Below are 115,343 nucleotides of genomic sequence, written 5' to 3'. Positions count from 1 at the left end.
CCGACCATGCCAAAGCCATGGAGGAACAGATTGATATTTTGCACGAAGAGAAACGGGGAAGTGTATCCCTGTACATTGTCAAAGGCAACCGACAACAGGTAACGGATCAATTTCGTATACATGATCCATATCTGCTGGATGTACTGCCTCTGACGCTCGAAGAAATCTTTATCTACGAAATGGAGGACGCAGGGTATGATATTCAACCGATTGTTCTGTAACCGGGGCATCCTGATCCAAAATTTCAGACAACATGGATGGATCGGCATTTTGTACCTGATCACATTGTTGTTCTCACTTCCGTTATATATCGCTACCGAGTACAGGGACGTGCCACAGCAGATTACAAGTCTGTTTCAGGCTAATGGTGAAGTGCAGATTCTGTTCGCCATTACACTGCCTGTAGCGGCTGGTATCTTTCTTTTTCGGTATATTCAGTCTGGTGCGCCTTCAGATCTGTTCCATAGTTTGCCATTACGTCGTAAACATCTGTTAACGGTTAATCTGTTGACTGGATATGCCATGATCCTGCTTCCAATCTGGATTACAACTGCAATTACCGGCTGGGTATGGGCAGTATTGGATCAACCTGCTTTTCTGTTTGATGGCAGTACGATCTGGATGTGGGGCTTGAGCATGAGTATCTACTCGCTGTTTATGTTCATGCTAACTGTGGCAGTCGGGATGTGCATTGGTCAATCTGTATTGCAGGGGCTTACTGTGTACGCGCTTCTCTTGTTACCTGTTGTCGTGTGGTTCATTATGTCACTTCATCTCCAGCATTATTTGCTTGGATATCCGTACGATGAATTGGGACGTAATGCGGAAATGTCAATTGTTCTTCGCATGGCTTCAATCAGTTACTCTCCTATCACCAATGGAGAACTTATAATCTATTCGATATTCGCAATCCTGTTTATTCCTCTGACTTATATACTCTATGCGAGAAGACAGGTTGAATCTGCTACGCAAGCAGTTACGTTTACTCTAGTGAAACCTATATTCCGATTTGGTTTAATGTTTACGTTGGTTCTGATTGGCGGAGCTTACTTCACGCTTATTGCTCCTAGAGGATCAGCCGGATGGGGAATCTTCGGATATATCCTCGGTGGAATTGTAGGTTATATCGTTGCCGAGATGATTATTCGCAAAACATGGCTGATCTGGAGCAACAGGCTGCTGCCCAAGCTGATTCTGTATGGTATCGTCGCTGGTTTGGTATTGTACATCCCTATTGCCGACTGGAATGGATACGCTGCCCGAGTACCTGAACTGAACAAGGTTAAAAGTATTAAGCTTGGCGGAGAGCGTTACATCTACAGTAACGGTGTCAATCAGATAATGGATGACGGTCACCTCTATTCCAATGATCCGGAATACATGGGCGCAGTTATCGCTCTTCATCAAAAAATTGTGGATTCCGATCTTCCTATACTGAATGACCCAATCAATCCAGGTATGCGTAACGATGAGTATGTATTTATTAACTACAAGCTGGATAACGGCAAAGTGATGAAACGTAAATACTACATTCCAGAAGCCGAATTCCATCAGGAATTAATGGCTCTGAAACAGTCCCGAGATTACAAAAGAGTTGCCTTTGAAACGTATAAGCTGGAAGAAGATGCATTAAGTTTTGGCATTCGTTCTTCCACAAGTTCATACCGAAAGGTGTACATCAGCAATCCGGAGCAAGTCCGTGAGTTCAAGGAACTATTGAAACAGGACATTTTGGACCAGACCTATGAAGAACAGCGCTCTCCGTGGCAGTCTTTTGCTTACGCGGAGATGAATCAGGACTCTACTTCGAAAGATCCATTTCAACCGAGAGAGATGTGGAACTTTGAGATCAAACCTAGCTATGATCGGGTATTGGCTTGGCTGAAGGAGAACAAATTATACGATCAGTTGCTTGTCCAGGCAGATGAGATTGTCTCCGCTCAGTTTGCGAAGCAGGAGATTAACAGTCCGGGCTCGCTTCAGTGGGCGACTCCGCAGCCCGAATATATCGATGGGAGTGTAAGCATCAAGAAGCAGGTCGCAACCCAAAATAAAGAAATCATTAGCGATCTGCTCAAACGTCAACGGTCTGGTTATCTAACAGAGAAAGATACCATCTACCAGATTAAGTTGAATGTAACTCGTGGCGAGAACATCTACATGATGCTGAAAGAAGAAGATCTGACGGAGGAAATGAAAGCCATACTGGTCAATCAATAAGCTGAGTTGTATAAGTTGTTAACTATAAGCGGGAAGGGTTCTCCCGTTGATTGAAGGGTTAATATTAGACCAGGCAAATCAGACACGACTTGACCAGATACAGCGAATGGAATATATTAGAAAAAGGGAAGGTTCGAGCGACTTGATAATCAATCGAATCTCATATGGAACGGCTTATGAGGGAAGCACCCGTAAGAGCAGGCAAATGCCTGACTTGCGGGTGCTTTTTTTGTCGTTCGCTTATTTTGTTAGCGATTCTGCTAAACATTTTAGAAGAAAGGGTGTAGGGACAGATGCATACAGAAGCTTGGAAGGAAACAATAAATGAACAGGAGGCCATGGCATGTTGTTGTTCCCTATTGGAACGATCAAGCGAACATGACTTCTTAGATCATCATGGCTTGCTGGAAGAAAAGAAGGGGCGACAGCATATCGAAGATTTAGTTTTAGAAGATATAGCTCCAATGGAGACAAGTGTAGGTGCATCTCATGTTCTGACAGGATATTGTGGTAGTCACGTAATACGTCAAAATAAAGGCAAACCTGGTAAATTGCCATCGTTGACTCATCTTATTTTTGGTTCACGCCTACTTATAGGATTTGTGATTTTGTTCAGCGCAGGCATGATCTATTTTACTTCTTCAGCCGAGGCGGCGGGCATAGATCTTGGTGTAACCGCGCAGAAGGCCTGGGATTCCGTTTTGAACAAAGCTGATACCCAAACCAAGTTAACCTTGAAGCAAACATATGAGAAAGTAGGGGACTGGAAGGCTCAAGAGCAGGCTTGGGAACAAAAAATAAAGACACTTCATGCCGCCAATACCGCGGAATTGGAGCGATTACGTGTAGTAATAAGACAAACCGATGACGAGAAGATCGCAGCTCTAACTGAAAAGGTAAAACAAACTCAAGCCCGATATGAACCTCTATTCGCCCTCTATAGTTCAGTCAATCGACAGTTGGATGCAGCCAAAGCCATCAAAAATAAGGAATGGAGTGCAGCAATCCGTACGCAGGCCGACACATTGAGACCGGTTGTGCAGCTTGCCAGAGAAGACATTCGGATCAAGAAAAAAGAACTTGCTGAAGCACGTAAACGGAAGACCGCTGAGATAAAACGTTTAAGAGCTATGCTAGCAGGGGCTGACTCCGCGAAGAAACAGATTCAAACGGCTAAAAAACAGGCGAGTCTGGCGAAAGAACGATATTCGGGCGCATTGCAACAGTTCAAACAGAGTACAAAACAAGGCCAACCGTCACGTGTACTCAGCTCATTGAACACATTGGCTTCTGCAGCAGAGAAGTGGGCAAACACAAAACAAAATATTCATACACTGGAGCAAAAAGTATCCACTACATATGTGAAAGTCAGACAGGAAATTGCCAAAAGACCCAAATAAGAGGAAACCCGGTCCTCTCCGCAACGTACACAACTTTAGACGTAAAAACGCTTCGATGTTGATGGAACGAGGTGGAGTTATTGCAGTCCAAGTTGGAAACGAAACGTGAGAGGACAAAAGTTTTTAAACGTAAAAGGTACTGGATTCCCATCACAGTACTAATCTTGATTACAGGTTTTGTTGGGATTGGTGCTCAATTCACACCAAAAATAACGGTATTTTTATTAAAATCATTTATTGAGATTGCTAATCAAGATACGAACAGCAAGGACAGTATAATCTCCGAAGGCGTAACTCGTGTTGCGAATTTGCCCTATGCAGACAAAGGGCGTAATGACAGTACGCTGGATATCTATTATCCTTCCGTAACATCGGAACCTTTGCCTGTTGTGTTGTGGGTTCATGGCGGTGGATGGGTCTTGGGTGATAAAGAAGATATCGCAGATTATGCCGTACCATTAGCCAAACAGGGTTACGTTGTGGTTAGTATGAATTATGCGCTCGCACCGGATACAAAATATCCCATTCCCGTGATCCAGACGAATCAGGCTTTGACCTACGTGAAGAACCATGTCAGTGAGTATCAGGGTGACCCGGAAAACATATTTCTGGCAGGCAATTCGGCAGGTGCCCAGATTGCAAGTCAGACTGCGGCCGTGGTGACGAATCCATCTCTCGCCAAGCTCATGAATGTAATACCAGCTACCCAGCCGGAAGAGTTACGTGGGGTTCTTCTATTCTGTGGTCCTTACAATCTAAGTACGGTAGCAAATACAGGCTTCCCACTCATACGGACATTTGTCTGGTCATATACCGGAGTCAAAACATTCGAAGACTATCCACGTCTGCATGAAATGTCGACCGTGCTTCAGGCCACAGCAGCGTACCCGCCTGCATTTATTACCTCAGGCAATGATGACCCGTTGACCAGTCAATCAATTGAGCTGGCACAAGTCTTGAAGCGACTTGATGTTGAGGTGGAAACCTTGTTTTTCTCGAACTCGTCAGAGAAGCTGGGACATGATTATCAATTTGATCTGGAGACTGAAGCTGGTCAACAGGCGATACATTCAGCAGTACGATTCATGCAACAGTATAGTCGATGAGCAGACAAGTCTGTGGTACACTCTAAGCAAATGAGGGCGCAGGAGGAGAAGCATGGCAGACAAAGAAGATTTGACCCGGTTCGGGGTGGCGTTTCCGACACCTCTAATTGAGCAGTTTGACCAGTATATTGAGGAACAGGGATACAAAAACCGATCGGAGGCTTTCCGTGATCTTGTTCGCAAAACATTACTGCAACCCTCTGCACTGCAATCCGATCAGGATGTGGCTGGCACCATTGTGATGGTCTATGATCACCATATCAGTGATCTTCCCATTCGCCTGATGGAGCTCCAGCATGTGGCGCATCATGATATCATCTCGAATATGCATGTACACCTGAACCATGACCAATGCCTGGAGGTTATTGCAGTACGGGGGAACCTGGGACGATTGCGTCATCTGCATCAACAGATTCAGGTGCAAAAAGGGGTACTGTATGCGGAGTTGTCTGTAACTTATGTGGATGAACTCAATAAACTGGCTCATGCTCAGATTCTTGATCAAGATGACAATCCGGATCAAAGTCTGGATCACAATCACAGTGCGGGTCAGCATGGTCACAGTCATCATCACCATCGCTCTGCAGATTAAGATGAATATGAGTGTAACTAAACATATAGTGAACCTAAAAAACAGACCATTGGTTAGATGCCAATCGTCTGTTTTTTTGTTTTATTGTTATAATACCTAACTTTATATAGCGCAACAATTGACCGTTCATATAAATTTTCAATGATAGATTCAAATATATGAAAAAAATTGGATTTCGAAGTTAACTTTATTGACATGTGTTTAAGTTTTTGTGCTACAATTTCTCTAAAAAGTAACACGCAACAAGTGAGTGCAGCACAACTTTAGAGGGGGAACGACCAGAATGGGTAGATTTTCATGGAGATGGGGAAAACGAAATGTTAGAACAGGATTAGGCATCCTGCTTATATGTTCCATTGGATTAACTGGTTGTGCACAGGGCGCAGCGCCGACAGCATCATCATCAGCAGAGAACGAACAACCGGGGACGACCCCCACCAAAGACGAATTGGTGCTGGCTGTGGGCACCGAGCCGGAAGGTGGATTTGATCCGACAACTGGATGGGGCCAATATGGTTCGCCACTTTTTCAGAGTACCTTGCTGAAGCGGGATGCCAAGTTGCAACTGGTTAACGATCTGGCAACTGCATACTCCGTTAGTGAAGATGGGCTGACCTGGACGGTTACACTTCGGAACGATGTAAAATTCTCTGATGGTGAGCCGCTTACGGCTGAAGATGTAAAATTTACGTTTGATACGGCTGCTCAGAGTGGGTCCGTGATTGATCTGACCAATATGGCTGATGTGCAGGCACCCGATGACAGCACGGTCGTATTTACATTGAAATCGCCGCAGTCTACATTCATCAGTCTGCTGACAACCCTTGGCATTGTGCCTGAACACGCCTATGGCGCTGATTATGCGGAGCATCCGGTCGGTTCGGGACCGTACAAACTGGTTCAGTGGGACAAAGGACAACAGGCCATCGTTGAAGCAAATGAAGAATATTACGGTAACAAGTCTGCATTCCATAAACTCACCTTCCTCTATCTGGATGAAGATGCGGCCTATGCCGCTGCACAGGCAGGTACGGTGGATATCGCTGCGATCCCGGCAGCGTTTAGCAAACAACAGGTGAATGGCATGACATTAGAGGCTGTAAAAACCGTAGATAACCGGGGCATCATGTTCCCGATGCAGCCTGCTGGTGCCAAGTCTGGCGATGGGCTTCCCGCAGGAAATGATGTGACATCCGATCTGGCGATTCGCCAAGCGGTGAATGTTGTGATTGATCGTAAGGCTTTGGTGGAGGGTGTACTGGAAGGGTACGGTCGCCCAGCGTATTCCGTCAGTGATGATCTGCCTTGGAGCAATGCAGAAGCTGTATTTACGGATGCCAATCTCGAAGAAGCGAAGCGCATTCTGGCGTCTGGTGGCTGGGTAGATGCAGATGGTGATGGTATCGTCGAGAAAAACGGCATGAAGGCCGAGTTCAATCTGCTTTATTTTGCAGGTGATTTAACAAGACAATCTCTCGCGTTAGCTACTGCGGATATGGTTGCCCAGGCGGGAATTAAAATCAATGTGGAAGGCAAAAGTCGTGAAGAGACGAAAAAGATGGCTTACTCCAACGCTGTATTATTTGGTTGGGGAAGTCATGACCCACTCGAAACCTATAATCTCTATAGCAGTACCCACAAGGGAGAAGGATATTACAATGTAGGACTGTATAGCAATCCTGTCGTGGATTCATGGATGGAGAAGGCCCTTCAGGCCACCAGTGAGGAAGAGGCTTTACCCTTCTGGCAGAAAGCGGAATGGGATGGAACAACAGGTTTCAGTTATCAGGGGGATGCACCTTGGGCGTGGCTCGTAAATATAGATCATCTGTATCTGGTTACGAATGGACTAAACATTGGCGAGCAGCAGATCCATCCCCATGGTCACGGCTGGCCGGTGACATCCAATCTGGAGGAATGGTCCTGGGATAACAGCACGAAATAAGAAGCACAGCGGTAGCTTTAGCCTGAATTGGGGAGAGATTGGATGACGGGCAGGAATGGATGGGCCAGATTTGTTGGTTTTAAAGTGTTGCGACTTGTATCTCTATTGGTTGGAGTCAGTGTGTTGTCTTTTATATTAATGCAATTTTCTCCTGTGGACCCGATCGAAGCTTATATTGGTGGAGACATGATCAGGGTAAGTGCCGAACAGCGCAGTTTAATCGAAGAACGTTGGGGATTGAATGAATCTCCCATGGAACGATTGCTGACCTGGGGACAAGCGCTGATTCAGGGAGATCTGGGAACTTCGATGATCTACAGACAGCCTGTAGCGGATATTATCAAGGAACGGTTCATGAATTCTGTCGCGCTTATGGCTGTAGCTTGGATATTATCTGGCATTATTGGTTTCACTCTTGGTGTAGTTGCTGCCATGAGACGGGGTTCGAAGCTGGATCGCCTGATCTGCTGGTATTGTTATACGCTGGCCTCCACGCCGGTATTCTGGATTGCGCTGTTGCTGCTGATGGTATTTGGGGTGTGGCTCGGATGGCTCCCGGTTGGCCTTGGAGTACCCGCAGGCATGTCGGCTGATCAGGTGACCTGGGGAGATCGGGCTATTCATATGATTCTGCCAGCGTTAACCCTCAGTTTGACCGGGGTAGCTTCCATCGCTTTGCATACCCGTCAAAAGCTTACGGATGTGCTGGAGTCAGATTATATTCTGTTTGCCAGAGCACGGGGTGAGCGTGGATTTCAGCTGTTCCGTCGACATGGGTTCAGACATGTTGTTTTGCCAGCAATCACGCTGCAGTTTGCTTCGTTCAGTGAACTGTTCGGCGGGGCTGTGCTGGCGGAGCAGGTATTTTCATATCCTGGGCTGGGTCAGGCAACGGTTCAGGCTGGGTTGCGCGGTGATGTTCCACTGCTGCTTGGACTTGTGATGTGCAGTGCAATTTTTGTTTTTACAGGTAATATGGTGGCTGACATTCTGTATCGCTTGATCGACCCGCGGATGAAGGAGGAGTTGATGTCATGAAACAGACGATTGAACGCTCCTCTGAGCAGATGACAGAAACATCCCAAGTACCAAAAGTGAAAACTGCGACTCAAGAGGTAAGGCTCAACATTAATCCGGGGTTACTACAAGCTGAGACTGGAAAAGGAACAGGAACAACACGTCAAACAAGAAAAGGTTATGCGGGTGCCAGAGACCAAAATTTCCGCAATCCTCGCCAAAGAGCGGTAATCTGGGGAAGCCTTGCGATGATCTGGATTGTCCTCGTGTGGTTGACGGGCAGGCTGCTACCCGCTGGTTCTACCCTAACCTCATTAATGGATCGGAATCTGGATCCAACCTGGGCGTATCCATTTGGCACAGATTGGCTCGGAAGAGATATGTTCATGCGTACGTTAAAAGGATTGGCAACCAGCATTCAAGTGGGATTACTTGCTGCTTGTGGTGGCGGATTAATCGCAATGTTATTGGGTTTGGCTGCCGCTTCAAGCAAGGCTGCTGACCGGGTAATCTCATGGATTATCGACCTGTTCCTGAGTGTACCTCATCTGGTATCGCTGGTTATGCTGGCCTTTGTATTTGGGGGAGGTTTGGCAGGAGTGGCGGCAGCGATTGCGCTGACTCACTGGCCGAATCTGGCCCGGATTGTACGAGCGGAGATGATTCAACTGAAATCCGCAGAATACATTCAGATTTCACATAAGTTAGGTCAATCGCGGTTACAAATTGCGGTGCAGCATATGCTGCCACATCTGGTCCCGCAACTGTTTGTGGGCGTGCTGCTAATCTTTCCCCATGCGATTCTGCATGAGGCAGCCATTACGTTTCTGGGGCTGGGGTTGTCCCCGCAACAACCGGCCATTGGCATTATTTTGTCAGAGTCGATGAGATATTTATCTGCTGGCATGTGGTGGCTCGCCTTTTTCCCGGGACTGTCATTGTTGCTGGTTGTTCGTGCGTTTGATGTATTGGGCAACAGTCTCAAGACGTTGACGGGTACAGGGAATTCAAGGGAGGTGCGGTGAATATGGCTCTGCTTGATATTGAGGGAGTGTCGGTGTCATTTCGGCGCGCTCGCGGCTGGTTTGGACACGAACAGACGTATGTCATTCAGAATCTGGATCTTTCCATAAACGAGGGCGAGATTGTGGCTGTTGTAGGTGCAAGCGGATCAGGTAAAAGTGTGCTGGCGCAGGCCATCATGGGCATTTTGCCTGCCAATGCCAGGTTGGAAGGCAGCATTAGCTACAATAGCGAGCCTTTGACCCCGGAGCGGCAGCTTCAACTGCGTGGAGACAAACTGATGTTGATTCCACAATCCGTCAGTTATTTGGACCCACTGATGAAGGTGGGGAGACAAGTTCAGCCGGTAAGCCGGGATGTGGGACGCAAGCGCAGATTCATGAATCGATCCCATGTGAAAAAGACGGAGCAGGAGCTGATGGAGCGGTATCATCTACCTCGGGGAACAGTTGGGAAATACCCGTTTGAGTTGTCCGGAGGTATGGCGAGGCGGGTGTTGATGGCGACAGCGACCTCAGGCCAGCCCAAGCTGATCATTGCCGATGAGCCGACACCAGGCATTCATCCCGAAGTGCTGGCCGAGACGATGAAGCAATTCCGCGAACTCGCAGATCAAGGCGCAGGCATTTTATGGATTACCCATGATGTCACAACTGCCCTGACGGCAGCCGATCGTATCACTGTTTTTTATGCGGGTGCCAATGTGGAGACAGCGCAGGTGGATGATTTTGCGGGAATTGGAGAACGCCTGCGTCACCCTTATACGAAAGCCCTCTGGAATGCGTTACCGCAGAATGGTTTTCAGCCACTTCCAGGCTCACAGCCGTTGGCAGGTCAAGAGATCACGACAGGATGTTCTTTTGCTCCCCGATGTAGCGCAGCAACCGCCGCATGTACCCAAGAACGTCCTCAGCTTCGTAAGATGCGGGGCGGAGAAGTGAGGTGTTTCCATGTCACTTGAAGCGCAGGATGTAAGTTACCGTTATAATCAGACATCGTGGGTGTTTCAGCAGGTGAATATGCAGATACAACAAGGCGAAGTCGTTGGCTTATGGGGGCCGAGTGGCTGTGGGAAAACAAGCCTTGGGCGGATCCTTGCAGGATATGCGGAACCCGTGGCAGGGCAAGTATTTCTGGATGGAGAACCACTCCCTCGTACAGGAGTCTGTCCGGTTCAACTGGTGTTCCAGCACCCGGAGAAAGCTGTGAATCCACGCTGGCGGATGCGTCGTGTACTCCAGGAGGCGGCTGTGCAGGATGAGCAGTTGCTCGAAGCATTGGGTATTCAGCAGACTTGGTTGGACCGCAGACCTGGTGAATTATCCGGTGGAGAGCTGCAACGTTTCTGTGTGGCGCGAGCACTCGGTACATCGACACGTTATGTGATCGCAGATGAAATGACAACGATGCTGGATGCAATAACGCAGGCACAGATCTGGCATACCGTGATGGAAGTGGCTCGCCAGCGTGATCTGGGGTTACTGATTATAAGCCATGATCGGGATTTGCTGAACAGGTTGTGCGACAGGATTACACCGATGCCGATGTTACTGTAACTTTAGTTATGTTTTGAATAATTATTAAATGGATTGAATACAAAAAAAAGGTGCCCTTGTGCAGTCATTGACCATGAATGTGAGTCATGGACTTGACTACGGGGCACCTCTTTTCCGTTTTGACCAATATTCTTCATTTATCGAACAGTACACATTCTGTTCACAACGCACATCCATGTAACTGACAGCTTATTTGTCCGACATATTGCTTAGCAACACAGATAATCTTCGCATGGCCTCTTCCACCGTGGAACGTGGACAGGCTACATTAATACGCATGAACCCTGTACCTTCTGTTCCAAAGGAGCTCCCGTCATTGAAAGCAAGTCCTGCTTCATGAAGCAGCATGTTGCATAGTTGTGCATGTGGGATATTCAGCTCCCGGAAATCCATCCATAACAGATAGGTTGCTTCAGGCAAATGCATTTTGATCTTTGGCATATGTTCCGCAACATATTGCTGAACATACGCCATATTTCCGCGGATATATGCAAGACACTCATCCAGCCATTCTTCGGCTCCATTGTACGCAGCTTCGGTTGCAACAGCCCCCAGTGTGCTGATACCGGCAAGTCCCATCGTTTTCACACCTTGCGCGAATGATTCCCGTAATTTTTCATTAGGAATGATGATATTGGATGTGCAGAGGCCAGGAATATTGAACGTTTTGCTTGGAGCCGTACAGATGATACTTAGATCAGAGACGGCGTCCGAGATCAGGGTGAGCGGTGTATGAGCTCCGCGCTGGTGAACAAGATCGGCATGGATTTCATCTGAAACCATCAGTACGTTATATTGAACACACAGCGTCGTAAGCTTTTCAAGTTCCTCGCGAGTCCATACACGTCCAACCGGATTATGAGGACTGCACAGAATGAGCATTTTGACCCGACCGGTCTGGAAGCTGGATTCCAGTTGTGCCAGATCCATCGTGTAATGACCATTGTTCTCCACCAAAGGATTGGTGATCAGTTCACGGCCTTGACCACGTACGACTTCATAGAAGGGAGCATACACCGGAGTCTGGATGACCACTGCATCCCCCGGTTCTGTGAATCGTTGTACAGCAATACTTAGCGCGGGCACAATACCGGGAGTGAATACGATCCAGTCATCGTTAATTTTCCAGTTGTGGCGCCGTTCCATCCAGCCTGTAACAGCTGCATGATACGCCTCAGTCCGTACTGTATAACCAAAAATTCCGTGCTCCATCCGTGTTTTCAGGGCCTGAATAACGGAAGGTGGAGCAGCAAAATCCATATCGGCTACCCACATCGGAAGCGCATCAGCAACGCCGAAAATCTCCTCAAGTGCATCCCATTTCTCTGATCCGGTTGAGATCCGGTTAATAGACTGATCAAATGTACTGTTATTATTCATCGTAATAAATCCCCCTTGAATTCCGTTCCCTCGACCACAATTGACAAATAATTATCTTATATATCAGTTCATTTCGCAACTGTTGTACGTGCAAGTAGAACTTCATATGTATGGTCCGGAATTCAGGACTTTATTCATATAAGAACAACTTAACGAGCCAGAGAAGAGCAGGCATACAACAAAGACTATTTTTGTACGCCCGTGGTCCTGTTTTGTTCATATATCGTTTACAACCTCTTGTCAGATGTTATTATATTGCTAACATTTGGTGGGAGCAACGGGCTGTTATCCGAATAAGCTTGTACCCATACATGATGAGCATAACGATATGAGTCTTTGGCGTAAATCGTGCGATCGTTTTAATCGTATTATGTAAAAGGCTGACATTTGAACTCAGGAGGCAATAGGATGAAAAACAAGAAGTGGTTGATTACTGCGAGTGTGTTCGGCATGGTGTTGACCGGATCGGCAGGCGTATATGCAGGTACACAACTGGAGACGATCAAAGCTTATCTGAACCATGGACTCGCCATCGAAGTGAACGGACAGAAATTCATACCGACAGGTGACCAGGGCAAAAAGCTTGCGCCAATTACATATCAGGGCAGTACATATCTTCCCGTTCGTTCGATTGCGGATGCACTGAAGACCGAAGTGAAGTATGATTCCCAGAACAATAAAGTGAGCATCGGCTCCTCAAGCTCCTCCGGTGGGTCGACATCCACAGGCAACAGCGGTTCAACATCACCCTCAACAGGCACGAACACACAGGCTGAGGGTGTGAAGTCCAAGTATCTGCCAGCAGATTTCCCATTACCGAAGGATGCGAAGGCGACAAGTCTCGTTGAGAGCAATGTAGACGGCGACAATAAAAAAGTAGTGCTCACGTATACAACCAAAGAAACATTGCTAACCGTTGGAACATCCTACAAAGACTACTACCAGACCAAAAACTTGACTCAGAATACTCAGGATATACAGGCAGACGGCTTCAGCATCGTGGGTCGTGAAGATGGTAAATATGCCGTAACGATCACGGGTTCTGTGTCTGCGACCAACAACGATCTGAATGAAATTACCGTGGTGTGGGGTGAAGAGTAAGCAACGACTATAACCACACGCCCACATATTATCCTGCTTGAGTGGTTCAAAGTATAATGATCCGTATTCTTCTGTTTTTAAAAGCTAGTGCCAAAAGCCGCCCGTTGAAATCGTAACAGATTCCAACGGGCGGCTTTTATGCTTGAATTCATATCTGGTTCTATTCTTCTCAGGAAATTGATGTTATTTACAGGTATTCGTTAAACCAACCGGCAATATGCTCCAGACGGCGTACCCTTAAGTGGGGATGACCTCCGCGAGACAATTCATGATTGGCCCCTGGGAAACGAACGAGTCGAGTGGTCTGTTTTCGGCGTTTCAACGCAATGTATAATTGCTCAGCCTGTTCAATCGGACACCGCAGATCCTGTTCGCCATGCAAAATGAGCAGCGGAGTACTCACGTTGCCGACATAAGCGAGTGGGGAATGTTTCCACAGTTTTTCCGTGTCATCCCACGCGTTACCGCCAATCTGATCTTCCGTGAAGAAATAGCCAATGTCACTGACGCCATAGAACGATAGCCAGTTGCAGATGGAACGTTGGGTAACAGCGGCTTTGAAGCGATCGGTGTGCCCAACAATCCAGTTGGTCATGAAGCCACCATAACTGCCGCCGGTTACGCCCAGTCTGGATTCATCAATAAACGCATACTGGGACAGGACGTAATCCACGCTCTCCATAAGATCGCGATAATCGCCACCGCCATAATCTCCGCGACAGGCGTTTACAAACTGCTGCCCGTATCCAAGTCCCCCGCGTGGATTGATGTACACAACAGCATAGCCTTGTGCGGCGAGAATTTGGAATTCGTGCATAAATGTAAAACCATACATCATGTGGGGGCCGCCATGAATCTCAAGAATGGTCGGGATTTTGACCCCATCGACCATGCCACGAGGTTTCATGATCCACCCTTGCAGCCGCAGGCCATCCGAAGCGTTGAACCAGAAGGTCTCGGGTGCACTAAGATGGATCTCATCCTCAAGCTGTGGATTGCTGCGGGTAAGCTGAATCGGTTCTACACCGGAATCTTCCGGTTGTTCATACATATAGAGGTCACCAGGATTGCGCGTATTGGCAACAGCGGCAACAATCCGTCCGTTTTCCAATTCGGTAAATTGATAAATCTCCTGCTCGTCAGGCAATATATACTCGGCACTGCTGCCGTCTCGTGCGAATTTGGCGATGCGTACACTACCATGAATGGTCGCGAGACAGAGGATGGATGAACCATCCCGACTGAATACAGGCCCTGTAGTTGTCAGATGTGATCGCATGTCACCAACAATGCTGTGATTTAACTGTACGTCCCAATCCGTGCTCAGACATACGGGTTCACCACCTGATATAGGAAGAGTATATAGCTTCACAAGCGTGGCATTTCCATAAGAACGGTCACTGGCGAGCAGGGCCAGGGATTGTCCATCCGGTGCAAATGTCAGTCGGCTGAACGTATATCCTTCCGGGGTCAACTGCTGCACATCTGTTCCATCTCCCTTGGCAAGGTACACATGATTGGTCAGGGTGTAATCGTTATGTTCCTCGCCTTCTTCAGGCATTTGCGTGATCCATGTGATGAATGATCCATCCGGTGACCAGGCGTAGTCGCCAACGTCATAATGACCTGTAGTTACAGGGATAGCTTCTGCGTCGATTAGCGAGATGGTGAAGAGATGGGAACGTCTTCCGTCCCATAATCCGCCTGCATCAGATTTCATTCGAATTCGGTCCACGACATGTTCTTGCGGCAGTTTAGGGCCATCGTCTTTGGAATCTGTATGTTTTAATTCGTTTTCTCCGCTCATATCCACGGATGATTTCACAAGTAGGGTATGGCCATCTGGTGACCAGAGAAAGGAACTGACGCCATGTTTCAAGTGACTGATTTGCTGTGCTTCTCCGCCATCAGCTGCGATAATCCACACTTGGGATTTTCCCTCAACCTCTCGTATAAAAGCAAGCTGTGACCCATCCGGCGACCAGGCTGGGGAGTGATCCTTCTCTCCAGAGGTAAAGGGCCTGTCCTTCTGACTCCCCAGATGCAACAGTCTTAGGTGAGAACAATAACCGTCACGTGCTTCATTCGTTTTCCGGCTTACATATACCAGTTGTCCGCCTTGAGGAGACGGAGTTGGATCGTTAACCCATGTAATGTGATAAAGATCTTCCGATGTTATGCCGCGCTGACTCATCATTGTTTGTCCTCCCACCATGAATTAGAATCGGCTAATTTCCTAACCTTTCCATTTATATTAACGGAAAGCATGGGACAGGACAATAAGTGTAATGAAGGAGGGGCGAATTTATAACAGCGATCGGAAGGTTGTTCTGTCATCGGAGTGGTCAGTGCAAACATTCTTTGTTCAATTCATATAGATGTGTTAAAAGGATTTGCTCGAAAGATGACGAATCCTAATGTGGAATAAGCGCAGAAATGATGAAAATGCTCTCAATTTAATGTTTAACCTTCGTGAATTTGGTTTAATGGACAATGCAATTCTGTTTTACATTCGGATATTTGGTTTATAACCATTCGTTTATATAGAACGCGTATGATTCAGTCGTAGTGAAGGAGGAACGTCACGTTGAGCACATCCTATGAACAGCATGTAGAATATCCAAACCGGAAACGAATGGCGTGGCTTACGGCAGGGGCAGCACTTTTTGTGGCAGCCGGATTTTTTTTGATTTTTGATAGTTCCTCAAGTACGAATGGTTCCATCCTCTCGGGTGTGATTGGATTTCTATCCATTTTATTTTTTGGGCTATGTTTCTGCTACAGTTTGGTAAAGATGATTAAGAAGGAACCTTCTTTTGTGATCGATGAGGATGGATTTGTGGATGCATCTTCTTATACCGCAGGAGGGGCAGTGGCCTGGAGAGACGTTGAGAATATTTTTATGTATGAATTGATGGGACAGAAAATGATTGGGGTCAAATTGCGGGACGAGAAAGCCTTTTTGGATCGTCAGAACGGGATGAAACGCAAATTAATGACGGTCAACAGCAATATGGTTGATGCGACCATCAGCGTTGCCCAAAGTAGCCTCACCATGCCACTGGACCAGTTGTATATCTTGATGATGAGCCACTGGAGACATGTGAGTGATAACCTGATTTATGATTCGTATAATCGTCGTTAGAGTCAATATCCATCGAGTCTTCAGAATGGAGGAATATAGATGTTGCATGGTGATCAGACACGCACGATTCTGCTTCCGGATGGAACTGCCCTGCCCGCGATAGGACAAGGCACGTGGTACATGGGAGAAAAGCAGTCCAGCCAGGAAGAAGAAGTACGGGCACTGCGTTCCGGTATTGAACTGGGAATGACCGTGATTGATACGGCAGAGATGTATGCAGAAGGTGGGGCAGAAGTCGTTACGGGGAAGGCCATCTCGGGCCTGCGTGATGAGGTTTTTCTCGTATCCAAAGTATATCCCCATCATGCAGATCGCAAGCAGATGATTACAGCCTGTGAGCGTAGTCTCGCGCGTCTTGGTACAGATCGCTTGGATATGTATTTGCTCCATTGGCGCGGAGGAATACCGCTCGAAGAGACGGTCCGGGCCTTGGAACAATTGAAGCAATCCGGTAAAATTTTGCGTTGGGGTGTCTCAAACCTGGATACAAGGGATATGCAGGAATTATGGAGTTTGCCGGAGGGTTCTCAGTGCATGGTGAATCAGGTGCTTTACCATGCAGTTTCGCGTGGTATTGAACATGATTTGCTCCCTTGGATGCGGGAACGTAACGTTCCTGTTATGGCGTATTGTCCACTGGCTCAGGGGGGCAGACTTCGCAGTGAATTGTTGGAGCATCCAGTCATTCAGAAGATTGCGAAGGATCGAGGAGTTACAACTTCGCAGATCGCATTAGCCTGGGTGATCAGGGACGGAGATGTGCTGGCGATTCCCAAGGCGGTACAGCTGAATCATGTGGCGGATAATGCAGCAGCAGTGAATATCGTTTTGACACCAGAGGAACGGAACCAGTTGGATGAGGCTTTCCCTGCACCTAAAGGCAAAGTACCCTTAGATATCGTGTGAAATAAGATGACTAAGTTATTCAGAGCAGATCTTCATGATCTGCTCTTTTTTTGCATTTATATTGATAACCAAAGTTTGCTCATCAACTGAGCGAATATATATTTATAACAAATGGGCTTTACAACACTATATTACTAGTGTACTATGTAACTAACACACCAGTACAGAGAGGAGCGAGAGCTTTGTGACTATGGAATTTGATAACAACTTACCGATCTATCTGCAGATCATGCAGTACATCAAGAGACAGATTGTAACCGGGACACTTCAGGCAGGTGACAAAATTCCTTCGGTTCGTGAACTTGCGGCTGAATTACAGATTAATCCCAATACAGTACAACGGACATTTCAGGAGCTTGAGCGGGAAGAAGTGGTCGAAACCAAACGGGGGTTGGGCAGATATGTGACCAGTGAGGAGCGGAAGATTATGACAATCAAAAAAGAGATGGCCAGTGAGTTGCTGGAACGGTTTCTAACCGGAATGCAGGAACTGGGGATAGAAGAGCAGGATATCTTATCCATCGTGGCCGATGCCGTTGCGGAAGGAAAGGGAGGAACAACGCATGAGTAACATCCTTGAATTGAACCAGATTAACAAGACATATGGCAGTAAGAAAGCGCTCAGTAATATCAGCTTGGATATCGCTCCTGGCCGAATTGTAGGTCTGTTGGGGAGCAACGGCAGTGGCAAAAGCACGCTCATGAAGCTGGTTGCAGGTTTGCTGCATCCGAGCAGTGGTACGATTCAAGTCACAGGCAAGCCTGTTGGGTTGGAGACGAAGTCGCTGGTTTCATTCATGCCGGATCGTCCATTAACCGAGAAATGGATGAGAGTGCGGGATGCGATTGCGTACTACCGCGATTTCTATGCTGATTTTGATGAAGAGAAGGCACGGGAGATGCTGGAGTTCATGAACCTTGTCGAGAGTGACCGGGTACGGCATCTGTCGAAAGGTATGAATGAACGACTGCAACTAACACTTGCGTTATCCCGTAAGGCTCGTCTGTATCTCCTGGATGAACCGATTGGCGGAGTAGACCCGGTTGCGCGTGGCAAGATTCTGGATGCGATCGTCAAATTCTATGATGAAGACAGCAGTCTGATCATCTCCACACATCTGGTGAATGATATCGAGCGGATTTTTGATGAAGTTGTCTTCATTCGTGAAGGTCAACTGGTGATGCGGGAGGAAGTGGAAACGCTCCGTCTGAAGTATGGAAAAAGTGTGGATGAGATGTTCAAGGAGGTCTATGCGGAATGATGACATTATTGAAGTATGACTTTAGAAGGAACTGGAATACACTGCTGGCTGGGCTGGTTATTTTAATTATCGCGCAAGTGGCGCTTTCCCTTTTCATGTCTGAGGTCACAGGGGTTGTGCTTGGCATTATGGGTTATGTTGGAGTAGGTGTGGCGATTTATGTGAAAATGATTAAAACATACACGTCCAATATCCGCTCTTATAATCGCCGTCTCTTACCCGTAACAGGTCTAACACATGTGTTGTCTCCACTGATCTTTGGAGCTCTTTGCGGGTTGGGATTAGTTATTATATTTACGACTCATGCCTACATCTATATCTCCATGAAACTCAGAATGAACATGGTTACCAATATTGATTTTTCCGGTCTGCAAGTTTCGGATTATATTCGTTTGTTGCTGTTTATCGCTTGGGTTATCGTATTTATGACTGTCATCATCTTTCTTTCGATCTCCATTGCGGGCAGCTTCCGTTGGAGAACGGGACCATGGATCGGAATCGTCGCATTCTTAGTCCTCGTTAATCTGATTGGCTGGTTGGAGAATATGATTATGACAGGACGCTTCAATCCAAATGAGATGTTCCGGTACACCGAAGACAGTACAGGTATTGCAATCACAGCCAATGGTGTATTATGGTCGGACGGCATGTGGGGAAGCATTGTATTTGAAGTCATTGTGGCGGTCATCTTGGTGTGGGCTACCATTTACCTGAACAACAAAAAAGTCGAAGTCTGATGACAGGATAACTTGAACGTAATGCGAGCAACCAGGGTTGCTCGTTTTTTACATCCAGCGATGATCTGATTTTTGAATCAAACCCCATTAAAGATACGTAAATATAGATATATTGTGTGTTCGATGTGAGATGGTGTTTATAAAGAACGAAAGGATATGTAAGGGAAAGGAGAAAGGGTTATGGAACTTTACTTCAGAGATAATTTTTTTAACGCGGGTTACACCGAGATTATGAATCCGGATCAGGAACAGGCAGGGCATCTGGATTTGAAAAGTCTCTTTGGCTCTTCGCTTGATGTATCAGATAACTCGGGGTTGGTTTGCAGCGGCAAATTCCGCATGTTAACCAATCGTTGGGATATCACTTCAGCAGATGGGAGACATCTGGGTGTATTGCGAGCGAGGTTTAGCTTCTTCAGCAAAAAGTATGAATATGATGCCGGATCGCGCGGTACGTATGATGTGTCTGCTCCAGCATTTTCGCAAGAATATGATATAAGTGGCAGTGGCGGCCGCATCGTGGCAAGTTTCCGCCGCACCAGTGGCTGGTTCAGTTCAGGGGCATTTGTATTAGATAACCAATCGGAACAACTGGACACATATGAATTAGTTGCAGTAGTCATGGGCGTACATGCGATTAATAAAAGACGGAATTCGGCTGCCAGCAGTGGGGGAACCTAGTTTAGGCGCATGTATGGAAAAAAGGTTTGGATGAGATCATCCAGACCTTTATTTTGTATACGGATTTATTTTTGAGCAATAGGTTAGGGTTAACCCGCTTTTACCAATCAATGCCCATCGGCTTTTGCAAAAGGTTTTTCCTCGCGTTGACGGTGCTGAACCTCATTGGAGTGTTCGGAATGTAAATCAGAATCTTTTTCTGCATAACGGGCCAATGCCTTGGCGGCTGTCTCAGACATTCGCTCCCGCAGCATCGTGTGATCGGCAATTCGTACCCGTTTGCCGAGAAAACGCATCTTGGATAAGACATAATCCATCTCATTCCGCGGAACGGTCAGCTCGATTCGATACATCTGCTCGGCTTCCAGGTACTCGACCTGTTTCTCGAAGCAGGAGAAGGCATAGAGGATTCGGGATAACTCCTGATTGAACTCGGGCAGAACCTCAATGGTGATGGTCGTTTTGCGCTTCTCCGTAATTGCAGCAATTCGGGCAGTGTAACCCGAAACGGTATTCGGCTCAACCGATTGGGCTTCCACGGTAACGATGCTGTGCAGCTTGGTGGACATGAGCCTGTCGATGCGAGGCGCGTACCAGAGCACGTACCATTCTTTTTTGACCATGGAATACTCCAGTTTATACGGAAAACCAAATTCATCCTGACTTGTGCGTCCGTTACGGACGCGACCGATCAGTCGAAAACCCTGGCGATGAAGAATGATTAGTCGTAACGGTCTAAGAAGTGGATGAGAGACACTACTTTCCTCACTTTTGGCTTTTTCAGTCAGGTAATCTTGAAGGTTCAGATCCTGCTCGCTATTCAACATGTTGTGCATTTTATCCAACGTTATAGGGTTCAGGGCTTCTCTTGCAGCAGGGTGATTTAACATCATGCGAAGCCAGGCACGTTCCTGTGAGGTCCAGGTGAACAGTCCGGTTTCATTCAGTCGTGTCATCATCTGGTAATTGAACATCTTCTCGAACAGGTTCATAATATTCCGCAATCTCCTTCCATTCCTTGATCATCTCCTGGCGTAGTCTCTGAGGTGCGATGATTTCGCAGCTTGAGCCAAAACTCCGTAACCACGGTTTGATCTCAGTGGTACCGTTGACCTGGATTTCGTAGAGAAAGGTATGGTCCGTTTCGGGTGTGATTTTGCCCCATTGACCTTGCAGACGAACCCGATCCAGAATGAAGTTGCGCTGACCACGCTCCGGGTGGAAAAAGCGAGCTTGAACCGTCACGGTATTTCCCGTATCCACGAGCCAACTGTAGCGACTAATGTCGGTCCACTGCTGCTTCAGTTCGAGCATGTATTCCTCTTCTACTGCATCTTGTTCCTCCAACTGTGTTATGCCCTCCATGCGGAATTTCACAAAGCCGCGGCGGCCCTGATATCCAATGACATACCAACGACCATACTGATGGTCATAGACCACTTCAAGGGGCACGATCCGGTTGGATCGACCACCGGCTTCACGTTCAAAGCGTGGATTCGTATTCTGTGAACTGTAGCTGGATGGTTTTTTCGGTGAATAGTATAGGAACTGCACACGTTTGCGCTGACGAATTGCACTGAGCAGCGTGTAGAGATGAGCTTCATCCAGGATACGAGAGTAATAGTGATACTTATAGATATAGGGCTCGGTAGCTTCTTCTTGCGTAAAACTTGCCCTAATGGCTTTCTTCAGACTGTCCCGCAATAAGTACCCCTGTACGGAAGGAACCTGGGTATTTGCCATCAGATCCACAAAATCATACAACTCCAGCTGTTCCTCCACGGTTAATTCGGTAAGGACATCTTGTTGTAAAGCATAACGATAGGGTCTGCCACCCGGCTCTCTTCGAATAACCCCAACCTCTTCCAGATATTTTAGATCAGAGCGAATGGTTTTCTCGTCAGGTAACGCCAGATCTTCCGGCAGATTAGCACAGCAGGCGTCCAGCAGTTCCATCGCGGTCAGTGCTGTATCTTGTAGGGTATGCAAAAGGACGGAAAGACGCTGAACTTCAGTCTCTTTCATCGACTTGGCGCGGAAGAGGAAGAGCAGCATAGGTTCCGCGGATTCTCCATACTGGAAGCGGACAAGATCAGTCATTTCCCGGCTTGCTTCGGCACCTGAACGCTGGTCCGTGACGCTCTGCATGATTTCTTTTAACCTGCGATTGGTTTTATCAAAGGTATGTACGGATATGCCAAGCCGCTCGGCATACTGTTTGCGGGTATATGCACCACTTGTCAGGGATAACATGCGTAAGAACTGAATTTCTTTGTCAAAACTCTCTCTTGCCATGCACATTCACTCCTTGTTATCCCTTCATTGTAGCAGGAAGAGTGTCAGGTTTCATTTTAAACTTATGAAGGTTGCCTCCATTGCAGAAATTCAGTCGTCGTCATACTTTCGCCATGTTCGCGTGCAGATGTGTGAGGCATAATGAGGATGTGAAGCGGGGCAACAACAAGCACTGTGGATCAAGGTTCCGAGGCGCCAGGGAGGGTTACTTCGACTGTTAATCGACCAGGTCGTTGGTTCGAATCCAATCGCCGCCGTTCATGGCGGTGTAGCTCAGCGGTAGAGCGGGTATTATACCTTCCCACCTATTTCCTCGGAACACTTTATTATGAGAGAACAGTAAATAGACTCACACCGGGAGGTCATGAGGGATGAGCAGAGCGAAACAATTATTCAATCAACCTCAGCCAACGACACGTAATCATGGGTGCTATGGAGCCTATGAGCGATTGGTGGAGGAACAATATATACAGATGTTGATGACCAATACATTGAACAATACGTTCTATGCAGATACCCAGCAGCTGATGGACGACGCGATGGTCAGTCATCAGGAGATGGCTGAGGTCGATGCAGGCTTTATGGCGCGGGCGCTGGTCTATGCTCGTCATGAAGGTTTGATGCGGTTACAGCCGTTATACGGCCTGGCACTCTTGTCCAAAGTGGATGTGGATCAGTTTGCCAAGGTATTCTCCCAAGTGGTACAGACACCGGCTGATTTGGCTGATTTTCTGACCATTCTGAGAGGATTGGGTCGGGGGCAGGGCGGCCGGGCGGTGAAGCGTCAGGTGAGTCTCTTTTTGAACGGGATCAGCGAATACTGGGCGATCAAATACAACGGACGCGGGCGTGGATACAGTCTGGGCGATATGATCGCTACAGCACACCCCAAGCCGATCGATCTGAAGCAGCAAGCCTTGTTCCGTTATTTGCGCGGACACGAGGTGGATCTTACGGAACTTCCGCAGTTGCAGGCGCTTGAAAAGCTGAAAGCTACCCCAAACCCGGCAAGTCGGATGTATCTGATCGAAAAAGGTAAACTGCCGTATTCGGTGGTCACCTCGATCATGCAACCGACACGTACGGTGTGGGAGGCGTTAATGTCACAGATGCCGACCTTTGCGTTGCTGCGCCATTTGAATGCAATGGATCGGGCAGGTGTTTTTGAAAAATCGAAAAATATCGATGTTGTTACACGTCGTTTAACGGATGCGGAAGCTTTGCGCAAATCGCGCATATTGCCATTCCGATTTGCCAGTGCGTATGAAATGATTGCGAGGGAAGAGTTGCGGGATGCTTTGCGGCAGGCAGTGGAGCTATCGATTGGCAATCTGCCAACGCTCCCGGGAAGAACTGCTATTTTCCTGGATCGTTCCGGTTCCATGCAAGGAGATTATTTACGGATTGGTTCGGTACTGGCACTGGCGCTTTATAAACAAACACGAGGCAATTCGCTGTTCTGGTTATTCGACCATATGGTTGAAGATGCTCGTCCCAAGATGGATGAAAGTATTCTTTCCCAGGCTCACCGGATTCGCGCACAAGGTGGAACGGACACGGGTCGACCCGTGCGGGAACTTCGGGATATCGGAGAGAAAGTGGATCAGATCATTATGATCACCGATGAACAGCAGAATGAAGGCAGCCCGTTATATGCCGAGCTTGAGCGATATCGCCGGATGATGAATCCGGAGCTGAAGGCATTTATTGTGGATATAGCACCTTATCAGCAGGCCATGGTACCGCCACGGGATGGCAAAACCTTTTACATCTATGGTTGGAGTGAAACGGTATTAACGTATATTGCCGAGACTGTAGCAGGATATGATACACTCGCGAACCGGGTGAGAGCGATGGAAATTTAGTTAGGCGAAATTGGAGGCGACGCACCATGACCTATGTTCATGAAGAAATGAAAGATACGATTAGACAGCAGCTCAAGCAGATTGAACAGGAGGAGCAGGTACGGATTATCTATGCCTGTGAATCAGGCAGCCGGGCGTGGGGGTTTCCTTCTCAGGACAGTGATTATGATGTACGTTTTCTGTATGTGAGACCGCTGGAATGGTACTTGTCGATTGAGGATCGAAGGGATGTTATCGAACGTCCAATCAGTGATCAGCTGGATATCAATGGTTGGGATCTGCGCAAGGCGTTGAAGCTGTTTCGCAAATCCAATCCACCACTGCTGGAGTGGTTGCAATCCCCTATTCAGTATGATGAACAGTATAACGTGGCACAGCATATCCGTGCACTTTCACCGTTGACCTTCTCGCCCAAGTCCTGCATGTATCATTATCTGAATATGGCAAAAGGCAATTATCGGGATTATTTACAAGGTGAGCGAGTAAGAATTAAAAAGTATTTCTATGTGTTACGTCCCTTACTCGCTTGTGGCTGGATCGAACGTTATGATGAGATGCCGCCGATGGCATTTGAAGAGCTGGTGCAAGAACTTGTCCCTGCAAATACATCGCTGTATACGGAGATTCATGAATTGCTGCGCCGGAAAAAGGCAGGCGAGGAAATGGATCTGGAGCCACAGCTGCCCGCAATCCAGACTTTTTTGGCGGAGAAGATCGAGTATTTTGAACAACTGGCTGGCCAGATGGATAATGAGCAAATCATTCAATTTGAAGAATTGGATCGGATTTTCCGTTTGGCATTACAAGAGGTGTGGAGTGAAGGGGAATAAGAGGTCACCTTACAGGCAACACCCAAAGAAATTAAGGGAACAACATACATTCCACTCAGAGTTTTGGTAGAAGGGCTTGGAGCATCCCTCACTTCATCCGGTAATACGCTGACAGTGAAGATGAAAGAATAAGATTAAGAAAAAAAGCAGGTTGGGACCTAATCCCAACCTGCTTTTTTATGTAGGCATGAACTTCGTTAAAGAAAGTTCCTTATCCTGCCTGTGTACGTGGTGCTGTAACTTTTGACATGACCTGGGCTCAGTTGGTATGAGCAACGGCGCGAATCTCAATCAGTTGATGAGGGAATGCCAGACCCGATGTCCCAACCATCGTAACAGCCGGACGATGAGTACCAATGTACTCTTTATACACGGCAACACATGGCTCAAGATGCTCCTGCGGGTGAACCAAAAAAATCTCCAGTTCAGCAATATTCGACTTGGTCACGTTAAATCCTGCGAGCACACGATCCAAGTTATCCAGTGTCTGGCGGACCTGTGCTTCAATATCATCAACACCAATGAACGTTCCCTGCATATCATGCGAAAATTGGCCTGCAATGTAGATCATACCGTTAATGCTGTATCCCTGAGCAACGTTAAATGCTTCTTCCCACGGGACACCGTGGCTATAGATTTGAGCTGTGGTCATATGGTTCTCTCCTTTGGAATTCAAAATAAGTTTAGAGCAAGTATAAACGGAGAAAAACGACTTGGGCAGTACGCACTTTCATGACAGTGACTATCCAAAAGGATAGCGTGAGCAGGGGGTTAGTAAGCCTAACGACTCATTTGGGAGAATCTTTATATCAGGATATTTAATTTAGGTATAACTAACTTAAGTCCTATATCCTTCCCCTAGAATCTGGGTAATAATTATAGTAGGCAAGTGATTAATGGAATCTCATAACGTAACGATAGGGGGTAACCTGTATGGCATCCGTGATTCTGCTGGTGAAACAGACGGAGGACGATGAGAAGGTTATTTATCGATTCGGACCGAATGAGCGAAAGATGGGGCTCATTGAGATGAATAAGATCAAGGAAAGTGTGAGGGAACTGGAACCTGTCCAGGTGGATGGGGTAAGCCCGAGTTTTTTCTTTAACCGAGCCGCGCAGCGACTGGTACGATGTTTATTCAGGGAAGGCGGCAAGTTCCCGGAACGAACGACGTTTGAATCATAGTCCTATGGCAGGCTGCATGACAAGTAGGATGAGCAGGCAGTTGAGAGTTCATGGGTTAAATAATGGAAGAAGTCCAAGAGACCAAAGGTGGTGGCTCTTGGACTTTTTTTGCATGTGCTGCACATTTAAGTATGGGAGACAGGGGCCGCGAAGCGATCGATCCATTCTCGCAATTGTTTACGAAAGGAGGAATTGGTATGCTGGTCAATCTCGATGTTGGAATCATTTTCGCTGGTGGAATCTCTGTTAGTCATGCTCCAGATACCTTGTTCGGTATGAAGCAGCAGGAGAGCTTGATCAGGCAGAGGAATTACATCTTCGGCATAATTGATGATACTGAGGTTATCCACACTACGACCAGAAGCTTCAAAAGAGTTATGCCATACCTTCAATAACTCGCGTGTTTCTAGAGGTAGCTCCCAATCGTCCATGAATCTATCTAACACAATACGGTTTTCCTCGTTCGTCAGGACAGTCCATTGTTCCTCCGTTATCGTGAACTGAGTAGGTTGATCAATGAATGGTTTTTGTTGCCCTATGTAAAATCGGAACAATTCCTCTTCCCATTCCTCAGGTTCTGTCCAGGTGAACAAATGCACACGTTGATCCACTGCCAAATGATAGAGGTATGTATCGTTGTTATCTGTACTTTTGTGAATAGTTAATACCTTTTCTTGTTCAAGGCTGTCTGAGTACGCTCTAATCATGCTGCGGCTTTGGGCAAAATGCATAAGCATCTTCAGAAACTCCGGCTCGATCTCTATCTCGGTATCTTCCATATGCAAGATGAGTCCTTTGGATAAAAGACCGTGAGAGGCAGCCCTTAGAACGAGTTCCCAGTGTTGTTCAGATAACTCGCCATACATCGGTTTTAGGAGACCGGCTGCAATGTCCTCTGCGCCAATTGTGGCCAGCGCAAATCCGAATTCTTCAATGGATAAGGTAACAAGTCGTTTATTCATGAGCTTAACCGCCTACTTTCTATGTAGATTGTTAGATTCAGGTTACTTTTTTTATAAGGTCATTTGTGCTCATTCCAGGTTTTTCGAAGTACTTTAAGAATGTCGTTTTCCTGATGTTTCAGTAGACTATACGTATATATTTTATAGCTTTTTCCATCAACCATTTTGAATAAGTAATAGGATGGAGTAGGCTGAATCCATTTGTTTAGTCCCGGTGCTACGAAATCAATGGTGCGTATATCCTTCCAAAATAACTGTTTTCCTGCATTTGTCTTAATGCCAGACAGGTCGAAGGAAAATAAGATGTTTGTTCCAAATATTCTCGTGATGTTCCAGATCAACAGACGTCCCACAAACCAAAAGCTTAAGAATGCCGCACTAGTAAAGTACAAGGTTTGCAGAACGCTATTGTCACCATAGATAACATCACCAATCAAGACAAGTCCAGCTATGATAAAAAGAGCAGATATCAGCGTATGACGTATTGCATATTTTCGTTGGTATGTAACGAACTGCATGGATACCTCCTAAGTATTTATTTGAAGAGTTTACTAACCCATCTAATCCCTTTTTCAGCCGCCGAGGCTATATGTTTTCCGGCGTAACTACCTATGGCTCCGCCTACATAAGCTCCAACTGCTGTTCCTGCAGGCCCGGCGAACGATAATAGGGTCCCGCCAACAATAGCCCCGGCTCCTGCGGAGGCAGACTTGATCACGATATTCGATGTGGATACGGCGAGATCCGTTTTGGTTAATGTTCCTTCCTTATACTTGGAGACCGCTTTGACCCCTTCATCCCAAACATTAAGTCCTACGTTGATAGGGAACAGTTTTTTGCTTATCATTGTAGGTATTTTGGAAATTTTCATACCGTATTGACCTTTATTCACACCGGCAATAACATTGCGGGTCCATTGACTGAAGCTGTTGGCTTTGTTGAAACCAAGCCCGATATCACCTACTTTTAAATTACCTGCAAGTCGATCAAAGCCTTTTAATCCTTTCATGACCAGTCCCGGGTTGCGGAATTGTTTATCCAGTTTACGTGCCATGTTACTCAGAAAGGAATTCCCCTTTCCCTTCACCCACGGGGCATTATGGACTTTGGCACGGCTAGAGTTCCGGGGATCTACTTTGAAATGAACCGTTTTGGAGAGTACCATGGACGTAGCCAAAGCAGAATATAATCCTGTTCCAATCAGGCCTACATTTCCATGAATTCCATTAACTATATTCCAAGACTGACTTCCTTGATCATATATATCCGATAGTGTCGTTTTTACATCTTTCCCGGAAGTGGATTGGCTTGTATTGGTCTGTACACCATGCCCCTGAGATTGATCCGCTTGGGAGAAACGAGTTGCGATCGTATGTAGTTCCGTGCCAATCGCAGAGACTGAGCTAGAGAATCTTTCCATTTGCCGATGTGCCACCTGAAAGTTCTGAAAGAAACGCTCCTGTGTGATTCCTGACCACTGGCTTTGTAATGTACTTATATGTCTGCTTAAATTGTTAATCATGCTACGACTATGTTCCGAAGCTTGAGCAAATTAGTTGGAGATTGCCTGAAGCTGCTCAGGCGGTACAATAATCCTGGTCACGACATTCACCTCGTGGAAGATAAAATTAAGAATTTCTACAGATTATGTATATATCAAAAATGAAACGATGTGAAATATTTACCCACTAATTTTAAAGGTCGAAACGTTTATTCGCAACGGATAATAAGGAATTGACGCGCAAAACAGTCCTTTGGTTGGGTTAAATAAATGCTTTTCGTAAGACTTTGTTCCTGCAAATGGGACGAAGAGTATAAACAAAGAAGCCCACAACCACCTATAGGGGGCGTGGACTTGTAAATTTTAGTTGGGTCTTAATGGAGGGATGTACTTATGGACATTCCCCATCTAGAACGTTTTGGCATAAGAGATCAGTGCCGTAATCGTAATGATATTAAGCAATGTTGAAATCAACACCGTCTGGGCTGCAAAATCGGGTTCGTTATCGTATTCTTCCGCCAGGATGGATGCGTTGACACCGGTCGGCATACCCGAAGCGATAATGAGTGCCTGTGCAGCGATGCCTTCCAACCCTAACATGAGCACAATCGAAATCCCGATAGCCGGGCCAATCAGGAGACGCAAAAATGTGCTAATATACACATCAAGACGATACAGTCGAATTGGATATTTTACAATCTGTGCTCCGAGTGTCAGCAGCGCTACAGCGACCATACTTTGCTGCGCATAGGTCAGCGGCATGGACAGGAACGTAGGCAAGGGAACCTTCCACATATGGAACAGAATCCCCAGCAAGAGTGCATACGGAACAGGCATTTTGAGAAATCCAATAATCACCGCACGGTAATTACCTTTGAGCTTCGCGCCCTGAATGGACAACACGCCATAGGTAAATGTCAGTAATGCCTGCAAAGACATGACCAGCGCCTGAATGGAAGAGGCGAGGGGATCGCCGCGGAATACCAGTGCATTGATGGGCAGTCCATAGTTGCCTGCGTTATCCAGCATAATACTGTTGTTGAAGGCAGCCTTCATGCCTTTATTCATTTTAAGTGAGCGCGCAACTACAGAACCTACAATATAGAGAATCAATACATAGATTGCGTAAAATAATGTCACAGTCCCGAGCAGTTCGCCCGACATATCCGAGTGATACATGCTCATAAAGACGGCTGCGGGGGTAATACAATAGAAATTGATTTTGGCGAGAGTGTACAAGTCCAGCTTGAACACCTTTTGCATCCAGGAACCGACGGCGATCAGTAGAAAAACGGGTAGGACGACTTCAAGCATGATGTCTGCAATCATTAGTTCAGCTTCCTTTTTCATGAAAATTTCAATCCGATTTCGAAAATGCTTTGCTTATTATATCATTTTATACACAACCGAACGTGGGAATAGGCTAAAAAAGATCAGGAGGGGTTGCATCATGATTCCAGATCATCTGGATGTTGGTTTATCGATATTGTTTATTGGTTTCAATCCGAGCATTACGTCTGGAGAGACGGGTCATCATTATGCTTACAAAGGAAACCGGTTCTGGCGCATCCTTGAACGATCGGGATTAACCCCGCGTTTATATGATGCACAGGAGGATGGAGAGTTGCTGAAGCTGGGGTACGGATTCACCAATATCGTGGCCCGGCCCACTAAAGGTATGGAAGATATTACGAAGGAAGAATATGCAGAAGGACGCCAGATTTTGCGGCAAAAGCTGGAGGAATACCGACCGGACATCGCCTGTTTTGTCGGAAAAGGGGTGTACACCCAGTACAGCAAACGTGCCAAAGTACAATGGGGATTCCAGGATGACCCGGTCGTCAAGGAAATTCAGGAATTCGTCGCTCCTTCATCCAGTGGACTCGTGCGCATGTCGATGGATGAGATTGTGGCGATCTATTCACAGCTTGCTGATTTTGTTGCGGACAAGAACAGGGAGAATTAAGAGGAAGAAAAACAGGAGAGGTAAGATAGCAGCAGTAATAGGCTACCACGAAATCTATAGAGAATGTGCAGCGACAATCACAGAATGTTGGTACGCAGAGTTCATCCTGTCGGCTTCGCAGATGAGGGCGAATTCTTTTTTTTGGATAAAGTGAGAGGTTTCGGGAACGGCTTCCGTCTATATAGTACAGAACCATGCATGGAAGCTGTAGAGAAGGGGGATTACATGACTCAACAGATACCGGAGGAAGAGCTTATTGAGCGCATTATTGCAGGAGATAAGCAGTTGTTCTCTGTGCTAGTAGATCGATATAAAAATAAAGTCTACGGCATCATGCGCGGAATGGGTGCGAGTCATCCGGATGCCCAGGATCTCGCTCAGGATACGTTTATTCGTATCTATCGATATCTTCCATCGAGGCGGGAGGGAAGCAGTTTCTCGTCGTGGGTGTACACCATTGCGGTGAATCGGATGCGGGATTTTATACGGGAAAAGAAACCCGTCATGTCTCCGGTTGATCAGGGGATCGAACCTGTCAGTAATGAAACACCGGAGAAACGTGTGCTGCATAAAGAGATGCAGCGTGAAATATATCGACATCTCGAACAGTTGCCTGATTCGTATCGGCTGGTGTTATTACTGAAGTACACAAACGAGTTGAGCTATGAAGAGATTGCGGATGTTACGGGCTTGAGTTCAACCAAAGTGCGTAATGCCCTTTATCGCGGGAAAAAAATGCTGAGGAAGCAAATGGAACGCAAAGGAGGTTTAGCCACGTATGAAGCCTATTTCAAAGGATGAAGATCGGTTGTGGGAAGAGCATCTGTATCGAGAGGAGCCGGATGCGGATTTTACGCTTAAGGTCATGCAGAAGCTGGATGAGGTGTCCATGGAAAGTGGGGAAGACGAGCATCCATTCGTGAAAAAATCTATGAGAGCGCATTGGATGCGCCAAACTGGAATCGCCGCAGCGGCTGTTGTGATCCTTGCCGGAGGGGCCTGGTTTGCTTTTGACCGAACAGCAGAGCCAGCACAACCCGCGGTAAATGCTGTGGATCGTCTGCCATTGCCTAACCTACCTGTGCCTGAAGCATTGAAATATTCATATTTGGCTGATGATTACAAACGTCTTAAGCCTCTTGGACTTGTGGTGAATCCGAATCTACTTATTGAAGATAAAGGATACAAGCTCAAGATTGAAGATGTACTGGTGGATCGTTCTCAGATTGTAATGAGGCTGCAACAAACAGCACCTGATGGAACCAGAATGTCAATTTTATATCCTGAAATGGGAAGAATCCATGTCACTGATGAAACGGGAAGAGAGGTTGCGACCCTTGCAAGGGATACCAGAATAAGCAATGGCTCTCTTGACAAATTTGTATTTCAGTTTGACAAAGATATTCCTGATCAGGTGTTCGTGCGTGGAGAATTAGGACATTTAAAAGTAGGATTGTTTTATAATTTTGCGACAGAGTCATATGAGGAAAGAGACGTTACGGTGGATTGGAGTTTTAAATTCAGCATTGATATGACCAAAGCCAAATCGTTGGCTGTTGAAAATTCCATGAATAACACCTATACGACGCCAGAAGGACTGAAGCTCGATATGACACAGCTTGTTCGAACCCCTAACGGAACTCGGCTTGACCTGAACGTGAGTCTGGATGATGAACTTCGTGCCAAAGTTAATGAGGATTGGGCGAGCTATATGAGTATCATCTACCATCTTGAGATTCCTGAAACAAATGAATATCGAATTTTCAATGGGATAAGACCAGATTCCCGTCAAGCCAAGTTTCGGCTCCAAGATCTGAGTGACATAAGAAATGGTGGACCGTTGAAGTTATCTGAGACATGGGACCCTGCATTTGTTACGGTAGATGCGAAGAACATTCGCTTTATTCTGGATGGTTACACCCTCCCGGTGAAGGAAGAGAAATCAGTGGAAGTTGATCTGGAGAAGAGGCGTAAGGATACGAATTTTTATACTTTTGCACAATTTGAACAGCTTGGAGATGAAATATTATTTTATGATTTTGAGTACGAGCCACTGATGGAATCGTATGATCCTCCGAAGATTGATGTAAAGGAAGGGTATTCACTAGTTCTAAAGGGGAGTGGGACGTTCCGAAATGCTTTCATGGGTGATCGCTGGGTTGCAGTAGATTCGGATGGAAAAGAGTATCCTGTTGAAGTGAACGGTTATCCGGATCAGCCTAACAATAACGGTGAATACGTTGAAGATGATCTGCAGTTGAAGATTCGTGGCTTTAACGAAGAAAAGGGTACAAAATTCACTTTGAAAAGAACCGTAGTCGATAGAGAGTATCGTGATGTGAATTGGGAAGTGGACCTTCCATCGTACAATAGTCTGCCTTGGCTGAAATAACGATTAGTACATCTATTTTAATCAACAGCCATGAAGTAAATGAAGCTCTGAATGGATGGCATAAGTACTGATCTTTGGATTGGATTCTGGATGTATAGATAGGCATATAAGGTATACAAAAAAGGCTCTGCATAATGATATGCGGGGCCTCTTTCGTATGGCTCAATTTGAGGTTGGAAGCAAGTAACTAATAAATTTTTCTATCCAAGAGATCTTATTTATGATTTCCAAATTATGCCGATTCCCTTGGAATCAACGTAGTCGATAACATAACCGTTTCTTTCGGTGTCCCCGGGCGTTCAATCCGGCGTTGTAAAGCTTCAACCGCACGCTGTCCGAGTTCCTCTTTACACAGATTAACTGTGGTCAGAGGCGGGGAAGACGTAACGGCAGAGTGTACATTGTCAATACCGATGACAAGGCAATCTTTAGGTGTGGAGATGCCCATCTCCTGTAATTTGTGCATCCACTGCAAAGCAATATCATCATTAACACCAATCCAGGCATCGGGACGTTCATCATCTGGCATGTTTTGAATGGTGGTAGCCAATTGGTTGACCCATTCCCCATTCTCATACGGAATATTCCATTCTCTGAAGCTGGTCGTATGACTGGTATCCACATGGAAATGATTCAAGGCCAACTCAATCCCGATCTTCCGCTGCGCGAAGCTTGCAGCACGCCCATCATCTGTGATGAGTCCGATCCGTCGGCAATTCATAGACAATAGGTATCTAGCCACGGTGATGCCAGCTTCCAGATTATCGTGGCTGATCGTATCACAATTCAGCAGCGGCTCCTGATGATCTACGAGAATAATAGGCCGACCCGTCTGAGAGAGGCGTTGCAGAACCGTATGAGGAAAAGCACCCATGACAATAATTCCTGCACAACGTTCCCAGTCCAAATGAGGAGCAATAGCTTTTTCGGGAGAGGTGTTCTCGTCCGTCACTCCGAGTGAGGGAGATACAATGGCATGATGCCAACCACGCTCATTACAAGCGGAGATCATGCCTGACAGAACACGTTGCCAGTAGTGGGGTTCACCGCGGTTAAGCTGATTCATGCATATGAGAACAAACGGGGGATCGGACGGATCTGCATGGTTTGCGGCAGTAGAACTGTTAGTAGCCCCCGGCGTACTTTGGCGATATCCCAAAGCCCGGGCGAGTTCCAGTACCCGTGCACGTGTGGCTTCACTGACACCCGTCTTGCCACTGAGTGCGCGGGAGACGGCATATTTGGATAATCCGAGCTGGTCAGCCAGCGTCTGAATGGATACTTTGCGTGACATATCATTACTCCTTCATTTGACGATCATCTTCTGACACAGTACACTTACAAATAATACTGTTATTATAATTTATCATAACAAAAATAACAATAGAGTTGGGGTCATATAGTCAATCTAAACCAATCTATATATGTTGAACTAATCATTTACACGATAACGGAGAGGACAGAAAAAAATTGACAAAGCGAAGCGTGCGCCTTTATCACCAGATTTCCCCTTGAGAAAGGGGATCGAAAAAATCTGGGGATAACAGCGATTGGAAAGTTGTTCTGTCATCGTAGTGCCAGTGTAAATAATCTTTTATCAACTTATACATAAAACCTCAATTCAAAGGAGACAACATCCATGGAACAGTTCAGATTACCAAAAATCCCTATGCCGCATCTGGAATTACCGCAAGCTGTGCAGGATATTCTGACTGAAGCGGACGAGCGTTTGCAACATCGACCGAGGTTGCTGGCTCAATTTCGCAATTGTTTTCCCAATACGCTGGAAACGACTACAAAGCTGCTCGATGATGGAACAACCTTTGTAATTACAGGAGATATTCCCGCCATGTGGTTAAGGGATTCCGTAGAGCAGGTCATGCACTATGTTCCACTTGCGAAGGATGACGAGAAGTTGCAACGTATCATTGGAGGCCTGATCAAACGTCATACGTTCTACGCTGATATGGACATCTATGCCAACGCATTCAATGAAACGGCGAATGGATGGCATTGGGATGCCAATGATGAGACGGAGATGTCACCGTGGGTATGGGAACGGAAGTTTGAGCTGGATTCTCTATGTTTCTCCATGAAGCTGGCTTATACCTATTGGCGGGAGACGGAACTTACGGACATATTCGATGAGCGATTCAAGAAAGTGATGGAGAATATCGTACAACTATGGGAGACAGAACAGCATCACACAGAGCAATCACCTTACCGGTTCATGCGTCGTAATTGTCCAGCCCATGATACGCTGCGAAATGAAGGATTGGGTATGCCCGTGAATTATACGGGAATGATCTGGTCCGGATTCCGTCCGAGTGATGATGCCTGTGATTTTCATTATAATATTCCGGCGAACATGTTCGCTGCGGTAACCTTGCGTCAGATGGGGGAGATCGCGAAGTGGGTGTTCCGGGATGAACAACTGGTAAGCCGGATGGCTCGTTTGGAAGAAGAAATACGGCACGGTATCTCCCTGTACGGTACTTATCGTCATCCAGAGTATGGGCAGATCTATGCCTATGAGACGGACGGTTTCGGCAACTTTTGTCTGATGGATGATGCGGGTACGCCTGGACTGATGTCCATTCCGTATATGGAGTATGCTTCGGTGGAGGATGCTGTGTATCAGAACACACGGCGATTCATTTTGAGCAAGGAAAATCCGTTTTATTATGAAGGGAAGGCAGCCAAAGGGATCGGTAGCCCACACACCCCGCCGGGATACATCTGGCACATGGCGTTATCCATGCAGGGTCTGACCGCAGACAATGACGAGGAAATGCTGGCCATGATTGAATTACTGGAGAACACGGATGCAGGTACTGGATATATGCATGAGGGTTTCCATGCCGATGATCCCAGCACGTTCACAAGACCATGGTTTGCCTGGTCCAACAGCCTGTTCTCGCAGTTGGTGTATAAGGCAATGAAAAAAGGAATTCTATAAATGGTACATTTAAAAAAAGAGTTCTTACTGCTCGTAAAGCGGCCGTTTCGGTTACGAATCGTTCTTTCGATCGCTGTTATCCCCGGATTTCCTGATCGACTTTTGTAAAGTCGAAATCCGGTGATAAAGGCGACCGCGTTGCTTCTTCAGAATCGATTTCGTTCCCTGCACTACGTCGCGTTTCATCAGAAACTTTTTTTGTACCTTGTATAGGAAAGGGGAGTAGGTAAAAAAACAAAGCCCAAACTGCTAAACTATTGCAGTTTGGGCTTTGTTTAATTGGAAAACTCGGGCGCTTTGTTATGTGTTTTTCAGCAAATCGGCGATGAATACTTTCTGGCCTGTGCGTGCGCTTTCTAAGGATGCGAGGACCATAGCCATGCTGAACTGGTTATCACTGCAATCGGTCTCAGGCAGTCGGCCGGATTCCAGTGCAGCGAACATATCTTCTAGGCAGCCATGGTGTCCTGTTTTCTCCATGATTGGCAGTTCCGCTTCAATCCGCTCACTTGGCTGGAAAAAGGATGGTTTGCCGTCGGCATCCAGGCTTTGCGCAGCAACCACCTCAGCATAGATGTCATCATGACCATCCCAGATGGCGGTTCCTTTTTCACCGATTACGCGCCAGCTTGCTTCCCATGATGTGGGTACACCTTCTGCGCACCAGGATCCGCGATAGTTGAACACGGACCCGTCAGACATCTCAAATATACATAACGCCATCGCATTGCCCTGATACCAGGAACCTGGAGGATTGAACTCATGGCAGTACACCGATACTGGGTTGGCTCCGAGAATATATCGTGCCTGATCAAACGTATGTATTGCCATATCGAGCAGCAGCGGGCTATCCATCAGATCCCGGAATCCACCGAAGTGTGGCCCGAGGAAAAAGTCTGCCCCTGCGTAACCTACCTGCCCTATAGCTCCACCGGAAATGAGGTGCTGGTAGGCACGGATCCGCGGATCGAACCGGCGATTCTGCATCACGGCTTGAATACGTCCCGTGCTACGAGCGGTTTGCACAATATCCGTGCAGTCGGAGAAGGACTCCGCAAGGGGTTTTTCGCCAAAAACGTGACATCCTTCCTTCAGCGCTGTCATGGCAATGCCATAATGGCTCGCCGGAATTGTGACATCGAATACGATATTCGCACCAGTCGCTTGAATGGCCTCACGGATATCGGTAAACGTAGGGCAGGTGAGGTCATGTCTTGTAGCGAAAGCAGTAGCAGTCTGCTCATACAGATCAACTAGCCCGACGATTTCCGTATCCGGTCTTTGCAAGGCGTATTCGGCCCATGTGTTCGCCATGGCACCGCAGCCAGCGATAATTACCCGATAAGGATGACTCATGTTCTCATCTCCTTCGCATGGATTGTGTTATACAGCTCAAATGGTTTCTTCCTCGGAGTCTTCAAATCATGAGGTTTCCTAAACCGGATTGGGCACAAAATCGCCACCACGGCATTGTTTCAAATACCGTAAAGCATGTACCTGTCCGGTCATTTCGAGTTCGTCTTTGTAGACGGGATCATGCCAGCCTTCGATATCAATCGTGCCCTGATAACCGTTCTGACGCAGAATAGTGATAATGTCTGCCCAGTTGTTATCCCCGAAGCCGGGTGTGCGGTGCCAGACAAATTCCCGTGGACCGTGTACGCCGTATTCCTTGACAATATCCCAGGCAATCGTGGCATCTTTGCCATGGACGTGGAACACTTTGTGAGCCCATTTGCGTAGCTGTGGAATAGGATCGATCAGACTGGACATTTGATGGCAAGGCTCCCATTCCAGCCCAACATTTTCATCCGGAACCGCATCAAACATCATCTCCCAAGCCGTCGGGTTATGGGCAATGTTCCAGTCGCCTGTCTGCCAGGTGCCTCCCATATCACAGTTTTCAAAAGCAATGCTTACACCCCGGTCTGCTGCCCGGCGTGCCAGTTCACCAAATACTTTCTTGAACCGGGGGATGGACTCGTCAATGGGTTGATCGGTCAATCGTCCAGTGAACCCGGAGACGATATCTGCACCAAAGAGTTGTGCGTGATCAATCACTCGCTCCCAACTTGCCAGTGTATCGGCGTTGTCTCCGGCTCCCGTGAGCGGGTTACCAAATACACTCACCGCGGAGATGACAATACCCTTTTCGTCCACAATTTCACGGACACGTTTGGCTGTCTCGGCCAGATCCAGATCGCCAGTTGTTTGCCAGAAGGTCAGGTTAAATGATTCGAAGCCGTGTTGCATGATCTGCGGGATAACGCGGACGGCGTCCTGCCCGCCTACAAGAGTACCGATGCGTAATGATTTATTCATGGTTGAATTTCACTCCAATATTGGCTTATAGTACTTCGTGACACACTCATTATAGCCGTGGATTAACGGGATGGCTCTACACAATCTTGTGTAATATTAGTCGGATCTTGTGAAGAGGGGGAAGAAGTCGTGCTGGATCTGAAAGCGCTTCACGAAAATACCCGAATTGACCATAAATCACATCCATTTCAGCTGTTCCAAAATCGATGTTCAGATATGAAAGTGGAAGAATGCATTCTGTATTTGCATTGGCATGAACATTTTGAACTGATTGTCATGCGCAAGGGCAGTGCGCTGTTTCATATTGATAGCAAACCTTATGTAGTTCAAGCAGGTGAGGTCATCATCATTCCCGGAGGCACATTACATGTTGGATATGCTCTGGATGAGGGGGATGTGCATTATGATTCCGTTGTGGTGAACCGTGCCTTGTTTCATGACTTCACCCATGATCCTGTGCATGAGCAATATGTTGCGCCGTATCTGGAAGGCAGGGTGAGGTTTCCGGTCAAACCGGCAGAGGAAAATACAGCTTGCACAGGCTATTATTCTTTGCTGAATGAAGCCGTAGAGGAAATGGCGTTACAGCCCCCGGCTTATCAGCTCGTGGTGAAGTCCAAGCTGCATGCCTTATTCACCCTGCTTGCGCGAACCTTTATGCCGCAGCAGTTGCCGGATAAATCAGTAGGGTCGTATTTTCCCAATCGTGAACGTTTCAAACAGTTGCTTGCGCAGATTGAAGCGGACCCTACAGGTAAGATGTCTGTTACGGAAGCGGCGAGTCATGTGGGACTGAATGCGTATCACTTCTGCAAAATGTTCAAAAAGCTGACCGGACGTACCTTCGTGGAATACGTGAACGGATGCAGAATGAGTGAGGCAGAGCAGCTATTGCAAGGCAGCAATCTGACCATTACGGAGATCGCCGCCAGAGTAGGCTGCGATAACGCCAACTATTTTACGAAGTTATACAAACAGTACAAGGGCATGACCCCTTCGCAGGGGCGGGGGAGAAAAGAAGGTTGAGCACAGCCGGACTAGCAGTAGTCTCGAATAAAGTGTCATAACGATGGTTGTGACCATATGTAACTCGCAATCATAAATGTGGGAAAAGCAGAAGCGGAAGCAGAGAACACGGCAGTGATTACCGTAACAATAATCATACGCATACGCACATATACAAAGAATAACCCGGATAAAGGCCGATCAAGGCTGTTATCCGGGTGGTTTTGATTCAATAAAAACAAAACAATCCTCTATGTGTACAACGTGCCTATTTCATAAATCTGGAGAACAGACGATTGGCTTTCTTGGCGAGGTCGTCCATTTTGACGTTGGCATGATCGAACTGATTGTATCCCCATTTGATCGTCTGCAGCATGCGCGGAGATATGGGCGTTCCTTTGATTCGCGGATAGATGTTGTGATAGGCCCAGACGAGATGCTCCCAGCGATTGTCATTGCCGTCCTGAATGTATTCGGATACGTCAATTACTTTCCCACGTCCGTTCTGAAGAATGACATTTTTCAGATGAATGTCGCGAGGGTTCAACCCGCGGCTGCGAACGGCTTCTCGCGCTGCGTCTACATCGAGCATGACCTGCTCGGGGACGGGGATTCCTTTTTCCAAACATTCCAACAGCGTATCCCCGGGTTCGAAACTGATCACGAGAACGTTCCGGCCGCTGCCGTAATAGGTAGGAAAGTATGGCAGACCTTTGAGCTGTTCGTATACCTGTTTTTCATTTTCGAGTTTGTCCAAGGCATGATCCGAGTACATCTTAAAGGCATACTGCGGCAAGCCATCATACGTAAATACAGCCGCATCCGTACCTGTGCCAATGCAATTCAATCCTTCTACATCGCCGATGATGTTCACCAGCTCATTCCGGTCGCTTCCGATGACTTGGATCTGTTGTAACGCTTCTTCCGCCTGGAACCAATCCGGTCGATTCATGGGTGGTGCCTCCTTTTAGGATATGCCTGTACAATTTTTCATATAATCATTTTCTAACGAACGGAGTAAGTCTTATTTCGCGTTCGTGTATGTGATTCGTTAGCGCCGGGCCAGCGCTGGACCTGTAAGACCCGCACTAACATCCCGGAATCGCTGCCCTCTATGGAGTATATTAAGCGTTCTGTTCCGCAATTTCATCTTTTGGTGATGTTACTATATAAACGATACGGATCGAATCGGAAACGGTTGCGCCAGAAGAAAATAACGGAAGTGCGCTTGCGGCAATGTTGCCCGGGCTTTATACTGTGAGCATTAAGGGATCTCTTGCAGATCCGGCATACAGAAAGGCAGAATTTCTTATGGCACAATACCCGCAGTGGTCTTATTCGCAGTCGCGGGCGAGTATGTTCGATGAGTGCCTGCGCAAATATTATTATCATTATTACGGTGCCCATAACGGTTGGAAGACAGACGCTGCTGATGAGATGCAGGTACGTCTGTACCGTTTGAAACAACTTAGCAATCTGTATCTTGTCTTCGGAGACCTCGCGCATCGGATGTGTGAGTCGGCGGTACGCAGCAGGGAAGAGGGAAAAGATAAACCGCGTGAACCCTTTCTGGAGCAGACGATACGCAAGCTGCTGAATCAGGCGTATGTGGAGTCGATGGACGCAGATCAGTGGCGGCTGAACCCCAAGAATCGCACGATGTTATCCGAGGTCTATTATGGGGATGATACGTTGAATGACCGGATTGCGACGATTAAAGAGCGGGCTTCGGCTTGTGTCAGTAACCTGTACCAGACACTTACGTGGGAGGATTTGTCCCGGGCAAGTACGGACATACTGGAGATCGAGAAATGGGATACCATGATGCTGCATGATACACGCGTGTATGTGAAGATGGACTTATTGTATCGGCGCAGTAACGGCAATATTGTCATTGTGGACTGGAAGACCGGCAAGGAAGATGACTTCTCCGATCAGTTAATGCTGTACGCATCCTATGTGAGAGAGCACTACCGGGTTCCGTTGGAACAGATTGAGCTGCGAGTGGAGTACCTGTTAACCGGAAAACACCGAGAGTTTACAGCCACAGAAGAGGATATCCGGAAGGTGGAGGAGAACGTGGGGCGTTACATCGAGGAGATGCGATCCTGTGTGGAGGATGAATACTATAACCGTCCGAAGGACGTCACCTACTTTACAGCGATGCCTTCGCACCGGTCCTGCCGGGATTGCAACTTCCGCGAAGTATGCAGCGAACGGGCGATCTAAAGCGCCAAAACCGGAGGAACCTAAAGGCCTTATACTAACTAACGAGCTATCCTATATGTGAAAAAAAATCAAGAAGCACAAGCCGGGAACATCCTCTGCCCGACTTGCGCTTCTATTGCGTTCCACAGGCCTGGCGGCAAGGCGCCGGGGTGGAACGATCATATCCAGATTATTGGACAGCGGCGGTATTCTCCAGCGCCTGACCCGCAGGAACATAGGCATGCCCGAGATCCCGGGCAACCGCCTCATACGTGATGTGTCCATTCAGCGCATTGACCGCGCTGCGAATGGACGAACTGCCGCGAATCGCAGCGGCTGCACCGTGGTTCGCCAGCTGCAGCGCATAAGGCATGGTGGCGTTGGTCAGCGCCACCGTGGACGTACGCGGCACAGCGCCCGGCATGTTCGCCACCGCGTAATGCACGACGCCGTGTTTCACATAGGTTGGTTCATCGTGGGTTGTGATATGATCAATGGTCTCAACAATCCCGCCCTGATCAATCGCCACATCCACAATGACCGAACCAGGTGCCATCGTCTTCACCACCTGCTCGCTGACAAGTGTTGGCGCCTTGGCGCCCGGAATCAGCACCGCACAGATCAACAGATCTGCCGCTCCAACAGCTGTTGCAATGTTGGATGGGCTGGATACGAGGGTATGGATCTGATTGCCAAAGATATCATCCAACTGGCGCAGACGATTCAGATTCAGATCGAGGATAGTTACATCCGCTCCGAGGCCAATGGCAATTTTGGCAGCATTTGTTCCCACCGTACCGCCGCCAATAATGACCACTTTCCCCCGACTAACGCCGGGTACACCGGACAACAGAATGCCCTTGCCACCTTCCGTCTTCTCCAATAACTGTGCTCCAATCTGGGAGGCCATGCGGCCTGCAACTTCACTCATAGGTGTTAGCAGGGGTAGAGAACTGTTGACCTCCAGCGTCTCATACGCAATGGCCGTTACCCGACTTGCAATAAGCGCTTTGGCAAGCTCGGGTTCCGCTGCGAGGTGCAGGTAGGTGAACAGAATCAGCCCCGGACGAAAATATCCATATTCACTGGCAAGCGGTTCTTTCACTTTGATGATCATATCGGCCTCGTTCCATACTGACTTGGCATCCATTCGAATCTCTGCGCCCGCAGCTTGGTATTCATGATCCGTGAATCCACTGCCGATCCCCGCGCCTTGTTCAATCATCACCTGGTGACCGGCTCTGATGAAATCAGCAGCCCCGGCCGGAGTCATTGCTACACGATTCTCATTGTTTTTGATTTCTTTGGGAATTCCGATTCTCATCACCATGCACCTCGTCCATTTATTGGTTGTTAGCTTATACTACAAGTTTATGACTTGAATATTCGTTTTGCACCTTACTTGATGTCTAATTTTTAGAAATATAACTCAACATATTGTCGAAAAAGACTGTTCAGGACATTTGTCCATGGATTATAATGTAAGAAAAAATAACACGAAGAGGGATCGCCATTGCAAAATGACCGCGTGTTTACGATCAAAGATATCCTTGCACGTCCGGTATTTGGCCGAGCACGACTAGCGGCAGGGAAGGATGGAGTGAACCGCCAGGTTGGCTGGGTTCATGTGCTCGAGATTACGAATGTATCTCCATTTGTAAGCCCCCATGATCTTATTTTATCCACTGGACTGTGGCTTCAATCGGAAGAAGGGCGTGAAGAGTATCTGCTCCAGCTCATTGGCAGTGAGGCAGCGGGATTATGTGTGGAGTTTGGTACCAGCATATACGGAATCCCGGAAGAACTGATTGAACTGGCGGACAGACACCAGTTTCCACTGATCGTATTTGAGCAACCGGTCCGTTTTGTCGAGATAACCCAGGATATTCACTCGCTGCTCATTAATCATCAACACCAGCTGCTGAAAAGCCTGGAAGCTTACTCCCGTCAGCTTCAGCAACGAACATTACAGAGTACAGATATGTCTGCTGTACTGAACCTGATGCATGAGTACGCCGCCAAACCGGTGGTGTACATTTCGTCGATGGAACCGGGCAGCTTTGTGCCTGAATTGGCTCCGGAGATGGAACAGGCCATCTATACCTGGTATGAGCAGGAGGTAGAACATCTGGATTTGAATGATTCAGATACCGAGCTATGGTTCCACATGGACGAAGAGAAGGCTCTGCTGTGTCATCCGGTCGTCTGTTTCGGCCAGGTATTTTCTGCGGTAGGCATGATTGTTCATCCTGCGGCACCAGTAGAATATCTCAAGCTGTTGCTCGATTATACAGCGAAGGCAGCGGCAACACTCACACTTCGTTCCCAGTTTCTTGAAGAGAAGATGGTCCGCAATCAGAATGAACTGATCCAGGATCTGATGAATGGCAACATTCATCAGGAGGAACAGGCTCAGACTCGAATGGGGCTTCGTTTGCTGGTGAAGGGACAGTACTGGTTTGCAGGAGGGGTCATAGAGATTGAGCATCGTCTGAAGGGTACAGGTCGCGAGCGAATGGAAGCGAATCATCAGGATGTTCTTGTCCTGCTTCGTTCCCTGCTCAAGAAGAACAATCTGCCTAGCCTGATTATGCTGAAGAACAACCAGGTATATCTGTGCTGTGCGAAGGAAGCGGTATCGGCTGCTGCACGTCATCAACTGTTACGATTGCTGGAAGGAATCGCGCTGGACGTGAAACGGTTTGCCAGTCGTAATTTGAAGCAGGTTATGATTCATGTGGGATTTGGCAAGTTACGCAGCCGTTTGACCAGCCTGCCGGAGAGCCTTCACGAGGCTTATCAGGTGATCGAAGTGTCGAGGTCGGTAGAGCGGATGGAACATGTTCACTTTTACGAACGTATGGGTATATATCAAATGTTAAAGGCATTGCCTGAATCTTTCCTGCAACCCTTTGTCCAGGATCATCTGGGTATGTTGATTGAACATGACCAGACGCATCACCTGCGATTGGTAGAGACGTTGGATGCTTACTTGCAGAACTTTGGTTCCAAGCGGGATGCAGCCGCCCAGTTATTTATTCATCGGCAAACGTTGTACAACAGACTGGAGAAGCTGGAAGAGCTGATGGGACCAGATTACATGAATCAAGGGAGAAGAATCTGTCTGGAGATGGCGCTACTGGCGCACGCGATGATCGAGAATGGACAGTGGCAATCCTCTTGATGAGGTGAAAGGGATGTAAGACAGACTGTGCATCGATCTTACATTACCTCGAGCACAGTCTAGCAGTTTTTGCTAATCCGCCGGGTATGTTGTAATGAAACAGGCAGGCGTTGCGGGTTGGAAGTGGAGCGTCGGCCCCGATAAAGCTTTGTTTGACCGGAGGAGGGTGCCAGTGATAATGAAGAGGGAGCAGCCAGTCGATACAGGGATGATGATCGTTCGGGGCGTCCTTCCGGTTCTGCTTCATTGGATGTTGTTGAAATGCCACTTTGGTGCAGCCACTCATGAAGTCGTTTTGGATTGATTCCGAGTTGTCCGCTCAGATTACAGATATCGAGGTTTATTCTCACACAAATCCGCCTTTCCTGGAATATCGGACTATTAGTAGGGTTGAAAGGGAAGCATGAATTCGAGATCAGTAAATGCTCGTGCACATGGTAATGGTGGCTTGATCGGCGGAATGATCCATAATGTCAAGAAGTAGCACGGAGGAGTTTGCGTATACCGTGTTAAACGTTCCCATGTCCGCTGTTTTGAAAATTTCCGATAAATTGGCTTTTAACAAGATTCTATCACTTCACATGCAACTGCGCGTCTCAATATAGTCTCAATTTTGCGAGAAAATAAAGTACATTAAAAGTACCAGTATCTAGTACGGAGGACATATATGGGAAACAGTAGTGAGGCTTACGACAAATATGTTGAGGATGGCAAACGTTTTGTTGGTCGAACCAAGGAAATGACGACACTGGAGCGGTGGTTCAATCATCCGGAAGCCCCATTGACTATATTCTCAATTACGGGCATGGGAGGCATTGGTAAATCTTCCTTGCTTTCAGAGATGTTATCTGTCTCGCGGGATCGAGGGGCGACGGCAATCTGGATGGATGGCCGATCATGCGGGGGGACACCTTCCGTTTTTATGGATTATTTGTCCTCTACATTAGGATTGGAGACACTGGATAGTGAAGGATATCCGCGCCCATTGAGCCTGCTGAAAGACCCATCAATCGAGAAGAGAATGGTCCTGGCAGTGGATAATTATGAAGAGCTGGCTCTGTTAGAAAGTTGGTTCATGGAAGTCTTTGTATCCAAACTTCCGTTAAGAGGGATTCTTGTCATTCTTGCATCACGTCCGGAATTGGCATCCACCTGGCGGACACATCCCCGATTGCATCAGAGGTTTATACAGATGCGGCTTCAACATTTCACAGTTGATGAGATTACGGAATATATCACGGTGGCAGGATTTCTGAATCAGGGCATGGCAGGTACCATTACGAGAATGACCGATGGACATCCGCTGGGTCTGGCGCTTGCTGTAGAAGCTGCAGATCAGAGGAGGAATCTTCCGCAGTCCAATTGGGCTGAACTGTCTCATATGATTAGTGCTCGATTATTATTGGAACTTACTACACCTCGTCTGCATCCCATGGTAGAGGTACTGACACTGCTTGAGACAGCCAATCAGGAATTATTATCATCCGTACTGGATATGACCGTGACAAAAGAAGAGTATCACATGTTAAGACAGATGTCGTTTATCCGTTCCGGCCCGGATGGCCTTGCACTGCATGATATGGCGAGGGTACATCTACTACGAGACTTTCGCCAACGTGAGCCTCATCGGTTGCAGACCATGCGTATCAAGATTGTGAAGTTGCTAAAACCGCTGCATGAACAGGCGGGGCCGCATGAGCGCCGCCAGATCGCCCAAAAGATGCTGTTGCTTTGTCAGGAATCCATGCTTCAATACCGCAAGTACGCGGATGTGTCCCGTGATTCCTTGTTTTCACCTCTCGAAACGATGAGGAGCGCGGATCTGCCGGTTCTGCACAACCTGTTACAGCAATGGTGCGAGTACAGTGTGGAACCATGGCAGGCCGCACCCTATGGCCCTTTCCTGGATGAACTGGCGCACCGTTATCCCGAAGGGATTGTATTAATGCGTGATAAGCTCGGGGAGACAATTGCCATGTTCATCACAATCCTTGTACATAAGGATAGTAGTGAGTTGTTACTAAAATATTTTCCAAATGAGATGTATGAATGCTTCACACCACAAGAGCTTGAAAGTGACCCGGATCAGAGTGATACACACTTTGCTTTGCTGGCTGCGGCAAGAGATGATGTGCCTGGTTATACACGAGAAGAACTGGTAGGATACATGGCACTGGACCGGTTGTCTCTGCTGGGTGATGGTGCGCGAGCCATGCTCGTTGCAACGAATCCTCACCTGAAACTATTTTTGCAAAGTATTGGATTCCGGATGCGTAGAACCCGCACCCGTGTCTGCGACAGATTTGAGGATCAGGCGGACGTACTTGATTTGGATTTGCGTAATGGACAATTCGGAGAGTGGGTCATGTCTCTGCTTGATCCGGAATCAAAAGAGAATCGTATACAGCCGGAAACAACGGAAGTGGATGATGTAGTCTGGACGGAACAGGATGTTCGTAAGATGTTAGGATACCTTCGTTCTCCGGGAGAATTGCAAGAGTATGTTGGCAGGGTTACAGGAGTAAGGGATGGAATCCAGTTACAACTATATGTCATGGATTTGCTGGAAGGCAGAGTCCATGGCCTGTCTCCACAGGATCAGATGCTGTTATACGCGGCCTACTGGACGCATGCTGGCAATCCAACTGCCGCAGCCCAGACGTGTTCCATGAGTAGGGCGACATTCTATCGCCATCTCAGAACAGCGCTGACTCGCTTGGCGCGGATTTTGTAAGGGGCTATTCGTTCATCATACCGATCATAACGACAAGAAGAGGCTGGTCATAGACCAAGCCTCTTCATGCGATTATAGAGCGTTGCCCTGGAGATACCGAGTTGTTTGGCGAGTGTTCGTTTGTTGCCACCTGCTGCTTTCAGATATTGAATTAGAAGTTGTGCCTCATAAGTATCCAATTTTTGCTGGTAGGTAACGTTGGAGACAAGTTCGGAATCATCTGAATGATCTAATTCGTCCTGACGTGGGTTATCTTCGCTGTTGGCATGTGCATGAATCCCTGTCAGTTGAACTTCGGACTGTTCTTGCATGATGAGGGAGGCAAGGGTATCAGGCAGGTATTCCGGCTTCACCTCACCATCTGTCGTCAGAATGGTCAGACGTTCTATCACATTTCGTAATTCACGTACATTGCCTGGCCAGTCATACTGGAACAGTAACTTGAACACTTCAGGTGGAACCAACTCAATATGACGGTTATAGAGCAATGAGAATTCTTGAAGGAACGTCTGGGTTAATTCATATATATCTTCCTTGCGCATGCGCAAAGGAGGGATGACAAGGTTAATGACATTCAGCCGATAGTAGAGATCTTCCCGGAATTGATTGCGGGCAATCATACTTAATAGATTCTGATTGGTCGCAGCGATAATCCGGCAGTTGGCCTGTTTCATGCGCGTTCCCCCCACAGGAAAGTAACTCTTCTCCTGCAACACCCGCAGCAGTTTCACTTGTAATTCCAATGGCATCTCACCGATCTCATCCAGAAAAAGAGTACCCCCTTCGGCAAGCTCAATCTTGCCCTTTTTGCCTTTGGGATCCGCGCCGGAGAACGCACCTTTTTCGTAACCGAATAACTCACTTTCAAACAATGAAGCAGGGATTGCCCCACAGTTAATACCGATGAACGGTGCAGTCTGCAATTCACGAAGATCATGAATGGCTTTGGCAAATAACTCCTTGCCTGTACCGCTCTCCCCGAGAATAAGTACGGTTGCTGAGGTGGTACTGATCTTGCGAATGGTCTCCATGCACTGCTTGATGACCGGGCTGCTGCCCTTGATTTTGGCAAATGGATCCACTTCGGGCTGTAGCCGAGCAACAGCTTTCTCCAGATGCTGGACTTTGGAAGTCATATGTAAGAGTTCCTGGTGTAATCGGATCTCAGTTGTTATATCCACTTCGGCAGCAACTGCACCCACAATATGTCCATCCAGTTGGACAGGACGAGCGTTAATCAGGGCGAACAGGTCGGGCCGTGGTTGATGCTGTTTGCGATAGACCGTTTCGCCGGTATACAACGTCTTGAGAGACTGTAGCCGATCTGGAGGAAAAAAGTCCGCTGCGGGTTGTCCGATGATGTCTTTTTTGCTGATCGAAAAAACATGCTCCGCGCCAGTTGTCCAGTACGCCACCTTGGCGTCTTCATTAATTAATGTCAGAGCTGAACCCGCTGTCTCCAGTGTGGTCTCAAAATAAGCTTCTATTAGGCGATGCGCATGCATCATGGCATGCAAAACATCGGATACGACAATATATCCCAATAGAGGGCCATCATCCTGAATGAATAAATAAGAAGATGTGTCGAATAAGCAGAAGGCATCTACCAACGATGTTGAGGACGGAATGGTAAGTGTGGGGAGGTCTCTATCCAGAATATCCATATCCGTACGTAATAAAGACATTAATTCTGGAAGTAAATGTTTCATTGATATCACCTCAGTTTGGGCATAACTTTCAGAACTGTACCTGTTACAAGGAATTCTTTATGATCTGAGTAAATGGAAATATTTGAGTGAGATAGTTATCCATATTATAGCTTTCAAAGTGAAGTGTGTATAGATTTTTTGACATGAATCAAACATAAGACAATCGGAAATAGTGGTTAATTTTGTTTGGTGGCGATTCTATCAACTGGACCCATTGAGAATAATATTTCAGGGAAATGCTGGAGACTACGCGGTATTTTTCATCGTTGCAGGTGTACAGGCGAACCAATTCACCCTTTATCAAAACGGAGCCCCTGTGTGGGGGAGTGTCTATGGGAGCGGTGCGGGTACCCAACCCAATCCAGGAATGGTCATTATTAATGCTGCATCAAGTGATGTACTGACATTACGGAATCATTCCAGTGCATCGGCAGTTGATCTGCAGACCCTGGCAGGCGGAACACAGATCAATGCAAATGCCTCTATCCTAATTCAACAATTAAGTGGTTAATTTTTGAATTATAAATGGGTGTCCAGAAAAATAGACATTTAAATTAAACGATGATTGATGAAGATGATTAAAAACATTATTACCGGATATGATTCCTGTAGATCTCATAACCATCCTCTAGAACGCTGAAGTTCGTTAGACTTTGCATTTTTGTTTATCGCTTTAATATGCGGTGGGGTCATTAGCGCTTGGAGCGAGAGAGTCCCTTTCGTTATTGTATAACTCTGTTACAGCCTTGGTTTAAATGCATCTCGATGTTCCCTCAGGAATGCATCAAGTGAGCGCGGTGCTCTGCCAAGCAAGCGCTGAACCGTATCCGTCGGATACTCTGGCACAACGGTAGACATCGTCTGAATTTCCACAACGTGGTCTGCAAGCCAAGGAGGCATCTGTCCATGTTCGATCAGATCCGTTCGAAGCTCCTCGGGTTTGAGGTTGAGGAATCCGATCGGTCGATTGAACAGGGTGGACATTTTATCTGCAATCTGTGCATAAGTGAATGCTTCGGAACCGGTAAGCGTATAGATGCGGTTCACTGGTTTGTCTCTAGTCAGCACTTCTGTGGCAATATCTGCGATGTCTCGGCAATCGATGAAGTTGCATGGGGAATCTCCAATGCAGCCGAAGAATACATCTCGGGTTGTAATGGTTGGTGCAAGTCGGAGCAGATTTTGCATAAAAGCATAGGGCCGCAGCATCGTATATGTCATCCCGGATTTCACTAGAGCTTGCTCGATTTGTTCATGCCAGCCTGCTACAGCTACTGGTGAACGTTCGTCATATGCTGGGCTGGATATTTTGACGACATGTTTCACTCCCTCTTGCACAGCCATCTGAATAATGGATGTCTCTAGCTCCACTTGTGTAGGGGTGTTGGATAACGCTAGAAATAGTTGACTGGTACCCGCCAAAGCTCTGCGCATCGATTCGGAATCATTTGCATCGGCAGCGCAGATTTCAATCCCGGACAACGCCAAGTCCGCCATTTGTTGACGAAGCTTATCCGGCTTTCTACTTACTGCCCGAACGGGAATACCTCTTTCCATCAAACGTCTCAAAAGTGCATTTCCAATCATGCCTGTTGCTCCAATAATAGTAATCATGTTTCAATCTCTCCTTATAATGAACTTGTTTATTTGGTAATGTAAGCTCGCCAGCGCCATGTCATGATCGTACAAGCTATTGCACCGGACAATGGAAAATCGAACCCAATATGATCCAACCAAGCCCATGAAGAACTCGGGTTTACGATCTGCAATACATTAGAAATCCCCCACGCCGCCACAAAGCCAAACCCTGCGCCTGCAAGTGCCAAGCAGCCCACGACAATGAACCGGGGTGCTTTCGCCACCCACCGTGTGCCGTTCTCACGGTTACGAAGCCAGAGTCCGGCCCATAGAGCCATCAGCAGAGATGCCCCTCCAATCGTTGTTATAGCTCGCAACTGAAGGACTTTATCAGCGGTAACGATTCCCCCGATGCTTGCCATGATGGCAGGAGACAAGTAGGCCGGGATTAATTCACGCCACAGCACAAAAGGTTTTTGGGGAGGATTAGCGGCTCGGTTTGGATGAGCTTCCTCGGAATGAATGGGGTCATTAAGGTTAACCATATCACTACTCCTTTTTTGTATTGAAATCACTGATTTGCTTTCACCCCTATATAATTAGGAGCCTAACTATATAGGGGTGAAAATGGGCTAGTTGAACTAGCCCGGTTTTTCTTTCTTGGTTATGCTCCTAGGATTTTGGTTCTGAGAAGTCGCGTGACTCATCTGTAAGTGCTGGAATACCTTGTGTTACACGCCCCAGCAGGTTGAGAAACACACTCCTTTCCTCGATCGTAAGTAATCCGACCATCGCTTCCAGTCTGGCAAAATGTTCTGCAGCCATATCCGTTAGCTTCTTTGCACCTTTGGCGGTCAAAATGACTGACTTCTGACGACCATCAACGGAACTCGTCCGACGAGCAACCAGTCCGTCGCGTTCTAAAATCTCGATTAGGCCAGTTACGGTAGCACGGGTTACACCCAAATTTTCCGCCAGTTGGGAGGGCAGTTCTTCCCCTTCGTGATCTTCAAGATCTGCCAACAGACGATATCGACCTGTCGATAAACCGAATCTGGAGAAATGGATTTCCGCAGCATGCCCAAGTTTGGCTCCTGCTACCATCAGTCTGGATGCGACAAGCACGGCTTGTGCATCCACGTCTAATTGATAGCGATCAACCTGACGCTTCGTTTGTACTAACGAAGGGATGAGATACATATCAGTTGTTGATTTGTTTTGATTGTCCATACATATAGTATGGTGCCTAACTATATAGTTGTCAACTTTTGTTTAGACCATTCGTAAAGTTGGATGCTCTCGTAAAGTGTTCGTACAGAAAAAACCATGTGCCCAGAAAGAAAGAGGCAACATGGTTTTCTTTTGTCTTTTTTCATATATATATATTGTTCCAGCTGGACAATAACTATCTAAACATATTTTTAACGACCATCCAGAGATTAGCCGGTTTTTCGGCCAAACGGCGGGTGTAGTATGGATACCACATGGTTCCATAAGGTACGTAACAGCGAATACGATAGCCTTCTTTGGCAAGACGTTCCTGTTCGCTCATGCGAAGACCATATAACATCTGAAATTCAAAGGCATCCGGAGCAATTCCCCGATCCTTGGCGTATTGTTTGGTCCAGTTAATGATATGATCGTCGTGCGAGGCAACCGCGGTGTATACACCCTGATCGAGGTGATTACGAATCATCGTTTTGAATTGATGAATGACTTCGGAAGCATTCTGATAGGCGACTGATCCGGGTTCTTTGTAAGCACCTTTAACCAGACGAAGTCGGATACCTTCCCGAATCATATCACGTGTATCTTCTTCGGTGCGATGCAGGTAGGCTTGCAATACGGTGCCTGTATTATGCAGTCCTTCCGAGTGCAGTCTTCGAACGATATCCAGCGTCGCTTGCGTAAATGGACTATCCTCCATATCAATTCGGACAAATAGATCATGCAATTTGGCTTGTGCGGCAACGGTACGGATATTTCGATAGCCCTCTTCCGGGTCCAGTGCGAGGCCCATCTGGGTTGGTTTCAGCGAGACGTTGGAGTCTGCTCCTTCGCGTGCAATGCCTTCTACCAGTCGTACATACTCATCCCGGTATAATGCCGCTTCGCTCAGGCGGGTGATGCCTTCGCCCAGATGATCGAGCGTTGCCATAATGCCTTTATTATTGAGTATGCGGATCTCTTCGAGAGCTTCTTCCAAGGTGTTTCCTGCAATAAACTTGCCTGCAAGCTTCTTACCATATTTGATGGACAGGTTCTCTACAGCTTTGTTGCCTGCCACGGTCAATAAGGTTTTGCGATATATTTCCGTTCCCACACTCATTGTCGTTTCCTCCTTCAGCATTGTGCAAACTTAATTCAAGCAAGAAACGTGCCAGAACCAGCAAGATTCAATGTTTTTTATTTTTTAGCGAAAAATATTTTAATCTCAACCGGAGTTGGCACGGATTTTGCTACATATATTTGGTGATGAGTCACATGCAAAATAATTCAGGCGAGCAGCCAGCGAACCCTACATCCTGAAGGAGGAATCATTGATGAATATCCCTTTTGTTAACGAACCATTCACACCCTTTGCGGTCCAGGCAAACCAGGAAGCATTTGAAGACGCACTTCGTCAGGTAGAAGCTCAACTTGGGCAGGAGTACCCGATTATTATTGGTGGGCAAAAAATAACAAGCAGCCGCACGTTAACGTCCGTGAACCCCGCAGCCAAGAATCAAGTTGTTGGAACGATCCATCAGGCAGATCAGGAATTGGCCGAAAAGGCCATTCAGACAGCTGAGGAGACATTCCACACATGGAAACATACGGACCCGAATGAACGGGCTCGTTATCTATATAAAGCAGCTGCCATTATGCGCCGTCGCAAGCATGAGTTCTCCGCATGGATGGTCTATGAAGCCGGCAAGACTTGGCCTGAAGCCGATGCGGATACAGCGGAAGCCATTGATTTTATGGAATTTTATGCACGAGATATGCAGCGACTGAGTGAACCGCAGCCCCTCGTGCGGATTGCAGGGGAAGATAATGAGCTGAGTTATATACCGCTGGGCGTGGGTGTTGTCATTCCACCTTGGAACTTCCCGCTGGCGATTATGGCAGGCATGACTTCTGCTGCACTGGTATCCGGCAACACCGTGGTATTAAAGCCCGCCAGCACAACTCCGGTGATTGCCGCGAAGTTTATGGAGCTGCTCGCAGAAGTTGGCCTGCCGGATGGCGTTGTGAATTTTTTACCAGGACCAGGCAGTGAAGTGGGCGATTATCTCGTGGATCATGCGCTTACCCGTTTTATCAGCTTCACCGGTTCAAGGGATGTAGGACTGCGAATTAATGAACGTGCAGCACGAACAGCTCCGGGTCAGAAGTGGATCAAACGGGTTATTGCAGAGATGGGAGGTAAGGATTCCATCGTAGTAGACAGTGACAGTGATCTGGAACTTGCGGCAGAGTCCATTACGGCTTCGGCATTTGGTTTCTCCGGACAGAAATGTTCAGCGTGTTCCCGTGCCATTATTCATAAGGATGTATATGATGAAGTATTGCAAAAGGTGATTGAACGGACACAGAGGCTGACGATGGGCAGTCCGCTTGAAGTGGGCAGTCAAGTCGGACCGGTTATCGATGACAAGGCATATGCAAAGATCACGGAATATATTGAAATCGGCAAGGGTGAAGGGCGTCTAGTGCATGGTGGCGGTACAGGGAACGTTGAGGGTTATTTCATTGAACCAACCATTATTGCCGATGTGGACCCCAAAGCCCGGATTGCGCAAGATGAGATTTTTGGTCCCGTGCTTGCTTTCATCAAAGCAGAGTCCTTCCAGGATGCATTGGATATCGCCAATAATACCGACTATGGTCTGACAGGCGCGGTAATCTCACGTAATCGTGAACATCTGGAACAGGCAAGACGCGAGTACTTTGCGGGTAATCTGTATTTCAACCGGAAATGTACCGGAGCACTGGTAGGCACGCATCCATTTGGCGGATTTAACATGTCAGGCACGGATTCCAAGGCAGGTGGAAGAGACTATCTGCTGCTGTTTACACAGGCAAAGCTGGTATCGGAGAAATACTAAGACAACAACACATGATCCGACTAAAAACTTCTTACATTCGCTTGAATAGTATGCTATTATCCCTGCAAATCCTTTTGTTCGTATAAGAAACACAGATGCTTATTGCCACAAGGCATAAGGAGGGAAACGGATGTTAGGTGTTCAGTTGGTACAGGAACAACGTATTCGGCTGTCCATCACGCCGGAGATGAAACAATCCTTTCATTTGCTAACCATGTCTGGCCAGGATCTGACCCGTTACTTGCTGGATGCAGCGGAGGAAAATCCAGTTCTTGAGCTGGAAGAACAAGCTGCGCCCCTCGCCCGGATGCCGCGGCGAATGGATCAGCGCAGGTATGATTCCTACGATCCGCTGCTTCAGGTGAAAGGTGCAGAACCTACATTGGAACAATTGCTAATTGCGCAAATTCGAGTGATGACACTTCCATATGAATTGGAAAATATGGCAGTGTATTTGGCAGGATGTGTCAATGATGATGGTTATCTGACGGTGGAACTGACAGAGGTGCAAGCAGCACTTCAGCTTCCGATGAGCAAGATTGCTGCAGGACTGGAGCTTCTCCAATCGCTGGACCCTGCTGGTGTAGGGGCGCGGAATCTGCAGGAATGTCTGTTGCTCCAGATTAAACGTGATTCATCGGCTGCGCTGCATGCGGAGCGGATGGTGGAAGCAGGGTTGGAAGCACTGGTTCCTTTTCACCCAGGTAGAACAGGGAGTCGATTAGGCATAACTTCACGGGAAGCTCAGGTTGCCTATGACTATATTACACGTCTCGACCCCAAGCCCTGCCGATCCATTGGATGTACGGAACGACCACATTACATTATTCCGGATGCCATTGTTGGGTTGCGTAACGGTGAGGCCCATTTTAGCCTGCATGTGGCAGGTAACCCTCAAGTATCGATGAATGAAGTGTGCATCCGCTGGATCAGGGAAGAGGCGCCTGACGAAATCTGGGCTACCCGCGTGGCAGAGGCAAGGGCTATCATTCGAAGTGTACACCTGCGGCGCAGGACTTTAGTGCGTGTGCTGGCGGCCGTGATGGAAGAGCAGAAGTGCTTTTTGGTCAATGGCCCATCTGCGCTCAAACCGCTTAATCTGGCTGTTATTGCAGAGAAGATTGGCATGCATGAATCAACGATAAGTCGTGCCGTCAGCGGTAAATACATTCACACGCCATATGGTGTATATGAACTCAGGGCATTTTTTGCCTCGGGAATCAGTACAACGTCAGGGGATAAAACATCAGCATCAGCGGTGAAACGAAGATTAAAAGAAATCATTCGCACCGAACAAACGCAGCGGCCTTACTCGGATAGTCACTTGACCACACTGCTTGCCGAGGAGGGAATTGTCATCTCTCGCAGAACGGTTGCCAAGTACAGGGAGGAACTTCAGATTCTGCCTTCCCTTGAGCGTAAACGGTGGGTTTAATCGCATAGCTGGTGTCTTATCACCTCATCTCTGAATATAAGAACCCCCGCGAACCGGATGAACGGTCTGCGGGGGTTCTTGTTACATTATTGGTGTTTAGGTTCCTGCCTTAGATTTCCTGAGTTCCTACAAGCGTTCCATATTACGCAGGAAGTGTTCTCCGGCAATTCCGGGCGTGGTCATCTGCTCTGGATGAAGGATCTCTTCCAGTTCTTCCGGTGTCAGCAGTCCGCGTTCCAGGATAATTTCCTGCAAGGAAAGTCCGGTCTTGAGCGCTTCCTTCACGATGGAAGCCGCTACATTATAACCTAAGTGCGGGTTTAACGCCGTAACCACACTGAAACTTTGTTTCATGATTAATTCGCATCGTTCACGGTTAGCTTCCATCTCTTCCACTGCATAACGTGTGAACACATCGATGCCGTTATTCATAATTTTCAGCGATTGCAGCAAGTTGAACGCAATAACTGGGCCCATGACATTCAGCTCGAATTGACCGGCTTCACACGCCATACAGATCGTATGGTCGTTCCCCATCACCTGGAAGGATACCTGGTTAATGACTTCCGCCATAACCGGGTTGACTTTGCCTGGCATAATGGACGAACCTGGCTGACGTGGTGGCAGGCGAAGTTCATTGAATCCTGCACGCGGACCTGAAGCCATCATGCGAATATCATTACAGATTTTGGACAGGCTGACCGCACATACCTTCAGCGCCGCTGAAAGTTCCAGATAGGCATCCGTGTTCTGCGTTGCATCCACGAGATCCTCAGCGGTTTGTAGGGGTAATCCGGTAACATCAGACAGGTGCTCCGTAACCTTGACGATATATTCGGGTTTGGCATTAAGTCCAGTACCTACCGCGGTTGCACCCATGTTAATGGTAAGCAATCGGCGATTGGCGAATTCCAGACGCTCGATATCCCTGCCGATGACACGGGCATAAGCTCCGAATTCTTGTCCAAGGCGAATAGGCACGGCATCCTGAAGATGGGTACGGCCTACTTTGACCACATCGTTGAACTCTTCTTCTTTTTTATGGAACGCTTCCTGCAGTCTCTTCATGGTAGCGAGTAACGTCTCGGACAGTTGATATGCCGCAATACGCAGTGCTGTAGGTACCACGTCATTGGTGGACTGGGACATGTTAACATGGTTGTTCGGATTGCAGTGGAAGTAGTCTCCCTTGCTTTTGGTTAACAGTTCCAGTCCGCGGTTGGCCAAAATTTCGTTCATATTCATATTCATGGAGGTGCCTGCACCGCCCTGAATGGAGTCTACAATAAAATGATCCAGATGATGGCCTTTCATCATTTCTTCAGCTGCCATGACAATCACTTCGCCGATTTTGCTTGGGAGCATCTTCAGTTCCATATTTGTAATTGCCGCTGCTTTTTTCACCGCAGCCAGAGCTGTGATCAGCTCCCGGTGTACCGGAACGCCGGTAATCGGGAAGTTCTCCACGGCCCGCACCGTCTGAATGCCGTAATAGGCATAAGCCGGAATTTCTTTTTCACCGATAAAATCTTTCTCCGTCCTTGTGGACATAGTAGACATTTCGTTCGCCTCCAGTGGCATCCAATAAATAGGTCAGCTCCGGCAATGCCGAAGCGCACTCAGTATATCATTTAAGCAAAATGGATGCCAATCTAAATCATTTGGCCCCTTGTGCCGATAATAAATAAAATTAGGAATATTAAATGGAATATTATTCAATTTTTAAGAAAAGGGAGGGGCGGCTAAGCTTGTCTTATACATTATGCGCTTTATGGTAGAGAAGTCATGCATGAACGGCAAGTATGGGGGAAATAGAACGGTTTCAGTGATGTATATCACATGAAATTTGGTACATGATTGGTAAAATAGGAAAAAAGGACTACGGGGTGTGCAGATGAAATGGACTTTAGGAGCAAAGACTGTCGCAGGTCTGGTACTGATTTCGATTATTACCTACGGAACTAGCGGCTTTTTTATATTTTTTGTCAAAGACTGGATTACGTTGGACATTCCGAATTGGGTTTACATATCGATTATCCTGATCATGGGGGTATGTTGGAACGGGATACTTGGGTGGTTTGCCTCACGCTGGCTGACTCGTCCAATCGTCCACCTGTCCCGGGCTGCACAACAGGTTTCAGCGGGTGATCTGACAACCGAAATTCCGCAGCGACGCACGCAAGATGAACTTACAGTATTATATGATGCTTTTCGCGCAATGGTTTCTAACCTTCGAAGTATTGTAAATGATATTGCAGACAGTACAAGAACGACTTCACAGAACGCACAGTCTCTGAGTGAAGCGATTACCCAAGCTGCCGAACAGATCGAGATGATGTCGGATGCGGTGGATCATATTGCGGTAGGCGTAGAAGAGCAGAAGGTTACTTCCCATCAATCTCTGATCACTGCGGATGAGATGCTGAACGATTTCCAGCGTATGCATAGCCAGTCCATGGACATGACAGAGATGTCCGGTCAGATGGAACGATCGGTGGATCATACCAAACAGACATTCTCCTCGCTGATGAAAGGGATGGACGAGCTGGCCGATTCGCACAATCGTTCCCGCGACATTATGCTGTTATTGGAGAAGGAAGCTTCTGATATCGAGGTAATTACCCAGTCTGTCAAAAATATTGCTGAGGAAACAGGGTTACTTGCCTTGAATGCTTCCATTGAGGCTGCACGAGCTGGCGAAGAAGGATCTGGTTTTGCAGTCGTGGCGCAGCAGATTCGTAAGCTGGCAGACGAGAGTAAGGAATCGGTGCATCGTATTAATGAACTGATTAGTCGTGTGCAAGAGCGGATCAGGGAGACGGCACAACTGTCTCATGAGCAGCATGGTCTCGTGGTTAATGAATCGGAGCGGACCATCTCTGTGGATCAGACGTTGCATGAACTGACAGGCACGGTGGAAGTATTTATGAAGGGTGCGCATGATATCGGTTCCAAGATTGCAGAACAGACTGGACGTGTGGAACAAACCCATGGTCATGTGAAGAAGATTCAGGGGAAAGCCGGATCGTTCTCGGATGAGGCGAGACGGATCATGGATGCCGCACACGAAGAGACAGCCATCATGGAGGAGATTTCATCCTCGGCTGAAGAACTGAGACAATTAACCGATCGGTTATTGGACAAAACCAAAGCATTCCGGATGCAGCCCTAAGCTGTGTTCGGGATTTTTTTTGTTTTTTGAGAACCATTTTGGTGTGAGAATTTGCTTATTCTGGTTAAAGCCGAACGTTCTTTCGTGGAAATGAAAATTTGTAAAGATTATTTTATGAAAGATTAACAAATTCGCAACTTGCGGGCGATAAATGAAGATATAATAGGATTATCACAACAGATAAAGGAGCCCAGTATATTGAAAACTTGGACAGGTATCCTGCTGATGATTATTTTGGCGGTGGCTACGATAAGCACAACATCGGCTGCCAGAACCATGAATGAATCGCAAAAACAGCTTAATATAGATGATCAATCCAGCCAGACCGCAGAGGTCGAGGCTTCCAATATAGATAAACTGCATGACGCAGCAAAGACAACACAGGAATCCATTCCCGTGAAAGAGGAATCCATTCCCGTGAAAGAGGAATACGTTTCGGTAGCTCCAGAGAATGAGAACGTCAGATTATACCCTATGAAAGTTGAGGGTTCGGGATATATATACAACGGCATGATTTTGGAAGTGGACGGCAAGACACGAGAATTTAGGGATTGGCAGGGAGAAGGCGGGTCTTACAAACCCGAAGTGCACGAGCTGGATCTGAATGGCGACGGGCAGAAAGAGATCGTTGTTTTGTACACAGAAGGTCATGGAACAGGCATATATTTGGGACAAGCACTTATTATTAATCGGGTAACGCTTGAAGAGATGAAGATGCAATCTCTGGATGAGATTGCAAAACAGCATGTGAAATCTAAAGTTACGGTTAGCGCAGACCGTGTGGATGTGGATGTCGTTGTTGATGGCGTTCAAGCAGAACCTTTACGGATTGAGGAAGATACGAATGGTGGCGTATATAACAAAGAGTTGAAATTCGGTGGAGTAACCTATTACAGCGTGGAAAATGGCCAACTCGTCGTATCGGCAGCAGGAGCTTACGGTGCAGCTTTATATGCTGGTGATCTGACATTTGCTTATGCGTATCAAGATGGCGAGTGGAAGGCTGTAGATTTGAAGTACAGCATGGAAGTGTATGAAGAAGAATATTACGAATCTTTTGATTGATAGCGTTGTATAGACATATGTGCAAAGAATATGTACCTTTCTGCCGTGACGGGCAGCAGGGAATAGGACGAGGCTGAAAAAAATCAGGACTTACAGCCTCGTTTTGTGCTGCCTGCAGATAGGAATTATGTACTAAAAATGCAGTAAACAATTGACATTATCACTTTAGTCGTTTAAATGTATAAAGGACAAATCATTTTAACGTTCAGGAGGGATTTTGATGAAGAAGAAGGTTGTACTGGGTCTGATGGTAGGCACATTAACGCTTGGGATCGGTACTGGTGCGCTTGCAGCAACAGGGTTGGAGCAGATTAAAGCCTATCTAAACAGCAAGATTACGCTAAAAATGGATGGTGCCACGGTGACAGCCAAAGATGCCAATGGTAAAACGGTGTTGCCTATCACTTACAACGGAACAACTTATTTGCCTGTGCGTGCTGTGGGATCATTGCTTGGGACAGAGATCACGTATGACAGTGCAACTTCATCCGTCCTGATTGGTGGAACGAATGGATCTGCGCCCGTAACCAACGGAAAAGTAACGCTGAGTGCACTTGGAACATCCGTAATGGGATCTACTGCTTGGCACACCAAAGATCCTAAGGATACCACATATAAAGGCAAGGATTACAAGGATGTTTATCTGCATAATGATCCTACGAAACAGGGGGATGATATCCAGATTAATACGGGTAAAAAGTATTCTTCTCTGCACTTGGAACTTGCCGCGCTAACAGGAAATCAGGAGATTCATATCTATGATCAGGATCTCGCGACACTCAAAAAGTTCAATATCACTCCAGAAAGCGGTATGATGAGTCTGGATGTGGATGTTAAAGGTACGGACGCTGTCTATGTTGAGATTGTATCTGAAGATCCGGGTTCGGCTCTGTTTGTGCCTCTTACCACATCGTATCTGACGAAGTAAAACACAATCTGCAAGTTTGCCACCTTACAGACGTGGCAAGGCAAGTATAAACATAAAAAACGATGATTCACTAGGCAATCCCTGAACCGTATCCGGTATTCAGAGTTGCCTGGTGAACATCGTTTTTATTTTCGATTCAAGCCGGATTGTACAGCTTAAGCGCGATTAACGAATGACGGTATCCAGTGGTTTCAGATTCGCTTCAATCTCGGCGCGGCGACCTTCAAGGAATGGAGGCAAGGCAAGCGATTCGCCCAGATGCTCCATTTCTTCGTCTGTATCAAATCCCGGACCATCGGTGGCAAGCTCGAACAGAATACCGTTTGCTTCACGGAAATACAGGGAGCGGAAGTAGAAACGATCTACAAAACCGGAATTGGGGAATTGGAAGTTATGAACCCGTTCCACCCATTGTTTCAGTTCTTCCTCATTATCCACGCGGAATGCCACATGGTGTACGCTGCCACGACCAGGACGTTCTTGGGCAAGGTCATTCCGTTCCTCAACATGCACCTCAGAGCCACTGCCACCTTCACCGGATTCATAAACGAGTACATCAGGCTGACCAGGAGTAAAGGCTGGGTAACTTCCTTTCGCTCTGAAACCAAGCAGTTCGGTAAGAACCGGAGCGGTAAGGGAAGCATCTTTTACTGTAAGATGGATGGGGCCAAGACCTACAATGCCATACTCAGCAGGCACAGGGCTCTGATCCCATGGTTTACCACCAGCAACACCTGTATTGTTTTCATCCGAGACCAGAATCAGACGTTGTCCTTCAAAATCTGTGAACGAGAGCGTGGCACGACCACCCCGTTCAACAATCTCTCCATGTGGGACTTCGAATTCGTCAAAACGTTGCTGCCAGTACGTAAGTGCCGCATCATTTGGAACACGCAGTGACGTTGCCGAGATGCTGTTCACACCTTCACGAGTCTGTCCGGCCATCGGAATCTCGAAGAAGGTAAGCTCTGTTCCGGGATTACCTTTCTCATCGCCATAGAAGAGATGGTAAACGGACACGTCATCCTGGTTGACCGTTTTTTTAATCAGGCGCAGACCCATGATATTGGTGTAGAAACGATAGTTCTGATCGGCATGTGCTGTTAGAGCGGATACGTGGTGAAGTCCTTTGATTTGCATAATAATTCCTCCTAATTAGGTTATACGTTCAACTAAGGATGATTTACACTGATACTACGATGACAGAACAACCTTCCGATCGCTGTTATCCCCAGATTTTTTTAATTCCTTTTATAAAGGGGAAATCCGGGGATAAAGGCGAACACTTCGCTTCTTCAGGTTATTTCTGTCTTCTCCGTTATCGTGTAAAAGTTCAGTTGAACAAATTTTGAGTGTATTTAAGATGAATTCCGATTAAGAAAGTTACTAACTTTTCGTTTGTTTTGGTTCTGGATTTATCTTAACATAAAGATATTTAAATTACAATGCTTATTTAGAATTCCAACTGGACAGCTCTTTCATTCAATGACAAAATGAAAAAGTTAACATTAAAGAGAGATTATGTAGGTGAGATGATCGCAAAGGAGAGAAGAGATGCATGGCGTATCCACCATGGCTGGACCCTTATGACGCAGAGCCGTTTATCCTGTTCTCCACTTCACATATCGTTTCGATTAGCGTAATTGCAGCATTGATCGTAATGATGTTTTTGCTTCGACACCATCTTCGGTCATGGTCAGAGAGGGCCCGCCGCATACTGCGGATTGTTCTGGCCTGTATCATGTTTGCCTGCGAAATCGTGCTGCAACTCTGGTATGTGTACGGAGACATATGGAGCGTGCAGACGTCACTACCACTCGAATTATGCAGTCTGTCTCTGCTATTATCGGCGTTGTTACTACTGACACGCAGTCGACTGTTACATTCTGCACTATTATTTGCAGGAATTGCTGGTGCTCTAATGGCGATCCTGACTCCCAATCTGGGTTATGGTTATGCACATTTTCGATTCATTCAATTTTTCGTCGCTCATGCCTGTATCATTTTGGCTTTGCTCTACATGACCTGGGTGGAACAGCTGCGACCTAGCTGGAGATCTGTAGCAGGTTCCATGATATTTGTGAATGTGGCAGCACTAATCGTATATGTTGTAGATATTTTGCTGGACGCGAATTACATGTTTTTGAGATATAAACCAAATACACCCTCGGTGCTTGATATGCTAGGTCCGTATCCCATGTATATTCTTGGGGAAGAGATACTTGCGTTAGTTTTGTTCTCGCTGATGTACGTATTGCTCTTTGCCATTCCGGATTGGTTGAACCATCGTGTGAAAAAAGGTAAAAGTTCAGCGTTATAGCGATAATCCTTGGCATTGCCATTGCACAGGATTATAAACTTCTTATACTAAGATATCCCGCAGTAATCTGACCGGATCAGATCGCTTGCGGGATATTGGGCGTTGTACCTGAATGGGTCAACTTATATTTATATGTTTATCCGCGGAGCAGAGATTCCGCACCATCCACGTAGATTCGTGTTCCTGTAACATGAGAGGCTTCATCGGAAGCGAGGAACAGGACCAGGTTCGCCACTTGTTTTGACGTTCCAGGTTCACCCTTGAGCGGATGTTCGTGACCCTCAGGGAATTCAACAGGTATCTGTACTTCTTTTAGATCATCGGACGGGTAGGTGTTATCATCGATGTTGGTATCAATGGCTCCCGGACAGACGGCGTTTACACGGATCTTATAACGAGCCAGCTCCAGTGCAGCCATCTTTGTAAACGCAGTTTGTCCCGCTTTACTGGAAGCGTATGCAGAGAATCCGATTCCTGAGAAGACCCGGTTACCGTTGATGGAACTGGTGATGATGATGCTTCCACCATGTTCTTTCAGATGGGGGATGGCATATTTGACGGTTGCGAAGGTTCCACGCATATTGATCTCCATCGTCTGATCCCAGTCCTCGATTTCCATCGTTTCAATCGGAGCCATCGTTCCGTTAATACCGGCATTGGCAAATATGATATCCAGTTTACCCGCTTCAGCCGCAGCCTGATTAATCGCTTTTTGCACATGATCCGGTTTGGAGATATCACATTCGATCACATACGCTTCTCCGCCAGCCTTTTCAATCGTTTGTTTTGTCTCCTCGGCAGTTTCGGGTGTACGATCCAGCATGTACACTTTGGCTCCATGCTCGGCGAAACGAATAGCGGTAGCCTGACCAATTCCCGATCCACCTCCAGTTACAATCGCGACTTTGCCTTCCAAACGTTGTTCAGTCATCTCTGATCCCTCCGTATGGGTTAGATTATCGTTGTACGCTCTACTTCTACATACCCGGCTCAGGACTGGTGAATCATATGTGTCTATATCAAAAAGAACAGGACCACAAGGTGGCCCTGTTCTGTAGCAGCTCAGCTTCATGATCTGGCTGCTTGTAATATGATATTGGCATGTGGAAGGTAGGAGACACCCTCAGGCCATGCCCTGGTTTACTTATGTTTCTTCCAATCCATAGCGCTGTTATTGAGCAAATATTCGAAGTCGTTATCCCGGCGCTTCTGCTCCGCTTGGCGAGCTTCTTCTGCTTGCTGACGTTCCTGCTCTTTAAGTGCCGCCTCGGCAGCCTTTGCCTCATCCGCCTGAGCTTTCAGTTTCTCCAGCACATCACTGCTCAGTAGATCTTTCAGTGTTGTGGGTTTATCCTGTGTTACTGCTGCTTTGGGAGCAGGGGGACGTTTTTTGGATTTTGCCATAGGAAAATCTCCTTTCCAACATGAATCAGGTTCCATTTATCGTACAGTAGTCATAGTATATCAGGTTCCCGTGATGCATTCCATGAATCTGCGGAACAAAAGCAGGAAAACGAGGGTTGCGTGACGAATGAAATCGGGTATAAAATCATATACTATTACCGATACTGCGACTATTCCCTGGAGAAAGGAGTCGTTGTTCGTGGAAGTAAACCGTGGTTTACTGAAAGGGCTTGCATGGGGCGTTGCCTTTAGCTGCCCGTTATGGATTGCGATTATCGGCTGGTTACGTTTGATGGGATGGATGTATTGAGGATGATGCCGGGAGAGGTCATTTTTTATAAAGTCATACATGTAACCGCTATCATTAAAACCAATAAATAAAGCTCTGCCTTGCGTTTTCGCACAGGACAGAGCTTTTTGTTTAGCGTTCATTAAGGCATTTTTACCGGTTCTGGATATTCCAGACCATGGGTATCTACCGTGACTTTTTTCATGACTTGATCCGTAACGGGTTTGTCACCTTCCCCGATTTCCTGAGCAGCGATACCATCAACAACGTCCATACCTTCGGTCACTTTACCAAAAGTAGCATATGCATTATCCAAATAATCCGCATCTGCTAACATGATGAAGAATTGGGAGCCTGCGGAATCAAGATTATCCGACTTACGTGCCATCGATATGATTCCCCGTGTATGATTCAGGTGGTTTTTGTGACCGTTGGATGTGAACTCCCCTTTGATCGTATAACCTGGCCCACCTGAGCCGTTGCCCTCTGGATCACCACCCTGAATCATGAAGCCCGGAATGACCCGGTGAAAGATCAGGCCGTCATAGAACCCTTTATTCGCAAGGGAGATGAAATTATAAACCGTATTGGGCGCAATCTCGGGATAGAGCTCAATGACAATCTTCTGTCCATCGGCCATTTCAATGGTAGCCACGGGGTTCGGACCTTCAGGTGCGGCTGGAACCGGCGTTTGCTCGGCACTGGACGCAGGGCGCCCGCAACCACTAATGACGATAAGCAGCATCGCAAGAACGAGCGATATTGCGGTTGTTTTTTTCCACCGTAAAGACATGAAAACGTTCCTCCTTGCATCTCTGCATCATATATTTTCTCCAAATCATATTTGGATATTTACCCAACTATCATACCGTTTTTGTGGACAGAATGGCAATGTAATACGTGTGGTTATGGTGAACAAGGGATGGCCTTCATGGAATGATGGGTGTAAAATAAGGAAAATGCTTCCGCATCGGGGACGTACGGGTCTGTTCCGTCCGCTCCAATACACGGCAGTCCCGACGTCAGTAACGGAAAGGGCGTGCGGGTATATGGACTTCTCGTGGAAGCGAAATCTGGTCATATTGTGGATTGGTGTATTTTTTTGCAGCACGGCGTATTCGATCTCGATTCCATTTCTGCCCTTGTTTCTAAGTGCTGACTTGGGGGTTCGTGATCACCTGGAGTTATGGTCAGGACTGGCCTTCGGCATTACGTTTCTCGCGAGTGCGCTCGTGTCTCCGTTCTGGGGATCACTGGCTGATAAATACGGGAGAAAACCCATGCTCATCCGGTCAGGATACAGCCTTGCCGTCTTGTATTTCATCAATTATTTCGTGCAGGACCCCTATTCACTCATTGTTGTTCGATTGTTTCAGGGGCTGCTCGCAGGGTTTGTTCCAGCAGCGATTGCCCTGGTAGGCACGAATACACCTGAAGAGAAGACCGGTTATGCACTGGGTATTATGTCTACTGCAGGAGCCACTGGTGGTATTATTGGACCGTTAATTGGTGGCGTTGTGAGTCACTATTATGGCAACCGGAATGCATTTTTGTTTTCGGCTGTCGTTGTATTAGTCTCAGCAATCATCGCAACCTTCTGGGTAAAAGAAGAGAACTTCAACCGGAATAAAGCTCGTTCCCATGTCATGGATGACATTCGTGAAGCGAGAGCGAATCGTGTGTTTATGACGGTGCTTGGCATGATGGGCATATGTACGTTCTCCGTCATGATTCTGGAGCCGCTGTTGACGGTCTATGTGATGGAAATGGGCGTTCAGCCGGATCGAGCCTCACTCAGCTCGGGTATTATTTTTTCAGCGGTGGGAGTAGCGACAGTCATTATGGCGCCCCGTTGGGGCAAGATTGGTTCAAGGATTGGATATGGTAAAGTGTTGATCATTGGACTGGTCGGTGGGGCTGTAGGGAATCTTCTGCAGTTCTTTACAACAGGTTATATCGCTTTTGGCATTTTGCGATTTGTGTATGGTTTATTCTTTGCGGCTGTATTTCCGGCAATTAACGCCATGATTGTGCAGGCTACCGCATCAAGTTTTAGGGGAAGGGCCTTTAGTCTGAATCAGTCCGCTGCCCAGCTCGGGACGATGGCGGGACCGATCATTGGTGGGGTTCTCGGTGGCTGGCTGCCGATACGCTGGATTTTTATCATTAATGGACTTGCACTGATCATCACTGCGATTGTCGCAAAGTGGTCGGGATTGGATCACAAACTGCCTGGAGCAGGTAAGGCTTCAGCAAAGCGGTGATACTGAATTGCAAAGAGAAAGTGAACTTACAGGAACATAACGAAAAAGATGACGCTGTGAAATTACAGACGTCATCTTTTTTTAAGTCTACTACGGATCTATATAAGTTAGTCATCCGAAGAGGGCTTGCGAGAAACCTTCTCTTTGGGAATGGCATGCTCCACCGCATCACGTTGATCTTCATCCTCAAGCGCTTCGGGGAAGGAGTCCTCAGTGAACAGTCCGAAGTCCGGGTCAATGTCTCGTTCGGTTACGAGATTATCCGGTTCATGCACATGCTTTTGGCGATCTTCCTTCATCGTGTATGCACCTCCTCATTCAGGATGTCATAACAGCCGTTAACGTCGTAGTGGAATGTCGTTCTCTGGTTTGGCATCCGCACCAGCACCATTGAGCAGATCGGTACCATGCAGTGCATCCGGATCGGGGGCAGCAGGATCAACTGGGCTGTTTGGTTGCAGAAGGTCTGCATCCGGTACAGATTCCAGCGGAGTCTCAGCCAAACGTGAATCCAATTCAGGCTCGTCTACAGCGGTTGCGGCTACGGGTGACAGATCTGAATCCTCTGTTACAATCCGTCTTCCAGAAACTTCATCAAAGGTATCCATATCGCCTTCCGGGACTTCCGTCTCTGGCGGAATATCGCGTGACCTCTGATAACGGTCATAATAGCGGTCGCTCTCTTCGTTACTAATTGGTTTGTCGGACATGAATAACACTTCCTTTCATTGTCGGTTGTCCAAAGCTTCTTATCCCGTAGTTACCCAAAGCGCTAGTGTTGTAATCTTGCACAGCTTATTATCCCCGGGTGTTCGCTACGATATGAATGCCTTAGAATTTGGGGAATACGTATTTAACCAGGAAGTATAAGAATCCGAAAAAGATAAGGACATAAGCGGCATATTTAATAAATGTGGAAGCGACCATACTTGAATCCGATTTATGCTGAATATCCTTATGTTCTACCTCAACCGTACGATGTGGCTCATTCAATACAATCATCTCCTTAGTGTGTTTGTTTGCTTTGAGAAACCATTACACCCTGAGCAAAGGATTGAATCGCAGCCGCCCTTTTTAAAGCATTTCCTGTTTTGCCTATGTTATGATGAAGCTTGAATATGTAAGGGAGGGATCTCAAGTGGACTGGTTCACACTGGGCAATATGATTACACGCATCCGTATCGGGCAAAAGGCGTCCACACCCGGGTTCTCCCGTACCGTCATCCGTCGTCCAGACGGTTTATTTTGGGTAGGTGGAATATGGTCCGGACAAGTTGTCCAGTTGCGGGATTTCCTTTTTTCCGATATATGGACCATCTATGATGATGAAGAAACAGAACAGTGGCTTGAATTCCGCAGTCAAGTTGAACAGAAAGAACGGGAAATGATAGAGAATCAGTACGAAGATTTACGTGATTAACTGAACAACTTTAACAATAAAATGGAAATAAAACTATAAATCGACTTAAATGTGAAATTTCATTTTATCTCAAGAAGGTGACGTGACAAATGGTGGCGAATGATAAATGAGAGAATCTAAGATAGGGAAAATTGGAACTTTGAGGTGCTGTGAATGAAAAATGTGCCCAAAGCTATCGTCATCTTATGGATGAGTGTATTGATTGTTCTAGGTATGCCACATGGGATAGTCTTTGCAACTACAGGAGCGATTCAGCAACCTGTATCCATTACAGGATGGGAAGTAAAATGGGGGAACGTTGACGATCAAGGGTTCATTAGTGAGGTTAAGGGAGCAGACGAGATATGGGAAAAGCAGGGCATCGATAAGTTGGAGTATAGCAATACGGATCGATCGAGTTCCTTATGGACTCGCCTGACCATCCCTGAATTGAGTGAGGAAAGTTCAGCCATTCGATTTGAGAACATTAAAGGCAATCATATTGTTATCTATCTGGAGGACCGCAAGGTCTACGAGAACTACCATTACAATTATGATAATAATGCTGTGTTGCTGCCCTTATCCAGCGAAAATTCGGGTGACACGCTCTATGTATGGTCGCAAAATGAGAAAGGTCGTCTGGGCATACAAGGTACTGTCCAGGTTGGACCTTATGCCGCGTTACAGGAGAAATATATTCATAACGGGCTTATTGATGTCATTTTGGGCGCGACCTTTGTCTTCACAGCGATTACGATGCTGAGTTGTACGTTCTTCCTTGGCAAATTCCATAAGGGATTATGGATCTCACTATGTATGGTTATGGGTTCCATCGGCACAATGATCATCACGTACTCGCAATTTTTGTATACATTCTATCAGGTATATGGTGACCTGTATTCCGTAGTGTTTGATCTCGCAATGCTGCTGGGTATGCCAGCGTTATGTTATTTTTTTGAACAGATCATCGGACCAGGACTGCATGGAATCTTCACCAAACTGCGAAAAATACTATTCATATATTCAGTTATCGCTGTGTTCTCTCTATGTATCTATGTTACCTCAGGTGGGCAATGGGAGTTCCTCTATAATTTGCTCGTACAGCGTGTGGTTGGCATGGTGCTGGTCATTCTGCTGACAATCCTGTTGGTGGGTACCATCGCCAAAGCGCTGCAACGAAATCGGGAAGCTATGCTGCTTGCGACGGGATTCGGTACATTTGCCTTGATCAGTGTGGCTGAACTGTTGTGGTATTATCAGCGGAGTGGGACGTATCATCTGTTATGGTGGAAATGGTCCATGGTTGCATTTGTGATCTCGCTGATTGCCATTCTCGGAAGTCGTTTTGCCGAAAAACACACCAAAGTTCTAGAGTATTCCAAGGAACTGGAGTTGTTTAACAATGAGTTGCAACGATCGGAGAAGATGGAGATTATTAGCGAATTGGCCGCTTCCGTTGCCCATGAAGTACGTAATCCGCTTCAAGTGACAAGAGGGTTCCTGCAACTTATGACAGAACAGGAAGACAACAAAAATAAGGGGTATGTACGTATTGCACTGGAGGAACTTGATCGGGCTTCGGGCATCATAACAGACTTTCTTACCTTTGCCAAACCTGAGTTTGACCACATTATCTCGCTTAATATCTCGGATGAGTTCAATCATATTGAAGGTATTCTTGTACCGATGGCTAATCTGGAAGGTGGCAAAATCACAACCGATATTCCGCCAGATTTATATATTCGGGGCAATTCCTCGAAGTTCAAGCAGGCTTTTATCAATATTATCAAGAACAGTATTGAAGCTTTGCAGGGACAAGGCCAGATTGATATCTGGGCGTACAAGCAGGATGGCATGATTAAGGTACATGTTAGGGATAACGGAGAAGGAATGGACGAGGAAGCCCTCTCCCGGTTGGGCGAGCCTTATTTCTCCAATAAAATCAAAGGCACAGGTTTGGGCATGATGGTGACATTCCGGATTGTTGAAGCGATGCAAGGACAGATCAGCTTTACAAGCACCAAAGGGGTAGGAACAGAAGCGGTTGTATCTTTTGCCGAGTTCGTCGAATGACGAACTCAAAGAAGGATACAGCGGCTTTTTTTGTTCCTACCCCTGATTTCTTACCTTACCAATTTAACTCACCCGGTTTAACTTCTCCAAGGTCCACAATTCACATCATAATTTACTTTGGAAGGATTGGGAGGTATGACAAGCACATAGTCATTCTGCTGCTCCTCAACGGTACGTACCTGAATGTGCTCCGGGATTATGATACCGAAAGCTTCACGAAGCGCCTGCTTCGGATTGGAGTGCAATTGTTGTCTGAAGTGCTCGTCAGTCCAAGCCTTTTCAATAATATCCTCATGCAACGTTTTCTCTGATACCATCATCGTCAACATTCCCTTCATATTTGAAATTAAACTGAATCAGCTTAGTCCTCATGTTCAGAATTTCAACTGTTGCTCGCTGATCCAGTGATGAAACCCGCCTTGGAGGAGCCGTTTCTTCCGGTGTGTAATGTCCTGAACAGCTTGTACTAAAGTGCTGCATAAATAAGAATCAAACGCCTCGAGATGCGATATTCCTAAGTTAGACGATGTTAATGTACATTTATAGTGAATAGCAATGTCTACGTAAGAGTTCATGAGTTGTGTATTGTATACATTGTCATGTATACGTTCGCTTAGAGGATGAACTGGATAGTTGTGATTCAGTGCTGCGGATATGTGGGAGAGGTAGCTGTTGTAGTTTCCGTGCACAGCATCTTGTTGCGTGTCTGTGAAGTCATCGGTCATTTGGAGTGTCATGAGTGTGATGTTGATGTCAGAACACACCGGGATGAGCTGGTTGGACTGATTCAGCAGAAGGAGTGCGCCAGTAGCTCCAATGAGCAGGGGGGCAGCCTTTTGCGCAATCAACAAGGGATTCTGTTGGAAATAATCAATGGAATGCTCACCGGTAACACTCACGGCCCAATCCACTACATATTGTCTGAAATAGATCCAGAACGTGGAGGAAGGATTGAATAATACCGAGTAAGATTGAAGTGCATCCATGTAATATAGATTCCCCAGGGATAACTTCAGTGTGGCATTCTCCGGTTGTTCATCCATCACGTCGTCTTGATTCAGAAAATATAACATGTAAATGAGACAGGCTGTACTTAATTGGTGTGCTTTCTCTTGAGGGAGTTTGTGTGAGTCTTGCATCCAAAGTGGGATGATATATCCGATATAACTGTGCCCCGAATCTCGTAACAGGGGATTAACCGAATGAAGTTGCTCTAATGCATGTCCTGACAAGGGTTCGGGATATTTCCGTACGAGTTGTTCCGCTGAAGCGAACACGACCTCCAGATCGGATCTAAACGGATCCAACCAATCTCTCCGCATCGTTACATCTCGTCCTTCCTGCGATAAGGTGACTAAGGACTGTTCAACTATATTAGTTGAAATAATCATTTACACGATAACGGAGAGGACAGAAAGAACCTGAAAAAGCGAAGCTAAAAGCTTTCTGGAAGAAAGCTGCATCGGAAGCATACGCTTCGCCTTTATCACCGGATTTTCCCCTTGAAAAAAGGAATCAAAAAAAATCTGGGGATAACAGCGATTGGAAGGTTGTTCTGTCAGCGTAGTGTCAGTGTAAATAATATGTAGTTCAACTGATATAGATCATGAAGTTACATTTAGTATAGCGGAAATAAACTGAAAAAAATAGGATTTTTTGTGATCAATTGTGAGAAAAATGATGACTTTTTGTATTTTATGGCATAAAAAAGTGGATTTTAGGCTCAAACTAGGAAGGCACAGGATTTCGACATCGGAAAGGCGGCAGAGAAATGAATTTGAAATGGAAAACATGGATGGTAGCCGGAATGGCAGCCGTAGTCATAACAGCAGCAACAGGTCATGTAACATTCGCTGATTCAACGGTTCGGTTTGAGGAACATGAAGATGTGTCAAAAGCTTCTTCCTCCGGGAAACCAGCGAAGCCATGCATGCAGGCAGGACACAGTCTGTTCATGATTGGTGAGACGGCAGACTTGCTTGGGATTGGACTTCGGGATCTAAAAGAGCAGATGGAACTTGGCAAAACATTGTCCCAGATTGCCAAGGAGCGTAAGGGACTTAGTGAGGAGCAGTTATTGGAGAAGTTGAAGCCTACACTGGCACAGCGTCTGGATCAAGCTGTAGAAGAAGGTTGTCTCACCAAGGAGCAAGCTGCAGCCACAAAGGCGGACATGGATACCAAGTTAAAAAAGGTCATCAATACCCCGCTGCGTGATTTGCGACGTGAATTTGCCCACCATGGCAAACGTTCCATGGTAGATAAGGGCGAAATTGCCCGGTTTATTGGACTCACTCCTGCTCAACTGCACGAGCAGCTTCTGGGAGGGAAATCCCTGGCGGAGATTGCTCAAGCAAAAGGCATTAGCGAAACGCAGTTGGTGGACAAGCTGAAGGAACAATTAACGGGTGATCTGAAGAGGTTTGTGAATCAGAAGGGCAATGTGCATCCAGCTCCAGGTCCTCAGGAACCTGTTCCTGGACGATCAACTTCGAGCGAAGTAAAATAAAAAGAGCGTCTCCGTGAGGGGACGCTCTTCTTTATTTTAAAACGGCTCACTTGTTCCCGGACTTCGAGTTGCGCCGGGTGACGGCGTTCGCTCAGGTGAATTTCTTTTGTCCACAGCAGCTGATGGATTGGGGGTTAAACGTGGTTTGCGCATTAACCCTACGGTAAAACGTGAGCCAGGTAGCTTGGAGAGTGCCCAGCTGATTGCAAGAGCAATACCAACCGTTACAAGGAACGATAGCAACGTCACAGGCAGATGCCATCCACTGAGTTGAAGCGGTCTGGTTACGTAAGCAATCGCGTAGATAACCAGTGCATGAACCAGATATCCCCCAAACGAATAGCGGCCAATCCAGGCTAACAATCGCTGAAAGCGTGTGTCTTTGCCCCGCATCAGTACAAGTAAACCATACATCATAAACATCTGAGCTATAATGATCAGGAATGTGGTTGGTTTCAGATAGGTGGAGATATTCAGATTAACAACTTCCCCGGACCCACGCAGCACATCGTAACCAAGCCATATATACATCCCTATAAACAGACAGATCGTCCATGGGAGTACCTTCGTGGTCCAACTCCTCCAGCTATCCACTGACCAGGCACATACGGCACCCAGTAAAAAGTAGAACCAGTACATCACCCATGAATAGGAGCGATATTGCAGCAATGTTGACCATGGTTCAGACATGGATTCTGTCCAGCCGCCCATATTATAGTAGGACCATTTCATAAGCAGGGCGTAGAATGCAGCTGCAAATAGAATTAGTGCCACAATAACTTGCGTGGGCGTGAAACGCATGACATTTTGGATACGTCTTTGAATGGCGTTTGCTCCTGTCCAAAACAGGGGGAACAGAATATAGAACTGAAACACCATAATGACAAACCAGAGATGATATCCCGTCTGTGGAACAAACAGCTCACGAACAAGACTGCGCATATCCGGTATGCCTGCAAACCAGAACGCGGGGGTGAATATACGGACAGCAAGCCAATAGATGAGTGTCCATACCACAAACGGCATATAGATATCGCCAAATCGTTTTCGAATGAAGCGAGGATAATCCGGTTTGGTGTTACGGTGATGGTAAAACAACATTACACCCGATAGAAATACAAACGTTGGCGTACCAAACCGGGTCAGATGATAGATCATCGTCAGCATAATGGAATCCGGTTGTTCAATATCGGCACGATAGATATACTCAGCGATATTATGCTGCATGACGATCGCCAGAAAGGCAATGCCCCGCAGCTCAGTCCATTCCGCTATTCGCGTTTTTTTCACATGTAATCCTCCCTCCAGGAACCGGAGTTCATCATATAAGGGTACCTGTTAAACATTAAGACTGCATTAAATGGAGAAAATAGGTATTAAAAAAGACGGCTTTGGCCGTCTTCTTTGTTGGTATAAAACTGAAATACATGTTGTTCAATAATTGCTTCATTTCATGCCTGTTATTCTCAGTTCTGTTCGTCTGATGATTGGGGCTGCGAAGATGCGGCATCTTCTTCAAACATTTTCTGAATATAGGACTGGAGTTTGGTTACATCGACACCCAGCACCTGGGCTGAGCCGACCCGTTCATTGGTGAGCAGCTTGTTGGGTGGAATCTGCTGCTGGTCTATTTCATTCGCATGGATATCGAAGCCAAGGGATGCGAGTTTCAACATCTGAGTTGGACTAAGATCCGTCTCTATATAGGGTGCGATCGCTTCCAGGATATCCGGGATTTTGAAGAGCGAAGTGGTGCTCTGCATCTTCTTGGCCAGTTCGGTCATGAAGATTCGCTGCCGTTCGGTGCGCGTAAAATCGGATGTGGCATCATGCCGGAACCGAACATATTGAAGGGCAGTCTTGCCGTCCATATGCTGCAATCCCTTTTTTAAATCGATGTCGTACATATGTTTATCTGCTTTACTGGTGTAATACATATCTTTCTCGACATCAATCTCAATACCGCCTACCGCATCAACGAGTGCCATGAAGCCTGTAAAGTCCGTGTAGACATAATGCTGAATGGGAATACCGAGCAGATCACTGACGGTTTGTTTGGTCAGCTCTGCACCTCCGTAGGAAAAGGCTGCATTGAGCCTGCTCTTTCCATGACCGGGGATTGCGACATAGGTATCCCGCAGAACAGAGAATAGATGGGCTTTCTTGGTGACAGGATCAATGGAAGCGACCATGACCGAGTCTGAGCGTCCTGCATCATCACCTCTGGAGTCCCCGCCAAGCAGCAGAATATTCACCCGTTCCTGGCCCTCCCATCTGGGAATCGTTGTCGTTGGGGTGTCGGAATCGCTGTCTGTGCCGGAAGAGGAAGAGTTGGATGAAGTCCCGGAAGCGGTTGAGATGCTATTGGCAAAATGAACAATCGAATATCCGTAATATACAATGATACCTGTGACAGCAAGTATCAGGGTCAGGGCTGTACCCCATAACCATTTTTTAAGCATAATCTTCACCTTTCTATGATTGAACTGATATGTAACCCAAACTAGTTTAACAAAAAGAAAGCAAAATGTCCTCTTTGATTTCGTAACTTCGGTCAATGTGAGGATTGTTAGACAAATAGTTAGTGTATATTTATTATGTAAAAATATAATCTTTTTGGTGTAATGGGGGATATCATCAGCAGTAGGTCATCCAAGGCCTTTTGTAGAAGGGCCGGTGCATCAACTGGTTGCGCATGTACCTGACCCTTCCTTTCCAAGTAAACATGCTTCCTTGTATTTGCTCTCGCGGCTGCTTCATTCTGTATTGGACGGCGCTTCGGGTTATGGATGCTGTTACTTGCTGTGTTGACAGGGGTGTCTCGTGTATATGTAGGTGTACATCATCCAGGAGATATTCTGGGTGGATTCCTTCTGGGTAGTCTGATTAGTGTGATTCTGATCAAGAACCGCAATTATCCCAAGTCGGTTCCCGACTTTTTCATTAACATACACCGGCGTGTTTTTCGTTAGCGATTGAACGGAATATGGAGCGAAATCGTGATAGTTTTGTTGAATAAAGAAGTCTCGTATCTCTGGTTTTTTCCAAAGATGGGAGACTTCTTTTGCGTTATGTTCGAAGTTACCTGAAATTTATAGAAATCGAATTCTAACATCTACAATTCATGACTACAGGTGACGATATATTATTCATATGCATAAGTTTATGCGCTAAGTTGAGGAGTGGGAAATGTGGAAGACACGCGGGGGAACATGTTGGGGAAATTAAAGTTAACGATTCGAGGCAAGTTACTGGCTGGTTTTCTAGCAGTCGTGATTCTGCTGGTTTTTGTAAGTGTCTATTCGTTAATACAGATTCATGTAATGTCTGGCAAATCGAGTGAAGTGGATGAGACCTGGATGCCGAGTGTAAGCCTGCTGGGCATGATGAACGGCGATGTTTCGGATGTAGAGCGTTTGGCGCTTGCAGTCATCGTTGAACAGAACGAAGACGAATCGGCTAAGCTGAATGAAGCGTTACAGCTGCTTCTTACGAAGATTGAAGATGAGCGCAAACAGTTGCAAACGTACATTGCAGACAACGAAGCAGCACTTAAGCTGTATAATGAGGATTTTAGCACGAATTATGAAGCCTACCTCGCAAAAATGCCTGCATTCATCGAATTAGGTTTGGCTAACGATTATGAAGGAGCAAGTAAACTCCATACGGAGGCCTATCCAATGTGGTATACAGCAAACGACACACTTGCCAAGTTAATTACGTTGGGCAATGAAGGATCGCAAGCGGCAACGGGTGATGCTGTTGTATTGGCAGAGAATACATTTAATGTGATTTTGGCAGTAACGATTTTTGCCTTCCTGGTTGCGATGTTCATTGCTTTCTTCATTGCCAGCATCATCTCACGTCCAATCAAAAAGATGAATGAAGCTGCCTTGGCAATCGCAAGTGGTGATCTGACAGGTGAGAAAATTGTACTCAAGAATAAGGATGAATTAGGGACGTTGGCTAGTTCCTTTAATACAATGACGGGTAATCTGCGCGAGATGATTGAATCGGTATCGATGACTTCCGAACAGGTAGCCGCTTCATCGGAGGAGCTTCTGGCAAGTGCGGAACAGAATACCCAAGCTTCGGAACAGATCTCCCAAACGGTAGAAGAACTGGCTGTAGGTACGTCTGAACAAGTCGATATTGTGAAGCGTTCTTCACAGGCGATGAATGAGATGGCTCTTGGGTCGGAGCAGATTGCCGAGCTTGCTCAAAGTGTGTCCGTATCTGCTGTGGATGCGGCGAATCAGTCTTCCGAAGGAAACATGATTATTCAGCAGGCGGTTGAACAGATGGGTTCTGTTCGAAATTCCATTGCTTCACTTACAGAATTGGTTACAGGGCTGGGGGAACGTTCAGCAGAGATTGGTACCATTACCGAGGTAATTAACAACATTGCCCGGCAGACCAATCTGCTTGCACTGAATGCAGCCATTGAAGCCGCACGAGCAGGAGAGCATGGACGTGGTTTCGCTGTAGTTGCGGGAGAAGTGCGTAAGCTGGCTGAAGAATCTTCCGCATCTGCGCAAAAAATTACGGATCTCGTTCAATTGATTCAGAAAGATACGGATCATGCTGTTCAGGCAGTCAAAGTAAACAGCAGTGAGACCGAAGCAGGAATCGAGATGGTTACTGCGGCAGGACAAGCGTTCGAGCAGATCTCGGATGCGGTCAACAAAGTAGCAGGCGAAATCCAAGAAGTATCTGCAGGTTCAGAGGAAATGTCGGCTAGTACAACTGAGGTTGTAGGATATGCAAGTCAGATATCTAACATTGCCGGAGAGGCAGCAGGCGGGGTGCATAATGTATCTGCCGCAACTCAACAGCAGTTGGCTTCCATGGAAGAGATCGCATCATCCGCAGGTTCATTATCCAAAATGGCCGAAGAACTGCAGGAGCAGATTAACAAGTTCAAAGTCTAACCATCAGATGTTCTGATACCTAAAGTGAAGAGTAACATACAGACGGGATGGTCAGAAATGCCATTTGATTTGTAGTGCTGATTATACCAATATCGAGAAGCTGTTTCTCTAACGCGCATATGCGTCAGAGAAACAGCTTTTTTTGTCGCATGACGCAGGGGAGGTCACAACAATGTTATTTCAGAAGTCACCAACGCTTATATAGCAAGTTAAACAAAAGACTATAATGGTAATTAATGGTGGAAGTTACACTGAAATACACCATGGAGAGGAGCGATATATACTCGCAGTCCAGAGTAATGCATACGGAATATTCTTGAAGAGGAGATGAATAGTTGAACATGAAGGGGAGCTGGTGGAGACGAGTCGCCATGATCGCGTTATCGGCAGGACTACTGGCAGGGAGTTTTTCGATGGGCACAGGACTTCATAAGGCGGATGCGGCCGCCGGAAATCAGAACTATGCAGAAGCTTTGCAAAAGGCCATTTACTTCTATGAAGCCCAGCGTTCGGGCCCATTGCCAGCGAGTAATCGGGTCGAATGGCGTGGTAATTCGGGCATGCAGGATGGGGCTGATGTAGGCGTTGATCTGACCGGAGGATGGTATGATGCCGGAGATCACGTGAAGTTTGGTTTTCCGATGGCTGCTTCCGCCACGATGCTCGCCTGGTCTGTCGTGGAATATAGCGACGGATATGAGCAAGCGGGACAACTGGAGGAGATCAAGGATAATATCCGATGGGCAACCGATTATTTTATGAAAGCGCATACGAAACCCAATGAATTATGGGGACAAGTCGGGGCAGGTAATACCGACCATGCCTGGTGGGGGCCCGCAGAAGTCATGCAGATGAACCGTCCGTCGTTCAAGATCGATGCTTCCTGTCCGGGCAGTGATCTGGCAGCAGAAACGGCTGCAGCGCTGGCAGCGTCCTCGATTGTATTTGCAGATGATGATCCGGCATATTCGGCCAGACTGCTTCAACATGCAGAAGAGTTGTACAACTTCGCAGATACATATCGGGGGAAATACACCGATTGTATCACTGATGCTGCAGCGTTCTATAACTCGTGGACAGGGTACGAAGACGAGCTGGCATGGGGTGGAGCATGGCTTTATTTAGCCACTAATGATAGCGCTTACTTGTCCAAAGCCATTGCAGCTACGGACCGGTGGTCTACTAGCGGAGGCTCAGCCAATTGGCCGTATACCTGGACACAAGGTTGGGACAGTAAACATTATGGTGCCCAGATCCTGCTTGCCCGTATTACGTCCAGTTTGAACATGCCGGAGGCGACGAGATTTATTCAGTCAACTGAACGCAATCTGGATTACTGGACAATTGGAGTTAATGGGACACGAGTCAAGTATACGCCAGGAGGTCTTGCCTGGTTGGATCAGTGGGGCTCACTCCGCTATGCAGCCAATGCTTCCTTTATTTCTTTTGTGTACTCCGACTGGGTCAATGATCCTGTGAAAAAATCAAGATATCAGGATTTCGCTGTCTCACAAATGAACTACATTCTGGGCGATAACCCGCGTCAGAGCAGTTATGTGGTCGGATACGGGCAAAATGCACCCCAACATCCGCATCATCGGACTGCTCACGGTTCATGGCTGAATAACGAAGATATTCCGGCTAACCATCGCCACATTCTGTATGGTGCCATGGTCGGTGGACCGGATGCATCCGATGGATATACCGATGATATCGGGGATTACGTGAGTAATGAGGTTGCAACCGATTACAATGCTGGTTTTACCGGCGCACTGGCCAAGATGAATTTGCTGTTTGGTCAGAATCATCAGCCCCTTGCGAACTTTCCTGCACCTGAGGTGAAGGGAGATGAGTTCTTTGTGGAGGCTGCCATCAAATCATCCGGTAGCAATTATACGGAAATCCGGGCACAGCTGAATAATCGTTCCGCTTGGCCTGCCAAAATGGGAGATCAGCTGTCTTTTAAATATTTCCTGGATTTGAGTGAAGTGTATGCTGCTGGACGTACGGTATCGGACGTTCAAGTGACAACCACCTATACAGAGGGAGCCACGGTATCCCAACCCGTTGTGGTGAATGCAGCCCAGCATATCTATGCCATTACGGCGAACTTCAGCAATACGAAGATCTATCCAGGTGGGGAGGGGAATTATCGCAAAGAAGTCCAGTTCCGCATTACAGGCCCGCAGGGCGCATGGAATGCAAGCAATGATCATTCGTTTCAGACGCTGACTACAGGCACTCCTGTGAAGAGCATATACCTTCCAGTCTATGATGCAGGTGTGAAGGTGTACGGACAGGAGCCTGGTGTTACACCAGGTACGGTTCCAGGCGCGCCTGCTGGCGTGCAGGCTGTAGCGGGAAGCAGTCAGATTAATCTGACTTGGGCTGCTGTATCTGGAGCCGAATTGTATACTGTGAAACGTGCCGAGGTAAGTGGAGGACCATATACAACCGTTGCGACAGGTGTTAATGGATTGAACTATACGAATACGGGGCTGACGAATGGGACCACTTATTATTATGTAGTGACTGCTGTGAATTCAGCAGGGGAATCATCGGATTCCATACAGGTGTCGGCTACACCGCAAGCAGCTTCGACGGTGCCGGGAGCCCTGACTTTGAGTGGGATAGCTGGCAATGCACAGTCGGTTCTGACCTGGACAGCAGCCTCAGGCGCTACTAGCTATAAGGTACAACGTTCGGTGGCAGGCGGGACATATGCGGATGTGGCAACCGGATTGTCCGTGTTGACCTACACCGATACAACAGCGCTGAATGGCACCACGTACAATTACCGGATTGCAGCCGTGAATGCGAACGGACAGACGCTGTCCAATGTCCTGGCACTGACGCCTTCTGCGCCTCCGGTGACGACCGGTACGCTCGAAGTGCAGTACCGCAGCGGAGGGTCCGGGAATTCGAGTAATGCGGTGACCCCGCAGTTCAATGTGAAAAATACTGGAACACAGGCGATTGATCTCAGTACCGTGAAGATCCGATATTATTTCACCAAGGATGGTACGGAGAACATGACCTTCTGGTGTGATTATGCCGAGATGGGCACAGCCAATGTTGAAGGTACTTTTGTCGCAGTGGATCCGGCGAAGGGGACCGCAGATACGTATCTGGAGATCAGCTTCAAGTCCGGAGCAGGCAGTTTGGCCGCTGGAGCAGAGACCGGCGTGATTCAAGCACGCTTTTCCAAAAATAACTGGAGCAATTTCGATCAAAGTAATGACTATTCCTATGACGCTACCAAGACGGCCTTTGCCGCTTGGAACAAGGTCACCGGGTATCAGGGAAACACCAAAGTATGGGGCTTGGAGCCGTAACTAGCTCAAGATCATAGGCAGAAGGACAGCATGGGCAGACCAACACGCACTTATATTCAATTTCCACTATTACAGGGAGGTATATATTCATGTTGAAATCAGCTGCGAAAAAAAGTTTAACAGCCATGCTGGCGGGAACTGTCATGTTGACCGGATACACCGGACTCTGGGCAGGGCCGCAAACGGCACATGCCGAAGATCAGGCCATCGAGATTCAGGCAGACAGCATGAATGAAGCCCGGTTTTTGCAATTGTATGATCAGTTGAAAGATCCGGCGAACGGATATTTTTCGCCAGAGGGTCTACCTTATCATTCCATTGAGACCCTGCTGAGTGAGGCACCGGATTATGGTCATATGACGACGTCCGAGGCATACAGTTACTGGCTGTGGTTGGAAACGATGTATGGTCACTACACGGGAGATTGGTCCCAATTGGAAGCAGCATGGGACAGTATGGAAAAATACATTATCCCGGTCAATGAAGGCGATGGCAAAGAAGAGCAGCCTACCATGAGTTTTTACAATCCAAATAGCCCTGCCACGTACGCAGGGGAAAAACCTTTCCCAGATCAATATCCATCGCAACTTAATGGTCAATATGCAGCAGGTAAAGACCCGATTGATGCCGAACTTAAGGCGACTTATGGTGACAATCAGACCTATCTCATGCACTGGCTGGTCGATGTGGATGACTGGTATGGATATGGCAACCTGTTGAATCCATCACATACGGCTACCTATGTGAACACGTTCCAGCGTGGGGAACAGGAGTCTGTGTGGGAAGCCATTCCGCATCCATCCCAGGATGATAAATCTTTTGGTAAGGCAAACGAAGGTTTCATGAGCTTGTTCACCAAGGAAAATCAGGCACCGTCAGCACAATGGCGTTACACCAATGCAACGGATGCCGATGCACGTGCTGTACAGGTGCTGTATTGGGCGAAGGAGATGGGATACAACAATCCAGAATATCTGGATAAAGCGAAGAAGATGGGGGACTATCTGCGCTATGGGATGTATGATAAATACTTCCAGAAAATTGGAAGTGCAAAGAACGGTACACCTACTCCGGGCACAGGCAAGGATTCCAACATGTATCTCATGGCTTGGTATACGTCTTGGGGCGGTGGCTTGGGTCAAGGTGGGGATTGGGCTTGGCGCATTGGAGCGAGCCATACCCATCAAGCTTACCAAAACCCGGTTGCAGCCTATGCCTTGTCTGACCCGGCTGGCGGCTTGATTCCAGAATCAGCAACAGCGAAGGCTGATTGGAATGCTACGCTGAAACGTCAGCTGGAATTCTACACTTGGCTACAAACCCATGAGGGAGCCATTGGCGGGGGAGCAACCAACAGTATTGGTGGTTCCTATGCGGCTTATCCGGCAGGCGTTAGTACATTCTATGACATGGCCTATCAAGAAGCACCAGTATATCGTGATCCGGATTCCAACACCTGGTTTGGATTCCAGGCATGGCCGCTGGAGCGTGTAGCCGAGATGTACTATATTCTTGCGGAGAGTGGTGATTTGACCTCTGAGAACTTCCAGATGGCCAAAAAAGTAATCACGAAGTGGATCGACTGGAGTAAGGATTATGTGTTTGTAGGGGAACGTCCGGTGACGGATGCGCAAGGCTATTATCTGAATGCGGCTGGACAGCGCATTTTGGGTGGAACGAATGTTCAGGTAGCGACAACGCCTGCTCCGGGAGAGTTCTGGATTCCGGGTGGTCAGGAATGGCAGGGGCAACCGGACAAATGGAACGGATTCAGTTCATTTACGGAAAATCCGAATTTCCGTGTAACGACCAAAGATCCAGTGCAGGATACAGGAGTTCTGGGAAGTTACGTTAAGGCGCTGACCTTCTTCGCAGCGGGAACACAGGCAGAGAATGGCACACTTAGCGTGAAAGGCCAAGAAGCCAAGGATCTGGCTGAGGCCCTGTTGGATACAGCTTGGGATTACAATGATGGCGTGGGGATTGTTACGGAAGAAGAACGTAAAGACTACTTCCGCTTCTTTGCCAAAGAGATCTATATCCCGGCAAACTGGTCTGGTACCTTTGGTCAAGGCAACACAATTCCGGGTACGGCAGGTGTACCATCCGATCCGGCGAAAGGCGGCAATGGTGTATACATTGGATACTCCGATCTGCGACCAGCCATCAAGCAAGATCCGGCGTGGGCTTACCTGGATAACCTGTACAAAACGTCGTATAACCCGACAACAAAACAGTGGGAAAACGGAGCACCTACCTTTACGTATCACCGCTTCTGGTCACAGGTGGATATGGCTACAGCGTATGGCGAGTATGATCGTCTGCTCGGCGATTCCGATAGTCCGGAAGTGGAAGTGCCCGCTGCTCCTGCTGGTGTAACAGCAACTGGAGGAAGCGAGCAAGTGGTATTGAATTGGAACGCAGCTGCTGGTGCAGCCTCGTATACCGTAAAACGTGCAGAAGTGGACGGTGGTCCTTATACGCCTGTAGCGACAGGAATCACAGGATCAACATTCACGGATACAGGTTTGACTAACGGCACTACGTATTATTATGTCATCACTGCGGTGAATGCCGTAGGTGAGTCCGCACCATCGACACAGGCATCTGCAACACCGTTGGCAGGTGTGGTTGTACCGGGCGTATTCAACCTTACCGGAACAGCTGGCAATGCCCAGGCGGTACTGACATGGACAGCATCGACTGGGGCAGCAAGTTATAAGGTACAACGTTCGGTAGGCAGCGGGGCATATGCTGATCTGGCAACTGGTTTGACCGCACTGACCTATACCGACGCTACAGCGGTGAATGGTACAACTTACAATTACAGAGTTGTAGCCATGAATACGAGTGGTCAGACGAATTCGAATGTATTGGTGTTGACACCATTAGCCCCGCCAGTCACAACGGGAGCGCTTGAAGTTCAATATCGCAATGGTGGTTCAGGAACTTCAGGCAATGCGATTACTCCACAGTTTAATGTGAAGAATACGGGCACAACTGCTGTGGACTTGAGCAAAGTGAAGATCCGGTATTATTTCACAAAGGATAGTGCCGCTGATCTGAGTTTCTGGTGTGATTATGCACAGATTGGCAGTGGTAACGTGGAAGGGCATTTTGTTTCGATAGATCCGGCCAAGGGCACGGCAGATACCTATCTGGAGATTGGATTCAAATCGGGAGCTGGCAGCTTGGCTGCGGGTGCCGAGACCGGAATTATCCAGACACGTTTCTCGAAAAACAACTGGACCAATTTTGATCTAACGAATGATTATTCCTTTGATTCCACCCAAACGGCCTTTAGTTCCTGGACGAAAGTTACTGCTTATCAGGACGGCGCCAAGGTATGGGGGATTGAACCTTAAATGAGCTGGCGGAACAGCTGTAGAGCATTTACTACTCATACAGGTTGACAGGTTAAGCCGGGGAGAAGTCCCTGGCTTTTCTTTTTATTTTTATGGCAATCCTTCGAAGTTAAGCGATTTTGACCAATTCGTATTAAGGCTGAAGGCAAAAATGTGAATTCGGGGAACGGTATTCAGAGATTGAATCATAGTAATGTTTACCATATTTGCGATTTTAAACATTAAAAACTAGTTCTTATGACGCATGTCCTGAATGAGAAATGGCCTAACTCTTGTATTGCGGAAAAATGAAGCATATCAAATAGTTACAATAATTTAACCTTTCAAAAAGAAGGGATCAGCAGTGAATTTTTCCAGCAGGTGATGGACAGACCCTGATACTTAGTGCTCAAATGTGTCTATATCAATACAGGACTTTTGACTGATGAACGTTATGGATAGCCCGTTTACAATGGGGCAAGCCCGGGAGAACCAAGCCAGGTTAAAATTCTGTAACATCAGGGGGAACTCGACATCATGAATTGGAAGAAAACGATTATTACGGCAAGTGTCACAGCAACGATGCTGATGGGAAGTCTGACGACAGGAGCACTAACGGCACAGGTATCGGCAGCTGCTGTTGAGAATTCACAAGTAAAAGTAATTTGGGGCGTAAACCTACGCACAACACCTTCTTCTTCTGCGAAGATTGTTCGCTTGGTCGCTAAAGGGGAAACGGTAACGGTGCTTCAGCAATCCGGTTCGGATTGGTATAAAGTTAAGGATTCTGCTAATCGGACAGGCTACATATCTTCTTCATCCAAATACACACAAGCGGTTAGTGGCGGCACAAGCGGATCGGGTTCGAATAGTGCTACATCAGAAACAGGCAATGCGTCTGTGGAAAAAGTCATTGCGGCGGGAATGAAATATTTGGGCACACCCTATGAATTCGGAGCGAGTCGTAACAGCACAGCCACTTTTGACTGTTCCAGCTTTGTACGTCAGGCTTTCATCGATGCACTGGGCATCAAGCTTCCAGCGGATTCTCGTAAACAAGGAGCCTATGTAAAAGCCAAGGGTGCGGTTCAGACCAACTGGAAGAACCTGAAACGCGGTGATCTGATGTATTTCATGTCGTATAAAGGCAGTTCTGCATCATCGTATTCGGGCGTTAATAAATCCACTGCAACGATTACCCACACAGGGATTTACTTGGGTGACGGCAAAGTATTACACACATATTCTAACGCTGGCGGTGGTGTAACAACTAGTGATATCTCCGGCAAACATTGGGAGTACCGCTTCCTGTTTGGTGGCAGTGCACTGTAAGTTGGAACAAGAACATTCAATATTTCGCACATGTTCATATGAATTATGATTACAAAACACCTTCCATTCTGCCTTTGACGGGCGAATGAAAGGTGTTTTTGTGTTATTTATTATTTTTAAAAACTCAATCGTGATAGTACAGTCGGAACAGGATGTCCTGGTCGTAGTTACCGAATCCCTCGCCATATAAGGTAAGCCCGCCAACATGTTGAGCATCTTCCTCCACCGAAAGACGAAGAGTCCATTGGTTGCGTTCAACCGGGATATCTGCGAGTGTGATGTCGGATAGATGTTGTCCATCAATAAACGTACCCTCATTGGTAATTCGGAGTACCTTGAGCATGCCGTATTGATTGACACTGTCACTCCACCATTCCGGGGTGAACATACCACGTCCGTTGCCAGAATCTCCAGGGCTTGTCCATTCCCCCAATCGGATGCCATTAAGCATGAATGTAATATCCGAGGGCCAATTTGGATTAACGGAAGGTGCTTCTGACCCGATCTCGAGGGACAATTCAATGGCGTTGATCTGCTGTCCGGATAAGATATAGTTTGGAATTTTGTACTCCACAAATCCACGGCCAAACCACAGAATATGGGCGTGCATCCGCTCAGGGTCAAGAAAATAACGAGGATCATCATACTGTCCGATAACATGATTGGACGTAGCCAGACCACATGTCGGATATACGTCAAAGTGGGTGTAGTGTCCCACAGGTACAGAAACTTCGTGCAGTTTGCGCGCTGTCCCGCTTTCCTGCGGCATGGAGATGCCAATCCAGTCTACAGCAAGGCTGTTCATTTTATGTGTGCCGCCGTCTTTGCGTATCATTTTGGACTGAATAATGCCCACATCCTGAAGTTTGCGGACATGCATGGTCACGATAGCACTACTCAGACCCAGTGAAGCAGCAAGGTCTTTCACATTCATCGGAGTCTCTGCAACAAGGCGGATGATCTGTAAACGTACTTCACTTGCAAGTGCTTCATATAGGGGGAGCCATTCGGCATCGGTATTTGCTCTGATCACAGTTGTTCCTCCATTTTTTCTGTATAGAATTAAGTTAAACATAAATTCAGTAAAAAGAATAACATTTTGCAAAATTCAGGTTGAAATTAAGGCTATAATCGATTTTAATATAAATATGAACGTTGATCCATAGAATATCAATTAATTTTTATATTAATCTTAAGGAGTTGAAATTCATTATGGAAAAAGCAAAAATGACGGTAGATAAAGATTTTACTATTGGTGTAGTGGATAAGCGCTTGTACGGATCTTTTATTGAGCATCTGGGGCGTGCTGTCTATGGCGGAATTTACGAGCCAGGGCATCCATCAGCGAACGAACAGGGTTTCCGCACGGATGTGCTGGAGATGGTCAAGGAGTTGAATGTACCGATTGTACGTTATCCAGGCGGCAATTTTGTATCCGGTTACAATTGGGAAGATTCGGTTGGGCCTGTGTCTGAACGCAAGCGCAGACTGGAACTGGCCTGGAGAACGATTGAGACCAATGAATTTGGCTTCAACGAATTCGTAGACTGGGCGAAACAGGCCAATTCCGAAGTCATGATGGCCGTTAATCTGGGAACACGGGGCGCTGATGCAGCCCGAAATATTGTAGAGTATAGCAACCATCCGGAAGGTTCGTATTATAGTGATCTTCGCATCAAGCATGGATACAAACAGCCGCATGCGATCAAAACATGGTGTCTGGGCAACGAGATGGATGGTCCTTGGCAGATCGGTCACAAAACGGCAGAAGAGTATGGACGTGCAGCTGTTGAAGCCGCTAAAGTCATGAAATGGACGGACCCGACCATTGAACTGGTAGCCTGCGGAAGTTCAAACCTGAATATGCCATCATTCCCGGATTGGGAAGCAACCGTGCTGGATCATACGTATGATCATGTGGAGTATCTGTCCCTGCATCAGTACTATGGTAATCAGGAGCAGGATACGCCAACGTTCCTGGCACGCTCGCTTGAAATGGATCGTTTCATCGATACGGTGAAGGCGACTTGTGATTATATTAAAGCGAAGAAACGCAGCAAAAAGACGATGTTTCTGTCCTTTGACGAGTGGAATGTATGGTATCACTCTCATGAAAGTGACTCTAAAATGGACCCGTGGCAGATTGCTCCGCCTCAGCTGGAGGATATCTACAACCACGAGGATGCACTGCTTGTTGGTTGTATGTTGATCAGCATGCTCAAACATGCGGATCGGGTCAAAATGGCATGTTTGGCACAACTGGTGAATGTTATTGCGCCGATCATGACAGAGACGGGTGGTGGTTCATGGAGACAGACGATCTTCTATCCATTCATGCATACATCCCTGTTTGGACGCGGAACAGCATTGGTACCATTGATCCAGTCACCAAAATACGATACCAAACAAATCACGGATGTTCCTTACCTGGAGGGTATTGCAGTTCATAACGAAGAGCAGGGGGAAGTGACTGTATTTGCAGTCAACCGTCATCTGGAAGAATCACTTCCGCTCGAAGTGGATCTGCGCAGTTTCGGCAAGTGCAGCTTGATCGAGCATATCGTGCTGGAAAGTGATGATCTCAAAGCATCGAATACGGCGGCACAACCAAACCGTGTTGCTCCTCATAATCGAGGGGGTGCAGTTGTATCCGAGACCCTGATTACGGCGAGCTTGGCGAAAGCATCATGGAATGTAATTCGATTGAAAGTGCAGTAATGGATTAACATAAAGGGATGGGACACGTGGGAGCGCAATGGCAGGCTTGGTGCCTGAGAGGGATGTCTGCGGCTCAGCATGCTTCCTTAATCATAAAAAGCTGGGTGCGAATTCATCGCATCCAGCTTTTTCGTTGTATTTTATAAGGAAAGGGAAGGTTATTTCTCTTCAGCATAGCTTCCGCTTCAAAACTCAAAACTTTCGCCATCACGCGGAATGAGTACCTGTCCATCCATCTGCTCGGATGCCAGATAAGTGGCAAGATCCGTGCGAGACATCATGCAATGGTTAATCGCATCCATGTGCACAGCGATGACATGAGCAGACGGCGCATGGCGCTTCACGGCGACAACGTCAGGCCCGTCCATTGTAATGGGATCACCCTCCACGAATCGTGCACCTCCGGCATTCACGACAATGACTTCCGGGGCATATTGACGAATGGCCTCAGCAGGTTCATCACACCAGATGGTATCGCCGGCAATGTACGTGACAGGTTCTGCATCTGCTTCAAGTACGAAACCGGACACGTTGCCCATACGTTCGCCGATTTCTCCTGTGCCATGATGCCCGGATGTACGGGCCAATCGAACAGAATGATGCTCATGCTTTTCATCTACGGCGGTTACATTCGTGAATCCGGCACCCAGAAATACATGCTCATCCCCAGGCTGGCAGATGAGGGGAATGTCTTTGCCAAGTTGTTCTGCCGCTGCTTCATCCCAGTGATCCGGATGGGTATGTGTCACAATCAACAGATCTGGATTCAGATAATCCGTTTCGGTTTCAGGCAGAGCCACCCTTGGATTACGTAACTCATTGGGTGTATTAGGGAATGCAGGCATGACTTCGGCGTCCATCAGCATCGGATCAACAAGAATGTTCAGACCTCCGTATTCCAGCCACAGTGTAGCATTGCGAATCAATTGAATTTTCATTATATTTGCACTCCTTCGGGTTGTTGAATAGTATTACCCTATATGGTATACAACCCGTTTAACGCCGTACATAACATGATGAATGGAATTAGGCCACGCTAATTTCACCGTGAAAGGATTGCTGAAGCAAGATGAATGAAATGATAGATGACACAGATATACGTATTTTAGAGATCCTGATTCAGGATGCAAAACGTTCTCACAAAGAGATCGGTGAAGAGGTGCATCTCACAGGACAGGCCGTCGGTGCAAGAGTGCGCAAGCTGCAAGATCTGGGTGTAATCGAAGGGTACACGGTAAAATGGAACCCGGAACGCCTTGGCCTCGGCCTGCAGGCATTTGTCACGGTTTTCTTGAACTCCGGTGAGCGGCATGCTGCTTTTCGTACATTCATTGCTGATCGTAAGGACATCGTTGAAGTCCATCGCGTCAGTGGAGAAGGCTGTTATCTGATGCGGGTGCAGACCAGCACCACAGAGCAACTTGGACAACTTCTGGAAGCATTGCTGCCTTACGGCAATTACAAAGTCAGCCTGTCCATAGGTGTGGAGAAATCACAGTGATATGGGGGAAGCTTGTCCTCATCCATCCCTATACTCAACCCTTTTGCTGCTGTTCCAGCAAAGTCTCCTGAAGCAAAGTCACTGCCTGGTTCAGCTCTTTTTTACTGAGTAGATGATCCGTTTGAATATGAGCCCGGGTGCCGTCCTTCAGGAACAGAACGATCATGGGAGAAGCAGACAGGAGCCACTTGCTGCGGGCAGGTGAGGCGGGTTCAACTTTACGAATCCGGCTCCATGGAATCTTCCGTTTACCCGTGCTCAACGCATCATCATCCCAGGATAACAACACGGCAGGAGTTCTGGTTAGTCGTGAGACGAACATGAAGAACAACGGCCCAACAAACCACATACCCAGCACGGCTGCGATGGAATAGTATATCGTCTCCAGTCTTTCGGCTTGCCCGTCCACGATGATCCATAATAGGCTCACGCACAAGAGAAGGAAAAGGAAGCATAGACTTCCTTTCCATAGAGCCGTGCTGCGTCGGTAACGAATCTGCTGAAGGTCAGGCCTGGTTGTTTCACGTTGTTGCATAGATGCTCCTCCTCATTAACAATGCTGATCGATATGCCAAACGTGCCGCCTGCATGAGCAGAGCGGCATGTTCAACGTTATTGGCTATAACACAGACTCAGATGAGTTCATAAGCCCGATCTATAGTTTAACACGAACTTAATTCAGGTCCATTACCCTGATATCGCTGGATTTTTACCTGCATCACGCGCATGGGTGTACAGATCGGCATATACGCCTTTGGCTGCGATTAGTTCCATGTGCGGGCCTTCCTCCACAATCTCGCCATTCTCCATCACCAGAATTCGATCGGCATGCATCACCGTGGACAGGCGATGGGCAATAACAATGGTGGTGCGTCCCTGGGATACCGATTCCAGCGCCTGCTGCACAAGTTGTTCCGTGTGTGAGTCCAGATTGGCGGTTGCCTCATCCAGGATGAGCACACGGGGTTGGAATACCACGATCCGGGCAAACGAGATCAACTGCCGCTCCCCGGCGGACAGTCCGCTTCCGCGTTCCGACAGATGTGTATCATACCCTTGTGGCAAACGTGAAATCATGGCATGTGCTCCGACAAACCGGCAGGCTTCAATGGCCTGCTCTCGCGTAATATCCTCACGAAACATTCTCACATTATCAATGATGGAACCGGAGAACAGGAAGGGTTCCTGTTGAATCAGACCCACGATCCGATGAAGCTTGGCCTGCGGCAGATGCCGGATATCGGTACCATCAATCTCAATACTGCCTTTGTCTACATCATAGAAGCGATTGAGCAGGGAGATCAGTGTGCTTTTGCCAGCGCCTGTTGTGCCTACAATACCTACCATTTCACCCGGATAGAGGTGCAGGTTCATCTGCTGGATCAGGGGCCGATCTGCCCGATAACCAAACGACACATTATTAAAATCGATCTGGCCCATCACGTTCCGAGGTTCCAGCGAGGAGGCTATCCCGGGATGGGGATCGGCAACTTCAGGCCGTGTATTCAGAATATTCCAGATGCGATCCATGGATACGGTGGTGGACTGGAATGTATTCCACTGCATCGTGATCTGGTTAATCGGTTGAAAGAACTGACGAATATAACTGATAAACGCATACAATACACCGACTTGCAGGGATTCGCCCAGTACGGCGCGACCTCCAAGCCAGACCATCATGACCAGTGCCGCATTGCCAAGGATATCAAACGTCCGGTTGAATATAACATTGGAGCGGGCTTGAGCAATGTTAGCTTTCAGATGGAGCTCATTTTGTTCTGAGAAACGTTTTTTCTGTTCTTCCTCCTGGTGAAATGCTTGAATGAGGAACATGCCGGACAAGTTTTCCGCCGTAAATGCGATCAAACGGGAAAGACGCGTACGGGCATTCTGATAAGCTTTGCGCAGTCGACTACGGAATAATACCGCAACAACGGCGATGACCGGCAGCACGATCAGAGAATAACTCGCCAGTACAGGGTCAAGCTGGAACATAAAAACGATAATGAGCACCAGCATCATGCCATCCCGAATCAGACTGAGTAGTACCTGAGTGAAAAAGCTGCTGATGGTTTCCGTATCACTGGACACGTTTGTCACCAGACTGCCGATATGAAAACGGTCAAAGAAGGACATGGACATCTTGGAGATATGTTTGAACAGGTCCTTTCGGATCCGGGATACAATGTTCTGTCCCACATGCTGCAACAGATTATTCTGAATGTAGGTAAAAATAAAACTGATGACAGCCAGCCCGAGAAAGATGGCTGCGAGCTGAACGAGAAAGCCTACACTGGTCTGGCCGATGGCCAGATGATCATCGATGGCGATCTTCACCAGATAGGGTTGCAGCAGATCTGCCGATATGCCAAGCAGTGAGCAGAGGAAGATACCGACAAAAGCCCATTTATGCGGTTTGGCGTATGCCATCATCGCTTTGAACGAAGTTCGTTTACTCTGATCGTCTTCTGCATCTTGGCGAAGTTCAGTGTTAGCGTTAGACATGATGTAGTCCCTCCTCCTGCAAACGGTAGGTGGCCGCATATAATCCCTTGGCAGCCATCAACTGAGCATGTGTTCCCTGCTCGGCGACTCGCCCGTCATCCAGAACGATAATATCGTCCGCGTGACGCACCGCGCTGATACGATGAGAGATGATCAATGTGGTCTTGCCCTTGCCGATCTCGCGCAGACTGCGCAGAATACCACTCTCTGTGACGGCATCAACTGCGCTCATGCTGTCATCCAGAATAAGTAACTGAGCTTGCTTGATCAGTCCTCTTGCAAGGCTGGTTCGCTGACGTTGTCCACCAGACAGAGTGAGTCCACGTTCGCCGAGCAGTGTATCAAAGCGATCAGGAAAACGGACAATATTGTCATAGATCATGGCTTGCCGTGCACTATGTTCCACTGTATCCAGCGATACTTCCCGGTCACTGAAAGCGATGTTATCCCGAATGGTGGTACTAAACAGGAATCCATCCTGAGGGACATAGGCGATGCGCGATCTCAGACTTTCCAGCGACAGCTGCCGAATATCGGTACCATTGATACGAATCGTTCCTTCAGGTGGTTCATATGTACGCAGCAATAGCTTAACGAGGGTACTTTTACCTGACCCGGTTTTGCCTACAATACCGACCGTTCGCCCGGCACGGATATTAAGTTGAATGTTTTTGAGGGCAGGGGATGAACTGCCAGGATAGGAGAAGGTTAGATTCTCCATGGTGATGTCTTGTACGGTTTGGATCGCTGTGGCTTCAGGAAGTTCGCGCACATCGGCTACTTCGCTGAGCAGGTCATTCACCCGCTCCAGTGATGCGCCAGAACGCTGAACGGTATTAATGACATTTCCGATCTGTTGAAGCGGACCCATGATAATACGCAGATATAAGGTTAAGGCGACAAAACTCCCGAGTGTGATGGAATTCTGCATGGTCATGATACCTCCGACAAGCAGAGAAACAACTAATGAGATGGCTCCCAGCAGCGGGAGCAAGGCTTGAAACAAGGAAGACAGACGAACGAGCCGAAGCTGTCTGCTCTTGATTGCATCGACGGTAGTTCCAAAGCGTGCACGAGCACTGTCTTCGATGGCAAACGTCTTGGTTACGCGAATGCCACCCAGCTGCTCTTCTGCGGATTCCGTCATGGTTGCAAGAGCTTCCTGTACGTCGCGAGAGCGTTTGCGAATCCGCGGACCGAAAAATACGACCAGAAATGGAATCGCCAGCAAAGGTACAACACTGATTAGAATGAGTGTCAACGGAATCCCGCTAAGCAGCATCATGACAATGCAGGACAACAACAGGAAGGTGGCATTGGTCATGAGCGTCACGCCGTTGGAAATCGCTTCACGTACGGAAGTAACATCATTCATGACATAACTGAGTAGTTTTCCGTTCCCCTGTTTGGAGAAATAATGTTCGCTAAGTTCGGAAAACTTACTGAATATACGCTCACGCGTCATGAATTCGAAGCGTCGACCAAGCTTCATGATCATGAATTGCCCTGTACCGAACAGCAGATTGTACCCGATAGCAATAGCCAAAAGAGACAGGCTGTACCTTACGACCGTCTGCATCTGAAGCGTGTTCTGTATCAACTGATCCGTGAAACTGCCGAGTATGCGGGGCAAGGATGCTTGCCCGACATTGGAGGCAATAATCAGAAGAACAGCAACCAGATAGACAGGCCAGTTGGACACAACATAACCGCGAAGTAATCCTTTCTTGGACATAAGCGTTGTTCTCCTTTTGTTATAGGTGAAGTCAGTTCAGCGGGTGGAGTCAAGAAAAGGGCCGACACCTGTGATTAGCGCGTCGTGCCCTCTTACTGTATGCGATCCAGTTCGCTGTTTATCCGTCATCCGATGGATTTCTCTATCCTTATTTTTGCGCTAATCCGAATGGATGTCAACGGAGCCACTTAGCAAAAAGCAGGCGATCGGATTATCGGCGTCGGAAAGGAACTCTATGCAGTGTTCCCGTGTTGTATTCACCAGATGTCGAAATTACTGAAACATTTTCCGAGGGTATGCCGTCTGTAGGAATGAAGAGGTAAAAAATAGGCTTTACTAATTATATGGAGGTGCCAGGAAATGAAACATAAAAAAGGATTGGCTGCAACACTTGCACTCTGCGTTTCTTTGACAGCAGGAGGTGCATCGGTATTGGCTTTCTCAGATGTGAAGGATGAAGGTCAGAAGTCGGTTGTGGATTCATTGAAATCAAAAGGCATTGTTAGCGGAGTAACAGCGGATCTGTTCCGTCCAGATCTCGCATTGTCCGAGCCACAGGGTGTTCAACTGATTGTGAACGCATTTGGTCTGAAAAATGAATTTGCGGAAGCATCCGCTCAGAATAAAATCAGTCCGGATACGTGGTATGCCGATGCGGTGCAGGCCGCTACTCAGAATGGACTGTCCATTCCGGTGGAAGTGAACCCGCAGGGCAAGATGACACGGGAGCAATTTGTTATTTTGCTTCATGAAGGCATTAACACAACCGGGAATTATCCGGTCATCATGAAGTATAATCTTGTTAAGGACGAAAATAAAATCGGTAAGGACGCCATATCTGCAGTCCAGAACCTGCTGAACATGAACATCATTGAACTGGATAAGGACGGGAATTTCCGTCCAGATCAGTCGCTTACCCGTATGGAGGCTGCAAGCATGATCTTCAATGCACTCGAATTTGTGGATAAACACGGCAATGGCGGCTCAGCAGAGCCAGCTCCAACCAATCCAGGTGAAGGCCAACAAGCGATTGTACCTGAAGTGACAACAACGAAGGTTGATGATAAAACAACCAAAGTTAAACTCACTGCTGAAATGCCACACCCTGGTTATGGATTGAAGATTGATGATGTGAAACTGGAGAAGGATGGACGCGCGATCGTGCTCTATTCCATTATTCAACCCGATCCGGATATGATGTATCCGATGGTCATCACGAATGTGACCGCAGAAACGGATATCCCAACAGGATATACGGCAGAAGCTCAACCTTCTGGCAAATAAATTCGTTGCAAACCCTATAACTAAACATGGATAAAACGGATGTGTATCCTCAAAGCCCCTCTCCATACTATATGGAGAGGGGCTTTTTATTTGTTTTGAAACGGTACATAAACTTTCATATGATCACTTATATTACATTCAGAGATATTAAATGTGACATATAAATGAAATGAAATGGATACCTGCTTAGGATATCAAGCCAATTCGTGTTACTGAATCGGCTTTTTTTAATGCTCTTTTCCCACATATCTATGGATATCAGATTCCACATCTTGTGCAAAATCTACACATGTGTCTTCATAATTGCAGTGTTTATAAGCATTTATGCATCTGAAGGCAAAGATAAAAACAACATATATACGAAAGAGGGAGGAGAAATATAGAATAAAGGCAAGCCATTTACGGACTTGTAATATGCGATAGATATGTGATAGATAATATTACATTATTTCACATCGGTAAAACCTTAAGTCCTATAAACCTTAGAATTCAGTATGATGCTTGCAGACATGAACATCGTGTCCGAAAAGTATATGTGGGTTTTGACTTTAAGGTCTGTTTTTTAAGTTAAGTTCAGATACGACATCTTTCAGTTTCATGAGGTGAAACGCTCAATGACAACTACAGGAGGATACTGGGTCAAATTCTACATGTTTTACTTCCCTAAAATGACAATGGCAAGCTGGCAACCAAAGTGTAAACCCCCGTTGTAACAGGTTATTCGGTGATTTTAAATGGAAAGGTTGAAATGGCATATTTACGGATTCGAAAATGAACCATAAACTCGGTATGTAAGCGTTACCAAAAAGGAGGAAACAACTGATGCAACCAGATGGGAAGCACACCTTGTCGCAAAACCTATCGGTATACACAAATCCGAGCAGTAAGAAAAATAAATTATGGAGAAGAATGATTCGCAACTGGGAGTTGTATCTGTTTATCGCACCAGCCTTTTTATACTTTCTGATCTTCCATTATGGTCCGATGTACGGCATACAAATTGCATTCAAAAACTTCATCCCAACGCTTGGTGTCACGGGAAGCCCATGGGTCGGATTCGATCATTTCATCCGTTTCTTCAATTCTTATTATTTCTGGGATTTACTATGGAATACTCTTAGCATCAGCTTGTATGAGTTGGCCATCGGTTTTCCGCTGCCAATCATTCTGGCGTTAGCATTCAATGAAGTGAAGGATTCCTTTTTTAAACGTACCGTGCAAACCGTCACGTATGCACCGCATTTTATATCGGTCGTTGTGATGTCCGGCATGATCATTACCTTTTTGTCTCCCTCGTCAGGCATGATTGTCAATTTGGTGGAGGCCTTTGGATTTCAGGCCCCTCAATTCCTGACGGACCCTGGGTGGTTCAAAACAGTGTACGTACTCTCGGGCGTCTGGCAAAGTGCAGGCTGGGGCACCATCATATACCTTGCTGCCCTGTCTGGTGTGGACCCGCAACTGCATGAAGCGGCTGTGGTGGATGGTGCGAGCCGGTTTAAACGGATTTTACATATTAACATACCAGCCATCATTCCTACGATCACGATCTTGTTAATTCTGAATATGGGCAGTATTTTGGGCGTTGGATTCGAGAAAATCCTGCTGCTGCAAAATCCGCTGAACATGGGCTCGTCCGATGTCATCTCCACCTTCGTCTATCGGTCCGGTCTGGTTGATGCGCAGTACAGTTTCTCTACAGCGGTAGGTTTGTTCAACTCCGTAGTTAATGCGATTCTGCTCATTACCGTGAATCAGATTGCACGCCGCACCAGTGAAAACAGCCTGTGGTAAAAGGAGGGAATACACATGTCAACCGCTGTGAAAGAAAGCAGAAGTGATAAGTTGTTTTTATTATGCAATTACATCTATCTTACGGTAGCGCTCGTCATCGTGTTGTACCCGCTGTTATACATCATCAGTGCTTCAATCAGTGATCCCAAATATGTAAGCTCCGGTGAGATGTGGCTGCTTCCCAAAGGGATTACGTTCGAAGGTTATGCCCGGGTGTTTGAGAACACCAACATCTGGATTGGCTACAAAAATACGATCATCTATACCGTTGTAGGTACTATCGTTAATCTGATGGTCACCCTACCGGCAGCCTATGCGCTCAGCCGCTCGGACTTTGTGGGACGTGGATTCTTCATGGCGATGTTTATGGTAACGATGTTCTTCGGCGGAGGGCTTGTCCCAAGTTACCTGCTGGTTAAGGATCTTGGTATGGTGAACAGCATGTGGGCACTTATTCTGCCTGGCGCTGCATCCATCTGGAATATTATCGTATGCCGTACGTTCTTCCAATCGACCATTCCCAAGGAGCTGCAGGAAGCTGCGCATATTGATGGGTGTACCAACACACGGTTGTTCATCAAGATTGTGCTCCCGCTTTCGATGCCAATCATTGCAGTGATGGCACTCTTCTATGGAGTCGGACACTGGAACAGCTATTTTAGTGCCATGATCTATCTGAATGACTCATCCAAGTACCCGCTGCAGCTCTTTCTGCGCCAGATTCTGGTGCTTCAGGAAATGGCGGCACAGGGGGGAGGCGCGATCGATACGTCTTCAGCAACGGCGATGAATACCAAAGCGGAGATCGCTGCACTGGTCAAATATGCTGTCATTATTGTTGCTACCTTACCAGTCATTGCGGTATATCCATTCCTTCAGCGTTACTTTGTACAGGGTGTTATGATCGGTTCCGTTAAGGGATGATCTTAATCCATATACCACATTAAACAAGGGGAGTTGTTGTCATGAAAAAGCTTCGCAAGGCTTCATCCATTACACTTTGTCTCACCTTATTCGCAACATTGCTTGCAGCTTGTGGTTCAACCAATGAAGACGGAAGCGCGACTTCCAAAGTTGAGGGAGTCAAAAAAGAAGGCTTTCCCATTGTAGACAAAACGCTAACGTTGAAGGTCATGTCCCAGGATGCGGGCGTAGCCGACTGGAGCACGATGCCTGTGCTGCAAGAAATGGAGAAACTGTCGGGCATCAAGCTGGAGTACCAGCTCTCACCGATCGACAGCTTTGAAACGAAAAAAAATCTGGTATTTGCCAGCGGAGACTTGCCGGATATGTTCTATGCTGCGGACCTCAAGCCAGCCGAGCAGGTGACATATGGCAGCCAGGGTATCCTGATCCCGTTGGAAAAATACATTGACGAAGGTTACGCACCGAATATCAAAAAGATTCTCGATGAGAACCCGGATGTCCGCAAATCATTTACAACACCAGATGGACATATGTATGCACTCCCATTCATCGATAAAGCGGCTGTATGGTATAGAGGCCCGATGTGGTACAACGGTGAATTCCTAAAGGCACTTAAGGTAGAAGAGCCCAAGACCACGGAAGAATTGTATACCTATCTCAAGCGTGTAAAAGAAGAAGATCCTAATGGCAATGGCCAGCAAGATGAAATTCCGCTTACTTCCGTAAAACTGGATGATCTTCGCATGTTTTTCTTCGGCTTCTGGGGAATGTACAACGAAGGCATCTATTCTGATAAAGATGGAAAGGTTCATTATCCTTATCAAGAAGAAGGTTACAAAGGTTATCTTACATTCATGAATCGCTTGTGGAAGGAAGACCTGCTGGATCATGAGACCTTCTCTCAGACGGGCGATCAGAAAAAAGCAAAAGGTGTAAGCAACAGACTTGCACTGTTCAACGATTACCATCCATACTTCACACTCGGCGGTGAGCCCAGCACGGATCATCCGCTGATGACACCGGTGAAGAGTGAGGTGGCAGACTCTCCGGTATACGGCAAGCACCCAGGTATGTCGGCTCGCGGTACCTTTGCGATTACGAGCAGCAACCCGTCACCCGAGGCGACGATGCGATGGATCGATTACTTGTACAGCTATGAAGGTGCGACTCTGTTTAATCAAGGTCCCGAAGGTGTGTTATGGCAATTCAAAGACAAGGAAAATCACGTAAAAGAGTGGCTGCCCGTTCCTGGCGGCGGGGATCGTGAAGAATACCGCGGGAAGATCACGCCAAACTTTGGTATCTTGACACCGGGCATTAATGATCCGGAAGTAGCGAAGGGTCTTCGCACCGATTTTGATGAGTGGATTGACCAGCAGAATCAAGAGAAGTTGGTACCTATCGGAAAAGCACCATTTCCTAACGTTTATTTGACAAATGAAGAGCAAAGCGAAGCCACCGCTCTATTGTCTGACCTGGATACGTATGTTAAGCAAATGGAAGCCAAGTTTGTGACAGGTCAGGAACCACTTGAGAACTGGGATAAGTACATTGCACAGATGAAGAAAATGGGCAGTGACCGTATCATCGAACTATATCAAGGGGCTTATGATCGCTGGAATTCCGGGCAATAAAAAAGTCTATCGATGTCATCCCATCCAGAAAGACAACAGTTAGCTTCACTCATTTTGCGCATATAAGAATTCTCGGAGGGGGGGTGTGTCGTTATGCAGAAATGGTTTGAAGAAGCCAAACTGGGGATATTCATCCACTATGGCATCTATGCGGTGGACGGGGTAGCGGAATCCTGGTCCTTCTATAATGGCAGGATATCATATGAAGAATATATGAAGCAGTTGGATGGTTTTACAGCATCGGAATTCAACGCAGAGAAGTGGGCGAACTTGATTGAGAAGTCTGGTGCCCGGTATGCCGTATTAACAACAAAGCATCATGATGGCGTTGCGTTATGGGATACGCAATATAGTGATCTCAATGTGGTCAAACAGACACCAGCGAATCGGGACATTGTGAGGGAATATGCGGAAGCGATTCGGGAGAAGGGCATCCATCTGGGCATGTATTTCTCGCTCATTGACTGGTCACACCCGGATTATCATAGTGTATATGAAGGTGGAAAAGTACCGGAGGATCTCAGCAGTGTCAATCGGTATTCAAGTCCTGTGGACGGCGTTCAAGATCAGGAGAAGTGGCAGAAGTTCCTGCAATTTAATAACCATCAACTGGGAGAGATTTTAACCAATTACGGAAAGGTCGATCTGTTATGGTTTGATGGAGATTGGGAACGGAGTGCCCAGCAGTGGAATCTGCCGGAGTTCAAACAATACCTGCAATCTTTTAACCCGGATATCATCATCAACTCCCGCCTTCAAGGTTATGGGGATTACCAAACGCCTGAGCAGGGCATTCCGATTACAAGACCGGAGGGACCCTGGGAGTTCTGCACCACGATCAACACATCTTGGGGTTATGTGCCAACCGATCATAAATATAAATCCTTGAATCAGATCATTCGGATGTTCTGTGATTGTATATCCATGGGCGGTAATATGTTGCTGGATATCGGTCCGCGTGAAGATGGCACCATCGATCAGAGGCAGGAGGATATTCTGCTTGGGCTGGGAGCATGGATTCGAACCCATGAAGAGGCCGTCTTCGGAACAGGTGAAGGCATTATGTCCCGCTATTATCTAGGGGGAAGCACGGTATCCGAGGATCGAAAGACGCTGTATCTGTTTGTATATGACGATCCAAAAGAGAATGTGTGCATCAAAGGTCTCTGTAATCAGATCAAGAAAATTACCGTGCTGCATTCGGGCAAAGAGCTTAATCATGAGATTCATGGAGGCGTGCCTTGGTTCAATATCCCAGGAACAACGTGGATTAAGATGACCCCGGAGGATACACATGAACAGGTGACCGTTCTTAAGCTTGAATTCGATGAAGAGCTGGAAATGTACGGCGGCGCTGGAGCCGTTGTCACCCATAACTAACCATTACAGGGAGGGCATGTGCCGATAGATACATGCCCTCCTTTATGAATTGGAGAGAGTGATATGAACCGAAGTGGAGTGCCAGAACCCAGGATTGAGTATGCTCCCAAACATTATATATGCAAGCGAGCGCAGGAGCCGCTGGTGTTAGACGGCCGTGTGGATAAGGCGTTTTGGGATGCAGCCCCTTGGACGGATGATTTCGTTGATATCGAAGGTGATCTTCGTCCGAAGCCCGGGAAACAGACGCGGGTAAAAATGCTGTGGGATGACGACTATTTCTACTTTGCTGCCGAGCTGATTGAAGATCAGATCTGGGCTACCTTGACTGAGCGTGATTCCGTTATTTTTTATGACAATGACTTTGAGATTTTTATCGATCCCGACGGGGATTCCCATCAATATTATGAGTTCGAGATCAATGCGCTTAATACGGTATGGGATCTGTTATTAGTGAAGCCATATCGGGATGGTGGGCCTCCGGTTAACGGTTGGGATATCAGTGGTCTCAAGACGGCTGTATATATCGATGGGGAACTGAACAGACCTGGGGCTGATAACCGGAAATGGAGCGTGGAAGTTGCGATTCCCTGGACCAGTCTAAAGGAATGCGCCGAGGGAAACCGTCCACCTGCGTCGGGTGAATTCTGGCGAGTCAACTTCTCGCGCGTGGAGTGGCGGACGGAAGTGCAAGACGATGAGTACCGCAAGGTATTGAATCCAGAGACGGGTAAACCTTATCCCGAGGACAACTGGGTGTGGTCACCTATGGGCATCATCAACATGCATTACCCAGAGTTATGGGGTTATGTTGTATTCTCGGATGACGGAACGGATCAGTCGTTTGAGTTACCGGAAGATGAACGAATCAAATGGGAACTTCGCAAGCTTTATTACCGTGAACGTAATTATTATGAAAAGCATGGTGAATTTACCCAAGATATGAAGTTGCTTATGGGTGAGGAATGGTTGAGCTGTAAGCCTGTTATTGAAACAACTCGCAGCCTGTTCCAGATTACTGCGCCTTCTTCGGATGGCAACGCCTTAATCTGTATTCGGGAGGACGGAAAGCTGTGGAAGGAGTGAGAACGCTATGACCAGCCAAACCTTGGTATTTTCCCTTGATGCACAGTCATTGGAGCGGATCGAGCAGAAGTTCCAGGAGAAGGTACGTTTTGCAGAGGCCCGCAAATCGGAGTTGTTTCATATTTTTCAGCAGGAGCTAACACAAGAAGAGACATGGGCCTTAAAGGTTGTTTATGCCTATATGCCGGTAAACGACATGGCTGATTATAACGGGGACTTGTTCTTGAGCCATGTGCGCCAGGCTTTGGATACCCGTAAACGTGTACCTTGGGGCGATCGCGTTCCGGATCATCTGTTCCTTCATTTTGTGCTGCCTTATCGGATAAATACAGAAAATATTGAAGATTTCCGCGGCATGATCTATGACGAATTAGCCGAGCGGACAGCGAAGTTATCCATGGCAGATGCCATTCTGGAGACCAATTACTGGTGTCATGAAAAAGCGACTTATATAGGCAGTGATCTGCGTACGATATCACCGCTGACGATGATCCGGAATGCTCGTGGTCGATGCGGCGAAGAATCCACGCTGGCGGTGGCCGCTCTTCGCAGCATTGGTATACCTGCCCGTCAGGTCTACACGCCGCGCTGGGCTCATTGTGACAGTAATCATGCCTGGGTAGAAGCCTGGGCAGATGGCCAATGGTATTACATCGGGGCATGCGAGCCGGAAGCCCGTCTGAACCAAGGGTGGTTCAGCCCGCCAGCCCGCAGGGCCATGCTGATTAACACAAGGATTTATGCCGACTATCCCGGACCAGAGGATATTACGCTCTCCGAAAAAGGATTTACCGAGATTAATTTGCTTGAGAACTACGCGCCAACGCGCAACATTAATGTAAAGGTGAAAAACGAGCAAGGAGAGCCTTTACCTGGCGCGAGCGTCCGCTTCGAGCTGTACAATACGGCTGAATTCTATCCCATTGCCGAAATAAGGACAGACGCACAAGGGAAAGTGACTTTTAAGACAGGTTGTGGGGACCTTTTGATTCGTGCGGTCAGCGGTGGCAAGTGGAGTGAGATCCTATGCAAGGCTCAGGAAAACAAAGTTGTCGAACTGGTGTTAGACTCATCGGAGCAACCATCGGGGAGTGTGGACTTTGATATGGTCCCTCCGCCTGAAGGGGAAGGAGAGGTCGTCGCTGCGTTACCTGAAGAGAAGATTCAGGAACATAACCGTCGTCTGGAGGAGGGAGCGCAGATCCGTAGCGGGTACGAGGACACTTTCCTGCGTGAGGAGGAAGCTGTCTCGCTAGCTAAAGGGATTGAACTACCCTCGGTGCGAGTGTGGGAAATTCTCCAAAAGGCACGGGGGAACAGCCGTGAAATTGCAGCTTTCCTAGAGGAGTGCTCCAATTCATACGGTGAGTGGCCGCTTCGCCTGCTGGAGTCGATGAATGAAAAAGATTTAATTGATTCTTTTCGCCAGACGCTGCGCGATCATCTGATTGGTGCGCTCTCGCAGCAAGGATCTTGGTCGGAAGAGACGTTCGTGAGATACATTCTGTGTCCGCGGATTTCCTATGAGATGCTGGTCCCTTATCGAGGTGTATTCCAGAATGCCTTTTCGGCAGATGAGGCGGCAGCGTTCAGGGAGAATCCTTCGACACTTGCCCGAATGCTGGAACAGCAATATGAATACTATGAAGACCTTCCTAATCTAAAAGGCAAAGGCAATCCGATTGGAACGTTTAGTCTAATGAAGGGGGACGCTCAGTCGCTGGATATTTTGTTTGTGGCTGTATGTCGCAGTTTGGGTATCCCGGCCCGATTACATCCGAGCGCGCAGAAACCACAGTATCTAAGCAACAGAGGATGGGAAGATGTGGTGTTTGGTCTCGCTTCACCTGGAACTCAGGTAAGTGCAAGCTGGGGCAAGCTCCAACTTCATAGAGATCCAAAAGCTACGCAGGAAACACCTGCAGCATCCTATTTCGAGAACTTCTCGTTGGCCCGTCTGAAAGATGGTGTCTATAAGACGCTAATCTATCCTTATGGCAGTACGGATGTTTATAGCGAGCCATATGAGGTTGAACCAGGCGCTTATCGCTTGACAACAGGCATTCGTCTGAAAGATGGAACGGTACACGTACGATTCGTTTACTTTACCGTGAACGCAGGAGATACAACTGATGTTGTATTGTCTTATCGTGAGACTGAGGTTGATATTCCTGCACTGGGTAAATTTGCACCAGGAAGTATACTGACTCATCTGAATGGTTCAGAGGTGGAGCTGGAGGAACTGCTGGGATCGAAAGGCGCCATTGCGGCCTGGATCGAACCGGAGCGGGAACCGACCAAACATCTGATTCGTGAACTGTGCGAGCTGGCAGAACCGCTGGATAAGTTGGGCATACCCATCGTGCTCATAATTGGAGACACGGAATGGAACGCTTCTTTTGACCCAGTTGGTTATCCAAAGCTCCCTACAAGCACGGTCATTGTACGAGATTCCAGTTATGTTTCCTTGTCCGGCTTCATCACGAAGCCTGCTGCTTATGAAGCGGGCTATCCACATCTGTTCGTGCTGGATACTCAGTATCAAATTCGTTATTCGGCTTCCGGGTACAAGATCGGTACAGGGAAGGAAGCCCTGCAGATCGCTGCTGCGATAACACAAACATCGAAAGGATCGGAGTGAAGAGGTTGACGAATTATATTGCTGCTGGTTATGCCGTGGATTCTGTTCTTCCTGACATGACACACGAGGATCTATCGAAGTTAACCCATCTGAACGTAGCCTTCGGACATGTTAAGAATGATACGATCACCACCGAGCATTTAAAAAATGGCCATGTGATCCAGAACATGAAGCGGGAGCACCCGAATCTTACGGTGCTGCTGTCTGTAGGCGGATGGAGCGCTGGCGGTTTTTCCGAAGCCGCCTCAACCCAAGCGGGGAGAGACAGCATGGCTGCATCGGCGGTTGGGGTGCTGGAGGAATATCCTTTTGACGGGATCGATCTGGATTGGGAGTATCCTTGTTACGGTGAAGCCGGTATTACATCCAGCCCTGATGATAAACGGAATTTCACCTTACTACTCAAAACGATCCGGGAGACACTGAATGCCAAGGGCGCAGAGGATGGTCGTCATTATCTGCTCACCATTGCGGCAGGGGCTGATCAATACTATTTAGACGGTACAGAGATGGCGGAGGTGCAACAATATCTGGACTACATCCAGTTGATGACCTATGATATGCGCGGCGGTTTTCAGATTCTAACCGGACATCATACGAATCTGTACACCCCAACCGGAGATTTGTTTCGAATGAGTACGGATGCTTCCGTAAACCTGTTTGTTCGCGCTGGCGTCCCAAAGGAGAAGATTGTGATCGGCTCCGCGTTCTATTCCCGGATCTGGACTGAGGTTCCGGACCGAAACCATGGGCTCCATCAAATGGCTGGCAGTACAGGCGGTTACGGTCCGTCATTTGCCGAACTGGAAGCGAAGTACATCAACAAGAATGGTTACACCCGTTATTGGGATGAAGAAGCCTGTGCACCGTTTCTGTTTAATGGGTCCAGCCTCATATCATATGATGATGAAGAATCGATCCAATGCAAATGTGATTACGTAAAGCAGCAAGGTCTGGCCGGGATCATGTTCTGGGAGTACGGCTGTGATCCAACCCACCGTTTGCTGGGTGCAGTGTATCATGGACTTCATAATCCGGCTGGAAAATAGGCTCAATGCACCTGCCGCACGGATCGGTATACGTATACGAATGATCACATACAAAACCTCCCCTAACCACATGGTCAGGGGAGGTTTCTATTCGTTGGATGAACCCTTTATCCAATACACTCCTCGTCATCATCATCCGGCGAATCGGCGGATCCGTTTGGACGGTGCATTTTACGGTATTGCCCTGGGGTATAACCTGTTTCTTTCTTGAATTTGCGGATGAAGTTTGGTGTGTCCAGATAACCGACGCGGGTGATGATATCCTTTAACGGATCGGTTGTATGCAACAGTAGTCGAATGACCTCATCCACCCGTTTCTGCCAGATATATTGGGTAAAATTCATGCCGATCTTTTCTTTGAAAGAACGACTGAAATACGATGAAGAGATCGTAAACTTCGATGAAATCGTGCCTAGACTGAGGTCATAATCCGAGAAATTGGCGTCAATATAAGCAACGATTTCATCCATCAGGGAGCTTTCTTCCGTCTCACTTTTTGCCTCGACATGGGCACAGATTTCGGCGGCAAGGCCTGTCAGCTTTTTCTCCAGATCCTCCAGCGAGTCATAGGAAGTGATCCTTGGAAGTTGATCAACGACATGATGGATGCCAAGCTCCGAGGCGGTTTTGAGCATTGTATTCAGAATATCAAAGCAGATGCAACGCAGCAGCGGTACAGAGGGCATTTCAGTTTTCAAATTGTTCAACGCGGTTGATACCATCTGAACCGCCACATCATAGCTCCCTTGTTTTAAGCTCTGGACCAGCTTTAATAACACATCCTTGGGGACCCAGAAGGAAGAATCCTGCACACCGGAGCCGGAAAGGTCGTTAAAGTATGTACTGCTGCCCTGTCCGTGCAGCATCGATGCTTCCAGAGCGGTTGAGGCCTCGATGTAGGACTGATTCAGCTGTTTTGGATAAGTGTATCGATTGCCTATCCCGATTGCGGGCGCGACCCCGGTGTGTTCTACCACCATCCATTGCAGCTTTTCAACAATAGGCCCCATACGGGCATTGAGGCTACCTTCATGTCCAATTTCGGCATCAAATCCCACGATAAGGGCCAATTGGTCTGCCTGTGGAAGCTCCACGCCGTAAGCATATGCAGACAAATCCGGCAGCTCCACATCGTTCATCAGCTGCATGACAGTAGGTTGCTCAGGGTTATCACCGATGGGAAAAGCATGCATTTCCCAGCCCATAATCATGACAAAGTAATGGGATCTGTTAAACCGTATACCAAGCTTATCCGTAAACTCAGAGGGGAAATCTCCGGTGTGACCGTGCTTCAGCAACATGAGCAAAATATGATTGCGGGCATAGGGTTCCTGAAGATCCACACGCTGACTATAATCATGCAGTGTTTTCTTAATCCATTCCAGCTCGTTGGTGGTTGAGGACGTATCCGGATCATTCTTCAACCGAATGAACTCCATTAAGTCTGAAATGGGATGGTATTGTCTTCGCGCCAACATGATAGCAAGGATGGTGCCCATCGTCACCACAAAGGAGAATACAAGGATAATAAAGGTTCGAATATGGACAATTCGGCTGAAAAACTGGTTGCTTGGCATAGCGGTTACATAAGTCCAACCCGTATCCGATTTAACAGATACAACCGAATGTGGTTCTTGATTTAAGGAGATGCTGTGCGTTCCAGGTTCAAGTGTAAACAGAGCGTTGACTTCCTGTTCGGATATGACTTCTCCCTTGTAATTGGCTGCCAGTACTTGCCCGTAATTATCGAAAATATAAGTCATCCCGTGATAGTCACTGAGGATCGAATCAATCAAACCGGTCAGATTAGACTCGTGGATCAGGTACATCACGGTTCCGTGGGCAGGCGTATTATTAGGTGCAATCGGTACAAGGTAGGCTAGCATGGAATTGGGAATTCGGGTTCCTTGGACGACCTGCTCGGCTGGTCGTATCGTGGGAAACGGGACGTTATTCAAATCCCGGATCATGTCGGTTTGGTTCCAAGTATTAAATTTGTAGCGGCCAGTGAACACATTCAGGTTCTCAGAGCCTTGAGAAGAGTAGATGTTATCATCTCCGCGGAAGAACAGGAATAACTCATCGATAATGGAACTGGTGGCTTTGTATTTGACTAATGCGCTAATGGATTCCCGACTATAGTAGGGATGATGGGTCCAATACCGCGTTAACTGCTCATCGTAGGCGATGCGAAACGCGATGTCCTGTAGTTCCTTCATGCGATCATCAATGACCGTTTTGGCTTGAGTGAGCTGATTGACATTGGTCTGTTCAATCTCGGAACGGAGCGTGTCCACAGCGTTGTGATAAATAATGATGGTTAAAATAACAAGAGGGATAAGAAAAATGGAGATATAGGATAGTGTGTACTTAAACAGAAGCTTGGACTTGAAGTGATTCCATTTCATATCTGCAACCTCCCGTTTTTCTTTTGTGCTGCAGCGATAGCGCTCTCATATGGACGGTGATGCTATTGTAAAGATGGGAGCTACTGGGGTGTTCCTTCTAAAAATACTAGGAGAACTTCTCCAATAAAGCAATGGTTCTTTTATAGATTCCAGTGCAATCATTTGAGAAAAATATAAAGATAGCAAAATCCCCTCAAAGTTCACTCATTTCCTTATGCTACCACACAAGGCTTTTGTAAGAGTATCTACTTTAAGGGGATAATTATCGTCTAGTACATATTAAATTCAGGAATTAAAACTATTAGTTAATCCAGAGGTTCATAGTCAAACCAATCAAAACGTGCAGGCGTACACTCCCCCGATGGGGCGTAGGCATACATGGCGATCATCACACCTGTGAAACCACTCGCCACTTCCGTAGATAACAGATGTGTTTCTCCTGAACCCACTTCAATGGCATCGGATGAACCTTGCTGATAGAGGAACGTGAAGTGATTACGATCAGCTTTGATTTGTAATACAACAGGTCCTTTGTCACAGTCAAGCAATTGTTCGGTTCGCAGGGAGCCGACGGTTCGGCGCAATACGATTTTTTTCTGCTCGTTGACCTGTGTTACAGCCAAATCGTAATGATATTTTTCATTCATAAATAAGGTCAATCCAGCTTCCTCACCGCTCGCATGTGGCTCATAACGCAGCTCGGTTTCCATATTACATAAGAAATGGCTCAATCGACGTCCAACAAAGGCTGGATTCCTACCATCATCGAGTGAAACGGAATGACCACGGAGGATGAGTTGCCCAGGAATTTCTGTGAGCGTCCAACTATCCGGAGCCGGGTTACGTAAGAAGATCCAGTTCATTCCCAATGATTCGTCATCAAAATCATCCCGAACAACCTGAGGTGACCAAGGGTACTCAGCCAACAATGGCCCATTCATCTCCTGCTCGATATGTCCGTCCACACCAATCACGGGCCAACCGTTATCCCTCCAGGTGACAGGCGCCAGGAACGTTTCGCGTCCCAGATGGTGCCGCATAGGGTAACCTGCTGGACGAATGCCAAGAGAGACAGCCCACCAGCTTCCATCCTGGATCTGGACAAGGTCTGCATGACCGGTTGCGTGGATGCTGGATTTCATGCTCCGATTGGACAGAATCGGATTATGTGGACATGGATCAAATGGACCGTATGGCTCTCTACTCCGAGCAATGGTCTCCATATGACCATACTCGGTTCCACCTTCGGCGATCATCAGATAGTAGAGGCCGTTTATTTTATACATGTGGGGAGCTTCGGGGGCTGCTCCTCCGGTTCCGGTCCAGATTAGTCGGCTATCCGTCAGTCTCATTCCGGTCTTTATATCTATCTCGCACTGATAGATGCCCTCGCCCTCATCGCCGTTACAGGCCGTTTGAAAATACACACGTCCATCTTCATCGAAGAGAAAAGAGGGATCAATACCGCCCTGATCAACAAAAATTGGAGCAGACCATGGTCCCTCGGGCTGGGCACTGCGTACATAGAAATTTCCGCCGCCGCTGACATTGGTTGTTGTCATATAGAACGAGCCATCATGGTACCTAAGAGTTGGGGCAAAAATGCCGCCAGAGCTGCCCGCGTTTGCTAGAGGGAGTTGCTCATTGGTTGTGAGGACATGGCCGATCTGTCGCCAGTTCACAAGGTCTTTGCTGTGGAAGATGGGCACACCAGGGAAATATTCAAAGGTACTTGTTACCAGATAATAGTCTTCATCTACACGGCAGATACTCGGATCTGGATAAAACCCCGGAATCACCGGATTGGTATATTTCATCATGTGATGCTCCTATTCATTTTGAGAGTTTAATATGAACCTAAACGTAGCAGAGGTATTGTTGCTATAAGGGGAATTATATCGTTCTCAATCATTTCCAACCTTGATTTTTCGGTCCTCGAATAGCATGATATAGACATTCAACCCAACATGGTTTGCGGAGGGGATTGCTTTTGAGTCATGCGTATTTGAGATGGTTTACTTCGGATCAGCAATTTCCATTTTTTATTCAGTATGGTGGACACGACCAAGACATGGAGCTTCATAATCATGTGGACTTTACGGAACTTGTCATTGTTCTGAGTGGTCATGCAACCCATGTGGTGAACACCGAGGAATTTTTTATTAAAAAAGGGAATGTATTTGTGATTAATGGCGACACCCATCATGCGTATAAAGACCCTCATGATTTTAGGATCTGTAACATTATGTTCAGTCCTGAGATGCTTGCTTCGGCTGGGCCTGATCTGAGAAAATCTAACGGATTCCAGGCGCTGTTTGTGTTGGAACCGTTTTATCGTAATATTCACTCGTTTCCGAGTAAATTGGCGTTATCCATTTCCAGTCTGGAGTATGTAGAATCGCTGATATCGTTCATGATTGAGGAATATCAGAGTAAACAGCAAGGGTACCAGACGATGTTGATCTCACGTCTTACGGAGATGGTGGTTTATTTGTCGAGACAATATGATACGCAGGAGAAAGGGATCGAGGGTAATAATCTGATGCATCTGGCCAATGCCATTTCATTTATCGAAGATCATTATCTTGAGCCGCTGTCGTTGGAGGATATTGCGGGGAAGTCAGACATCTCCATAAGGCATCTGAATCGGATTTTTCGATCCTATTATCAGATGACCCCGATCTCTTATCTGCAGAAGCTGCGTCTGGAGAAGGCATGTCATTTGCTGAAAAACGGGAATATGTCCATCACGGAAATTTCGTATGAATGTGGATTTAACGACAGTAATTATTTCACCCGCCAGTTTAAGAAAGCCTTTGGCAAGTCTCCCAAAGCATACAGGCAGAATCATTAAAATTGGAAACATCAAAAACAGGACCTCTTTATAGGGAGGTCCTGTCTTCTGTCTCTGGCAACAGTTAATAGTCCAATAGCCGTCCGTTGTCATGCCACTGACCGTACATTTTATTATCCTTTGTATTGGTTATGAATTTATCCAATCTGCTCTGGAATAATGCTGGCTGATTCTTAACACTTTGGATCGTATCGATCCGAACGTTTTGATACAGTGCAGGAAAGGCCATGAAATTAGCATAAACCTGATGGTCTGCTTTCAGCCTTTGTTCGATCACACCATCAATAATAAAAGCATTCGGGTCCATAACAGGGAGAACCTGCCTGCCCTCCTCATGCATGAAGCCCAACTTTTCAAGACGGCGCACACGTTCCTTGTTCAATTCAGTCCATGAGCTACGTTTCCTTCTAGGAGTCAATCTCTGTGCTAAATGAGTCTCGGATATTTTCTTTTTGAATCCATCGATCCAGCCAAAGCACAACGCTTCCTCAACCACGTCCAAATACAACAGGGTGTTCGGCAATGGTTTCAAACTTATAATGACCCAGCAATATTTCTCGAATTTTCCATGTTCTCGCAACCAATTACTCAATTCATCCCTCGACGTCGCGGGTATACAATGTATATTTTCCATCCGATTATCGACTATGCTTCAGCCAGTTCCTGATACCAATAGAGAAAATAGTCATTCATGATGGAGGCATGCCCCAATTGACGCAGCATGGTAGAAACATTGCCTCGATGATAGGTGCCGTGGTTAACTGCATGGAATACGATTTCCGATAAGCTGGTTGTGCGAACTCCGGCAAATGGATTATCGAGCAGAATGGTTTGCTCCAGATCCGCTTGGCCTCGTAACCACTCACTGTATTGTGCCGACAGGTCGGTAAAACGTTTGATGTACTCATCCACAGAACCGTGAATCTCACTATTCAGAAGTATACATGCTTGCAGTGCCTCGGGCATACCGGTGCCGTTCAATACCTCGTACCACATTTTATCTACGGCGTAGATATGGCTGAGTGCGTGAGCAATGGTTGGAAACGAACTATTCACTTCCTGACTAAGTACGGAAGAGGGCAGTTCCTTGATTCTGCCGAGGATTGTTTGAGTGGCCCATGCGTGGTAATTATACATTTGCTCCGGATGATTCATTGATAATCGTCTCCTTTAATTGCGCGATAGATTGAATTAACTTACTGAGATGATTATAAAAAAAGAAGTATGACAACAGCGTGTCATACTTCTTCATAGAGCTTAAGTGCGTTTTGAAGTTGTTCTTTCAGGATGCCTCGTAATTCAATCGGTTCAAACACCTCAGCGCCACTTCCCAAACTAAGCAGAAACGACCAAAGCCATCTGGCTTGTAACGGTTGATGAACCTTAATACGCATCGTCATACTTCCATCCTCATGAAATTGTTTATCTGCCTGTTGAAAATGATCCAAGGCTTCCGCTAGCGCTTCCGGGTTGACCCGAAATACAACATCACTTACCTGATCTTGCCATGACGGATCTGATACAACCGTCTCTTGAGGAAGCTTAAGGTGGGGTGGGAAGTGTTCCGATGTCAGTTGCACGTTCATCATCCGGGACAGTCGGAACTCCCGATAATCCTGCCGTGTTTGGCAAAATCCATACACATACCAATTACGATATTTAAATTGTAGCCTTACCGGTTCCAGATGGCGGGGTGTATGTTCATTTTTCGTATTGATGTAGTCAAAACGGACAACCTGATGTTCTGTAATCCCTTTACGCAGATGAGGAAGGGCATCAGGTTCCGTACGGCGAGTCTCCAGATCCACAGACAGACTTGAGTTCTGATGCTCCGGTCCAATGGTTTGCAGACGTTCAATCGTGCCCTGTGCACGTGCATCCTCAAAGACCGTGGAGAGACTGCTCAGGACCGTGATCAGGGAATCCACATCATAAGAACCAAGCAAGCTTTTATCCATCTTGTATCCGTCCATCATGCCGTAGCCGCCTTTGAGTCCCTGATGGGAGATGACTGGGAAACCTGCGGCACAGATCACATCAATATCCCGATAGATCGTTCTTGGGGACACCTGAAACTCTTCCGCCAAGGTGGAAGCAGACAATACTTCGTGGTTCAGCAGTTTGTATATGATTGAGATTAATCGCTCTAATTTCAAAAGGTATCCCCGCCCGTTATTCCATTTTTCAATACAGGCCATTAGTATATCACATGAAAAAAAGAGTGCTAGCTAGCACCCTTTTAAAGACACATTGTTGTTACTGTGGTTGTGTTGATAGTTACGTTAACAGATGGTCGAGCTAATTCATATCGAGTGAATAGTCAGAGCTGGCTCTACTCTTCTTGCACGTTATAGAGAACCCGAGCAAGCAGATTCTGTCCATAGTTACCAAAGTTTTTGCCAAAGATCGTTAAGCCCCGTTTGTTCAAAGGTCTGTCTGTAACCGCAATGCGGAAGTGAATATCGCTTTTGTAATCCAGCCCAATCTGGTCCAGCGTTACGTCCGAGATGCGGCATCCGTCGATATAGCTGCCTTCCTGCGTAATCCGGATGAGCTTCAGCATGCCGTACTGATTCAAGTGCGGAGGCCACCATTCCGGGTTGAAGGTACCACGTGTATTGCCAAAATCCCCCGGACTCGTCCAGCAGCCAATCTCAATACCGTTGATGTAGAAATAGATATCCGAAGGGTAATTATCACAAAAGCCAGGTGCCTCCGATCCCAGTTCCATCGACAACTGAATTTCGCTAAACGACTGATTAGGCTTGAGATAGTTGGGAATCCGATATTCCAGATAACCTTCAGCCAGCCAGATCATCTCCGCATCAATTCGCAGTGGATCAGCAAAGTAACGCGGATCGTCGAACTCTCCAACAATGCTGTCCCGGGTAGCGAGACCACATGTAGGTGCAGCCTGATAATCGCTGTAATGACCGACCTGAATTTCCACCTCGTAACGATTGTTAATCTCCTGTGAACGCAGATCAACCATCAATTTTTCCTCATTGAGATAACATATCTTCTGAATTCCATGTTTGCCAACGGCGGTGTTGATCTCGATCAAGCCGCTCTCTTCAAGCTTTTTAATATGCATGGTGATAGCGCCATTGCTCAGTCCCAGCTTGGTTGCTAGATCATTGAGATTAAGACTTTGGTTCTTGGCCAGCAGC

General features: G+C 47.1%; 95 protein-coding genes and 4 pseudogenes (2 of these 99 running past the window's edge). 56 read left to right on the top strand and 43 right to left on the bottom strand.

Going from position 1 to position 115,343, the window contains the following annotated elements; translation table 11 throughout:
- The 10 genes from ACE3K2_RS05590 to ACE3K2_RS05545 all read left to right on the top strand — a co-directional run.
- A protein-coding gene (locus ACE3K2_RS05590) for an ABC transporter ATP-binding protein (RefSeq protein ID WP_421887737.1) crosses the window boundary here: on the top strand, window positions 1–221 show its 3' end. 682 nt of this gene lie to the left of the window's left edge; 221 of the gene's 903 nt are visible here — the last part of the coding sequence; its start codon lies off the left edge, out of view; it ends in the stop codon at window positions 219–221.
- Complete coding sequence (locus tag ACE3K2_RS05585; RefSeq protein ID WP_421887734.1) at window positions 196–2,220, top strand: hypothetical protein; 2,025 nt, start codon at window positions 196–198, stop codon at window positions 2,218–2,220. Before ACE3K2_RS05590 ends, ACE3K2_RS05585 begins: the two co-directional genes overlap by 26 nt.
- 464 nt (window positions 2,221–2,684) lie before the next feature.
- Window positions 2,685–3,620, top strand: coding sequence for a hypothetical protein (locus ACE3K2_RS05580; protein ID WP_421887731.1), 936 nt, complete (start codon window positions 2,685–2,687; stop codon window positions 3,618–3,620).
- Between the two features lie 80 nt (window positions 3,621–3,700).
- Window positions 3,701–4,726 (top strand): alpha/beta hydrolase, encoded by a 1,026-nt coding sequence (locus ACE3K2_RS05575; RefSeq protein ID WP_421887728.1) that lies wholly within the window; start codon window positions 3,701–3,703, stop codon window positions 4,724–4,726.
- Window positions 4,727–4,778: 52 nt separating this feature from the next.
- Complete coding sequence (gene nikR, locus ACE3K2_RS05570; protein WP_421887726.1) at window positions 4,779–5,318, top strand: nickel-responsive transcriptional regulator NikR; 540 nt, start codon at window positions 4,779–4,781, stop codon at window positions 5,316–5,318.
- A 283-nt stretch (window positions 5,319–5,601) separates the two neighbouring features.
- On the top strand, window positions 5,602–7,263 hold the full coding sequence (locus tag ACE3K2_RS05565; RefSeq protein WP_421887724.1) for an ABC transporter substrate-binding protein: 1,662 nt from the start codon (window positions 5,602–5,604) through the stop codon (window positions 7,261–7,263).
- A gap of 42 nt (window positions 7,264–7,305) precedes the next feature.
- Window positions 7,306–8,301, top strand: a complete 996-nt coding sequence (locus ACE3K2_RS05560; protein ID WP_421887722.1) for an ABC transporter permease — start codon at window positions 7,306–7,308, stop codon at window positions 8,299–8,301.
- On the top strand, window positions 8,298–9,305 hold the full coding sequence (locus tag ACE3K2_RS05555; RefSeq protein WP_421887720.1) for an ABC transporter permease: 1,008 nt from the start codon (window positions 8,298–8,300) through the stop codon (window positions 9,303–9,305). The genes ACE3K2_RS05560 and ACE3K2_RS05555 overlap by 4 nt, the downstream gene beginning before the upstream one ends.
- 2 nt (window positions 9,306–9,307) lie before the next feature.
- Window positions 9,308–10,264, top strand: coding sequence for an ABC transporter ATP-binding protein (locus tag ACE3K2_RS05550; RefSeq protein ID WP_421887717.1), 957 nt, complete (start codon window positions 9,308–9,310; stop codon window positions 10,262–10,264).
- Window positions 10,254–10,859 carry an ABC transporter ATP-binding protein gene (locus tag ACE3K2_RS05545; protein ID WP_421887714.1) on the top strand — a complete coding sequence of 202 codons (606 nt, stop codon included), beginning with the start codon at window positions 10,254–10,256 and terminating at the stop codon, window positions 10,857–10,859. The genes ACE3K2_RS05550 and ACE3K2_RS05545 overlap by 11 nt, the downstream gene beginning before the upstream one ends.
- Window positions 10,860–11,048: 189 nt before the next feature.
- Here ACE3K2_RS05545 and ACE3K2_RS05540 read toward each other — a convergent pair whose 3' ends face one another.
- Entirely contained in the window at window positions 11,049–12,239 is a 1,191-nt protein-coding gene (locus tag ACE3K2_RS05540) for a MalY/PatB family protein (RefSeq protein ID WP_421887711.1), read from the bottom strand.
- A 408-nt stretch (window positions 12,240–12,647) separates the two neighbouring features.
- On the opposite strand from ACE3K2_RS05540, the gene ACE3K2_RS05535 reads away from it, so the two are divergent.
- Window positions 12,648–13,340: a stalk domain-containing protein gene (locus tag ACE3K2_RS05535; RefSeq protein WP_421887708.1), complete on the top strand. Its 693-nt coding sequence runs from the start codon at window positions 12,648–12,650 to the stop codon at window positions 13,338–13,340.
- Window positions 13,341–13,527: 187 nt separating this feature from the next.
- Here ACE3K2_RS05535 and ACE3K2_RS05530 read toward each other — a convergent pair whose 3' ends face one another.
- The gene (locus tag ACE3K2_RS05530) at window positions 13,528–15,537 is read right to left on the bottom strand and encodes a S9 family peptidase (protein WP_421887705.1); all 2,010 of its coding nucleotides are present in this window, start codon (window positions 15,535–15,537) and stop codon (window positions 13,528–13,530) included.
- 390 nt (window positions 15,538–15,927) lie between these two features.
- On the opposite strand from ACE3K2_RS05530, the gene ACE3K2_RS05525 reads away from it, so the two are divergent.
- From ACE3K2_RS05525 to ACE3K2_RS05500, 6 genes are all read left to right on the top strand, one after another.
- Window positions 15,928–16,485, top strand: a complete 558-nt coding sequence (locus ACE3K2_RS05525) for an STM3941 family protein (RefSeq protein ID WP_421887702.1) — start codon at window positions 15,928–15,930, stop codon at window positions 16,483–16,485.
- A gap of 39 nt (window positions 16,486–16,524) precedes the next feature.
- A complete protein-coding gene (locus ACE3K2_RS05520) occupies window positions 16,525–17,391 on the top strand; it encodes an aldo/keto reductase (RefSeq protein WP_421887699.1) in 867 nt (288 codons plus the stop codon).
- Between the two features lie 184 nt (window positions 17,392–17,575).
- A complete protein-coding gene (locus ACE3K2_RS05515; protein WP_076331852.1) occupies window positions 17,576–17,962 on the top strand; it encodes a GntR family transcriptional regulator in 387 nt (128 codons plus the stop codon).
- On the top strand, window positions 17,955–18,653 hold the full coding sequence (locus ACE3K2_RS05510) for an ABC transporter ATP-binding protein (RefSeq protein ID WP_421887695.1): 699 nt from the start codon (window positions 17,955–17,957) through the stop codon (window positions 18,651–18,653). Before ACE3K2_RS05515 ends, ACE3K2_RS05510 begins: the two co-directional genes overlap by 8 nt.
- Window positions 18,650–19,390, top strand: a complete 741-nt coding sequence (locus ACE3K2_RS05505; RefSeq protein ID WP_421887692.1) for a hypothetical protein — start codon at window positions 18,650–18,652, stop codon at window positions 19,388–19,390. Before ACE3K2_RS05510 ends, ACE3K2_RS05505 begins: the two co-directional genes overlap by 4 nt.
- Window positions 19,391–19,570: 180 nt before the next feature.
- Complete coding sequence (locus ACE3K2_RS05500; RefSeq protein WP_421887688.1) at window positions 19,571–20,071, top strand: hypothetical protein; 501 nt, start codon at window positions 19,571–19,573, stop codon at window positions 20,069–20,071.
- Between the two features lie 107 nt (window positions 20,072–20,178).
- Here ACE3K2_RS05500 and ACE3K2_RS05495 read toward each other — a convergent pair whose 3' ends face one another.
- Together ACE3K2_RS05495 and ACE3K2_RS05490 are read right to left on the bottom strand one after the other, a co-directional pair.
- Window positions 20,179–21,063 carry a WYL domain-containing protein gene (locus ACE3K2_RS05495; protein WP_421887684.1) on the bottom strand — a complete coding sequence of 295 codons (885 nt, stop codon included), beginning with the start codon at window positions 21,061–21,063 and terminating at the stop codon, window positions 20,179–20,181.
- Complete coding sequence (locus ACE3K2_RS05490; protein ID WP_421887681.1) at window positions 21,011–22,366, bottom strand: helix-turn-helix transcriptional regulator; 1,356 nt, start codon at window positions 22,364–22,366, stop codon at window positions 21,011–21,013. Before ACE3K2_RS05490 ends, ACE3K2_RS05495 begins: the two co-directional genes overlap by 53 nt.
- Window positions 22,367–22,737: 371 nt before the next feature.
- Between ACE3K2_RS05490 and ACE3K2_RS05485 the strand changes: the two genes are divergently transcribed.
- From ACE3K2_RS05485 to ACE3K2_RS05475, 3 genes and pseudogenes are all read left to right on the top strand, one after another.
- Window positions 22,738–24,231 carry a TROVE domain-containing protein gene (locus ACE3K2_RS05485; protein WP_421887678.1) on the top strand — a complete coding sequence of 498 codons (1,494 nt, stop codon included), beginning with the start codon at window positions 22,738–22,740 and terminating at the stop codon, window positions 24,229–24,231.
- A 26-nt stretch (window positions 24,232–24,257) separates the two neighbouring features.
- Window positions 24,258–25,061, top strand: coding sequence for a nucleotidyltransferase domain-containing protein (locus tag ACE3K2_RS05480; protein WP_421887675.1), 804 nt, complete (start codon window positions 24,258–24,260; stop codon window positions 25,059–25,061).
- Window positions 25,062–25,076: 15 nt separating this feature from the next.
- Window positions 25,077–25,193: pseudogene (locus ACE3K2_RS05475) on the top strand (YHYH domain-containing protein); the annotation flags it as partial.
- A 127-nt stretch (window positions 25,194–25,320) separates the two neighbouring features.
- Here ACE3K2_RS05475 and ACE3K2_RS05470 read toward each other — a convergent pair.
- Complete coding sequence (locus ACE3K2_RS05470) at window positions 25,321–25,713, bottom strand: RidA family protein (RefSeq protein ID WP_421887672.1); 393 nt, start codon at window positions 25,711–25,713, stop codon at window positions 25,321–25,323.
- 281 nt (window positions 25,714–25,994) lie between these two features.
- Between ACE3K2_RS05470 and ACE3K2_RS05465 the strand changes: the two genes are divergently transcribed.
- Window positions 25,995–26,246, top strand: a complete 252-nt coding sequence (locus ACE3K2_RS05465; RefSeq protein ID WP_047841868.1) for a hypothetical protein — start codon at window positions 25,995–25,997, stop codon at window positions 26,244–26,246.
- A 125-nt stretch (window positions 26,247–26,371) separates the two neighbouring features.
- Here the strand turns inward: ACE3K2_RS05465 and ACE3K2_RS05460 are convergent, their stop codons facing one another.
- From ACE3K2_RS05460 to ACE3K2_RS05445, 4 genes and pseudogenes are all read right to left on the bottom strand, one after another.
- Window positions 26,372–27,208: a hypothetical protein gene (locus ACE3K2_RS05460; protein ID WP_421887669.1), complete on the bottom strand. Its 837-nt coding sequence runs from the start codon at window positions 27,206–27,208 to the stop codon at window positions 26,372–26,374.
- Window positions 27,209–27,267: 59 nt separating this feature from the next.
- Window positions 27,268–27,726 carry a hypothetical protein gene (locus ACE3K2_RS05455; RefSeq protein ID WP_421887666.1) on the bottom strand — a complete coding sequence of 153 codons (459 nt, stop codon included), beginning with the start codon at window positions 27,724–27,726 and terminating at the stop codon, window positions 27,268–27,270.
- 17 nt (window positions 27,727–27,743) lie between these two features.
- Window positions 27,744–28,748: pseudogene (locus tag ACE3K2_RS05450) on the bottom strand (WXG100 family type VII secretion target); the annotation flags it as partial.
- Between the two features lie 369 nt (window positions 28,749–29,117).
- Entirely contained in the window at window positions 29,118–30,038 is a 921-nt protein-coding gene (locus ACE3K2_RS05445; RefSeq protein ID WP_421888369.1) for an AEC family transporter, read from the bottom strand.
- 121 nt (window positions 30,039–30,159) lie between these two features.
- Between ACE3K2_RS05445 and ACE3K2_RS05440 the strand changes: the two genes are divergently transcribed.
- From ACE3K2_RS05440 to ACE3K2_RS05430, 3 genes are all read left to right on the top strand, one after another.
- The gene (locus ACE3K2_RS05440) at window positions 30,160–30,675 is read left to right on the top strand and encodes a mismatch-specific DNA-glycosylase (RefSeq protein ID WP_421887663.1); all 516 of its coding nucleotides are present in this window, start codon (window positions 30,160–30,162) and stop codon (window positions 30,673–30,675) included.
- Window positions 30,676–30,900: 225 nt separating this feature from the next.
- The gene (locus ACE3K2_RS05435) at window positions 30,901–31,476 is read left to right on the top strand and encodes an RNA polymerase sigma factor (RefSeq protein ID WP_421887660.1); all 576 of its coding nucleotides are present in this window, start codon (window positions 30,901–30,903) and stop codon (window positions 31,474–31,476) included.
- The gene (locus tag ACE3K2_RS05430) at window positions 31,454–33,067 is read left to right on the top strand and encodes a hypothetical protein (RefSeq protein ID WP_421887658.1); all 1,614 of its coding nucleotides are present in this window, start codon (window positions 31,454–31,456) and stop codon (window positions 33,065–33,067) included. Before ACE3K2_RS05435 ends, ACE3K2_RS05430 begins: the two co-directional genes overlap by 23 nt.
- 232 nt (window positions 33,068–33,299) lie before the next feature.
- Here ACE3K2_RS05430 and ACE3K2_RS05425 read toward each other — a convergent pair whose 3' ends face one another.
- Entirely contained in the window at window positions 33,300–34,361 is a 1,062-nt protein-coding gene (locus ACE3K2_RS05425; RefSeq protein WP_421887655.1) for a LacI family DNA-binding transcriptional regulator, read from the bottom strand.
- A 345-nt stretch (window positions 34,362–34,706) separates the two neighbouring features.
- Here ACE3K2_RS05425 and ACE3K2_RS05420 point away from each other — a divergent pair, with 345 nt between their 5' ends.
- On the top strand, window positions 34,707–36,026 hold the full coding sequence (locus ACE3K2_RS05420) for a glycoside hydrolase family 125 protein (protein WP_421887652.1): 1,320 nt from the start codon (window positions 34,707–34,709) through the stop codon (window positions 36,024–36,026).
- 300 nt (window positions 36,027–36,326) lie between these two features.
- Here the strand turns inward: ACE3K2_RS05420 and ACE3K2_RS05415 are convergent, their stop codons facing one another.
- Both ACE3K2_RS05415 and ACE3K2_RS05410 read right to left on the bottom strand, forming a co-directional pair.
- On the bottom strand, window positions 36,327–37,382 hold the full coding sequence (locus ACE3K2_RS05415; protein ID WP_421887649.1) for a Gfo/Idh/MocA family protein: 1,056 nt from the start codon (window positions 37,380–37,382) through the stop codon (window positions 36,327–36,329).
- 78 nt (window positions 37,383–37,460) lie between these two features.
- Entirely contained in the window at window positions 37,461–38,348 is an 888-nt protein-coding gene (locus ACE3K2_RS05410) for a sugar phosphate isomerase/epimerase family protein (protein ID WP_421887646.1), read from the bottom strand.
- A 129-nt stretch (window positions 38,349–38,477) separates the two neighbouring features.
- Here ACE3K2_RS05410 and ACE3K2_RS05405 point away from each other — a divergent pair, with 129 nt between their 5' ends.
- A complete protein-coding gene (locus tag ACE3K2_RS05405) occupies window positions 38,478–39,374 on the top strand; it encodes an AraC family transcriptional regulator (RefSeq protein ID WP_421887644.1) in 897 nt (298 codons plus the stop codon).
- A 247-nt stretch (window positions 39,375–39,621) separates the two neighbouring features.
- Here ACE3K2_RS05405 and ACE3K2_RS05400 read toward each other — a convergent pair whose 3' ends face one another.
- Window positions 39,622–40,305 carry a serine/threonine protein kinase gene (locus tag ACE3K2_RS05400; protein ID WP_340019453.1) on the bottom strand — a complete coding sequence of 228 codons (684 nt, stop codon included), beginning with the start codon at window positions 40,303–40,305 and terminating at the stop codon, window positions 39,622–39,624.
- A 359-nt stretch (window positions 40,306–40,664) separates the two neighbouring features.
- On the opposite strand from ACE3K2_RS05400, the gene ACE3K2_RS05395 reads away from it, so the two are divergent.
- Entirely contained in the window at window positions 40,665–41,582 is a 918-nt protein-coding gene (locus ACE3K2_RS05395) for a PD-(D/E)XK nuclease family protein (RefSeq protein ID WP_421887641.1), read from the top strand.
- 169 nt (window positions 41,583–41,751) lie between these two features.
- Here ACE3K2_RS05395 and ald read toward each other — a convergent pair whose 3' ends face one another.
- Window positions 41,752–42,885 (bottom strand): alanine dehydrogenase, encoded by a 1,134-nt coding sequence (ald, locus tag ACE3K2_RS05390; RefSeq protein ID WP_421887638.1) that lies wholly within the window; start codon window positions 42,883–42,885, stop codon window positions 41,752–41,754.
- A 189-nt stretch (window positions 42,886–43,074) separates the two neighbouring features.
- On the opposite strand from ald, the gene ACE3K2_RS05385 reads away from it, so the two are divergent.
- The gene (locus ACE3K2_RS05385; RefSeq protein ID WP_421887635.1) at window positions 43,075–44,745 is read left to right on the top strand and encodes a PucR family transcriptional regulator; all 1,671 of its coding nucleotides are present in this window, start codon (window positions 43,075–43,077) and stop codon (window positions 44,743–44,745) included.
- A gap of 59 nt (window positions 44,746–44,804) precedes the next feature.
- Here ACE3K2_RS05385 and ACE3K2_RS05380 read toward each other — a convergent pair whose 3' ends face one another.
- Complete coding sequence (locus ACE3K2_RS05380; RefSeq protein ID WP_421887632.1) at window positions 44,805–45,095, bottom strand: hypothetical protein; 291 nt, start codon at window positions 45,093–45,095, stop codon at window positions 44,805–44,807.
- A gap of 317 nt (window positions 45,096–45,412) precedes the next feature.
- Here ACE3K2_RS05380 and ACE3K2_RS05375 point away from each other — a divergent pair, with 317 nt between their 5' ends.
- The gene (locus ACE3K2_RS05375; protein WP_421887629.1) at window positions 45,413–47,479 is read left to right on the top strand and encodes a hypothetical protein; all 2,067 of its coding nucleotides are present in this window, start codon (window positions 45,413–45,415) and stop codon (window positions 47,477–47,479) included.
- 47 nt (window positions 47,480–47,526) lie between these two features.
- On the opposite strand, the gene ACE3K2_RS05370 is transcribed toward ACE3K2_RS05375, so the two are convergent.
- Window positions 47,527–49,188, bottom strand: coding sequence for a sigma-54 interaction domain-containing protein (locus tag ACE3K2_RS05370; protein ID WP_421887626.1), 1,662 nt, complete (start codon window positions 49,186–49,188; stop codon window positions 47,527–47,529).
- A gap of 235 nt (window positions 49,189–49,423) precedes the next feature.
- Between ACE3K2_RS05370 and ACE3K2_RS05365 the strand changes: the two are divergent.
- Window positions 49,424–49,699 (top strand): annotated as a pseudogene (locus ACE3K2_RS05365) (collagen-like protein); the annotation flags it as partial.
- A gap of 227 nt (window positions 49,700–49,926) precedes the next feature.
- On the opposite strand, the gene ACE3K2_RS05360 reads toward ACE3K2_RS05365, so the two are convergent.
- From ACE3K2_RS05360 to ACE3K2_RS05345, 4 genes are all read right to left on the bottom strand, one after another.
- On the bottom strand, window positions 49,927–50,802 hold the full coding sequence (locus ACE3K2_RS05360; RefSeq protein WP_421887623.1) for an SDR family oxidoreductase: 876 nt from the start codon (window positions 50,800–50,802) through the stop codon (window positions 49,927–49,929).
- A 29-nt stretch (window positions 50,803–50,831) separates the two neighbouring features.
- Window positions 50,832–51,311: a hypothetical protein gene (locus tag ACE3K2_RS05355; protein ID WP_421887620.1), complete on the bottom strand. Its 480-nt coding sequence runs from the start codon at window positions 51,309–51,311 to the stop codon at window positions 50,832–50,834.
- A gap of 127 nt (window positions 51,312–51,438) precedes the next feature.
- Window positions 51,439–51,996: a MarR family winged helix-turn-helix transcriptional regulator gene (locus ACE3K2_RS05350; RefSeq protein WP_421887617.1), complete on the bottom strand. Its 558-nt coding sequence runs from the start codon at window positions 51,994–51,996 to the stop codon at window positions 51,439–51,441.
- A 175-nt stretch (window positions 51,997–52,171) separates the two neighbouring features.
- Entirely contained in the window at window positions 52,172–53,095 is a 924-nt protein-coding gene (locus tag ACE3K2_RS05345) for a proline dehydrogenase family protein (RefSeq protein ID WP_421887614.1), read from the bottom strand.
- Between the two features lie 214 nt (window positions 53,096–53,309).
- Here ACE3K2_RS05345 and pruA point away from each other — a divergent pair, with 214 nt between their 5' ends.
- On the top strand, window positions 53,310–54,857 hold the full coding sequence (gene pruA / locus ACE3K2_RS05340; protein WP_421887611.1) for an L-glutamate gamma-semialdehyde dehydrogenase: 1,548 nt from the start codon (window positions 53,310–53,312) through the stop codon (window positions 54,855–54,857).
- A gap of 130 nt (window positions 54,858–54,987) precedes the next feature.
- Window positions 54,988–56,292, top strand: coding sequence for an RNA polymerase factor sigma-54 (rpoN, locus tag ACE3K2_RS05335; RefSeq protein ID WP_421887607.1), 1,305 nt, complete (start codon window positions 54,988–54,990; stop codon window positions 56,290–56,292).
- Window positions 56,293–56,418: 126 nt separating this feature from the next.
- Here rpoN and ACE3K2_RS05330 read toward each other — a convergent pair whose 3' ends face one another.
- Window positions 56,419–57,852 (bottom strand): aspartate ammonia-lyase, encoded by a 1,434-nt coding sequence (locus ACE3K2_RS05330; RefSeq protein ID WP_421887604.1) that lies wholly within the window; start codon window positions 57,850–57,852, stop codon window positions 56,419–56,421.
- Between the two features lie 334 nt (window positions 57,853–58,186).
- Between ACE3K2_RS05330 and ACE3K2_RS05325 the strand changes: the two genes are divergently transcribed.
- The 3 genes from ACE3K2_RS05325 (at window position 58,187) to ACE3K2_RS05315 (ending at window position 61,457) form a co-directional block, all read left to right on the top strand.
- Window positions 58,187–59,464 (top strand): methyl-accepting chemotaxis protein, encoded by a 1,278-nt coding sequence (locus tag ACE3K2_RS05325; RefSeq protein WP_421887601.1) that lies wholly within the window; start codon window positions 58,187–58,189, stop codon window positions 59,462–59,464.
- Window positions 59,465–59,662: 198 nt separating this feature from the next.
- Window positions 59,663–60,529, top strand: coding sequence for a hypothetical protein (locus ACE3K2_RS05320; protein WP_421887598.1), 867 nt, complete (start codon window positions 59,663–59,665; stop codon window positions 60,527–60,529).
- A gap of 220 nt (window positions 60,530–60,749) precedes the next feature.
- Window positions 60,750–61,457: a stalk domain-containing protein gene (locus tag ACE3K2_RS05315; protein WP_421887594.1), complete on the top strand. Its 708-nt coding sequence runs from the start codon at window positions 60,750–60,752 to the stop codon at window positions 61,455–61,457.
- A gap of 165 nt (window positions 61,458–61,622) precedes the next feature.
- On the opposite strand, the gene ACE3K2_RS05310 is transcribed toward ACE3K2_RS05315, so the two are convergent.
- Window positions 61,623–62,597, bottom strand: coding sequence for a ring-cleaving dioxygenase (locus ACE3K2_RS05310; protein ID WP_421887591.1), 975 nt, complete (start codon window positions 62,595–62,597; stop codon window positions 61,623–61,625).
- Between the two features lie 418 nt (window positions 62,598–63,015).
- On the opposite strand from ACE3K2_RS05310, the gene ACE3K2_RS05305 reads away from it, so the two are divergent.
- Entirely contained in the window at window positions 63,016–63,777 is a 762-nt protein-coding gene (locus ACE3K2_RS05305) for a TIGR02206 family membrane protein (protein WP_421887588.1), read from the top strand.
- A gap of 136 nt (window positions 63,778–63,913) precedes the next feature.
- Here the strand turns inward: ACE3K2_RS05305 and ACE3K2_RS05300 are convergent, their stop codons facing one another.
- The 3 genes from ACE3K2_RS05300 to ACE3K2_RS05290 form a co-directional block, all read right to left on the bottom strand.
- Window positions 63,914–64,708, bottom strand: a complete 795-nt coding sequence (locus tag ACE3K2_RS05300) for an SDR family oxidoreductase (protein WP_421887585.1) — start codon at window positions 64,706–64,708, stop codon at window positions 63,914–63,916.
- A gap of 209 nt (window positions 64,709–64,917) precedes the next feature.
- The gene (locus tag ACE3K2_RS05295) at window positions 64,918–65,181 is read right to left on the bottom strand and encodes a YqkE family protein (protein WP_421887583.1); all 264 of its coding nucleotides are present in this window, start codon (window positions 65,179–65,181) and stop codon (window positions 64,918–64,920) included.
- Window positions 65,182–65,612: 431 nt separating this feature from the next.
- The gene (locus tag ACE3K2_RS05290) at window positions 65,613–66,263 is read right to left on the bottom strand and encodes a peptidylprolyl isomerase (RefSeq protein ID WP_421887580.1); all 651 of its coding nucleotides are present in this window, start codon (window positions 66,261–66,263) and stop codon (window positions 65,613–65,615) included.
- 256 nt (window positions 66,264–66,519) lie between these two features.
- Here ACE3K2_RS05290 and ACE3K2_RS05285 point away from each other — a divergent pair, with 256 nt between their 5' ends.
- The gene (locus ACE3K2_RS05285) at window positions 66,520–67,734 is read left to right on the top strand and encodes an MFS transporter (protein ID WP_421888366.1); all 1,215 of its coding nucleotides are present in this window, start codon (window positions 66,520–66,522) and stop codon (window positions 67,732–67,734) included.
- Window positions 67,735–67,841: 107 nt separating this feature from the next.
- On the opposite strand, the gene ACE3K2_RS05280 is transcribed toward ACE3K2_RS05285, so the two are convergent.
- From ACE3K2_RS05280 to ACE3K2_RS05270, 3 genes are all read right to left on the bottom strand, one after another.
- On the bottom strand, window positions 67,842–68,033 hold the full coding sequence (locus tag ACE3K2_RS05280; RefSeq protein WP_421887577.1) for a hypothetical protein: 192 nt from the start codon (window positions 68,031–68,033) through the stop codon (window positions 67,842–67,844).
- A 39-nt stretch (window positions 68,034–68,072) separates the two neighbouring features.
- The gene (locus ACE3K2_RS05275; RefSeq protein ID WP_421887574.1) at window positions 68,073–68,444 is read right to left on the bottom strand and encodes a hypothetical protein; all 372 of its coding nucleotides are present in this window, start codon (window positions 68,442–68,444) and stop codon (window positions 68,073–68,075) included.
- Between the two features lie 121 nt (window positions 68,445–68,565).
- Window positions 68,566–68,727: a hypothetical protein gene (locus tag ACE3K2_RS05270; protein WP_339303713.1), complete on the bottom strand. Its 162-nt coding sequence runs from the start codon at window positions 68,725–68,727 to the stop codon at window positions 68,566–68,568.
- A gap of 145 nt (window positions 68,728–68,872) precedes the next feature.
- On the opposite strand from ACE3K2_RS05270, the gene ACE3K2_RS05265 reads away from it, so the two are divergent.
- On the top strand, window positions 68,873–69,154 hold the full coding sequence (locus ACE3K2_RS05265; protein ID WP_421887572.1) for a hypothetical protein: 282 nt from the start codon (window positions 68,873–68,875) through the stop codon (window positions 69,152–69,154).
- Window positions 69,155–69,307: 153 nt separating this feature from the next.
- Window positions 69,308–71,206, top strand: coding sequence for an ATP-binding protein (locus tag ACE3K2_RS05260; protein WP_421887568.1), 1,899 nt, complete (start codon window positions 69,308–69,310; stop codon window positions 71,204–71,206).
- A gap of 77 nt (window positions 71,207–71,283) precedes the next feature.
- On the opposite strand, the gene ACE3K2_RS05255 is transcribed toward ACE3K2_RS05260, so the two are convergent.
- Both ACE3K2_RS05255 and ACE3K2_RS05250 read right to left on the bottom strand, forming a co-directional pair.
- Window positions 71,284–71,526 (bottom strand): NHLP leader peptide family RiPP precursor, encoded by a 243-nt coding sequence (locus tag ACE3K2_RS05255; protein ID WP_017690236.1) that lies wholly within the window; start codon window positions 71,524–71,526, stop codon window positions 71,284–71,286.
- Between the two features lie 54 nt (window positions 71,527–71,580).
- Entirely contained in the window at window positions 71,581–72,513 is a 933-nt protein-coding gene (locus ACE3K2_RS05250; RefSeq protein WP_421887565.1) for a hypothetical protein, read from the bottom strand.
- 464 nt (window positions 72,514–72,977) lie between these two features.
- Between ACE3K2_RS05250 and ACE3K2_RS05245 the strand changes: the two genes are divergently transcribed.
- Window positions 72,978–73,715 carry a hypothetical protein gene (locus tag ACE3K2_RS05245; protein WP_421887562.1) on the top strand — a complete coding sequence of 246 codons (738 nt, stop codon included), beginning with the start codon at window positions 72,978–72,980 and terminating at the stop codon, window positions 73,713–73,715.
- A 36-nt stretch (window positions 73,716–73,751) separates the two neighbouring features.
- On the opposite strand, the gene ACE3K2_RS05240 is transcribed toward ACE3K2_RS05245, so the two are convergent.
- A complete protein-coding gene (locus ACE3K2_RS05240; protein WP_421887559.1) occupies window positions 73,752–75,005 on the bottom strand; it encodes an acyltransferase in 1,254 nt (417 codons plus the stop codon).
- A gap of 176 nt (window positions 75,006–75,181) precedes the next feature.
- The gene (locus tag ACE3K2_RS05235; RefSeq protein WP_421887556.1) at window positions 75,182–76,177 is read right to left on the bottom strand and encodes an LCP family protein; all 996 of its coding nucleotides are present in this window, start codon (window positions 76,175–76,177) and stop codon (window positions 75,182–75,184) included.
- Window positions 76,178–76,456: 279 nt separating this feature from the next.
- Between ACE3K2_RS05235 and ACE3K2_RS05230 the strand changes: the two are divergent.
- From ACE3K2_RS05230 to ACE3K2_RS05210, 5 genes and pseudogenes are all read left to right on the top strand, one after another.
- A pseudogene (locus ACE3K2_RS05230) lies at window positions 76,457–76,687 on the top strand (phosphatase PAP2 family protein); the annotation flags it as partial.
- 240 nt (window positions 76,688–76,927) lie between these two features.
- Window positions 76,928–78,646: a methyl-accepting chemotaxis protein gene (locus ACE3K2_RS05225; RefSeq protein ID WP_421888363.1), complete on the top strand. Its 1,719-nt coding sequence runs from the start codon at window positions 76,928–76,930 to the stop codon at window positions 78,644–78,646.
- A 341-nt stretch (window positions 78,647–78,987) separates the two neighbouring features.
- The gene (locus ACE3K2_RS05220; protein WP_421888360.1) at window positions 78,988–81,981 is read left to right on the top strand and encodes a glycoside hydrolase family 9 protein; all 2,994 of its coding nucleotides are present in this window, start codon (window positions 78,988–78,990) and stop codon (window positions 81,979–81,981) included.
- A gap of 89 nt (window positions 81,982–82,070) precedes the next feature.
- On the top strand, window positions 82,071–85,346 hold the full coding sequence (locus ACE3K2_RS05215; RefSeq protein WP_421887553.1) for a glycoside hydrolase family 48 protein: 3,276 nt from the start codon (window positions 82,071–82,073) through the stop codon (window positions 85,344–85,346).
- Between the two features lie 516 nt (window positions 85,347–85,862).
- Window positions 85,863–86,657 (top strand): C40 family peptidase, encoded by a 795-nt coding sequence (locus ACE3K2_RS05210; protein ID WP_421887550.1) that lies wholly within the window; start codon window positions 85,863–85,865, stop codon window positions 86,655–86,657.
- 124 nt (window positions 86,658–86,781) lie between these two features.
- Here ACE3K2_RS05210 and ACE3K2_RS05205 read toward each other — a convergent pair whose 3' ends face one another.
- A complete protein-coding gene (locus tag ACE3K2_RS05205) occupies window positions 86,782–87,690 on the bottom strand; it encodes an ArsR/SmtB family transcription factor (RefSeq protein ID WP_421887547.1) in 909 nt (302 codons plus the stop codon).
- A gap of 179 nt (window positions 87,691–87,869) precedes the next feature.
- On the opposite strand from ACE3K2_RS05205, the gene ACE3K2_RS05200 reads away from it, so the two are divergent.
- Window positions 87,870–89,375, top strand: a complete 1,506-nt coding sequence (locus ACE3K2_RS05200) for an alpha-N-arabinofuranosidase (protein ID WP_421887544.1) — start codon at window positions 87,870–87,872, stop codon at window positions 89,373–89,375.
- A gap of 185 nt (window positions 89,376–89,560) precedes the next feature.
- On the opposite strand, the gene ACE3K2_RS05195 is transcribed toward ACE3K2_RS05200, so the two are convergent.
- On the bottom strand, window positions 89,561–90,313 hold the full coding sequence (locus tag ACE3K2_RS05195; RefSeq protein ID WP_421887541.1) for an MBL fold metallo-hydrolase: 753 nt from the start codon (window positions 90,311–90,313) through the stop codon (window positions 89,561–89,563).
- Between the two features lie 131 nt (window positions 90,314–90,444).
- Between ACE3K2_RS05195 and ACE3K2_RS05190 the strand changes: the two genes are divergently transcribed.
- Entirely contained in the window at window positions 90,445–90,876 is a 432-nt protein-coding gene (locus ACE3K2_RS05190) for an Lrp/AsnC family transcriptional regulator (protein WP_421887538.1), read from the top strand.
- Window positions 90,877–90,910: 34 nt separating this feature from the next.
- Here the strand turns inward: ACE3K2_RS05190 and ACE3K2_RS05185 are convergent, their stop codons facing one another.
- From ACE3K2_RS05185 to ACE3K2_RS05175, 3 genes are all read right to left on the bottom strand, one after another.
- Window positions 90,911–91,411, bottom strand: a complete 501-nt coding sequence (locus ACE3K2_RS05185; protein WP_421887535.1) for a hypothetical protein — start codon at window positions 91,409–91,411, stop codon at window positions 90,911–90,913.
- Between the two features lie 152 nt (window positions 91,412–91,563).
- Window positions 91,564–93,381 carry an ABC transporter ATP-binding protein gene (locus ACE3K2_RS05180; RefSeq protein ID WP_421887532.1) on the bottom strand — a complete coding sequence of 606 codons (1,818 nt, stop codon included), beginning with the start codon at window positions 93,379–93,381 and terminating at the stop codon, window positions 91,564–91,566.
- Window positions 93,374–95,116, bottom strand: coding sequence for an ABC transporter ATP-binding protein (locus ACE3K2_RS05175; RefSeq protein WP_421887529.1), 1,743 nt, complete (start codon window positions 95,114–95,116; stop codon window positions 93,374–93,376). Before ACE3K2_RS05175 ends, ACE3K2_RS05180 begins: the two co-directional genes overlap by 8 nt.
- 360 nt (window positions 95,117–95,476) lie before the next feature.
- Between ACE3K2_RS05175 and ACE3K2_RS05170 the strand changes: the two genes are divergently transcribed.
- The 8 genes from ACE3K2_RS05170 to ACE3K2_RS05135 all read left to right on the top strand — a co-directional run bounded on the left by ACE3K2_RS05170 (window position 95,477) and on the right by ACE3K2_RS05135 (window position 106,911).
- Window positions 95,477–96,400, top strand: a complete 924-nt coding sequence (locus ACE3K2_RS05170; RefSeq protein WP_421887526.1) for an S-layer homology domain-containing protein — start codon at window positions 95,477–95,479, stop codon at window positions 96,398–96,400.
- A gap of 822 nt (window positions 96,401–97,222) precedes the next feature.
- Window positions 97,223–98,194, top strand: coding sequence for an ABC transporter permease (locus tag ACE3K2_RS05165; RefSeq protein WP_421887523.1), 972 nt, complete (start codon window positions 97,223–97,225; stop codon window positions 98,192–98,194).
- Window positions 98,195–98,209: 15 nt separating this feature from the next.
- Window positions 98,210–99,118, top strand: a complete 909-nt coding sequence (locus tag ACE3K2_RS05160) for a carbohydrate ABC transporter permease (RefSeq protein ID WP_421887519.1) — start codon at window positions 98,210–98,212, stop codon at window positions 99,116–99,118.
- A gap of 41 nt (window positions 99,119–99,159) precedes the next feature.
- Window positions 99,160–100,755, top strand: a complete 1,596-nt coding sequence (locus tag ACE3K2_RS05155) for an extracellular solute-binding protein (RefSeq protein ID WP_421887516.1) — start codon at window positions 99,160–99,162, stop codon at window positions 100,753–100,755.
- A gap of 93 nt (window positions 100,756–100,848) precedes the next feature.
- Window positions 100,849–102,135 carry an alpha-L-fucosidase gene (locus tag ACE3K2_RS05150; protein WP_421887513.1) on the top strand — a complete coding sequence of 429 codons (1,287 nt, stop codon included), beginning with the start codon at window positions 100,849–100,851 and terminating at the stop codon, window positions 102,133–102,135.
- A gap of 63 nt (window positions 102,136–102,198) precedes the next feature.
- Window positions 102,199–103,221, top strand: a complete 1,023-nt coding sequence (locus ACE3K2_RS05145) for a carbohydrate-binding family 9-like protein (RefSeq protein ID WP_421887510.1) — start codon at window positions 102,199–102,201, stop codon at window positions 103,219–103,221.
- Window positions 103,222–103,228: 7 nt separating this feature from the next.
- Window positions 103,229–105,862 carry a transglutaminase domain-containing protein gene (locus ACE3K2_RS05140; protein WP_421887507.1) on the top strand — a complete coding sequence of 878 codons (2,634 nt, stop codon included), beginning with the start codon at window positions 103,229–103,231 and terminating at the stop codon, window positions 105,860–105,862.
- A gap of 5 nt (window positions 105,863–105,867) precedes the next feature.
- A complete protein-coding gene (locus ACE3K2_RS05135; protein ID WP_421887504.1) occupies window positions 105,868–106,911 on the top strand; it encodes a glycoside hydrolase family 18 protein in 1,044 nt (347 codons plus the stop codon).
- A gap of 107 nt (window positions 106,912–107,018) precedes the next feature.
- On the opposite strand, the gene ACE3K2_RS05130 is transcribed toward ACE3K2_RS05135, so the two are convergent.
- Both ACE3K2_RS05130 and ACE3K2_RS05125 read right to left on the bottom strand, forming a co-directional pair.
- Window positions 107,019–109,319, bottom strand: coding sequence for a helix-turn-helix domain-containing protein (locus tag ACE3K2_RS05130; protein ID WP_421887502.1), 2,301 nt, complete (start codon window positions 109,317–109,319; stop codon window positions 107,019–107,021).
- Window positions 109,320–109,624: 305 nt separating this feature from the next.
- Window positions 109,625–111,136 carry a glycoside hydrolase family 43 protein gene (locus ACE3K2_RS05125; RefSeq protein WP_421888357.1) on the bottom strand — a complete coding sequence of 504 codons (1,512 nt, stop codon included), beginning with the start codon at window positions 111,134–111,136 and terminating at the stop codon, window positions 109,625–109,627.
- A 173-nt stretch (window positions 111,137–111,309) separates the two neighbouring features.
- Here ACE3K2_RS05125 and ACE3K2_RS05120 point away from each other — a divergent pair, with 173 nt between their 5' ends.
- Window positions 111,310–112,173, top strand: a complete 864-nt coding sequence (locus tag ACE3K2_RS05120) for a helix-turn-helix domain-containing protein (protein ID WP_421887499.1) — start codon at window positions 111,310–111,312, stop codon at window positions 112,171–112,173.
- 64 nt (window positions 112,174–112,237) lie between these two features.
- Here ACE3K2_RS05120 and ACE3K2_RS05115 read toward each other — a convergent pair whose 3' ends face one another.
- The 4 genes from ACE3K2_RS05115 to ACE3K2_RS05100 form a co-directional block, all read right to left on the bottom strand.
- Window positions 112,238–112,807, bottom strand: a complete 570-nt coding sequence (locus ACE3K2_RS05115; RefSeq protein WP_421887496.1) for a YdeI/OmpD-associated family protein — start codon at window positions 112,805–112,807, stop codon at window positions 112,238–112,240.
- A gap of 11 nt (window positions 112,808–112,818) precedes the next feature.
- A complete protein-coding gene (locus ACE3K2_RS05110; RefSeq protein ID WP_421887493.1) occupies window positions 112,819–113,328 on the bottom strand; it encodes a DinB family protein in 510 nt (169 codons plus the stop codon).
- A gap of 83 nt (window positions 113,329–113,411) precedes the next feature.
- A complete protein-coding gene (locus ACE3K2_RS05105) occupies window positions 113,412–114,329 on the bottom strand; it encodes a helix-turn-helix transcriptional regulator (protein ID WP_421887491.1) in 918 nt (305 codons plus the stop codon).
- Between the two features lie 176 nt (window positions 114,330–114,505).
- Window positions 114,506–115,343: the 3' portion of an ArsR/SmtB family transcription factor gene (locus ACE3K2_RS05100; RefSeq protein ID WP_339303688.1), read on the bottom strand. It continues 80 nt past the right edge of the window; only the last 838 of its 918 coding nucleotides appear in the window; its start codon lies off the right edge, out of view; the stop codon is at window positions 114,506–114,508.

Origin of the sequence: Paenibacillus sp., assembly GCF_048976745.1 — a bacterium.
Taxonomy (GTDB): domain Bacteria; phylum Bacillota; class Bacilli; order Paenibacillales; family Paenibacillaceae; genus Paenibacillus.
This window is presented reverse-complemented; position numbering and strand designations above follow the sequence as displayed.

What these genes read in the sequence shown, in the direction of transcription:
- ACE3K2_RS05330 (WP_421887604.1), bottom strand. Translation starts at nt 57,852, where the DNA reads ATGTCTACTATGTCCACAAGGACGGAGAAAGATTTTATCGGTGAAAAA.
- ACE3K2_RS05465 (WP_047841868.1), top strand. Translation starts at nt 25,995, where the DNA reads ATGGCATCCGTGATTCTGCTGGTGAAACAGACGGAGGACGATGAGAAG.
- ACE3K2_RS05285 (WP_421888366.1), top strand. Translation starts at nt 66,520, where the DNA reads ATGGACTTCTCGTGGAAGCGAAATCTGGTCATATTGTGGATTGGTGTA.
- ACE3K2_RS05150 (WP_421887513.1), top strand. Translation starts at nt 100,849, where the DNA reads ATGCAGAAATGGTTTGAAGAAGCCAAACTGGGGATATTCATCCACTAT.
- ACE3K2_RS05535 (WP_421887708.1), top strand. Translation starts at nt 12,648, where the DNA reads ATGAAAAACAAGAAGTGGTTGATTACTGCGAGTGTGTTCGGCATGGTG.
- ACE3K2_RS05310 (WP_421887591.1), bottom strand. Translation starts at nt 62,597, where the DNA reads ATGCAAATCAAAGGACTTCACCACGTATCCGCTCTAACAGCACATGCC.
- ACE3K2_RS05200 (WP_421887544.1), top strand. Translation starts at nt 87,870, where the DNA reads ATGGAAAAAGCAAAAATGACGGTAGATAAAGATTTTACTATTGGTGTA.
- ACE3K2_RS05375 (WP_421887629.1), top strand. Translation starts at nt 45,413, where the DNA reads ATGGGAAACAGTAGTGAGGCTTACGACAAATATGTTGAGGATGGCAAA.
- ACE3K2_RS05350 (WP_421887617.1), bottom strand. Translation starts at nt 51,996, where the DNA reads ATGGACAATCAAAACAAATCAACAACTGATATGTATCTCATCCCTTCG.
- ACE3K2_RS05550 (WP_421887717.1), top strand. Translation starts at nt 9,308, where the DNA reads ATGGCTCTGCTTGATATTGAGGGAGTGTCGGTGTCATTTCGGCGCGCT.
- ACE3K2_RS05460 (WP_421887669.1), bottom strand. Translation starts at nt 27,208, where the DNA reads ATGAATAAACGACTTGTTACCTTATCCATTGAAGAATTCGGATTTGCG.
- ACE3K2_RS05160 (WP_421887519.1), top strand. Translation starts at nt 98,210, where the DNA reads ATGTCAACCGCTGTGAAAGAAAGCAGAAGTGATAAGTTGTTTTTATTA.
- ACE3K2_RS05145 (WP_421887510.1), top strand. Translation starts at nt 102,199, where the DNA reads ATGAACCGAAGTGGAGTGCCAGAACCCAGGATTGAGTATGCTCCCAAA.
- ACE3K2_RS05215 (WP_421887553.1), top strand. Translation starts at nt 82,071, where the DNA reads ATGTTGAAATCAGCTGCGAAAAAAAGTTTAACAGCCATGCTGGCGGGA.
- ACE3K2_RS05565 (WP_421887724.1), top strand. Translation starts at nt 5,602, where the DNA reads ATGGGTAGATTTTCATGGAGATGGGGAAAACGAAATGTTAGAACAGGA.
- ACE3K2_RS05245 (WP_421887562.1), top strand. Translation starts at nt 72,978, where the DNA reads ATGAATTTGAAATGGAAAACATGGATGGTAGCCGGAATGGCAGCCGTA.
- ACE3K2_RS05485 (WP_421887678.1), top strand. Translation starts at nt 22,738, where the DNA reads ATGAGCAGAGCGAAACAATTATTCAATCAACCTCAGCCAACGACACGT.
- ACE3K2_RS05325 (WP_421887601.1), top strand. Translation starts at nt 58,187, where the DNA reads ATGAAATGGACTTTAGGAGCAAAGACTGTCGCAGGTCTGGTACTGATT.
- ACE3K2_RS05440 (WP_421887663.1), top strand. Translation starts at nt 30,160, where the DNA reads ATGATTCCAGATCATCTGGATGTTGGTTTATCGATATTGTTTATTGGT.
- ACE3K2_RS05400 (WP_340019453.1), bottom strand. Translation starts at nt 40,305, where the DNA reads ATGAATCGACCGGATTGGTTCCAGGCGGAAGAAGCGTTACAACAGATC.
- nikR (WP_421887726.1), top strand. Translation starts at nt 4,779, where the DNA reads ATGGCAGACAAAGAAGATTTGACCCGGTTCGGGGTGGCGTTTCCGACA.
- ACE3K2_RS05235 (WP_421887556.1), bottom strand. Translation starts at nt 76,177, where the DNA reads ATGCTTAAAAAATGGTTATGGGGTACAGCCCTGACCCTGATACTTGCT.
- ACE3K2_RS05520 (WP_421887699.1), top strand. Translation starts at nt 16,525, where the DNA reads ATGTTGCATGGTGATCAGACACGCACGATTCTGCTTCCGGATGGAACT.
- ACE3K2_RS05505 (WP_421887692.1), top strand. Translation starts at nt 18,650, where the DNA reads ATGATGACATTATTGAAGTATGACTTTAGAAGGAACTGGAATACACTG.
- ACE3K2_RS05155 (WP_421887516.1), top strand. Translation starts at nt 99,160, where the DNA reads ATGAAAAAGCTTCGCAAGGCTTCATCCATTACACTTTGTCTCACCTTA.
- ACE3K2_RS05510 (WP_421887695.1), top strand. Translation starts at nt 17,955, where the DNA reads ATGAGTAACATCCTTGAATTGAACCAGATTAACAAGACATATGGCAGT.
- ACE3K2_RS05530 (WP_421887705.1), bottom strand. Translation starts at nt 15,537, where the DNA reads ATGATGAGTCAGCGCGGCATAACATCGGAAGATCTTTATCACATTACA.
- ACE3K2_RS05225 (WP_421888363.1), top strand. Translation starts at nt 76,928, where the DNA reads ATGTTGGGGAAATTAAAGTTAACGATTCGAGGCAAGTTACTGGCTGGT.
- ACE3K2_RS05580 (WP_421887731.1), top strand. Translation starts at nt 2,685, where the DNA reads ATGGAGACAAGTGTAGGTGCATCTCATGTTCTGACAGGATATTGTGGT.
- ACE3K2_RS05360 (WP_421887623.1), bottom strand. Translation starts at nt 50,802, where the DNA reads ATGATTACTATTATTGGAGCAACAGGCATGATTGGAAATGCACTTTTG.
- ACE3K2_RS05185 (WP_421887535.1), bottom strand. Translation starts at nt 91,411, where the DNA reads ATGCAACAACGTGAAACAACCAGGCCTGACCTTCAGCAGATTCGTTAC.
- ACE3K2_RS05315 (WP_421887594.1), top strand. Translation starts at nt 60,750, where the DNA reads ATGAAGAAGAAGGTTGTACTGGGTCTGATGGTAGGCACATTAACGCTT.
- ACE3K2_RS05490 (WP_421887681.1), bottom strand. Translation starts at nt 22,366, where the DNA reads ATGGCAAGAGAGAGTTTTGACAAAGAAATTCAGTTCTTACGCATGTTA.
- ACE3K2_RS05300 (WP_421887585.1), bottom strand. Translation starts at nt 64,708, where the DNA reads ATGACTGAACAACGTTTGGAAGGCAAAGTCGCGATTGTAACTGGAGGT.
- ACE3K2_RS05585 (WP_421887734.1), top strand. Translation starts at nt 196, where the DNA reads ATGATATTCAACCGATTGTTCTGTAACCGGGGCATCCTGATCCAAAAT.
- ACE3K2_RS05195 (WP_421887541.1), bottom strand. Translation starts at nt 90,313, where the DNA reads ATGAAAATTCAATTGATTCGCAATGCTACACTGTGGCTGGAATACGGA.
- ACE3K2_RS05165 (WP_421887523.1), top strand. Translation starts at nt 97,223, where the DNA reads ATGCAACCAGATGGGAAGCACACCTTGTCGCAAAACCTATCGGTATAC.
- ACE3K2_RS05540 (WP_421887711.1), bottom strand. Translation starts at nt 12,239, where the DNA reads ATGAATAATAACAGTACATTTGATCAGTCTATTAACCGGATCTCAACC.
- ACE3K2_RS05455 (WP_421887666.1), bottom strand. Translation starts at nt 27,726, where the DNA reads ATGCAGTTCGTTACATACCAACGAAAATATGCAATACGTCATACGCTG.
- ACE3K2_RS05305 (WP_421887588.1), top strand. Translation starts at nt 63,016, where the DNA reads ATGGCGTATCCACCATGGCTGGACCCTTATGACGCAGAGCCGTTTATC.
- ACE3K2_RS05175 (WP_421887529.1), bottom strand. Translation starts at nt 95,116, where the DNA reads ATGTCCAAGAAAGGATTACTTCGCGGTTATGTTGTGTCCAACTGGCCT.
- ACE3K2_RS05345 (WP_421887614.1), bottom strand. Translation starts at nt 53,095, where the DNA reads ATGAGTGTGGGAACGGAAATATATCGCAAAACCTTATTGACCGTGGCA.
- ACE3K2_RS05255 (WP_017690236.1), bottom strand. Translation starts at nt 71,526, where the DNA reads ATGATGGTATCAGAGAAAACGTTGCATGAGGATATTATTGAAAAGGCT.
- pruA (WP_421887611.1), top strand. Translation starts at nt 53,310, where the DNA reads ATGAATATCCCTTTTGTTAACGAACCATTCACACCCTTTGCGGTCCAG.
- ACE3K2_RS05110 (WP_421887493.1), bottom strand. Translation starts at nt 113,328, where the DNA reads ATGAATCATCCGGAGCAAATGTATAATTACCACGCATGGGCCACTCAA.
- ACE3K2_RS05170 (WP_421887526.1), top strand. Translation starts at nt 95,477, where the DNA reads ATGAAACATAAAAAAGGATTGGCTGCAACACTTGCACTCTGCGTTTCT.
- ACE3K2_RS05560 (WP_421887722.1), top strand. Translation starts at nt 7,306, where the DNA reads ATGACGGGCAGGAATGGATGGGCCAGATTTGTTGGTTTTAAAGTGTTG.
- ACE3K2_RS05500 (WP_421887688.1), top strand. Translation starts at nt 19,571, where the DNA reads ATGGAACTTTACTTCAGAGATAATTTTTTTAACGCGGGTTACACCGAG.
- ACE3K2_RS05210 (WP_421887550.1), top strand. Translation starts at nt 85,863, where the DNA reads ATGAATTGGAAGAAAACGATTATTACGGCAAGTGTCACAGCAACGATG.
- ACE3K2_RS05470 (WP_421887672.1), bottom strand. Translation starts at nt 25,713, where the DNA reads ATGACCACAGCTCAAATCTATAGCCACGGTGTCCCGTGGGAAGAAGCA.
- ACE3K2_RS05295 (WP_421887583.1), bottom strand. Translation starts at nt 65,181, where the DNA reads ATGGCAAAATCCAAAAAACGTCCCCCTGCTCCCAAAGCAGCAGTAACA.
- rpoN (WP_421887607.1), top strand. Translation starts at nt 54,988, where the DNA reads ATGTTAGGTGTTCAGTTGGTACAGGAACAACGTATTCGGCTGTCCATC.
- ACE3K2_RS05180 (WP_421887532.1), bottom strand. Translation starts at nt 93,381, where the DNA reads ATGTCTAACGCTAACACTGAACTTCGCCAAGATGCAGAAGACGATCAG.
- ACE3K2_RS05480 (WP_421887675.1), top strand. Translation starts at nt 24,258, where the DNA reads ATGACCTATGTTCATGAAGAAATGAAAGATACGATTAGACAGCAGCTC.
- ACE3K2_RS05190 (WP_421887538.1), top strand. Translation starts at nt 90,445, where the DNA reads ATGAATGAAATGATAGATGACACAGATATACGTATTTTAGAGATCCTG.
- ACE3K2_RS05425 (WP_421887655.1), bottom strand. Translation starts at nt 34,361, where the DNA reads ATGTCACGCAAAGTATCCATTCAGACGCTGGCTGACCAGCTCGGATTA.
- ACE3K2_RS05125 (WP_421888357.1), bottom strand. Translation starts at nt 111,136, where the DNA reads ATGAAATATACCAATCCGGTGATTCCGGGGTTTTATCCAGATCCGAGT.
- ACE3K2_RS05115 (WP_421887496.1), bottom strand. Translation starts at nt 112,807, where the DNA reads ATGGAAAATATACATTGTATACCCGCGACGTCGAGGGATGAATTGAGT.
- ACE3K2_RS05420 (WP_421887652.1), top strand. Translation starts at nt 34,707, where the DNA reads ATGGAACAGTTCAGATTACCAAAAATCCCTATGCCGCATCTGGAATTA.
- ACE3K2_RS05370 (WP_421887626.1), bottom strand. Translation starts at nt 49,188, where the DNA reads ATGAAACATTTACTTCCAGAATTAATGTCTTTATTACGTACGGATATG.
- ACE3K2_RS05280 (WP_421887577.1), bottom strand. Translation starts at nt 68,033, where the DNA reads ATGAAGGAAGATCGCCAAAAGCATGTGCATGAACCGGATAATCTCGTA.
- ACE3K2_RS05290 (WP_421887580.1), bottom strand. Translation starts at nt 66,263, where the DNA reads ATGTCTTTACGGTGGAAAAAAACAACCGCAATATCGCTCGTTCTTGCG.
- ACE3K2_RS05495 (WP_421887684.1), bottom strand. Translation starts at nt 21,063, where the DNA reads ATGAACCTGTTCGAGAAGATGTTCAATTACCAGATGATGACACGACTG.
- ACE3K2_RS05140 (WP_421887507.1), top strand. Translation starts at nt 103,229, where the DNA reads ATGACCAGCCAAACCTTGGTATTTTCCCTTGATGCACAGTCATTGGAG.
- ACE3K2_RS05130 (WP_421887502.1), bottom strand. Translation starts at nt 109,319, where the DNA reads ATGAAATGGAATCACTTCAAGTCCAAGCTTCTGTTTAAGTACACACTA.
- ACE3K2_RS05220 (WP_421888360.1), top strand. Translation starts at nt 78,988, where the DNA reads ATGAAGGGGAGCTGGTGGAGACGAGTCGCCATGATCGCGTTATCGGCA.
- ACE3K2_RS05410 (WP_421887646.1), bottom strand. Translation starts at nt 38,348, where the DNA reads ATGAATAAATCATTACGCATCGGTACTCTTGTAGGCGGGCAGGACGCC.
- ACE3K2_RS05355 (WP_421887620.1), bottom strand. Translation starts at nt 51,311, where the DNA reads ATGGTTAACCTTAATGACCCCATTCATTCCGAGGAAGCTCATCCAAAC.
- ACE3K2_RS05275 (WP_421887574.1), bottom strand. Translation starts at nt 68,444, where the DNA reads ATGTCCGACAAACCAATTAGTAACGAAGAGAGCGACCGCTATTATGAC.
- ACE3K2_RS05555 (WP_421887720.1), top strand. Translation starts at nt 8,298, where the DNA reads ATGAAACAGACGATTGAACGCTCCTCTGAGCAGATGACAGAAACATCC.
- ACE3K2_RS05430 (WP_421887658.1), top strand. Translation starts at nt 31,454, where the DNA reads ATGAAGCCTATTTCAAAGGATGAAGATCGGTTGTGGGAAGAGCATCTG.
- ACE3K2_RS05260 (WP_421887568.1), top strand. Translation starts at nt 69,308, where the DNA reads ATGAAAAATGTGCCCAAAGCTATCGTCATCTTATGGATGAGTGTATTG.
- ald (WP_421887638.1), bottom strand. Translation starts at nt 42,885, where the DNA reads ATGAGAATCGGAATTCCCAAAGAAATCAAAAACAATGAGAATCGTGTA.
- ACE3K2_RS05415 (WP_421887649.1), bottom strand. Translation starts at nt 37,382, where the DNA reads ATGAGTCATCCTTATCGGGTAATTATCGCTGGCTGCGGTGCCATGGCG.
- ACE3K2_RS05395 (WP_421887641.1), top strand. Translation starts at nt 40,665, where the DNA reads ATGGCACAATACCCGCAGTGGTCTTATTCGCAGTCGCGGGCGAGTATG.
- ACE3K2_RS05445 (WP_421888369.1), bottom strand. Translation starts at nt 30,038, where the DNA reads ATGATTGCAGACATCATGCTTGAAGTCGTCCTACCCGTTTTTCTACTG.
- ACE3K2_RS05545 (WP_421887714.1), top strand. Translation starts at nt 10,254, where the DNA reads ATGTCACTTGAAGCGCAGGATGTAAGTTACCGTTATAATCAGACATCG.
- ACE3K2_RS05435 (WP_421887660.1), top strand. Translation starts at nt 30,901, where the DNA reads ATGACTCAACAGATACCGGAGGAAGAGCTTATTGAGCGCATTATTGCA.